Source organism: Kribbella monticola (genome assembly GCF_003261635.1).
In the GTDB taxonomy this organism is placed as follows: Bacteria; Actinomycetota; Actinomycetes; order Propionibacteriales; family Kribbellaceae; genus Kribbella; species Kribbella monticola.
Map to the genome: position 1 here is coordinate 230,687 of NZ_QFXK01000029.1, position 111,498 is coordinate 342,184.

Here is a 111,498-nt window from a genome sequence, read left to right on the forward strand (position 1 = left end):
CGTCCGGGCCGTTGCCCAGACACGGCAGGCTGATGTCGGGGAGCCCGTTCGCCACCGGCGGCCGTGATTCCGCAGTGGGGCACGGCACCAGTTTGTCTGCTCCCGCGACCGCCTTGGCGCTGCCGGTCCCGGCCGCACCAGGTCCGGCCGCCGGCTGGTCCCCGCAACCCGCGAGCACGGCCAGGAGGGCGAGCGCAGCGAGCACGGCGTACCGGCGTACGGGCGGGCGGGGGTGGTTCACGCCGGGACCTTGACCAGCTTTGCGGCGAGGTCCGGGTCGGTCGGGCCTTCGCCGAACGAGGGGCACCATTGGGCGATCGGGCAGGCGCCGCAGGCGGGCTTCTTGGCGTGGCACCGGCGGCGGCCGTGGAAGATCAGCCGGTGCGACAGCATGGTCCAGTCCTTCTTCGGGAACAGGTCGCCGATCAGGTGCTCGACCTTGACCGGATCGGTCTCCTCGGTCCAGCCGAACCGTCGTACCAGCCGTCCGAAGTGGGTGTCGACGGTGATACCGGGAACCCCGAAAGCATTGCCCAGTACGACGTTCGCCGTTTTGCGGCCGGTCCCTGGGAGCTTGACCAGCTCCTCCAGCTTGCCCGGCACCACTCCGTCGTAGTCGTCGACGAGCGCCTGGCCGAGCTTCATCAGGCTGTTGGTCTTGGCCCGGAAGAACCCGGTCGGCTTGAGGATGACCTCCATCTCCTCCCGATCCGCCTCGGCGTACGCCTTGGCGTCCGGGTACTTCGCGAACAGCGTCGGGGTCACCTTGTTGACCATCACATCGGTGGTCTGGGCGGACAGGATGGTGGCGACCAGCAACTCCAGCGGGGTGGTGAAGTCGAGCTCGCAGTGGGCGTCCGGATAGGTGTCGGTGAGCACCTTGTGCATCTTCCGCGCCCGCCGCACCAGCTGGGAGTGCGTCTCGCCGGCGAACACCGGCGCCTTCCGGGGCAGTTTCAGAGGTACCGCGGAGGTCGTCAGGGCCGCGGCAGGCTGGATCGGCATGCAGGCCAGCCTACGTGCGGCCACCTACAAGAAACCTCCTCGTCCGGCGGCCGGGGTCAGATCCAGCCCGCGTCGACGGCGATCCGGATCGCGTCGACCTGGGTGCGCGCGTGCAGCTTGGCGACGATCGAGCTCAGGTAGTTGCGGACGGTGGCGGTGGAGATGAACAGCTCCGCCCCGATCTGCTGCGCCGCGGAGCCGCCGGCCGACAGCCGCAGTACGTCGATCTCGCGGGGCGTCAGCGGATTGGGCGGGAGTTTCAGTGCGGCGGCCGCCACCTGCGGATCCACCACCTGGATCCCGGCCACCACCTGCCGGATCGCGTCGGCGAGTGCCTGTGGCGAGACGTCCTTGCTGAGAAAGCCACCGGCCTGCGAGGTCATGGCGCGGCGCAGGTTGGCGGGACTGCCGAACGCCGTGAGAATCAACGTCGCGCAGCTCGGCAACTGCTCGCGGAGCGCGACGGCCGCGGCCAGACCGTCCTGGCCGGGCATCTCGATGTCGATCACCGCGACGTCCGGACGCAGGTCGAGCGCGGTCGGCACGATCAGGTCGCCGCAGAAGACCTCGGCCACCACCTCGAAGTCCGGCTGCTGCTCGAGCAGATTGCGCAGGGCGGCCCGGAAGAGCTTCATGTCGTCAGCCAGCAGGACGCGGATCAAAGGCTTCTCCGGCTCGCGGCGGCCTCGTCCGGGCGTGACATATTCACAGCCGAGAAGGTGATCACGTCTCTGTCCTCAGGTCCAGCGGGACCGCAGACTCTGAGCAGACATCGTTCGAGAACGGAGACTGCCGGGTGCGCGGACAGATCATCGATCGGCCGGGGTGTTGAGGATGCCGTTGACGAGGACCTGGATCGCCCAGCGGTCGCGGTCGCCGGCCGAGAACAGTGCGTCGCCCATCGACGTGAGCAGCGGGTAGCGATCGGCCGGCAGGTCGGCGTACAGCTTGCGCACCTCGGCGATGTGGTCGGCCGCGTTCATCTTCTTGGTGTTGTACGCGGCCTGCTCGGCACCGGCCACGGTGATGTGCAGGTAGAGGAGGTCGACCGCCCAGGCGGCGGTCGTGTCGTCGAGACCGCCCTCCTTGAGCAGCGCCAGCATCCTGTCCATCACCAGCAGCGCGTTGAGGCCGGTCGGGATGCCACCGAGGGCGACCAGCGCCAGACCCTCGTGCCGGCTCATCGCGTCGATCGAGTTGGCGACCAGCACCTGGAGCCGCTCCTGCCAGGAGCCCTCCGCCGGGAACCGGACCCGCCCCAGCGCCTCGTCGAGCATCGCGGCCAACAGGTCGTCGCGGTTCTTCACGTAGACGTAGAGGGACGCGGCGCCGGTGTCGAGCACCTGGGCGACCCGGCGCATGGTCAGCGCGTCCAGGCCTTCGCGGTCCAGCACCCGTAGACCGGTCCGGACGATCACGGCGCGGCTGAGCGGAGCCTTGGCGGGCCGGGCTCGGCGGCTGACGGGTTCTGCGCTCATGCGGCAGAGCCTACTACCGAACACCGTTTGACACGAACGTTGTTCGTTACCTACCGTCTGACGAACAGTGTTCGTCACGATCAACGTTCGCCAGGAGGAAACCATGGCAGTACTCGACGCTCCGGCCGGCAGCCGCCACCGGTGGGCGGTGCTGGCCGTGATCCTCGCGGCCGAGATCGTCGACCTGCTCGACTCGACCATCACCAACATCGCCGCGCCGACCATCACCCGGGCCCTGCACGGCGGCGACTCACTCGTCCAGTGGCTCGGCTCCAGCTACGCGCTCGCCCTCGGCGTCCTGCTCGTGGTCGGTGGCAGGCTCGGCGACCGGTTCGGCCGCCGCCGGCTGTTCCTGATCGGCATCGCCGGCTTCACGCTCGCCTCGATCGCGTGCGGCCTGGCCTGGGACCCGTCCTCGATCATCGTGGCCCGGCTGCTCCAAGGCGCCTTCGGTGCCGTCTTGATCCCGCAGGGCTTCGGCATCCTCGGCGCGGTGTTCCCGCGCGACGAGATCGGCAAGGCCTTCAGCGCCTTCGGCCCGACCCTGGGCCTGTCCGCCGTGGCGGGTCCGATCCTGGCCGGGTTCCTGATCGACGCCGACCCGTTCGGGCTCGGCTGGCGGGCGATGTTCCTGATCAACATCCTGCTCGGCGGCGCGGCGACGGTTGCCGCCGTCCGGCTGCTCCCTCGCGACGACGGCGACCCGGCGGTCTCGGTCGACGGCCTCGGCTCCGGACTGCTCGGCGCGGCCATGTTCGGCCTGCTGTACGGCCTGATCGAAGGCTCCGGCACCGGCTGGACGCCGGGCCCGATCGCCTTCCTCGCCGGCGGGGTGGTCTTCGCCGGACTCTTCGCCTGGCGACAGGCCACGGCCGCCAACCCGCTGATCAAGCCCTCACTGCTGAAGAACCGCGGCTTCACCTCCGGGCTGCTGCTCGGCATCGTCTTCTTCGCCGCCGTCGCCGGACTGCTCTACGTGATCTCCCTCTTCCTGCAGAACGGCCTCGGCTACACACCACTGCGGGCTGCCGCCGTCGGTATGGCGCCGATCGCCGCGGGCATCGTGATCGCCTCGATCTCCTGCTACCAACTGATCGCCAAACTCGGCCGCACCCTCGTCTTCATCGGCCTGCTCATCACCCTGACCGGCACTGCCGCCCTGTACGCCGTGGTGCACGTCTCCGGTGTCCCCGTCGGCGCCCTCGTCCCCGCGGTCTTCGTGATCGGCCTCGGCATGGGCACCTGCTTCGGCACCATCTACGACGTCACGATGGGCGACACCGATCCGGACGAGGCCGGCAGCGGCAGCGGCTCACTCGCCGCCGTCCAGCAACTCGCCAACGCCATCGGCGCGGCGGCCGTCACCACCGTCTACTTCAGATCTCTCGGCCACGGCCAGCTCCATGCCGTCAGCACCAGCCTCGTCCTCGTCGCGGGAGTCGCCCTCCTGAGTTGCTGCGTGGTCTGGCTGTTGCCCCGAAAAGCCCCTGTCCAGCACCACTGAACCTCAAGGAACCATCATGATTCTCGTCACCGGAGGCCGCGGCGCGGTCGCCACCCACCTGACCACCCTGCTCGTCGAGCACAACCACGCCGTACAGGTCGCCTCGGCCGATCCCGGCAAGCTCGATCCGCCGCCCGGCGTCCCGACGATCAAGCTCGACCTCACGGACCCGGCCACCTTCGCAGCAGCGCTGGCCGGCATCGACTCGGTCTTCCTGTACGCCTCGTCGGCGCACATCACCGAGTTCGTCGCCGAGGCCGAAGCTGCCGGCGTACGGCACATCGTGGTGCTGTCGACCGCCGCGGTGCTCGGCCCCGACGCCGAGACCGACCACCTCGCCAAGTCGCACCTCGATGTGGAGAACGCCGTCCGGAAGTCCTCGATCGCCACAACGATCCTGCGACCCGGCTCGTTCGCGGCCAACGCCGGCGCCTGGGCCTGGTCGATCAAGTCCGGCAGCCCGGTCAGCCTGCCGTTCCCCAACGCACACAACGATCCCATCCACGAGCGCGACGTCGCCGAGGCAGCCTTCGCCGTCCTGACCGAGCCGCGGTTCCAGCAGCGCGAGTACGTCCTGAGCGGGCCCGAATCGCTCACCTTCACCGAGCAGATCGACCAGCTCGCCGCTGCCACCGGCCGGACCATCAGCGTCAACCACGTCACTCCGGAGTACTGGAAGAACGCGATGGCCGACTACGTCCCGGAACCGTACGCCGACGCTCTCCTCAACTGGTGGAGATCCACCGACGGCAAGCCCGTGCAGCTGACCGGCACCGTCGAAGAACTCACCGGCCACCCCGCCCGCTCCTTCGCCACCTGGGCGCAGGACCACCTCAACGACTTCTGAGACAAGGACTTCCATGCGCATCCCGAGAAAGATTCTGGCCACCGTCATGCTGGCGGCAACAGCAGCCGGCCTCACAGCACTCCCTGCCTCCGCGGCCGGCAGTGCCTACCTCTCGCAGAACAACTACCTCGACAACTACGCACCGGTGGGCTCTGCCCCGATCTGTGTCCACCGCACGATTTTCATTGCCAAGGGCAACTACCTCTGGTCGGAATTCGTCGACAGGCTGAGCGAATGGGACTCCCGCACCATCTATCTGAGGGAGGACACCTACACCTGGACCGTCTGCATCCAGGTGGTCGGGAAGTACTCGTACAACGTCTCGAAGTACCAGGAGACCAGCCGGCTCCGGGGATCGGCCGGCGGCGAGGCAACCCCCTTGTCTGCCCTCAGCTACCTGGGTAGCAGCACCAGCGCCTCCCGCACTTACAACTGGGGATCGCAACTTCTGCCGCTCGACTTCTGAGGCTCGCGGGCGCTTACTTGTTCTTGACCTGGGTGAGCGCCCAGCGGGCCCAGTCGCGTTGCATCGCGCTGAAGCGCCGGCCGTACTCCAGCGCGATGCGGCCGTAGACGGACAGGTCGTCGTCGTCCCAGTCGATCGAATCGTCGAGAGCCTTCAGGTTCGCGTGCAATTCGGCGGCATGCGCGGCCTGACCGTCGAGGTAGTCGCGGGCCTGCTGGGGCGTGAGGACACCGAGGAAGAACACCCTGAGCAGGACATCGCTGCGAGTGGTGCGCTGCGGCTCGGTCTCGGTCAGCCAGCGGCGCAGTTCGGCCAGGCCGGGATCGGTCAGCGTGTACTCCTTGCGTCCGCGCGGGCCCTGCTCGGAGACCACGATCAGGCCGGCGTCGGCGAGCTTCGTCAGCTCGCCGTAGATCTGGCTCTGGGTGGCCGGCCAGACATTGGCCAGTGAGGTGTCGAACGTTTTCAGCAGGTCGTAGCCGCTGGCGGGGTGATCGACCAGCAGCCCGAGCAGGGCGTGACGCAGGCTCATACCGGGCAAGCTTACCTTCCACTCTTGACATGTCCAGAGTTGACGTTCTACTTTTGACATGTCGCGATCGGAATGTCCGGTCGGCCGCCACCTAGGAGCACACCCTGATGTCGTACTTGCGGACCTTCGCCCCGTGGATCGTCTACGCGCTCATCCCGTCCGCGCACTGGAACTGGGCGGCGTTGATCGCCCTGGTTCTCTCGATCGGCCTGATCGCCCAGCAGACCCGCGCCGGCCGCGGCCTCGACGCGCAGATCATCGAGCTCGGCTCGGCCGTCTTCTTCGCCGTCATCACCGTCCTCGCCTTCACTAGCCCGGACAGCGGTTTGCACCCCTACGCGCCGGCCCTTTCGTCGGCCACGCTCGCGCTCATCGCCGGCATCTCACTGGCCGTCCGCAAGCCGTTCACCCTCGGCATCGCCAAGCAGAGCACGCCCCGTGAGTTCTGGGAGCAGCCGCTGTTCGTCCGCACCAACGTGATCATCACCGCCGTCTGGACCGCCTGCTTCGCGGTGACCGCGGTCGTCCTCGCCACCCTGGCGCACTCCGGCTCGACCGCCCGGACGCTGGTCCAGGTCGCCGGCTTCGTCGTACCGATGATCTTCACCCTTCGCTACGTGGCGCACATCCAGGCCAAGGCCGCCCAGCTCCGCACCCACTGAAGCCCTTCTCGGAGAGATCGGACCTACCCGTGCACACCGCTCCCGCACCGCACCTGGCCGGCAACTACGCACCCGTCGAGACCGAGCTGACCGCCTACGACCTGCCGGTCAGCGGGCAGCTCCCGCCCGAGCTGACCGGGTGGTACCTGCGGAACGGACCCAACCCGCAAGATGTTGCCTCCGGCCACTGGTTCTTCGGCGACGGCATGATCCACGGCGTCCGGATCGAAGCCGGCCGGGCGGTGTCGTACCGCAACCGCTGGGTCCGTACGTCGACCTTCACCGACGGCGCCAAGGTCAACGACATCGACGGCACCCTGGACCTGACGGCCGGTACGGCGAACACCCACGTCGTACGGCATGCCGGTCGCACGCTGGCCCTGGTCGAGTCCTCGTACCCGTACGAACTCACCCGCGAGCTGGACACCATCGGCTCCTACGACTTCGGCGGTAAGTTGCGGACGGCAATGACCGCGCATCCGAAGACCTGTCCGGCCACGGGTGAGCTGCACTTCTTCGGCTACAGCCTCACCGCGCCGTACCTGATCTACCACCGGGCGGACGCGGCGGGCGAGCTGGTGATCAGCCGGCCGGTCGACGTACCGGCAGCCACGATGAACCACGACTTCAACCTCTCTGCCGACCACGTCGTCTTCATGGATCTGCCCGTCGTCTTCGACCTGGAGACGGCCCGGTCGGGCGAGGGGATGCCGTTCCGCTGGAGCGACGGGTACGGCGCGCGCCTCGGCGTACTGCGGCGCTCGGACCCGTACGGCGAGGTTCGCTGGTTCTCCATCGATCCCTGCTACGTCTTCCACACGCTCAACGCTCACGACCGGACCAGCCCGGACGGTCACCAGCAGATCGTCCTGCACGTCATGCGCTATCCGGAGTTGTTCCGCAAGGACGGCAAGGACGCGCAGCAGGCGACCTTGTGGCGCTGGACCATCGACCTGACCACGGGCACCGTCCACGAAGAGCAGTTGCACGACCGCGCGGCCGAGTTCCCGCGCATCGACGACCGGCTCGCCGGCCTGGATTCCCGGCACGGTCACGCCACCGTCTCCCGGACTCCCACCGGCGGCGCTTCGCAGGGCGCGCTGATCCGGTACGACCTGCACGACGGGGCGGTCACGTCGCACGAGTTCGGCCCGGGCCGTACGCCGGGCGAGGCGGCCTTCGTTCCCGCCGACGACCGTCCTGGTGGTGACGGCTGGCTGATGACCTATGTTTACGACGCCGCCTCCGACACCAGCGATCTGGTGATCGTCGACGCCACCGACCTGGCCGCGCCGCCGGTGGCGACGATCCACCTCCCGGTCCGGGTGCCGTACGGGTTCCACGGCAACTGGCTCGCCGATCAGCCCTCGACCAACGGGAGACTCGCATGACCGACGACGAAGGCGGCCCCGCGCCGCGCGTACTCGCCGACGAGGCGCTGTCCGCGCTGCTCATGGAGCAGCAGTTCGGCGTACTGGCCACCAACAAGCGCAGTGGGCACCCGCATCTGACCACGATGCTCTACAACTGGGATCCGGCCGCGCGGATCGTCCGGTTCTCCACCACTGCGGACCGCATCAAGGTGAAGCAACTGCGCAACGACCCGCGAGCCGCGTTGCACGTCTCCGCCGCCGATCACTGGTCCTTCGCCGTGGCCGAAGGGGAGGCCGAGCTCTCGGACCTGACCACGACGCCCGGCGATGCCGTCGGCAAGGAACTGCTCGGCATGCTGCCGGCCGAAGCCCGGGCGGGCCTCGGCCAGGCGTTCTTCGACCAGCTCGTCGCCGAGCGCCGGCTCGTGATCAGGATGAAGGTCAACCGCCTGTACGGCACGGCTCTGGACGTCACCGGCTAGTGCCTGACGAGCCCTCCCCGGCGCGTCCCGACAGGCCTACGTGGCGGTTCGGCTACCCGAGGGGCTACGGTTTTGGGGCGACCGGGTGGTGATGACCTGGCGCCGGGCCGGCGCGTAGCTCGTCCGAACGTACGTGGTTTAGGTCCGAGGAGGCCCATTCGTGGACGCCGCAGTGCTCCGACAGGCACCGCTGTTCAGTCAGCTCGACGACGACGCAGCCGAAGCGCTCGCCTCGTCGATGACCGAGAGCCGCCTGCGCCGCGGCCAGGTGCTGTTCCACGAAGGCGACTCCGGTGACCGGCTGTTCGTCGTGGTGGAGGGCAAGGTCAAGCTCGGTCGTACGTCGGCCGACGGCCGGGAGAACCTGATCGCCGTCCTCGGCCCCGGCCAGATGTTCGGCGAGCTGTCCTTGTTCGACCCCGGACCGCGCTCCGCGACCGTCACGGCCGTCACCGACGCGTCGCTGATGTCGCTGACCCACGACGAGCTGCTCCGCTGGCTGGACGGCCGCCCCGCGGTCGCTCGCGGTCTGCTGCTCCAGCTCGCTTCCCGGCTCCGCAAGGTCTCCGACGTGGTCGCCGACCTGGTCTTCTCCGACGTACCGGGTCGCGTCGCCAAGGCCCTGCTCGACCTGGCCAGCCGCTTCGGCCGCACCGCCGATGACGGCGTCCACGTCCACCACGACCTGACCCAGGAGGAGCTCGCCCAACTGGTCGGCGCCTCCCGCGAGACCGTCAACAAGGCCCTCGCCGACTTCGCCTCCCGAGGCTGGGTCCGCCTAGAGCCGCGCTCGGTCGTCCTGCTGGACGTCGACCGCCTCCAGCGCCGCGCCCGCTAACCTCTCGCTCCCCCGCCCCACCCACACCCACACCCGCCGCCGCCCCGCTTCCCCCGCTTCCCCCGCTTCCCGGCGAACCCCTCTGTTGAGGGGTTATCCCCTCAAAGTGTGGGTTGTCGACATGGATTCCGCGCGCCAACCCTCACTTTCAGGGGATAGCCCCCCGAACGACGGCACCTCAACCGCCCGTACGACGCGACGCCGCCGGGATTGCCCCGTACGACGCGGTGCTCGACAGACCGTCCGACGTGACACGGCTGGGTCGCGTACGACGCGATGGTCAACAAGCCGTAGTACGGCGGGCCGCGGCGGGCCGCCGTACGACGCGACGCTCGACAACTGCGTCCTCTCGACGAGTCGCCTAGGCGGAAACCAGGTGGCGAGGGGGCGACTTCAGGGCCGTCGGCAACTCAGGCGGTTCGGCGGGCGGCACGGGCGAAGGCACTGCGGATCCGCTCGCCGACTTGGCCCGGGAGCGTCAGGTCGGACCAAACGACTCGGACCACCTCGAGTCCGAGCGCCCGCAGGCGATCCTCGCGTCTCTTCTCCTCGACCAGTGCCTCTGCGGACCCGCTCGAATACTTCACCAGGCCGTCGAACTCGACCACGGTCCTGTACTCGGGGAAGTAGAAGTCCACTCGGCCGACGAAACCGGTGGAGTCGCTGAAGTCGACCTGAAGAAGCGGCGCAGGCAGCCCCTGGTTGTGCATCAGAACTCGGAGACGCGACTCGCCGACCGATTCGGATCGTCCATCGGCGAACGCCACGGCGGCTCTGGCCGTCGGGCTACCGGGCCAGAACTCGACCACGTCGAGCACGCTGTGAACCTCCTCGAGGCCGGACTGTGAGCGCCGAACCGCGGCATCGGCGATCACCACGGCCGCCTCGAAGGACGTCGTACAGGCGGTTTCGGCCACAGCGCGGGGCCAGGTCGTCGTGATCAGCCCTTGTACTTCGGTGAGTTCGCCGGCCGTGAGCTTCCCACGATGGTGCCGCACCCCGCCGGCCAAGCCTCCCCGGAAGTTGTCCAGCCGAGTGAGATGGACCTCGGCCAACTCGAGCCCCCACACCGGCAGGCCGTGCAGGACCAAGGCGGATTGGTGGCTGACGGCAACTGAATCTGGGCGCTTGGAGTTGACGACCGCGTGGACCTGACGGCGGTGGCGATGCAGCTTCTGGTCCCAGGGTGCCAGGTGGGCAAGGCCGAGCGGCTCGGCGTACTGCCCATGCCGAATCCGCTCCCAGCGTCCGTCCCGTAGCCGCTCACGAACCTGTTCCAGGGTGTAGCCGCAGCCGATCGCCTGGGCGCGGCTGAACACGCCACCTTGCTTCTCCGCAACCACGGCCAACTTCGGATTCACCACCCAAGCATCAGTCCCCGACCGCCCTCCCCGCACCCCCGATTCCCGTCTTCTGTGGATAACCCCTCCACTCCGCCCTCCCGGCACTCCGCGGCCCTTCCCGGCGAACCCCTCCGTTCGGGGGTTATCCCCCGAGAGCGTTGGTTGGCGCGCGGTATCCATGCGGACAACCATTCTTTTTAGGGGACAACCCCTAAGAGTGTGGGTTCGCCGAGTGGCAGGTTCGCTGCTGTGGTAGTGGGTTGGCCGGCGTGGTGGTGGGTTGGCCGGCGTGGTGGTGGGTTGGCCTGCGTGAGGTGGGTTGGCCGGCGTGGTGGTGGGTTGGCGCGGGGCGGGGGGGGGTTGGCGCGAGGGTGGGTGGGGGGTGGGTTAGGTGTTCAGGTAGTCGAGTTGGGCCTGGACCGAGCGTTCGGCGGCGGGCCGGAGGATCGGGTCTACGTCGGCGTAGACGTGGGCCACCACGGCCTCCGGCGTCTTGTGGCCGTTGGCAACGGCTTCGCGGACCTGGGCGAGGCGTTCGCGGCGGTGGTTGAGGTAGAAGGACAGCACGGCGCCGGGATCCTCGATCACCGGGCCGTGGCCGGGCAGCAGGCGTTCGACACCGGCGGCCGAATTCGCGAACGCACGAAGGCTTTCCAGCGACTCCAGATAGGGGCCCAGGGCACCATCCGGGTGCGCCACCACCGACGTACCGCGGCCGAGGACCGTGTCACCGGTCAGCAGCGAGCCGTCGTCGGGCAGCCAGAAGCAGACCGAGTCCATCGTGTGCCCGGGCGTCGGCAGTACTTCGATGCGCACGCCGTCCGTGCCGATCACGTCGCCTTCGGCCAGGCCGTGGGCGTGGTCGGTCGGGATCCGGAAGGCTGGGTCGACCGAGCGGACCGGGCAGTTGGCCTGCGATGCGAACCAGGCAGCACCTTCGGAGTGATCGAAGTGCCCGTGCGTCAGCAGCACCAGCTCCACGGTTGCGGGAGCGACCGCCTCCAGTACTGCGCGGAGGTGCTCCTCCAGCATCGGCCCGGGATCGACCACGACAGCGCGCGACGAATCCGGCGCCCGCAGGATCCAGGTGTTGGTGCCGTCCAGCGTCATCGGACCCGGGTTGGCAGCGAGCACGCGGGTCGCGTACGGCGTGACTACTTCGGCGGTCATGTCGTCTCCAGGTAGACCAGGTCGTCGTCCTCGACCCGGATGGTCGGCTGGATCGCCCGGATCTCGCGAGCCCCGGCGGCCGCCAGGGCGTCGGCGACCGCGGCGTACGGGATCAGGTCCCGGCAGCACAGGTACGTCGGCGGGAGCATCAGCATCTCGCCCGCTTCGACGGCCCGTACCGCGTCGGCCGGGCGCAGCCAGGCGACTTGGTCCGACTCGCTCGTCACGTCGCGGGTGACCTGACCGGCCGGGAGGGCCGCGACGAAGAAGGCGGTGTCGTAGCGCCGGGGCTCGAACTCGGGGGTGATCCAGTGCGCCCACGCGCCCAGCAGATCGGCACGCAGTACGAGGCCCCGTCGGTGCAGGAAGTCGGCGAACCCGAGCTCGCGGGACTCCAGCGCGACCCGATCGGCCTCCCAGTCGTCGCCGGTGGTGTCGGCGACGACGGATTCGGTGGAGGGGCCGGCGAGCAGGACGCCGGATTCCTCGAACGTTTCCCGTACTGCGGCGGCCACGTACGCCGCGGCCGTGTCGGGGGAGCAACCGAGCCGTTCACCGAAGGACGACGGCGGCGGGCCGGACCAGGAATCGGCGATGCTCGCGTCGGTGGGGTCCACCCGACCGCCCGGGAAGACGGTCATCCCGGCGGCGAACGCCATCGACTGCTGCCGCCGAAGCAGATAGACCTCAGGGCCGGCAGCGGTGTCGCGCAACAGGATCACCGTCGCGGCCGGACGCGGGCCGACCGGCGTACGGCGCTCCCGCGTGAAGGCCAGCGCTTCAGCGGCCATCCGCCCCGAGAGGAGTTGTGATTTCAGGTCCCGGACCATTGCACCTCCGGCTCGGACGGTCGACGCCCTGCCTGGTCCACCTGGTCCAGGCAAGGCGTCGTCGGTACGTCGGTCAGTTGACCTCGACGATCAGTTCGACCTCGACCGGGGCGTCCAGCGGGAGCACCGGTACGCCGACGGCGCTGCGGGCGTGCTGGCCGGCCTCGCCGAAGACCTGGCCGAGCAGCTCGGAGGCGCCGTTGGCGACCTGCGGCTGGCCGGTGAAGTCCGGGGTCGAGGCGACGAACGCGACGACCTTGACGATCCGGGTGATGTTCGCCAGGTCGCCGATCTCCGCCTTGATCGCGGCCAGGGCGTTCAGCGCGCACTGCTGGGCGCACTCGACCCCGACGGCGGGATCGACCGAGTCGCCGTTCTTGCCGGTGGCGATCAGCGTGCCCTCACGCAGCGGCAGCTGCCCGGAGGTGTAGACCAGATTGCCGGTCCGCATCGCCGGCACGTACGCGGCGACCGGCTTGGCGACCTCGGGCAGCTTCAGGCCGAGCTCGGCGAGCTTCTCCTCGGGGTGACTCATGATTCGGTGATCTCCCGCTTGAAGTAGGCGACCAGGTTCTCCGGGTTGAGGCCCGGAACGACCTGGACCAGCTCCCAGCCGTCCTGACCGAAGTTGTCCAGGATCTCCTTGGTGGAGTGGACCAGCAGTGGCGCGGTGAAGTACTCGAACTTCTTCATGAGATGGACTCTAACCGGCTCCGCCGTGAGAGTGCTGTGAGCGGCGTCTACTTGGGGGGTCCTACGCTGGGGGCATGGCGAGGCTGCATGTGGTGACCGGCAAGGGCGGCACCGGGAAGACGACAGTGGCCGCCGCCATGGCGCTTGCGCTGGCCGACGAGGGCAAACGCATCCTGCTGGTGGAGGTCGAGGGGCGGCAGGGGCTCGCGCAGCTGTTCGACGTACCGCCGCTGCCGTACGTCGAGCGCCGGATCGCGGTCGGCCCGGCCGGTGGCGAGGTGTTCGCGCTCGCGGTCGACGCCGAGGCGGCACTGCTGGAGTACCTCGACATGTACTACCACCTCGGCCGTGCCGGGAAGGCGCTCGACAAGGTGGGCGCCGTCGACTTCGTCACCACGATCGCCCCGGGACTGCGCGACGTACTGCTCACCGGCAAGGTCTACGAAGCCACCCGGCGGAAGGCGCACGGGCGGCTCGCGTACGACGCGGTCGTGCTGGACGCCCCGCCGACCGGGCGGATCGGACGATTCCTCAACGTCAACCACGAGGTGGCCGGACTGGCCAAGGTCGGCCCGATCCGCAACCAGGCGGACGCGATCATGGGCATGCTCCGCTCCGACGTCACGCGGGTGCATCTGGTGACCCTGCTCGAGGAGATGCCGGTGCAGGAGACGCTCGACGCGGTGCAGCAACTGGAGGCGATCGACCTGCGGATCGGGTCGATCGTGGTGAACATGGTCCGACGCAGCCCGCTCGACGACGAGACGCTTGCCCTTGCGGTGAAGGAGAAACTGCCCACCGCCGAGTTGACCCGAGGGCTGAAGGCCGCTGGAATCACCGCGAGCAAGGAGATGGTGGCGACCTTGGCGGCAGAGGCGCACGACCACGCCGTACGGGTCGGGCTGGAACGCGAGAACCGCGACCGGATAGATGCCTTGGGCAAGAAAGTGACCGAGCTGGCGTTGCTGCCGGACGGGATCGACCACGGCGCCCTGTTCGACCTCGCCGAGGACCTGCGGTCATGAGCACCCTGGATCTCGACGCTCTGATCGACGACCCGGAGACGCGGATCATCGTGACGTGTGGTTCGGGCGGCGTCGGCAAGACGACGACGGCTGCCGCGCTGGGATTGCGGGCCGCGGAGCGCGGGCGGAAGGTCGTCGTACTGACGATCGACCCGGCTCGGCGGCTGGCGCAGTCGCTGGGGCTGACCGAACTCGACAACACGCCACGCTCCGTCGCCGAGGTCGACTCCGCGAACGGTGGCCGGCTGGACGCGATGATGCTGGACATGAAGCGCACCTTCGACGAGGTCGTGCTCGCGCACGCCACCCCGGCGAAAGCCGAGCAGATCCTCGCGAATCCCTTCTATGTGGCGCTTTCCTCGTCCTTCGCCGGGACCCAGGAGTACATGGCGATGGAGAAGCTCGGGCAGTTGCACAAGCAGGCCGAGCGGACCGGCGAGTGGGACCTGATCGTCGTGGACACCCCGCCGTCGCGGTCGGCGCTGGACTTCCTGGATGCTCCGGAACGACTGGCGTCGCTGCTGGAAGGGCGGTTCCTGCGGTTGCTGCTGGCGCCGGCTCGTGGCCCGTTCAAGTTGATGTCGGCCGGGGTGAGTCTGGCGATGTCGGTGATGAACAAGGTGCTCGGGGCGCAGGTGCTGACCGACGTACAGACGTTCGCGGCGGCGTTCGACACGTTGTTCGGTGGTTTCCGGGAGCGGGCCGAGAAGACGGTGGCGCTGCTGCGTGAGCCGCACACCGCGTTCCTCGTGGTCGCGGCGCCGCAGAACGACGCTCTGCGGGAGGCGTCGTACTTCACCGAGCGGTTGCGGGCGGAGAAGATGCCGCTGGCGGGCGTCGTACTGAATCGGGTGACGACCACGCATGTGCCCGAGTTGTCGGCCGAGCGCTCACTGGCCGCGGCCGAGAAGCTCGAAGAAGCCGGGAAGTCGGAGCTGACCGCCGCCGTACTGCGGTTGCACGCCGACAAGATGCAGCAGGTCGTCAGCGACCGCAAACGCGCCGACAGGTTCCACCGCGGCCACCGGTCGATCCCCACCGTCGACGTCCCGGCCCTTCCCGACGACGTCCACGACCTCACCGGCCTGCGCACCATCGGCGACCTCCTCACCGCCTGACCCACCGCTTGGGCTTTTACCTCTTGGTTCGCGCTTTTCACCCTCAGCGAACGGCTCGATCGGGCGGGAATGAGCAGGTGGGGCCGCTGGTTGAGCCTGTCAGACTCAATTTTCGATCTGAGGGTGTGACAGCGTGACTGAGACGTTGAATCTTCCTGTTCTGCCGCTCGACGACGTCGTGGTCCTGCCTGGAATGGTCGTGCCGGTACGGCTGGCCGACACCGAGGCGCGCGCCGCCATCGATGCCGCGCAGGCCTCCGGTCAGGACCAGGTCCTGCTGGTACCGCGGCTGGACGGGAAATATGCCAAGGCCGGGACGCTCGGTGAGATCGAGCAGATCGGCCGGTTGCCGGGCGGTGCCCAGGCAGCGGTCATCCGGGGTGTCGCCCGGGTCCAGATCGGCGCGGGGACCACTGGCCCCGGTGCCGCGCTCTGGGTCGGCGCGACCGTCCTCGACGAGACCACGAACGACAAGTCGGGCGAACTGGCCCGCGAGTACAAGCAGTTGGTGACCACTGTCCTGCAGCGCCGCGGAGCATGGCAGGTGATCGACTCCGTCAAGCAGGTGAACGACCCGGCGGAGCTGTCCGACCTGGCCGGCTACGCGTCGTACCTGACCAACGAGCAGAAGAGCTGGCTGCTGGAGACGCCGGACGTGTCCGAGCGGCTGGCCAAGCTGATCGGCTGGGTGAAGGACCACCTCGCCGAGCTCGAGGTCTCCGAGACGATCCAGAAGGACGTCCAGGAGGGCATGGAGAAGCAGCAGCGGGAGTTCCTGCTGCGCCAGCAGATGGCCGCGATCCGCAAGGAGCTGGCCGAGCTGGACGGCAAGGCCGAATCCGAGGAAGAGGACTACCGCGCGCGCGTCGAGGCCGCCGACCTGCCCGAGCACGTCCGCAAGGCCGCGCTCGCCGAGGTCGACAAGCTGGAGCGTACGGCGGAGCAGTCCCCCGAGGTCGGCTGGATCCGGACCTGGCTGGACACCGTCCTGGAGATGCCGTGGAACGAGCGGACCGAGGACGGCTACGACCTCCGTGAGGCCCGCGCGGTCCTGGACGCGGACCACGCCGGTCTGGACGACGTGAAGGAGCGCATCACCGAGTACCTCGCCGTACGGCGCCGCCGGGCGGACCGCGGGCTCGGGGTCGTCGGTGGACGTCGCAGCGGCGCAGTACTGGCCCTGGTCGGCCCTCCTGGCGTGGGCAAGACCTCGCTGGGCGAGTCCGTGGCCCGTGCGATGGGCCGCAAGTTCGTCCGGGTCGCGCTGGGTGGCGTGCGGGACGAGGCCGAGATCCGTGGCCACCGGCGGACGTACGTCGGTGCGCTGCCGGGCCGGATCGTCCGGGCGATCACCGAGGCCGGTTCGATGAACCCCGTCGTGCTGCTGGACGAGATCGACAAGGTGGGCGCGGACTACCGGGGTGACCCGACGGCCGCCCTGCTGGAAGTGCTCGACCCGGCCCAGAACCACACCTTCCGGGACCACTACCTGGAGGTCGAGCTGGACCTGTCCGACGTGGTCTTCCTGGCCACGGCGAACGTGCTCGACTCGATTCCCGCACCGCTGCTGGACCGGATGGAACTGGTGCAGCTGGACGGGTACACCGAGGACGAGAAGGTCACCATCGCTCGCGACCACCTGCTGCCGCGGCAGCTGGACCGGGCCGGGCTGGGTGCCGACGAGGTCAGCATCGACGACTCGGCGCTGCGGCTGCTCGCAGGCGAGTACACCCGGGAGGCCGGCGTACGGCAGCTCGAGCGGTCCATCGCCCGCGTACTGCGGAAGGTGACCGCCAAGCTGGCTCTCGGCGAAGAGCTGGGGACGCTGGCGATCAGTGCGGCAGACCTGAAGGGCTACCTCGGTACGCCGAAGTTCACGCCGGACTCGGCTGAACGTACTGCGCTGCCGGGTGTCGCGACGGGTCTTGCGGTGACCGGTGCGGGTGGTGACGTGCTCTTCATCGAGGCGTCGCTGGCCGACAAGGAGACCGGTCCGACCGGTGTCACGCTGACGGGTCAGCTCGGCGACGTGATGAAGGAGTCGGCGCAGATCGCACTGTCCTACCTGCGGTCGCACGGTGCGGAGCTCGGGTTGCCTGTTGGCGACCTGGCTGAGCGGAACACGCACATCCACGTGCCGGCCGGAGCTGTCCCGAAGGACGGTCCGTCCGCTGGTGTCACGATGACGACGGCGCTCGCGTCGCTGCTGTCGGGACGACCGGTTCGCTCGGAGGTCGCGATGACCGGTGAGGTGTCGCTGACCGGACGGGTGCTCCCGATCGGTGGGGTGAAGCAGAAGCTGCTCGCGGCGCACCGGGCCGGACTCACCACGATCCTGATCCCGAAGCGCAACGAGCCGGACCTGGAAGACGTGCCGGAGTCGGTGCTGAAGGAGCTGACGGTTCACCCCGTGAGCGACGTCCGCGAGGTGCTGGAGCTCGCGCTCGAACCGGCCCAGGTCGACGCACGCCAGTTCGCCGCCTGACCAACTCCGGTACTACGTACCTGGGTTGAGTTCGGAACATCGGCCGGTCGGGTCCCTTGCGGGGGCTCGGCGGGCCGTCGTCCTTTTGGATGAAATTCGGCCGGCTCGGACGCCGGCAGGCCGTAGTACGGGGCTGTTTTCGGGCGCTCCTGACGCCTGGGAGACCGCTGGGGTTGACGTGAGGTAGATCACGTTGCCGAATTCGGCGTGGCTCTTCGATCACGTAGTCTTTTGCGCATGCGCGTAAGGGAGAAAGGCGATCGTGGCGTCGTCCAGTCAGTGGTCCTGTTCCTCGGAGTGAGCGTGCTGTCCGGCGCTCTCGCCGCCGGGCTGGCGATCCCGTTCGCGGGGCTGGCCGGATTCGGCAGCGAGAAGACGGCGGAGACCCTGCAGGACCTGCCGGTCGAGCTGAAGACCGACCCGCTCGCGGTGAAGAGCAAGATGGTCGCCGCCGACGGCTCGCTGATCGCGGACCTGTTCGAGCAGAACCGGATCCCGGTGAAGCTGGGCCAGGTGGCGCCGATCATGCGCAAGGCGATCGTCTCGATCGAGGACGACCGGTTCTACCAGCACGGCGCCCTGGACGCGAAGGGCACCTTGCGCGCGCTGATCCGCAACCAGAGCGACGGCGGCGTCTCCCAGGGTGGTTCGAGCATCACCCAGCAGTTCGTGAAGCTGAGCCTGATCGAGAAGGCGCGCACCGAGGCCGAGGTGAAGGCCGCCACGGCCGAGACCTACCAGCGCAAGATCGCCGAGCTGCGCTACGCGGTGGCGGTCGAGAAGCAGTTCTCCAAGGACGAGATCCTGGAGAAGTACCTGAACCTGGCGAACTTCGGCGACGGTGCGTACGGCATCGAGGCCGCGTCGCAGCACTACTTCTCCGTGCACGCCTCCCAGCTCAACCTGCAGCAGGCCGCGATGCTGGCCGGCCTGGTGAAGAACCCGACCGGCTACGACCCGACCAACTCGCCCAAGCGCGCGAAGGACCGTCGCGACGTGGTGATCAACCGGATGAAGGAGCTCAACGTCGTCACCGCCAAGCAGGCGGCCGACGCGATCCGGACCCCGGTCATCGACCCGAAGAAGCTGCAGAAGGTCCCGAACGGCTGCGCCAGCGGCCGGTACCCGTTCTACTGCGAATGGGTGATGTCGAAGCTGGTCGACAGCAAGCTGTTCGGCAAGACCAAGAAGGACTCCGAGCACTACATCAAGACCGCCGGCCTGACGATCAAGACCGGCCTCGACCCGAGAATCCAGGCCGCGGCGCAGGCGTCCATCAACAAGAACGCCAAGCCGACCGACCAGGCGATCTCGGCGGTCACGATCGTCGAACCGGGCACCGGCATCGTCAAGGCGATGGCCCAGAACCGCAAGTACGGCGGCGGCAAGAACGAGACGGCGTACAACTACAACACCGAGAAGTCGTACGCCGGTGGGTACGGCGGGTTCCAGAACGGTTCGACGATGAAGGCCTTCACGATCGCCGCCGCGATCCAGAAGGGCTTCCCGACCACCCACCGGATCAACTCGCCGGACACGCTGGACCTGAGCAACGCGAGGTTCCCTACCTGTGACGGATACACCCAGGCAGGTGACGACTACCACCCGAAGAACTCGACCAAGGGCGGCGGCGACCTGACCATGGTCCAGGCTGCCCAGCACTCGACCAACACCTACTTCCTGCAGCTGTCCGAGCAGGTCGGGCTCTGTCAGATCGGCAAGGTCGCCGCCGCACTCGGCATGAAGGACGGCCAGACCGGTGAGCCGCTGGAGCAGGTGGTTTCGATGACGCTGGGCGTCGGTCTGGTGACCCCGCTGATGCTGTCCAACGCCTACGCGACCTTTGCCGCGCGCGGCAAGTACTGCACACCGGTCAGCGTCACCGCCGTGCTGAACTCCAGCGGTAAGCCGATCGGCAACTTCGGCCCCAACTGCAAGCAGGTGATCGAGGCGAAGGTGGCCGACGGCACCACCTATGTGCTGAACAAGGTGCTGGAGCCGGGCGGTACCGGTGCACACCTGAAGTTCGGTCCCAGCGACCTGGCCGGCAAGACCGGAACGATCAACGACAACAAGGCCGTCTGGTTCTCCGGGTACTCCAGCAAGCTGGCCGCCGCTTCGGTGGTGGCCGACGTGCACCCGACGTCCAGGTCGCTGGTCGGCCAGACGCACGACGGCAACGAGCTCAGCTTCTCCGAGGTCTCCGGCTCCGGCGTCGCCGGACCGATCTGGGAGGACGCCATGAAGGGCGCCCTCAAGGGCCTGCCGACCACCCACTTCGTCCAGCCCGACGACAAGACCGTCCGCGGCGACGTGAAGGACATCCCCTCCGTCATCGGCCTGTCCCCCCAGGACGCCACCGCCAAGCTCCAGGAAGCCGGCTTCACCGCCCAGGTCGCCCCCGGCGTGGTCAAGTCCGGCGAGCAAGCCGGCACCGTTGCCTGGACCAGCCCCCGCCAGAGCGACGGAGCTCCCGAAGGCTCCAACATCACCCTCTACATCTCCGACGGCACCAAGGGCCAGCAACCCCCCAACACCCCGATCACCCCCGGTGGCCCAGGCAAACCGAAGCCGAACTGCCCACCCTGGAACCCGAAATACCCCAACTGCGGCGGCCGCTGACCCCCACCCACCGCTCCGAGCCAGCCGACGAGTACGGCTCGGGGTGGGTGGGGCGAGCGCCGACGCCGGCGGGGCGAAGCGGGCGTACTTTCCGCTGAGTCAGCCGGCGAGTTGGCGTTTGACCTCGGCGGAGACGGCGCCGCCGTCCGCCTTGCCTTTGACCTTTGGTTGGAGGGCGCCCATGACCTTGCCGATGCCGCGGGGCCCGAGCTCGGCCGCGCCGGTTTCGGCGATGGTCGCGGTGACGAGGGCGGCGATCTCCTCGGCCGTCAGCTGCTCGGGGAGGTACTCGGCCAGGATGTCCGCCTCGGCCTGCTCCTTGTCGGCCAGCTCGCCCCGCCCGGCCTCGCGGTACGCCGTGACCGACTCGCGCCTCTTCTTCGCCTCAGCGGTGAGTACGTCGAGAACCTCCGCGTCCGACAGCTCGCGGGCCTCCTTGCCGGCCACCTCCGCCTTCGTCACGGCCGTCAGCGCCATCCGCAGGGTCGACTTACGGATCTCGTCGCGCGCCTTGAGGGCGGCGGTCATGTCGTCGTGCAGGCGCTGCTTCAGTTCGGAGTTGGACATGGGCACGATTGTGGCAGGCTGGTGAAATGAGTTTCACGGGGCTTGCCGCCAGGACGTTGAAGACCACGGCCGTCGTCGCGGGCGTGGGCGCGGCCTGCGTCGCGTACGCCGCCGGCGTCGAGGTCCGCTGGTACACCCTGCGCCGCTTCACGGTTCCCGTCCTGCCACCCGGCGCAGAGCCGGTGAAGGTGCTGCACCTGTCCGACCTGCACCTGATGCCGAACCAGGAGCGCAAGATCCGCTGGGTCAACGAGCTCGCCAAGCTCGAGCCCGACCTGGTCGTCAACACCGGCGACAACATCTCCAGTCCCGACTCGGTGCTGCCGCTGCTCCGCGCACACGGCGCCCTCCTGGACCTGCCCGGCGTGTTCGTCTTCGGTTCCAACGACTACTGGAAGCCGCACTTCAAGAACCCGGTCAACTACCTGCTCCCCGCCCAGAAGCAACGGCACAAGCCGCACGGGCCGAATCTGCCCTTCGAGGAGATGCGCAAAGCGTTCACCGACGCCGGCTGGACCGACTTGAACAACGCGAAGGCCACCCTCAAGGTGAACGGCCTACGCGTCGACTTCGCCGGCACCGACGACCCGCACATCAAGCGAGACCGGTACGCCGAGGTCGCGGGCGAGGTGGATCCCACGGCGGACCTGTCGATCGGGGTCACCCACGCGCCGTACCAGCGGGTCCTGAACGGTTTCGTCGGCGACGGGTATCCGCTGGTGCTCGCCGGGCACACCCACGGCGGCCAACTCGCAGTACCGATCTACGGCGCTCTGGTGACGAACTGCGACCTCGACACGTCCCGGGTGAAGGGCCTGACCAGCTGGGGTCACAACGGTCGCCAGGCGGCGTTGCACGTGTCGGCCGGCCTCGGCACGTCGCCGTACGCGCCGGTCCGGTTCGCCTGCCGGCCCGAGGCGACCCTGCTCACTTTGGTGCCGCGGATTAACCCGATTTCGTCCCAGCGGTAGGCGCATGTAAGCTAACGCCGACTTCGGGCTGTGGCGCAGCTTGGTAGCGCGCGTCGTTCGGGACGACGAGGTCGCAGGTTCAAATCCTGTCAGCCCGACAGATGAGGGTGGTGGCCGATCGGTCACCACCCTCGCTTCATTTCGCGGCCGTTCTAGGCTGGCGTGGTGAGTGCGATTCAGCGGGTGGATCTCGGCGAGGTCGAGTACGAGGTCGCGGCCAAGGACATGCAGACGTGGGTCGCCGAGCGGACGGCCGGTGAGGCTCCGGATCGGTTGTTCCTGCTGAGCCATCCGCCGGTGATCACGTACGGCCCACGGACCTCCTTGGACGACCTGCCGGCCGAGGCGGCGGCGATCCCGACCGTTGCGGTGGACCGCGGCGGTTTCGCGACGTACCACGGGCCTGGGCAGCTCGTCGGGTACCTCGTGATCGACCTCAAGCGCCGCGGCGTGGCCGACGTGGTCCGCTGGGTCGAGAACGGCCTGGTCGAGGCGCTCGGGTCGCTGGGGTTCCCGGTGATCCGGCGCGAGACGCCCAAGGGTGCGAGCAGCCTGGTCGGTGTCTGGACCGAGGACCACCGCAAGCTGTGTTCGATCGGGATGCGGATCAGGCGAGGCATCACCAGCCACGGCTTCTCGATCAACCGCGACCCGGACATGAGCGTCTTCCACACCTTCACCACCTGCGGCCTGCACGACGTGACGATGACCTCCCTAGCCGAACTCGCCGCCGAGACCGGCGTCCCGGTACCGACGGACGAAGCCCTCCGTACGGCGGTCGCAGCCTCCCTGGGCGCCGCCTGACCCGCCGTACTGCGGTCGTCCTGTGCGCTGACCGCCACCGACTCGCCGTACGCCGGGCGTCGCCGCGCTGAGCACCACCTGACTCGCGGTTGCGGAGGTCGCTGTTTGGGTGGCTGTTGGGCTCGGGACGCGGGTGTGGCGTCGTTGGGGGTTGGATGTCGATAGCCTGCGGGCATGGGTGACGACGTGAGCGAGGCCGACGAGGTCGGGCACGGGATGCCGGCCGACTTGGAGGAAGCGCTCGAGGAGGCCGACGCCGAAGCGGCGGAGGAGGCCGACGAGGGCCGGTACGACGCTCCGCCGTTGCCGCCACTGCTGGTTGTCGCGGTGGTCGGGCTGCTCGCCGGGTTTGTCACGATCGCGTGCATCTGGCTGAGCGAGCAGGGCTGCAACCGGGTCCGCGATACGCCGAACTGCGGCGCGATGGGGTTCCCGCTACTGATCCTGACCGTGGTCGTCACGATCGTGCTCGCCGCTCTCGCGCTCACCAAGCTCGCGATGCCGCATCCGCGCCTGGTCGCATTCCTGGGCGTGATGTTCATGCTCCTGATCGTGCTGGCCTTCCTCACGGACCACCTGTCGTCGACGTGGAGCCTGCTCGTCGTACCGGTGCTGTCCGCCGTCACCTTCCTTGTCGCACACCTGATCGCCGGACGGTTGGAGCGAGCCGATGCCTGAACTCCCCCGCTACAAATGCCTCCGCACGACCGCGGTACCGAACCTCGACGGCACCCTGACCGACCCGGCCTGGGACGCCGCGCCCTGGACCACCGACTTCGTCGACATCCGCGGCGGCGACAGCCCGGCGCCGCGGTTCCGGACCCGGGCGAAGCTGATGTACGACGACGAGTTCCTGTACGTCGGCGGGCAGCTCGAGGAACCGCACGTCTGGTCGACCATGACCGAGCAGAACACCTACCTGTACGAAGAGAACAACTTCGAACTGTTCCTCGACCCCGACGGCGACGGGCTCAACTACTACGAGCTGGAGATCAACCCACTCAGCACCCTGTGGGAACTCACCCTGCCGAAGCCGTACGACGACGGCGGCGTCGCGGTGAGCCCGACGAACCTCCCCGGCCTGCGCACCGCAGTTCACATCGACGGAACCCTCAACGACCCGTCGGACACTGACACCGGATGGTCGGTAGAGCTGGCCCTGCCGTGGACCGACCTGGCCCAGTACAACCAAGGCAAGCCCCACCCAGACGCCGGCGACGAGTGGCGCATGAACCTGATGCGCATCGAGTGGAACCACTCTGTTGTGGACGGCGAGTACCGCAAGGGCGAGCAACAGGACTTCTGGGTCTGGTCCCCGCAGTACGTCGTAGACATGCACAAACCCAGCCAATGGGGCGTCCTGGAGTTCTGAAGGCCACCCGCTTCGCCGGGCAGCCGGGTACTGCGCAAGTACAGTTGCGCGGTGGAGAAGATCGGCACATGGTGATGGGGAAGCAGGACATCGAGGCCTGGGACGCGGAGTTCCATCGTTCCGGCCGGGTAGTCTTCGCGATCCGGCCGGCGCTGGCCTTCGGCGGGCTGGTCGTCGTGCTGATATTGGCCTGCGTTCCGATCGCCTCGGCCGTCCGGGATCTCGACTCCCGCGGCACTTGGTTCACGATCCGGGTGGCGGTCCTCGCCGTACTCCTCGCCGCCTGTGGCGCGCTCGCCGTCCTGATCCTCCTCGGCCACCCGCGAGTGACCGTCAACGCCAGTGGCATCCGCTTCGCTTGGTGGCGGCAGATCCCGTGGTCCGAGTTCGGGGGCACCACTCTCGTCACACCCGCGAGCAGCAGCCTCGCCGCCCCCTATCTGACCATCGCCTCCACTCGCGGCAGCAAACTCCACATCCCCCAAACGAACGTCGAAGACCTCGGCGCCTTCGCCGCCTGGCTCACCAAACTTCACACCCAGCACCACCTGAAGACCCCCCGCTGAACGGCCGATTTCGAGGCCGCCGTGGGAGCCACCACCCATCGGTGCGTGCAACCAACCTCTTGACGGAGTACAGCTAGCGGCTCAGTTTCGCTCCCAGGAAGAAGATTCCCGGCTGGGTCTCGAAGCCGTCGCTGGGGTTCGACTTCAGCGTCGACCTGGCGATGGTCAGCGTGCCGGTCCGGTCGTTGCTGACGAAGAAGATCGCACCGCCGCCCTCGTTCGCGTGGTTCTCGCGGATCACGGTGCCCTTGACGTTCACCGTGAACGTGTTGCCGTCGGTGTAGATTGCGCCGCCCGAGCCGCCTCCGGGGGTGCCTGCTTTGGCCGGGTTGGCGCCCCGGCCGATCGCCTTGTTGCCGGTGAACACGCTGTTGAGCACGGTCCACGAGACGCCGATGCTGCTCAGCGCGCCGCCGTTGGAGCATCGGCCTCCGGTGAAGGTGCTGTGCACGACGTACACCGACTGGTTCTGCGACTGCGACAGCACCCGGATCGCCGCGCCGCCCAGGTCGGCGCCCGTACTGTCGCAGCGGTTGTCGGTGAAGCGGGAGTTCACCACCTTCAGCCGCCCGCCGCGGACGAAGATCGCCCCTCCGCCGCCGCCCTCGGCGGTCTCGCCGGTCGCGTTGCCGCGCGTGAACGTCAGGTTCTGCACGGTCAGCCGGGGCGTGGGCTGGTCCTGGCAGTGCGAGGTGGTGAAGCGCTGGGCCGCGTCGCAGGTGTTCTGGTAGAGAATGCGGCGTTTGCCGTCGCCGCTGAGCGTCACCCGGCCACCGCCGTCGAGTACGACGTCCGGACCGTGGTCGTTGCGGACCTTGGCGGTGGCTTTCATGATGATCGTCACCGGAGCCGGCCCGCAGTTGAAGGTGATCACCCCGCCGGCTGCCACGGCCGCGACCACGGCCGCCGACGTACAGCCGGCCGGCGTGCCTTTGCCGACGACCCGGTCGGGCCGTTTGGTGTCGACGGCCCGCGCCGCGGCGGGGACCGTGGCGTCACCGCCGGGGTTGCCGGGGCTCGGGAGAGCCTGCGGCCGCTTCGATGCAGATGGGCTGGGCGTGGGTGACGAGCGGGGCGTCGGCGGCGCTGAGACCGAGGCGGATGGCAAGGCGGACACGGAGGCGGGGGACGACGGAGACACAGACGCCGGTGCCGAAGCGACCGGCGTGGGCCCATCGGACGCCCGCGGCTTGGCATCGTCCCCGCAGCCGGACAGAGCCAGGGCACAGATCACGGTCACGGTCAGCGCGGGAAACCAGGGGGATCGCACCGCGCAATGCTAGGTGCCAGCGCCCAATGGCAACAGTACTCCGACGACAGCCCGCCGGCCCGCGATCAACCGCATCTCGTCCGCTGCTGGCGAACCTGATGATTACGCCTCTTTATCCCTTGTTATGAAGGGATAACCGGATGTCGTTGGCCGGCGGGTGGGTAACAAACAATCGCTAGGTGCAAGTTTCTTTCCAGCGGCCGCGGACTCCGAGCCGGCATCGCGGCAGGTGGAACCGGCTGAGGCGTTCCAGCGTCCAGGTCAGCAGCATGTATCCGACCAACGCCGCTGCCCGACGGAGCCATCCGGTTGATCCTGGCGCGTGGCATCGTGTTCGCGGTCAGGACTACATGGTCCAACCCAGTCCCAAGGAGCGCCATGAGACTTGCTGCCACCAGCACCGCGATCGCCGCTACCACCGCGGTGATGTTGTTCGGTGCCGCGACCACCGCCCACGCCGCCAATGGGGTCGTCACCGCTCAGAACAACACCGGGTTCGTCCAGTACATCGACGCCGGCGACAAGGTCAAAGTCTGTGACACCAAGAGGAACGACGACGGCGTCATCGGCTGGATCGCGGTTCGCCAGACCAATGGGAAGTTCAAGAACTACCCGCGGATCTACGTCGGCGGCGCGGGCAAGTGCGTCACCAAGAGCCAGGACGTGACCCCGGAGAACACCTCGATCATCCTGACCGCCTGCTCGATCAGCGGCCCCAAGGGCACGCCCTACGCCTGCGGCTCCAAGATCATCAAGGGCAGCTGACCGCACAGGTGACGGTGCTCTCCTTGATCTGACCGGACCGGTTCCGGCGACACCCACAACCAGTCGCGGAGCCGGCCGGCCGCCGGATAGCCGGCCTCGAGGACCAGCACCGCCGCACTCACCGCAGCCGCCGTACGACGAAGGCCGCGTCGTGCAGCTGCTCGAGCTCGAGCAGCCGGTTGACGAGCACCTGATCGACATCGACGTCGTGCGGCGGTGAGCGCGATCGGCAGCGAGCGCCCGACAGAAGGCACATCGACTGATCCTGGCCCGAGCCCGCGTATCAGCGCAGTCCGGTTGCGGATGCTCGGAGTTGCTCAAAGTCGGTCCTCCAGCGGTGCTATGACTCGCGCGCACCTCAGCGATCAGCTGAGTACACCCGAACAACCCGCGGCCCCCCACGCAGTTCACAGCCGCGACGGAGGAGCGGCGACCCGGGGCGGGTGGGTCGAGCCCCGACGTAGGAGGGGCGAAGCGGGTGCACTTCACGCGAGCAGCTGAGTACCCCGAACAACCCGCGGCACCCCCACGCACCTCACAGCCGCGACGAAGGAGCGGCGACCCGGGGCGGGTGGGTCGAGCCCCGACGCAGGAGGGGCGAAGCGGGTGCAGTTCCGCGTAGTACAGGAGTTGTGGTTCGGCCCACAGTGGGTGAGTCTCGCCGGATGTGCGGGTGCTGGTTAGAGTCGAGCGGACACCCAATCTGCAATGGAGCAGCCTGATGGACAAGACGTACGAGTCGCCGCGGGCCGCGGTCGACGACATCGGCGACGGCGCGAGCCTCGCGGTCGGCGGCTTCGGGCTGTGTGGCAATCCGATGGAGCTGATCAGCGCTTTGCACGCGAAGGGGGTGAGCGGGCTCAGCGTCGTGTCGAACAACTGCGGCGTGGACGACTGGGGGCTCGGGATCCTGCTCGCGGACCGGCGGATCGCGAAGATGACGTCGTCGTACGTCGGGGAGAACAAGGAGTTCGCCCGGCAGTTCCTCTCCGGTGAGCTGGAGGTGGAGCTGACCCCGCAGGGCACGCTGGCGGAGAAGTTGCGCGCCGGTGGTTGCGGGATCGCCGCGTTCTTCACGCTCGCCGGCGTCGGGACCCAGGTGGCCGAGGGCGGGCTGCCGCAGAAGTACAACACCGACGGGTCGGTGGCGAAGGCCTCGGAGCCGAAGGAGACCCGCGAGATCAACGGTACGACGTACGTGCTGGAGGAATCCATCACGACCGACTTCGGCCTGGTGCACGCGCTGAAGGGCGACACGCACGGGAATCTCGTCTTCGACCGCAGCGCGCGCAACTTCAACCCGCTGGCCGCGATGGCCGGCCGGATCACGATCGCGCAGGTCGAGGAGCTGGTCCAGCCTGGTGAGCTGGACCCCGACGAGATCCATCTGCCCGGCGTCTTCGTCCAGCGAGTCGTTGCCGTCGGCAAGGGTATCGAGAAGCGGATCGAGAAGCGCACGGTGCAACCCCGCGAGGCCTACGAGGCGGCCCGCGAGAAGCTGGAGGCCTGAGATGCCACTCACCCGTGAGCAGATGGCCGCCCGGGCCGCGTCGGAGCTGGAGGACGGTTCGTACGTCAACCTCGGCATCGGCCTGCCGACGATGGTCCCGAACTACATCCCCGACGGCGTCACCGTCGTGCTGCAGAGCGAGAACGGCATCCTCGGCGTCGGCCCGTACCCGGTCGAGGGCGACGAGGACCCGGATCTGATCAACGCGGGCAAGGAGACGGTCACCACCTTGCCGGGCGCGTCGTTCTTCGACTCGTCGCTGTCGTTCGGGATGATCCGCGGCGGCGCGATCGACGCGGCGATCCTCGGCGCGATGCAGGTGTCGGCCAAGGGCGACCTGTCGAACTGGATGATCCCGGGCAAGATGGTCAAGGGTATGGGTGGCGCGATGGACCTGGTCCACGGCGCGAAGAAGGTGATCGTGCTGATGGAGCACGTCGCCAAGGACGGCTCGCACAAGATTCTCGAGGAGTGCGATCTGCCCTACACCGGCCGCGGCGTGGTCAACCGGATCATCACCGACCTGGCCGTGCTCGACGTGACGGACGACGGTCTCCAGTTGGTCGAACTGGCCGACGGCGTCACCTTCGAGGAGCTCCAGGAGAAGACCGGCGCCCCGATCAAGCAGTGAGTCGTACTCCGACGGCCGCCCGGTGAGCACCCGGGCGGCCGTCGTACGTCCGGACGCCCCGCGACCACCGAGCAGACGTCGAGCGCGCAGCCGACCCGACGACCGCCGAACAGAGCGTCGTACGCCGGGAAGTCGCCCAACGGTCGGGACGTGGCCGAGAACACGGTCGGCCGGTGCCAACCTCAGTGCGGGGTCAAGTCGTCCCACGAACATGGGCGCGGTCTTGTGGTGGGCGGTTGACTGTGCGGGAATGAAGCGGGCGAGTGGGGACAGGTGGTAGGCGTGGATGTGTTCGTGATCGGTGGGGTGGGCGTCGACACGATCGTGCGGGTGCCCGAATTGCCGTTGCCGGCCCGGGAGACGATCCCGGTCGCACCGATCGAGTCGTACGTCGGGCACACGGGGCACGGTGTCGCGCTGGGCTGCCATCGACTCGGGCTGGACGCGGCGATCGCGGACGTGATCGGTGACGACGACGAGGGCGACCGGATCCGCTGGACCTACCAGAAACTCGGCATCCCGTTCACGTCGGTCGTCTCGCCCGGCGGTACCCGGCGGGCCGTGAACCTGGTCTCTCCCGACGGGCGCCGCGTCTCGTTGTACGACGCGCGCCGGCCGCAGTACGACGGATTCAAGGTGCACCCGGATCTGTGGCGGCCGGACCTCAGCCGGACCAGGCACGTGCACGTTTCGATCATGGATTTCGCCCGGCAGGCCCTGCCGGATCTCGCGATGGCCGATTGTTCGATGTCCACCGATCTGCACGACTGGGACGGCGTCGACGACTACCACCGGGATTTCGCGACGGCCGCCGATGTGGTGTTCGTGTCGGCCGAGGCGCTGCCGGACGACGCGATCAGCTGGATCTTCGCGCACGGCCGGGCCCAGGCCGTGGTCGCGATGGCCGGTGCCGACGGCAGCTATCTCCACGTCGCGACCGAGAAGCCGGTACACATCCCTCCCGTCGAGATCCCGGAGCGGCCGGTCGTCGACACCAACGGCGCCGGGGACGCCTATGTCGCCGCCTTCCTGGCGACCTGGCTCGACGGCCGGAGCTGGCGGGAGTCGGCTCAGGCGGGTTCCATCGCCGGCGCCTGGGCCTGCGGCTCGCCCGGCACCCACACCGACCTCATCACCGCCGAACAACTGATGACCCTGGTCCTCAAGGAGCTGTCCGCCAACTGACGGCCGGTCACCCGCGCGTGAGCGGTGGGTGGAGGAAAGTAGCCGGGCCGCGCCGGAAGAGTTGCGCGGGTCGGCCTCCGTCGCGGGTGGTGGTCGTGCCGAGCGGTACGACGAATCCGTCGGTCTTGGTCGCCTTGCGATGGAAGTTGCGCGGGTCGAGCGGCGTACCCCAGACCGCTTCGTAGATCCCGCGCAGTTCCGAGATGGTGAACTCGTCGGCACAGAACGCGGTCGCCAACGGCGAGTACTCCAGCTTCGCCCGCGCCCGCTCCACCCCGTCGAGGAGGATCCGGTGATGATCGAACGCGAGCCGCTCCGGATCAGTCAGTACTTCGTCCGCAGGCACCCAGCTCGCCGAGGCGGCGTCGGTCCCGGCGACCGGCGTCGGCAGATCCGGGACCAGCGCCAGGTACGCCACGCTCACCACCCGGCCGCGGGGATCACGGCCGGGTTCGCCATACGTCGCGACTTGCTCGAGGTGGATCCGGTCGGACACCAGCCCGGTCTCCTCGGCTAGCTCCCGCCGGGCAGCGGCCTCCAGGTCCTCTACCGGCCGGACGAAGCCACCGGGTAGCGCCCAGCGGTCCTTGTGCGGCTCGATGCCGCGCCGGATCAGCAGCACCTGCAGGGAGCCGTCGCGAACAGTCAGGATCACCAGGTCGGCGGCGACGCCCATCGGCTCGAAGTCCATACGGCACACCTTAATCGTCACCTTGACGAAAAGCGATTCAGACCCTTATCGTCAGGATGACGACAAAAGAGGAGACAGTGACATGGCGGACATCACCAGGTTCCGGTTCATCAGCCACCTACGGGCCAACCCGACCACCCACGTGCGGCACCTGCGCAACGGGAAGCTCGCCCACGACGGGGCCGGCCAGGCCTTCTGGTTCCGGGCCCTGAACTCGTCCCTGAGCGAGATCCCGATCGACGACCGGGAGCAGCCGCTGCTGTTCCACGGGCGGACCGTCGACTTCCAGGACGTGGTCGTGCAGGCCACCGTGACCTACCGGGTGATCGACCCGGCGCTCGCCTCGACCAGGCTGGACTTCGGCATCGACCCCGATACCGGGTTGTGGCGAGCGACGCCCCTGGAACAACTCGGCGGCCTGCTGACGGAGCTCGCTCAACAGACCGCGCTGGACCTGCTCGCCCGGATGACGCTGACCCAGGCGCTGTCCGAGGGGATGGCGTCGCTCCGGCTCGCGGTGAGCACCGGCTTGCGCGAGGACCAGCGGCTGACGGGAATCGGGATCGGCGTCGAGGACGTCCGCGTGGTCGCAGTACGGGCTGAAAGCGATGTGGAGCGGGCGCTGCAGACGCCGACGCGCGAGATGGTGCAGCAGGCGGCCGACAAGGCGACGTACGAACGGCGCGCGATGGCCGTCGAGCGGGAGCGGTCGATCGCCGAGAACGAGCTGCAGAACCAGATCGAACTGGCCCGGCGCGAGGAACAACTCGTCACCCAGAAGGGCCAGAACGAACGCCAACGGGCGACCGAGGCCGCGGCGGCCGGACGGATCGAGACCGAGGCGTCGGCGTCCCGGCGGCGCCAGTTGGCCGAGGCGGATGCGGACGCGAAGCGGGTCCTCGGTGCGGCCGAGGCCTCCGCGGAGAAGGCCCTGCTCGAGGCGTACGCCGACCTGAGCCAGGGCACCATCCTCGCGCTCGCGATCAAGCAGGGCGCGCTGCCGGAGATCGGCACGCTCAACCTGACGCCGGATCTGATCACCCCGCTGCTGGCGAAGCTGGCGAGCCAGGAATGAGCCTGCCACCCCGGGCCGTGGTGGTGCACCGGGCGACCGAACTCACCGAACTGGTCGCCCGGCACGGCACCCGCCAGCAGGCCGGCTTCTTCCTGACCAGCCGCGGCCGCGACCTCGCGGAACTGGATGCGCGACATCAAGCCCAGCAGCAGGCGCTCGCGACCGTGTCGGCCGCGATTCCACTGGACTGGCGCCGCGCTGTTGCCGAGCGCAACGATCTGGACCGGTTCGTCTTCGGTCCGGAAGATCTGGTGATCGCGGTCGGCCAGGACGGACTGGTGGCCAACGTGGCGAAGTACCTGGACGGGCAGCCGGTGATCGGAGTCAACCCGGAGCCGGGCCGCAACCCCGGCGTACTGGTTCCGCATGAGCCTGACGCCGTACTGGAGTTGCTGCGCGGTTTCAATGTCGAGGAGCGGACGATGGTTGCCGCCAGCACCGATGACGGGCAGAAGTTGCTGGCTTTGAACGAGGTGTACGTGGGGCATCGGACGCATCAGTCGGCGCGGTACCGGCTCGCGTCCCCGGAGGGTCTGGAGGAGCGGCAGTCCTCATCAGGTATGCTGGTCGGCACCGGCACAGGGTCAACGGGGTGGTGCCGCTCAGCCTGGCAGGAACGCCGCTCGACACTGCCGCTGCCCGGACCGACAGACGCCTCTCTCTGCTGGTTCGTGCGCGAGGCGTGGCCGTCGCCCGCGACCGGAACCTCCTGCACAGAAGGCCTACTGACGGCTGCCGACCACTTGACCGTCACCGCCGAGTCCGACCTGGTCGTCTTCGGCGACGGAATCGAATCCGACACCCTGTCGCTCACCTGGGGCCAGCGCGCCGAGATCGCGATCGCCGAAACGCGTCTCCGCCTCGCCCGCTGAGCAACCACAGCCCCGTTCCGGGTCGGTGGCTTTCTCAGGGGTGAGCCGGGGTTATTCCGCCTATACGGCGTATAGGTAATTGCTTTTGAATGATGTGCATGACCACGAAGGACCGAATTGTCGCTGCCGCCAGTTGGCTGCTCACCGAGAAGGGCGCCGACGGTGTCAGCATGCGCCGGGTCGCGGCGGCGGTGGGGATCACGCCGATGGCGATCTATCAGTACTTCCCCCACCGGGACGCCTTGCTGCACGAGGTAGCCGACGCCGCGTTCGCGGAACTGATGGCGCGGTGGGCAGCGGAGCCACGCAGTACGGCGGCCGATGCGCGGCTGCGGGAGATGCTCGTCGATCACGTCGACTTCGCGCTCGCCCAGCCGCGGCTCTACGCGTACATGTTCACCGAGCGGCGCGACCAGGCCCGGCAGTTCCCGGCCGATTTCAAGGCGCGCAAGTCGCCCACCTTCACGCTGCTCGCCGACGCCATCGAGGCCGGCGTCGAGCAGCAACTCTTCCGTGACGACGACATCTGGGAGTCCAGCCTGATGATCGCCGCCTTCCTGCACGGCTTGATCCAGCTCTACCACGGCGACCGGATCGGCATGCCCGCCGACGATTTCCGCGCCCTCTGCCTGAGCCTGGGCGAAAGGATGATCGATGGACTCCGTCGCTGACCACCCCCGCCGGTACGCCGTACTTGCGATCCTGCTCACCGCCACAGCCCTGTACTTCGGGTCCGGGCTGACCACCATTCCCGCGCTCACCTGGCTTGCACCACTGCCCGTCTTCCTGCTCGCGCCTCGCGTCAGCGGCCGCCTCGCAGCATTGACCGCCTTCGCCGGCTGGTCACTCGGACTGGCGAATCTCTGGCGGTATCTCCTGAAGGATCTCGAGCTTCCACCGCCGACGCTCAGCTTCCTGCTGCTCCTCGCCGGTGTCTTCACCGCAACGGTCCTGCTGTTTCGCGCCTTGGCGGTTCGTCGCCGATTTGTCCTTGCTGCGTTGGCAGGACCGGCTTGCTGGGCGGCTTGCGACTTCCTGATTGCCACAGTGTCACCGCACGGCACCTTCACGAGCCTCGCCTACACCCAGGCCGAGGTACGCCCAGTAGTGCAGCTTGCTTCACTGACCGGCCCCTGGGGCATCACCTTTCTGCTCATGCTTCCCGCCGCCGTACTGGCGATCATCTTTGCCCCAGGCGTCAAGCGCCGTGCCGTACTCCAGATCTCCATCGGCTTCGCAATGGTTGCCCTAGGCACCATCGGGTACGGCGCCTGGCGGCTGAACGACTCCACGAGCACCAAACCGCCGATCCGGATCGCGGTCGTGTCCGCCAACACCGACGACGACTCGAACTGGACAACGCCCGGAGGTCCGTCGATCCTGCGGAACTACACCCGCGCGATCAACGAGGCCGCTCGACAAGGCGCTCAGGTCGTCCTCCTACCGGAGAAGATCATCGACATCCAGGCCGCCGCCCTCCCCGGCCTGTCGACCAGCTTCCAAAAGCTTGCTACGAGCAACAAGATCACGCTTGTCGTCGGACTGACCGTCTTCGGTGACCAGGGCAACGACTACAACCGCGCACTGGTGTTCTCGCCGGCCGGCGGCGCCCCGACGGCGTACGACAAACATCACCTGATCCCCGCGCTGGAGCCGTACGCCTCAGGTGATCACCTCGGCCTGCTGGCGGGTCCGGCCGGCGAGCGCTGGGGAGTGCTGATCTGCAAGGACCTGGACTTCCCGGCCCTTTCGCGCCAGTACGGCAAGGGGGACGTCGACCTGCTCCTCGTCCCCGCCCTCGACTTCGACAACGACGGTTGGCTGCACAGCCGAATGGCTCTGCTCCGCGGCATCGAGAACGGCATCCCGATGGCCCGCGACGGCAGCAAAGGCCTCCTGACCCTGACCGACCAACACGGCCGGGTCGTGAGCGAACGCCCCGCCGCCTCCAACCAGTCGGCGACTCTCATCGGCACCCTGACACCCGGTATCGCCTCGACGCCGTACACCCGACTGGGCGACTGGTTCGCCTACCTCTGCGTCATCCTCACCGTGGGCTGCTGCTGGTCAGCGCGACCACGACGTCGACGTTCGAGCGGACATCGTCCCAACGCCCTTTGAAGGCGCAGTACGCGATGGCGTCGAGTCCGATGTGGATCAGGTACGCGTGCAGGCGCTCCCGCGCGTTGACCGGAGCTGAACGGGAGGCGGCCCAGTGAGCCGACAACTCGGACTTGATGTCGATGGAGCGCCACTGTGGGTACCAGGGCCACCAGTAGATCAGCCAGGCCGCGTCGTAGAGGCTGTCGCCGTGCGCGGCATTGCCCCAGTCCAGCACCGCAGAGACACCGTCGTCAGAGCAGAGGACGTTGCGGTTCAGCAGATCGCTATGGATCATCCGGCGATCGTCCGGCAGGTAGGGCGCAAGTGCGGCGAGGGCGGCCGATCCGGCCTCGAACGGCTCCAGCCCGAACTCCGAGGCAGCCAGCGCCGCGCGCCAGCCAGGAACCCGCTCCGTCTCGGTCCCGATCGCCAGCAACGCCTCAGCCCACGACCCGTACGGCGCTCGGCCGCCCGGACTCCATCCCCCATAGCCCTCCGCCCCACCGATCTCGAGGTCGCCGATCTCGTCAAGCATGGCCAGCAGACTCGGCAACACCCGAGTCAGCTCAGCTCTGGAAAGATCGTCGAGGGCAAGACCGTGCGCTCGAGCAGAGACCGCATAGTGCCAGCCGTCGAACTCGCCTCTCGCGAGGACGGCCGGCACCGGAAGTGCGGGACCGGCAACGCGGGCAACGACCTCGTCCTTGGCGAAGTCCGTTCCGTGCTTGCCGACCCGCAACACCACCTCTGCATCATCGAGGGTCAGCTCGAAGGCCTGAGACCACTCGCCGGCTGCCAACTGCTTCGGTTCGGTCGCCCGTACTCCGAAGGTCTCGCGCACCAGCCGTTTCGCCAGTTCAGGCAACGTTCCGGCAGACACACCAGGGATGTCAGAACCCCCTTCAACCGCTGATGGAGGTGTTGTTGCCGGTGGAACCCACGCAGCGCGCGGCGGTCAGCACTAGCTGATTGGTGTACATCGCACCACCACATCCCATGGACAGCCTCACCATCCACGGAAACTCACCTAGCGCCGCGCGGGTTCCACCGACGACTCGGGGGCTCGGATCACCTTGGGCGGAGGTGGTCCGGGCACTCGCCGAGTGGGCCGGCACGATGACCAGGGCGGCGGTCATCGCACCCAAGAGGGCGGTCTTCACAGCAGCAGTCACAAGCCGGGTCGGACTCAGACGCATCGGGTGTCTCCTCATCGCCTCACGAAGGAGTTGCACAGTTTGTACACCCTCCAGCACAGCCGGTGATGGCACTGGAGTGCGAGGGCACCGATGCGCCGGGATTGAGACCCAACCGAAACGGGGTTCGCTGACGGCAAAGAGAACTCACGCCAGAATTGGAACAGCAGCCCGGCGGCGCTCAGGTGGTCCGTCGCCGGGCTGCTGGACCTCAATTCTCGCTCACAACTGCGCAGAAATGGTGGCCAGATGGTGACACGGCACAAGAATGCTGACGGAACAACAATTATCGCTCGGTGCACCTGCCGGGATACGGACAGTGCTCACAAGGTGTTGCAGCCCGTCTTACCCTGGACTGGCGGTAGCCGCCAGTGACCGCAGTGGGGAGGGAGGGAAGAGCCATGAGCTCGACCGACACGGAGCGTGCCGACCACTTACGGGTGCTCGGTCTCAGCGACGATGAGATCCGGGTCTACCAGCATCTGCTCCGGACCGGACCGTCCTCGGTCACCGAGCTGGACCAGGCCGTGCCCGACCAGGCGGCCGGGATCGAGACCACCCTGGGCGGACTGGTCACCGCCGGCCTGGCCCGGCGCTCGGGAACAGACCACTCGAGGTTCCTGCCGGTGCCACCCGATGCCGGCCTGGAGGCGCTCACCCTGCGCCGCGAGTCCGAGCTCAAGCAGGCCCGGATCGAGGTCCTCAACGCCTACGACGAGTTCCGCCGGACCGTCCACAACGAGTCCACCACCCACCTGATCGAAGTGGTCAGCGGTACGGCGATCGTCGAGCGGATCAACCAGATCAAGGGCAGTGCGCAACGCGAGATCCTCGCCATCGACTCCCCGCCGTACTACCTCGGCGCGGGGCCGAACCAGATGGAGATCGAGCAGCTCAGCCGCAACGTCGCGTACCGGGTGGTCTACTCGCCGGAGTCCGTCGAGGTGCCCGGCTACCTGACCGAGAACATCCTGCCCTGCGTGGAAGCCGGCGAGCAGGCGCGCGTGCTGCCCGACGTACCGGCGAAGCTGACCATCATCGACGGCTCGATCGCGTTCGTGTCGATGTCGGTGCGCGACACCGATGTGAACCGGTCCCTGCTGATCATCCGGCCGAGCAGCCTGCTCACCGCGCTGATCGGCATGTTCGAGCTCTGCTGGCGTAACGCGCTGCCACTGCACGCGTCCGTCGGCGCCGAGGACGACCGGCTGGAACCGATCGAACGCCGGCTACTGGCCCTCCTGGCGACGGGCGCAGCAGACGACACGATCGCCCGCACCCTGGGCATCAGCCGCCGCACGTTCTTCCGTTACCTGGAACGGTTGATGAATCGCACCGGCGCGAGTACGCGTTTTCAATTGGCATTGCACGCGGCCCGGGAGAATTGGCTGTAAAACAATGGGACCCCGGGCCGATCGCCCGGGGTCCCAGCGCATTTGTTCTTACTTGGCTGCGGTGAATTCCTTGGCGACGACCTCGGCGATCTGCGCCGTGTTGAGCGCGGCGCCCTTTCGCAGGTTGTCGCCGCAGACGAACAACTCCAGCGCCTGCGGGTCGTCCAGCGACTTGCGGATCCGGCCGACCCAGGTCGGGTCGGTGCCGACGACGTCGGCGGGCGTCGGGAACTCGGCTTCGGCCGGGTTGTCGAACACGAGTACGCCGGGTGCGTCCCGTAGTACCTCGCGGGCCTCGTCCACGTCGACCTCGCGGCCGAACCGCGCGTGCACCGACAGCGAGTGGGTCGTGATCACCGGGACCCGCACACAGGTCGCGGACACCTTCAGATCAGGCAGGTTCAGGATCTTCCGCGACTCGTTGCGGACCTTGAGCTCCTCCGACGACCAGCCGTCGTCCTTGAGCGAACCGGCCCACGGTACGACGTTCATCGCCAGCGGCGCAGGGAACGGCCCGAGCGCGTTGCCGATCACCCGGCGTACGTCGCCAGGTGTCGTCCCGAGCTCCCGGTTGCCGGCCACCTTCATCAGCTGGTCGTAGAGCGCGTCGATGCCTTCCTGGCCGGCACCCGAGGCCGCCTGGTACGACGCGACGATGAGCTGCTCCAGCTCGTACCGGTGGTGCAACGCACCCATCGCGACGATCATCGAGAGCGTTGTGCAGTTCGGGTTCGAGATGATCCCCTTCGGCCGGTTGCGGGCCGCCTCGGCGTTCACCTCGGGCACCACCAGCGGCACCTCGGGATCCATCCGGAACGCGCCGGAGTTGTCCACCACGACAGCACCCTTGGCGGCCGCGATCGGCGCCCAGTGCAGCGACACCTCGTCCGGTACGTCGAACATCGCCACGTCGACCCCGTCGAAGGCGTCCGCGCTGATCGCGACCACTTCGACTTCCTCGCCGCGCACCTTGAGCCGTTTGCCTGCCGAGCGCTCCGACGCGATCAGACGGATCTCACCCCAGACGTTCTCCCGGGTGGAGAGCAGGGTGAGCATCACCGTGCCGACGGCCCCGGTCGCGCCGACCACCGCCAGCGTAGGGAGTCCCGTCCGGTCCTCGGTCCGATCCAGCGTTGCGCTCACAGGGGTCACCGTCCTGTTCCTCCGTAGACGACAGCTTGGGTGTGCTCGTCGTCCAGGTCGAATGCGGTGTGCGCCGCGGTCACGGCGGCGTCCACCAGGTTCTCGTCCACTACCACCGAGATCCGGATCTCCGAGGTGGAGATCATCTCGATGTTCACACCGGCGTCGGCCAGGGCGGAGAAGAACTTCGCCGAGACACCGGGGTGCGAACGCATCCCGACGCCGATCACCGACACCTTGCCGATCTGGTCGTCGTACAGCAGTTGCTCGTAGCCGACCTCGTCCTTCATCCGGGCCAGCGCGGACATCGCCCGGGCACCGTCGGCGCGGGGCAGCGTGAAGGAGATGTCGGTCCGGTTGGTGGCGACCGCCGAGACGTTCTGGACGATCATGTCGATGTTGGTCTCGGCATTGGCGACCGTCTCGAAGATCCGGGCCGCCTCACCCGGCTTGTCGGGTACGCCGACCACGGTGATCTTGGCCTCGCCACGGTCGTGGGCCACGCCGGAGATGATCGCCTGTTCCATGTTCTGAATATCCTTCGCATCGACGACCCAGGTGCCTTCCTTCTGGGAGAAGGACGAGCGCACGTGGACGGGGACGTTGTAGCGCCGCGCGTACTCCACGCAGCGCAGGTGCAGGACTTTCGCGCCGCAGGCAGCCATCTCGAGCATCTCCTCGTAGGAGATCTTCGGGATCTGCTTGGCGGCCGGCACGATCCGCGGATCCGCGGTGAAGATGCCGTCCACGTCGGTGTAGATCTCGCAGTAGTCCGCTTCCAGTGCCGCGGCCAGTGCGACCGCGGTGGTGTCGGACGCGCCGCGGCCCATCGTGGTGATGTCCTTGGTGTCCTGCGCGACGCCCTGGAACCCGGCGACGATCGCGACGTGGCCCTCGGCCAGCGAGTCCTCGATCCGGCCCGGCGTGATGTCGATGATCCGCGCGTTCCCGTGCGCCGCTGTGGTGATCACACCGGCCTGCGACCCGGTGAACGACCGCGCTTCGTAGCCGAGGTTCGCGATCGCCATCGCCAGCAGCGCCGCGGAGATCCGCTCACCCGAGGTGAGCAGCATGTCCAGTTCGCGCGGTGGCGGTAGCGGAGAGACCTGCTTGGCCAGATCCATCAGTTCGTCGGTGGTGTCCCCCATGGCGGAGATGACCACCACCACGTCGTTCCCGGCCTTCTTCGTCGCGACGATCCGTTGGGCCACGCGCTTGATGCAATCGGCGTCAGCGACCGAAGAACCGCCGTACTTGTGCACGACGCGTCCCACAGAGCAGCTCCTCATAGCTTGAATCCCCAGCGGCAACACTGGTTGCGGTACGCCGTGCCGCGCTGCACAAGACGTAGTCGTTCGGGGTCATTCTAGCCGTGAACGCCTCGTTGTCTCCCGGCTGACCAGCACCTGGTCGCTGCTGAGCAGACCACTTGTTCATATAAGTCATGACTGAAATAGTGGCGGCATGCACGCCTTCGACATCCTCGGCGATCCGGTCCGCCGCCGGATCCTGGAACTGCTGGCCGATGCCGAGCTCCCGGCCGGCAGCATCGCGAGCACGATCGGGGCCGAGTTCGGCATCAGCCAGCCCGCCGTCTCACAGCATCTGCGCGTACTGCGGGACAACGGCTTCGCCACCGTCACCGTCGACGGCACCCGCCGCCTGTACGCCGTGGCGCCCGCGCCGCTCCAGGAGATCGACGCGTGGCTGGACCGCTACCGCAAGTTCTGGACGAACCGCCTGGACGCCCTGGACACCGAGCTCCGTCGCGGCCGTCGCGCCGCCCAAAGGACGCCTGAAGACGGCCCAAAATAGTTTCTGCGCAAAATGTCGATCTGCCGGTCGACCGGTCGACGCAGCGGTGAAGGCAACCAGCCGACACCGATGAGGAGACCACCATGAGGAAGATCGTCGCCAGCCTGTTCATCTCACTCGACGGAGTCGTGGAGGCGCCGGAGACCTGGCACTTCCCGTACTTCAACGACGAGATGGGCGCTGTCGTCAGCTCGCTGTCCGAGACCGCGGACGCCATGCTGCTGGGTCGCAAGACCTATCAGATGTTCGCGGGCTACTGGCCGAACGTCGGCCCGGACGAAGAGATGGGCCCACTGATGAACGAGACGCCGAAGCTGGTCGTCTCGACCACCCTGGACAAGGTCGACGAGTGGCAGAACTCGACGCTGTTACAGGGCGACCCGTTCGAAGCACTGACCGCACTGAAGAACGAGCCCGGCAAGAACCTGAACACGGTCGGCAGCATCACGCTGGTGCGATCGCTGCTCCGTGCGAAGGTGCTGGACGAGCTGCACCTGCTCATCCACCCGATCGCCGTCGGACACGGCGAGCGGCTGTTCGACGAGGGCGAGACCCAGCCACTCGAGCTGGTCTCGAGCACCACTTTCAGCACCGGCGTACTGCACACCGTCTACCGCCCGGCCTGACCACTCAGGTCGCGACAGCTGCCGCCGCCTCGGGGACCGATTCCTCCGAGGCGGGGCGGTTGGGCGGGATGCGGATCAGCGTGATGGCGGCCAGGAAGGTGAGGACGGCGGCGAGCACCCAGACGTACTCGACGCCGAACGACTCGACGACCTGGCCGGCGACCGAGGAGCCGATCGCACCGCCGACCATTCCGGCACTCACCATCCAGCCGAACACCTCGGTACGCACCGAATCGGGAGTGAGGGCGCCGAGCCGTTCGTACAGGGCACCGACGGTCGGCGCGAGCACGCAACCGGCGAGCAGCAGGCCGATGCCGAGCGACACCGATGACCGGGTGGCGAAAACGCACGACAGCATGCCGAGCGACACCAGCAGGGCCCGGCGCCAGACGTACGAGTCCCGCCTGCCCGGCAGTGCACCCATCACGAGTCCGCCGAGCAGGCTTCCGATCGCCCAGACGGTCTCCAGTACGCCGGCGATCAACCGATTGCCGTGGTCATCGGCGAACGCCACGATGCCCAGCGACACCGACGCGAACGAGGTCACACACAACCCGAACGCGAAGATCAGCGGTAGCCGGTGCCGATGCCACAACAACTGCGGAGCGGTGAGCCGCGCACCTGCCGACTCGTCATGAGGCAGTGCCGGCGGCTGACGCAGCCCGAACCACCAGATCGACCCTGCCGCCAACAGAGCAGCAGCCAGTACTCCGGCGCGCGGGTTGAGGAAGCTCACAGTCACGGCGCCCAGCATCGGGCCGACAGCGAAGAGCACCTCCTGCGCGGTCGCATCCAGCGCGTACACCGTGCGCAACTGCGATCCCTGGACCAGCCGTGGCCACGCAGCTCGGCAGGTAGATGTCACAGGGGCCACGACGACCCCTGCGAGGCCGGAGACCACTGGCATCAGCCGGTACCAGTCGGAGGGCAGCAGTGCGAGCACAGCCATCGCCACGCCCCAGGCAACGCCGGTGCCGATGACAACCCACCGGCCGCCTCGCCGGTCGGCCAGCCGCGACCAGATCGGGCCGCCGATCGCCATTCCGATCGAATAGGTACCGGCGACGACGCCCGCCCAGCCGAAGTTGCCGGCGGCATCCTTGGCCAGGAAGGAGACCGGGATCAGTGCCGCCATCACCGGGAGACGTGCCAGCAGGGCCGCACCCATCAGGGTCACGACGGGCCGGTTCCTCCAGAGCAGGCGGTACATCGACAGGTCCATAGCTTGCATTCTGTCCTGTCGCAGGAGGGTGCGCCTCAGCATTTCTCCCTATCCGGCGACGGTGGCGATCACTAGTGAGTTGGCTGCGACTATGCGAACATATGTTCGTGTCGTCGGGCCTGGAGGCGGATATCCTGCATGCCGATCTGGACGCGTTCTACGCGTCGGTCGAGCAGCGCGACGACCCACGCCTGCGCGGCCGGCCGGTGATCGTCGGTGCCGGAGTCGTGCTGGCCTGCAGTTACGAGGCGAAGGCCTACGGCGTCCGTACGGCGATGAACGGCGGCCAGGCGCTCCGCCGCTGCCCGGGCGCCATCGTGGTTCCGCCGCGCATGTCGGCGTACTCCGAAGCCAGCAAGGCGGTCTTCAAGGTGTTCGAGGACACCACGCCGCTGGTGGAAGGGCTGTCGATCGACGAGGCGTTCCTCGACGTCGGCGGGCTGCGCAAGATCTCCGGCGCCCCGGTCGACATCGCGCGCCGGCTGCGGACCGAAGTACTGGCTCGCGTCGGTCTGCCGATCACGGTCGGCGTGGCCCGGACGAAGTTCCTCGCGAAGGTGGCCAGTGGCGTCGCGAAGCCGGATGGGTTGCTGGTGGTGCCGCCGGACGAGGAACTGGAGTTTCTGCATCCGTTGGCCGTCGAGCGGTTGTGGGGCGTCGGCGAGGTGACCGCAGAGAAGCTGCGCAACCGAGGACTGCGGACGGTCGGCGATGTGGCGATGCTGCCCGAGGCGGCGTTGATCTCGATGCTCGGCCGGGCCTCGGGGCGACACCTGCACGCACTGGCACACAACCGGGACCCGCGTCCGATCGAGGTCGGCCGCCGGCGGCGCTCGATCGGCTCACAACGGGCGTTGGGGCGGTCACCCAAGTCTGCGGAGACGCTGGACGCCGTACTGGCCGGGCTGGTGGATCGGGTCACGCGGCGGATGCGGTCGGCGGAGCGGGCCGGGCGCACGGTCACCCTGCGGTTGCGGTTCGACGACTTCAGCCGGGCGACCCGGTCACATACGTTGCCTCAGGCAACCGGTCAGACGCGGGCGATCCTGGTCACCGCGCGATCGCTGATGGCGGCAGCCCGGCCGATGATCGAGAAGCAGGGCATCACCATGGTCGGCATCTCGGTCGGCAACCTGGAGAACGAGAAGACCGTGCAACTGGCGCTGCCGTTCGACAAGGCCGCCAACGACGAACTGGACTCGGCGCTGGACGGAGTACGGGACAAGTTCGGCTCCAACGCCATCACGCGGGGAACGCTGCTGGGGCGCGACCAAGGGCTCGCCGTACCGATGCTACCGGACTGAGTTTCCCTTTGTTTTCAAGGGGTTTTCGACTAGAGTAAGGCGGTGAGGAGCCGAGATCTGCGACTGCTGCCGAAGGCCGAGCTGCATCTTCATCTGCTGGGGGCGTTGCGGGCGACGACATTGGCGGAGCTGGCCGCTTCCGAAGGGATTCCGGTGCGGGATCCCCGGCTCTTCGCCGACTTCGACGAGTTTCAGCAGTGCTTCCAGGACGCCTTCCGGCTGACCGCGGCACGCCCGGAGAACCTCCGCCGCCTGGTCCGCGAGGTGATCGCGGACGCCGCGGCCGATGGCGTCGTCTGGGTCCAGCCGCATTTCGATCCGTACTTCTACACGCCGCTCGGCAGCCCGGACGAAGTGATGGAGCTGGTGCTGGACGAGGCCGACTCGGCCAGTCGCGAGTACGGCGTGGGCTTCGGGCTGACCATGGCGGCCTCGCGGCATACCGAGGCCGAGGTCGCCGAGGAGCGGGCGAGGTTCGCGGCCCGCTATGCCGGCCGCGGCGTCCATGCGCTCGGGCTGACCGGCAACGACACGGTCGCACCGGCCGCTGTCTTCGCGAATGCCTTCAAGATCGCGCGTGACGGCGGGCTGACGGCTGCGCCGCACGCGGGTGAGCTGGCCGGCGCGGACAGCGTGCGCGCCGTCGTCGAGGAGTTGGGCGCGACCCGGGTTGCGCACGGGATCCGGGCCGCCGAAGACCCCGCAGTACTGGCGTTTCTGGTGGAGCGCGACGTCACGCTCGACGTGTGCCTGACCTCGAACGTACTGCTCGGCGTGACGGCGTCGATCGAGTCACATCCGCTGCCGGCTCTGTTGGCGGCCGGGGTGCGTTGCTCACTCGGCGCCGACGATCCGCTGATGTTCGACAAGGGGCTGTACGACGAGTACTCGCTGGCCCGGGACGGGCTAGGGCTCTCCGACGAGCAGTTGGCCGCGATCGCGCGGACCTCGTTGGAGACCAGCGACGCCCCTGCCGACCTGGTGGCGAGCGGGCTGGCCGGCGTGGACGCCTGGCTGCGGGCGGACGACGAGCCGGCTCAGGAGCGCGGGTAGCCGATCTCGGCGATCTCCTCGGCGAGGTCGGCCAGGCGTCGTTCGGGGTTGAGCGAGGTCACTACGTACTCGGTCAGCGGCATCAGCGCATAGACGTGGCGAACCGCTTCGAGATCGAGCGCACGCTCGTAGTAGTCCTCGGCGAACGTGAGGTAGGCCTCGGGACGCGAATCCATGACGAGGTCGAAGAGGTCCTCGGCCCGGTCGTCCTCGACGTTCCCGACCGGCCCACAGGCCCACTCGGCGTCCTCGGTCCGGCGCCAGAAGCACGTCGTCACCAGCCGCCGCCCGTCCTCGTCGGCGAACGCCGGCTCGTCCATCGCCTCGTGGAACTCCGACGGCAAGCCATCGAACATCCCCGGCCAGGTGTGCCCGAACTCGTTCGCGTACGGCGACATCGACGACTCGTGATCGAATCCGCGCGCGTACACGCCGTCCGGTGAGAAGACGATCGAGTACGCGTCGCCGGACCCGTTGTCCATCAGGGCCGCCTCTTCCGTCTCCGACCAGCGCGCGTCGAACTCGTAGTACCGGCTCTGCTGGTCCTCACACAACACCAGGTCCAGCACCGCCAACGCCCGGCTGACCCGTCGGACGGTGGCGATGTCCGGCAGCTGCCGGATCAGGTCGTGAACAGACACAGCCTGTTGCTCAGCGACGCTGAACGACTTCTTCGGCTACCTCGACCAGCTCGCGGTCCGTGGCTTCGGTCTCGGCGTCGTGGGCCGGCTCGAGCCGGTCGTGCGCGATCAGGGACTGGATGGCCCGCAGTACTGCGCTGGCCGCGGCGCCCCAGGTCGAGACGTACGAGAACTGCCACCACCACAGCGCCTCGACGACCCGGCCGGCTTCGTAGTGCGCGAGGCCGTGCACAAGGTCCGTCGCGATCGCGGTCAGGTCGTCGGAGAGCCGGTTGATGGTGATCTCCGGCGGCGCGGCGTACGGGTCGAAGACCTCGGCGTACTCGTCGAGGCCCTCGAACAGGATCGCCAGCCGGTCGCGCATCGCGTCCAGATCCGGGTCCGGACCGGCGTCGCTCTCGAACCGCTCCTCGGGCACGAAGTCCTCGAACGCACCCAGCCGGCCGCCGGCGAGCAGCAACTGGCTCACCTCGAGCAGCAGGTACGGCAGCGAGGCGAGGCCTTCGTCGACGCCGTCCTCGTCCGGCTGCGCCGCGATGTCGCGCACCGAGATCAGGAAGCTCTGCACCTGATCGGCGATCTGTTCGGCGAACTCGGTGAGGTCCTCCGAGTCGGTGGCCAAAGCAATCTCAGCAATATCGGTTGATTCAGTCATCGATCGATCGTCGCCCTTCAAACGCCCGTCCGAGTGTGACCTCGTCGGCGTACTCGAGGTCACCGCCTACTGGAAGTCCACTAGCCAAACGGGTGACGCGCAACCCCATGGGCCGGAGCAACCGGCTCAGGTACGTCGCTGTCGCCTCACCCTCCAAGTTCGGATCCGTGGCCAGGATGATCTCGGTCACCTCACCGCTGGCGAGCCGCTGCATCAGTTCCCTGATCCGCAACTCGTCCGGTCCGATCCCCTCGATCGGCGAGATCGCGCCGCCGAGGACGTGATAGCGGCCGCGGAACTCGCGGGTCCGCTCGATCGCCACGACGTCCTTGGCTTCCTCGACCACGCAGATCAGCGCGAGGTCGCGACGCGGGTCGCGGCAGATCCGGCACAGCGTCTCCTCCGAGACGTTGCCGCAGATCTCACAGAACTTGACCTTCTCCTTGACCTGCACGAGCACGTGCGCGAGCCGTCGTACGTCGGTCTCGTCGGCGGCGAGCAGGTGGAACGCGATCCGCTGCGCGGACTTCGGGCCGACGCCGGGGAGCCGGCCGAGCTCGTCGATCAGGTCCTGGACGGCTCCTTCGTACACGTCAGCCCGGGTTCTGACCGGGCTCGCCCGGACGGGTGAACCCGAGCGGACCGCCGGTGCCGCTGCTGCCGCCCTGCGACGGACCGTCGCCGAGACCCGGCAGGCCACCGCCCAGGCCGGGCAGGCCACCGCCCAGGCCGGGCAGGCCACCGCCGCCGAGACCGCCGGCCAGCGGGCCCATCGCCCGGGCCGCAACCTCCTTGGCATTCTCGGACGCGTCCCGGACCGCGGCCACGATCAGGTCGGCCAGCGTCTCGGTGTCGTCCTTGTCGACCGCCTGTGGGTTGATCGTCAGGCTGAGCAGCTCACCCGTGCCGGACACCAGCGCGGTCACCAGGCCGCCACCGGCGGTGCCCTCGACCTCCTGGTTCTCCAGGTTGGCCTGAGCTTCCATCAGCTGGCTCTGCATCGCCTGCGCCTGGGCGAGCAACTCGGACATGTCGAAGCCCCCGCCACCCTGCGCCCCGCCACCGTCGAACACCGCGATCTCCCTGCTTTCGGTTACCCCGAGCCTATCCGGTACCCCGGACAACCCCCGGCGCGGCCATCGTACCCGCGGAAACCGATGAGTCTCCCAAGCCTTCTCCACACCTTGTGGACACCTTTATCCACAACCTGTGCACAACCCCGCCCCCCAACCGCCTACCGCCTCCCCCACCACCCACAGCTCCCTCCCCACCCCTGTGGACGACGCCCCCGCCTCCCCTACCCACAGCCCTTCCCCACCCAGTCCCATCTATCCCCCGACCGATGCCCAACCGCCCACCACCTCACAGCCCTTCCCCCACCCGCCGTGGTCGACACCCCGGCCCCGCCCCCACCGCCGCTCACCAACGGAGCCCTCTCCCCATCCCTGGGAACGACGCTCCAGCCCCGGCCACCCGTCACCACACCAACGCCGTACCTCGAGCGAGCTCCCCCTGGATTCAGCTCCCCGCACCAACCGCCACACCGAGCCAGCTCGCCCGACCTCGCCCTCCACCCATGCGAAGCACCACCCTGCTGCCGAACGGCGAGGGCGACATGGCGCGGCGTCGAGGCCAGCCCCGTGGGGCGTTGCTCGCGCTGCCGTCGACAGTGGTGCGGCCGTGACGCCAGCCTGCTGCCACTCCGCGAGGGCAGCTCGGTGTGGACGTGGAAGCCATCGGCAAGGCTGACGCCGGCTATGCAGCCGTGGCGGATTGAACCGGTCGAAGGAACCTTTTGCGGAGTGTCAGTTGGGTTCTTCGGTGATGATCTGGGCGCCGAGGGCATCGCGGAGGAGGTCCGTGTGACTGCGGGAATCCTCTTCGAGCACGATGTCGTCTTCCGCGATAGCTTCGGCTTCTTCCTCCGGTGTGAGCGGACCTTCATCCACTGGACGCGCGGCTGCGCGACTTGCCTGCTCGGCCGCCACGGCGGCTTCAGCAGCCCGACGCTTACTCGCAGCCTGTTCGCGGCGGTTCTCCGGCGAACCAGGTGTCGCCGACGGCGCAGGCGGCCCACCCGCCTGCTGATCACCCTGTACGACGTGCGCCCCGCCCAACCGAGCCTCTACCGCAACCCCGCCACGCAGACCCTCGTGCCGATCCACCTGCGCCTGACCCACAGATTCGTTCTGCGGCCCACCGGACCCGACCCTCGCAGCCCCACCGAACCCCGGCGCACCTTCACCGGCCCCACCGCCCTGCACGTCACCCGCCCCCTGGCCAGCCGACCCGCCAGCCCCGTAGCCAGACCCACCAACCGCCGAACCCACGCCCGATGAGCCCTGACCCGTCGAGCCGCCGATACCGGGCGATCCGTGACCCGCTGTGCCACCCGCACCTGCTGAGCCGCCAACCCCGCTCCCCGCCTGAGCCCCTGAGCCGCCCACGCCTGCCGATCCCTGAGCTGCCGAGCCACCCACACCTGCCGACCCATGAGCTGCTGAGCCACCCACGCCTACTGACCCCTGAGCTGGTGATCCACCGACGCCGACCGACACCTGAGCAGCTGAGCCGCCCGCGCCGCCCGACCCATCAGCGGTGGAGCCTGCTGCGCCGGGCGATCCCTGAGCGGAGCCGGCTGCGCCTGGTGAGCCCTGATCGAAGCCGGCTGAGGTGGGCGATGCATGACCTGTGATGCCAGCAGACTCGGACGATCCGTGCGCAGGGGACCCTGCCGCTCCGGACGATCCGGGAGCAAGGGAACCGGCGGTGCCGGGCGATCCCTGACCCGGGGAGCCCGCGTCGCCGGGCGATCCCTGACCCGGGGAGCCCGCGGCGCCGAGCGATCCGTGACCTGGGGAGGCCGCCGTGCCGGGTGATCCCTGAGCTGTGGAGTCGGTGTCGCCGTGCGTGCCAGCAGGTGAGCCAGTGGGGCTCGCCGAGGCGTGCGAGTCGGGCGCTTGGGCGGCTGACCCACCGGCGTGAGCGTGGGGGCCGGGAGCTGGGTAGCCGTCGGTGGCCGCGTGCGGTTGCGGGGCGCTGGGCGGTTGATACTGACCGCCCGGCGGCGGGGAGTCCCAGGACGACGGACCGCTCGGTGGACCGGAAGGCGGTGAAGCCGGCGAACCCGCACCGGGGTCGGCGGACGGGTCGACGACCGCTTCGACGCGCCGAGTCAGTCCAATGGTGTCGATCATCGCCTGCCGGAGGATCTCGTCGCTTCCCGAGCGGGCGAAGCTCTCCCGCGCACCAGCGTTGACCAGCCCGAGCGTCAGGGTCTGCTCGTCGATCGCAATGACCTGGGCGTTCTGGCTGAGCATGATCCAGGCGAACCGCCGCTTGCTCTTCACCGCCTCAAGAATCTCCGGCCACAACCGCCGAACATCACCAAGCCCAACAGACCCCGATGAAGCAGGTACGCCGACGGCACCCGCAGCCGCAGACTGACCAGCCGACGACGAAGCTGCGGACTGAGCGCCAGGGCTGGGCGCGACCGGCGCAGCCGGAACAGTCGAAGCCGCCGCCGCGGAATGCCCAGAAGCCTGCTGAGCAGCCGCCGACTCATCCGGCCACGCCCCCGACCGCCCACCATCCGCACCGGCCGCGTCTGTTTCAGCAGTCACACCAGCAACTGAAGATCGGCTATCGGAACCGTCAGCCGCCCGCTGCCCACCGTCCGCCGCCCGGGTCGCAGCGGACTGACCGCCGTCCGTCTCCTCGTCGGCTGTCCCCCGACCGCCTGGTTGAGAAGCGGCATGGCCGGAGCCCGCCAGATTCCCCGCCGGCGCCTGACCTGGGCCGGAGCCCGCCACGCTCCCCGCTGGTGCCTGACCTTGATCGGAGCCCGCCGGCGCCTGACCTGGGCCGGAGCCAGCCACGCTCCCCGCTGGTGCGTGACCTTGGCCGGAGGCCGAGGGGCTCCCCACTGGGGCTTGACCACGCTGGCCGGGGCTGCCAGAAGAACTCGCCAGTGGCTGAGCAGGTGCCTGCGGCGCGGCTGTTGCCTGTGCCACCGGCGGCGGCGCGCCCGTAGTACCGGCTGGAGGTACGCCGATGGTCAGGCGGCGTTCCATTCGGTCCAGGCGGGCCTGGATGCCGTTGGTGGAGTCGTCGGCGCCGGGCAGAAGCACCTTGGCGCAGATCAGTTCGAGTTGGAGGCGCGGTGCCGTGGCGCCACGCATCTCCAGCAATCCGGCGGCGACGATGTCGGCGGCGCGCGTCAGTTCGGCCGGGCCGATCCCGGCTGCCTGCGTCTGCAGTCGCTCGCCTTGATCCTCCGCCGCCTCGATCAGTCCAGACGCAACGGCGTTCGGTACTGCGGAGAGGATCACCAGGTCACGCAGTCTCCGGAGCAGGTCCTCGGCGAAGCGCTTCGGGTCCTGACCGGTCTCGATCACCTTCTCGATGGTCTCGAAAACAGTCCGGCTGTCATGCGCCGCGAACCCGTCCACGCAAGCGTCCAGCAGCGAATCCGGCGTGAACCCGAGCAACTGGACCGCGAGCCGATAGGTGACGCCCTCCTCGTCGGCACCACCGATCAACTGGTCGAGCACGCTCAGTGAGTCACGCACCGACCCGGCACCGGCGCGAACCACCAGCGGCAGGGCGGCCGGCTCGATCGTCACGCCCTCGGCCGTACACAACGTCGCCATGTAGTCGGCCAGCGCCTTCGGCGGGACCAGGCGGAACGGGTAGTGGTGCGTCCGGGACCGGATCGTCCCGATCACCTTGTCGGGCTCGGTGGTGGCGAAGATGAACTTGAGGTGCGGCGGCGGCTCCTCGACCAGCTTCAGCAGGGCGTTGAAGCCCTGCGTGGTCACCATGTGCGCCTCGTCGATGATGTAGATCTTGTAGCGGCTCTCGACCGGCGCGAAGAACGCCCGCTCGCGCAGGTCGCGCGCGTCGTCGACACCACCGTGCGAGGCGGCGTCGATCTCGATCACGTCGATGCTGCCAGGGCCGCCGCGGGCGAGATCGGTGCAGGACTTGCAGACGCCGCACGGCTCGGCGATCGGGCCCTTCTCGCAGTTGATCGCGCGGGCCAGGATCCGCGCGCTGGTGGTCTTGCCGCAGCCTCGTGGGCCGGAGAAGAGGTAGGCGTGGTTCACCCGGTTGTTGCTCAAAGCGTTCCGCAGCGGAACGGTGACATGGTCCTGCCCGATCACCTCGGAGAACGTCTCCGGGCGATACCTGCGGTACAACGCTAGGGGTGCTTCCACGACCGCAACCCTAGCGCCGCCCACGGACAATTCGTGCCCAGCCCGTCACGACCCCGAAGCGAACGGATCCCAGCCAGGCAACCCCACGCCAGACAGCCGCGTGTCAGGGAAGCTGGCCCGGTTCCTCGAGGAGCCCGCGGAGGTAGTTGCCGTACCCCGACTTGGCCAGGGCGTCGGCGCGTTGCAGCAGGCCGGCGTCGTCGATGAAGCCGCGCCGCCAGGCGATCTCCTCGGGGCAGCTGATCTTCTGCCCCTGCCGAACCTCGACGGCACGGACGAACTCACCGGCCGACATCAGCGAGTCGAACGTCCCGGTGTCCAACCACGCCGTACCGCGGGGAAGCACCTCGACCTGGAGCCGGTTCGCCTTCAGGTACACGTCGTTGATCGACGAGATCTCGAGCTCGCCGCGCGCCGAGGGCTTGATGTCCTTGGCGATCTCGATGACGTCGCTGGAGTAGAAGTACAGCCCCGGTACGGCGTAGTTGCTCTTCGGCTCGGCCGGCTTCTCCTCGATGCTGAGCGCGCGACCTTCCGCGTCGAACTCGACCACGCCGTACGCGCTCGGGTCGGCGACCCGGTACGCGAACACGACACCGCCGTCGACCTCGTTGAACGTCTGCAGCCGGAGACCGAGCCCGGGGCCGTAGAAGATGTTGTCACCGAGGGCGAGCGCGACCGGCTCGGAGCCGATGAAGGACTCACCGATCAGGAAGGCCTGTGCGAGGCCGTCGGGGCTCGGCTGAACGGCGTACGAGATGCTCATCCCGAACTGCGACCCGTCGCCGAGCAGCCGCTGGAACTGCGCGGCGTCGTCCGGGGTGGTGATGACGAGCACCTCGCGGATGTTCGCCAGCATCAAGGTGGACAGCGGGTAGTAGATCATCGGCTTGTCGTAAACCGGCAGCAACTGCTTGCTGGCCGCCATCGTGAGCGGATGCAGTCTGGTGCCGGAACCGCCGGCCAGGATGATGCCTCGCATGCGACCGCACCCTACCGATATCCGGCGGTCAGGCCACATCAGCCCAGGTGATAGTCCGCGAACCGGGTCCGCAGATCCTTCTTCGAGAACTTGCCCACCGACGTCTTCGGCACCTCCTCGATGAACTCGACCGCGTCCGGCAGCCACCACTTGGCCACCAGCGGTTCGAGGTACGCCAGGATCTCCTCCGACGTCGCCGTCGCCCCTTCCACCAGTACTACGCACGCCAGCGGCCGCTCGTCCCACTTGGGATGCGGTACGCCGATGACCGCCGCCTCCTTGATGGCCGGGTGACCCATCAGCAGGTTCTCCAGTTCGACCGAGCTGATCCACTCGCCGCCGGACTTCACCAGGTCCTTGGTCCGGTCGACCAGCCGCACCGATCCGAACTTGTCGATGGCCGCGACGTCGCCGGTCTTCATCCAGCCGTCCTCGGTGTTCAGCTCGACCCCGTCGTCAGGCCGGTAGTACTCGGCGGCGATCCACGGCCCGCGAACCTGCAGCTCACCAGTCGCCTCGTCATTCCACGGCAGCGGCGTGATCGACCCCGGCTCGACGATCCGGACCTCCACACCGGGCAGCGGCAGCCCTTGCCGAGCCCTGAGATCTGCCTGCTCGTCCTCCGGCAGATCCGCATACCGAGCCGGCACATGCGCCGCCGTGGCGACAGGGCTCGTCTCCGTCATCCCCCACGCTTGCAGGATCGGCCGACCCAGCTTCTCCCGGAACGCCTCGGACAACGCCTTCGGTACTGCGGAACCGCCGCACGGGATCCGCCGGAGTTTCGGCAACTCGACCCCGTCGAGCAACGGAAGCAGACCCTGCCAGATCGTCGGCACTCCCGCGGACAGCGTGACCTCACGCTCCTGCAGAAGTTTGAGAATGCCCGCCGGGGACATGTCCGGACCGGGGAACACCAGGCTCGCCCCGGCCATCGGCGCCGCGTGAGCCAGACCCCAGGCATTCGCGTGGAACATCGGCACCACCGGCATCACCGTGTCGGTCTCGGTCAGCCCGATCCCGGCATTGGTGAGCACACCGATCGAGTGCAGCCAGGTGGACCGGTGCGAATAGACGACACCCTTCGGATTCCCCGTCGTACCGCTGGTGTAGCACATGGCCGCGGCCTGGTTCTCGTCCTCGACGCGGAAATCGACCGGCGAGGCAGCCGCCAGGAGCTCCTCGTAGTCGTGGAACCGATCGTCCGCCGGCACCTCCACCCCGGCAGCGCCGGGCGGCAGGTCGTCCATCACCACGACGTGCCGGACCAGGGGCAGCCGTTCCAGCAGCGGCAGGAACAGCCCGAGCAGCGACCGGTCGACGAACACCACCTCGTCCTCGGCGTGGTTAGCGATGTAGACGACCTGGTCGGGGAACAGCCTGATGTTCAGGGTGTGCAGGACCCGCCCGGTGCACGGCGCCGCGAAGTACAGCTCGAGGTGGCGGCCCGAGTTCCAGGCGAAGGTGCCGACGCGGCCGTCGGCGCTGATTCCCAGCGTGTCGAGCACCCCGCCGAGGCGTCTGGTCCGCTCCGCCCACTCGGCGTACGTCGTGAGGGTGGGCGCGGGCCCGCCCGTATAGACCGTCTTGTCCGGGTAGTACTCCTCGGCCCGGCGGAAGATGGTGTCCAGGGACAGCTGGTAGTCCTGCATCAGACCCTTCATGGACCCACAATGCCAGTCCCGGTGTCAGGTTGGCCATGACCGCGTTGTGCACCGTGTCTGCACCCACCCCGCCCTGAACCGGCCCTCGTTGCCTCCGATCTCCTCTCATCAATAGTTGACACGACATACGTGTCGTGTAATCTATTGCACATGCGAGCGGCGGAAGAGCTTCGGTACTTGGTGCTGGCGATCCAGCGCGAGGGCAACCGCCTGCTCGCCGCAGAGCTGAAACCACTCGGAATCACACCGTCACAAGCCGAAGTACTACGTGTCCTTCGGGATCACGGACCACTGACACTCAATGCCCTCGGCGACCTGCTGGTGTGCGAAACGGGCAACAGTCCCAGCCGGCTCGTGGACCGCCTGGTCGCGCGTGGACTGGTCCAGCGCGACATCGACCGGGTGGACCGTCGGTATCTCGCGCTGAGTCTGACCCGCCAAGGTAAGGCCTTGTGCCGCCGGATCGTCGCAGCCGAAGAGGTCCTGCACAAAACCATCGACCGACTCGTCCGGGGCCGACAGGCCGACGTGACCCTCCAAACGCTGCGAGCTGTCGCTGCCGGCTTCCCGGCCGGCGAAGCGCTGGCCCGCCGACGCGCCGTCGCATAGGAGAAGCAGCCATGGAACAAGCCGTTTCCCACCTCCCAGCCGCCCCTGCCGCGATTCGCCATGCGTTGCTGGACCCGCTGTCACTCCCGGAGTGGAACGAAGCATTCCTGGCGATCGACGGCCCGGCCGATGCCGAGGTCGGAGTTCGCTACGTACTGCGAGTCCGGCCGGGGCTGACCGGGCATCTTGAGTACACGGCGATCGAGTCGGACCGGATCGACTTCAGTTGGCAGGTCCCTGGGTTCCACGAGACCAGCAGCTGGATCCTCGGGCCGAATGGCACGGTCACGCATTCGTTCGAGCAATCGGGTCCACTGGCCGCAGTACTGCGTCCCGCCTACCGCGGTATCGCCGCGGTGCGCCTCGACCGCCTCGCGAACCGGCTCGCCCAACTGAGCCGGGCGGCCTGACCCCAGAAGCCCGGCCCAGTGAAGGTCTGCCGGGACATGACTCGGACCGCCAGCGCTCATCGATCGCCTCTTGGCCTGCCTTCTGTCGACCTCCGACCGACAGAGGGACGACCAGGCTCGGCTGATGAGCGTGGGCGGTCCGCTTCCACTGTCTTGCCCACCAGCGAGGCTCGTGGCGTCCGAGGCGACCAGGTGTCAGGCGAAGTGGGCGCCCGGTTTCCGGTAGCCGCGGAGGAGGTCGCGGGAGATGATCAACCGCTGCATCTCGTCGGTGCCTTCGAAGATCCGCCAGAGCCGGACCTCACGGAACCACCGCTCGATCGGCAACTCCTTGGTGTAGCCCATTCCGCCGTGGATCTGGAGCACCCGGTCCGCCACCCGGTTCACGGTATTGGTGCCGTAGAGCTTCGCGATCGCGCTGTCGTGCTGCGGATGGCGACCCTGGTCGACCGTCCACGCGGCGTACAGGACGAGCCAGCGAGCCGCCTCCAGTTCGACCTCGGAGTCGGCGATCATCCACTGGATCGCCTGGTTGTCGCCGATCGCGCTGCCGAAGGTCTGCCGGGTGGTCGCGTGCTCGATCGCCAACTGCAGCAGGCGTTCACAGGCACCGATCCCTCGAGCCGGGATGATGAACCGGCCCTTCATGATCCAGCGCATCGCCAGTTCGTACCCCTGCCCGACCTCGCCGAGCACATGGTCGCCAGGCACCCGCACGTCGTCGAAGTTCAGCGTTGCCGGCACCGCCTGGCCCATCGTGATGATCGGGTCGGACGTCCAGCCCCGGTCCCGATCCACCAGGAACGCGGTGAAGCCGCCCTTCGATCCCTTGTCCGCATCCGTGACCGCGATGACGATCGCGAAATCGGCCTCGTTCCCGCCGGTGATGAACGTCTTCTCGCCCCGGATCACCCAGTCGTCGCCGTCGCGGCGGGCCGTCGTACGGATCGCGCGGGTGTCCGACCCGGCGCCTGGCTCGGTGATCGCGAAGCAGGACTTCCGCTCACCGGAGATCGTCGGGAGCAGGTACTCCTTGCGCTGCTCCTCGTTGCTCTCGAAGAGGATGTTGTCCGCCTCGCCGCCGAACGAGAACGGCACGAACGTCCGGCCCAATTCGCTGGTGATCAGCGCCTGGTCGACGGCCGACAGGTTCATCCCGCCGTACTCTTCCGGCGTACTCAGTCCCCAGAAGCCGAACGACTTCGCCTTCAGCCGCAGGTCCCGGATCTGCTCGGGTTCGACGCCGGGCAGTCCTTCCCGCTCGCGTCGGAGTACCTCGTTCTCCAGCGGCATCAGCTCACGGCGGACGAACTCCCGCGTCGTCTCCCGAATCGCTTGCTGTTCCTCACTGAGCGAGAAGTCGACCATCAGCGCTCCAAATAGTTGGGTACCAGTCACCCTAGGCCGGTTTACTGTTCGGTACATGTTGCTGGAGATTCGCGGCACCCGCCTGTACGTCGACCGTCGCGGCACCACCGGCTCGCCGCCGTTGCTGTTCCTGCACGGCGGACCGGGCTCCGGTTCGTACGACTTCCTGTCCTTCCAGGGCGACCGCTTGTCCGCGAAGCTCGACCTGGTCGGCGTCGACCAACGCGGCGTCCAGCACTCCGATCCACTCGACGGCCCGGTCACCGAGAACGATCTGATCGCTGATTTCGAGGCGCTCCGGTCAGCCCTCGGCATCGAGCAGTGGTCGATCCTCGGCCACTCGTACGGCGGTCGGCTGGCGCTGCGATACGCGGCAACGCACCCCGAAACAGTCAGCAAGGTGATCTTCGAGAATCCGCCGTGGGACATGGTGCTGGCAACCAGGACGCTCGTCCTCGGTGCTCTTCCGCTGCTGCGGGAACTAGGGCTGGACGACGGCGTGGAGGACCTGCTGGCGTACGACGGCCCGGCGACCGCTGAGATGTGGGACGAGCGCATCGGCGTACTGCAGCGGCTCGGCGACCGCCGGATGGAGCTCTACCTCGGCCCGAACGCACGCGACCTCGTGTTGCCGGCGGACGATCTGCCCGACGAGATCCAGAGCCGGGCCGGCCGGTTCGCCACCGAGATCACCCGCACGCCGGGCTTCTCGGAGTCGCTGCTGCCCTATCTGGAGCGGCTGACTCAGCCCGCGCTGCTGATCAAGGGTGAACTGGACCCGGTCACCAGTCCGGAGGAGATCGCGCTCTTCCAGGCCAAGGTCCCGAACGGCACCTACCGGAATTTCCAAGGCATCGGTCATTTCGTGCACGGGGAGGTGCCGGCGGAGTACGCCGAACTGGTGACGTCCTTCGTGGCCGGTTAATCGGCTGCTTGCGTCCGCCACGTTTGGCAGAATCCGGACGACCGGAAAGGCGGGCGGATGACAACGCAGGTGATCGTGCTGAACGGCGGTTCCAGCTCGGGCAAGACGGGAATCAGCCGGTGTCTGCAGGCGATCCTGCCGCAGCCGTGGCTCAGCCTGAGCGTGGACGACCTTGTCGACGCGCTGCCGCCGTCCGTGCTGGAGGGGAGCTCCGGCATCACCTTCGGCGAGCAGGGAGAGGTCGCGGTCGGCGCCGGGTTTCGTGAGATCGAGAGCGCCTGGATGACCGGCATCGCGGCGATGGCACGGGCCGGCGCGCGGATCATCCTCGACGACGTGTTCCTGGGCGGCCGCGAGTCGCAGGACCGGGTCCGTCGGCAGCTCGAAGGTCTCGACGTGCTGTGGGTAGGCGTGCGTTGCGACGCCGAGATCGCAGCCGGCCGCGAAATCGCCCGCGGCGACCGCACCGGCGGCATGGCGGCGCAGCAGGCGGACATCGTCCACGAGGGCGTCACCTACGACCTCGAGGTGGACACCGCCAAGGCCGAGTCCCTCACCTGCGCCCGAACCATCGCCAACCACCTCACCTAAGACCCGCGTACGCCGGCGGCACGCGCGCCCGCACACGAGCGATCCCGGCGTACCGGCGTACCGGCGTACCGGCGTACCGGCGTACGGAATCAGACCGCGTAGGGGACGGCGCGTTTGTGGGTGGTGCGGCGGTGGGTGGCGATGATGATCTCGGCCGCGGCGTCGTCGATCTGCTTGCCTTCGAGGAAGTCGTCGATCTGGTCGTAGGTGACGCCGAGCGCGTGCTCGTCGGGCAGCCCGGGGTTGTTCGTCTCCAGGTCAGCCGTCGGCACCTTCCCGGTGATCAGCTCGGACGCACCGAGCCGCTCCGCGACGGCCCGCACCCGCCGCTTGGTCAGCCCCGACAGCGGCGTCAAATCACACGCCCCGTCGCCGTACTTCGTGAAGAACCCCATCACCGCCTCGGCCGCGTGATCCGTCCCGACCACGAGCCCACCGCGCGCACCCGCCACGACGTACTGCGCGATCATCCGCTGCCGCGCCTTGATGTTCCCGGTGTGGAAATCGGCCCGCTCGCCGAGATCAGAATGCTTGACCGAGTCAACCATTGCGTCCGTCGCCGGCTTCACGTCGACCGTCAGCGTCTCGTCCGGCTGGATGAACTCGAGCGCGCGCTGCGCATCGACCTCATCAGCCTGTACGCCGTACGGCAGCCGCATCGCCACGAAGCTCGCCTTTCCGCCGGCCGCCCGGACCCGCTCGACCGCGAGCTGGCAGAGGCGACCCGCCGTACTGGAGTCGACGCCGCCGCTGATCCCCAGCACGTACGTCGAAGCGCCGGCGCGGCGGAGCCGGTCGGTCAGGAAGTTGAGCCTGCGTTCGATCTCCAAGTCGACATCGAACGAGGGGCTCACGCCGAGCTCGTCGATGATCAGCTCCTGCAGGTACCGGCGGTCGTCGCTCATCAGGCTCCCTCGTCGACACGATCTGTCCGGAGCCCAGCCTATTTCGCCCACCCGGCACGTGCATGCACGCGGTCCGATTCCCGGAACCCGCACCGCTTTACCGGAGCCTGCCCGAAGAGGTCCGGACATAAGGATTCCCCGCGCACCCGGAAGAGCTCACTTACCCTTGCTGCCTTCCGGCCCTGGGGGAGTTGGGCGAGATACCGCCACGCGGGGAACCAGCCAAGAGTGTACTGGACCCCCGCCCGCAATGAGGAATCCGGCCCTCTCCCTCTCCGCGTCACGGCTCGCCGCCGCACTGAGCCCCTCTCCGCGCCGAGGCCACCCCGCGCCTCATAGCCCGCTTGGGGATGGTTTCTACGCTGGCACGGTGACCAATCTCGCGCTCGGCCGGATCGGAATCACCACCGGCCTGAACAGCTCCCCGGACTCCCTCGCAGCGGCAGCGGCCGCGGAAGACCTCGGCTACCCCGCCATCTGGCTCTCGGGCGGTCCGCTGCCCGGCCTGCAGACCATTACCGACCTGATCGGTGCGACCCGGTCGATCAAGTTCATCAGCGGCATCCTCGCTGTGGACACCTACGCCGCAGACGACGTCGCGACGACGTACGAGCAACTGGAAGCCTCCAGTCCGGGCCGCTTCACCGTAGGACTCGGCGGTGCTCACGGCGCGAAGCCGCTCGCCACACTGAACGCCTACTTCGACCAGCTGACCGCAGTACCGACAGAGCGGCGTCTGCTCGCCGCGCTCGGCCCACGCATGCTGGAGCTCGCACGGGACCGCAGTGAAGGCGCGTACCCGTTCCTGATCACCCCTGCCTACGCAGCCGAGGCACGGAAGGTGTTGGGTCCGGACAAGCTTCTCGCTGTGAGTCACCTGGTCGTCCTGGAGTCGCACCCCGCACGAGCCCGGTCGATCGCACGCGACACGATCAGCTTCTTCCCAAAGATCCCCGGCTATGCGGCGTCGCTCAAACGCCAGGGCTACAGCGAGAGGGAGCTCACTGAGCTACCCGATGCGATGGTGGACGCGCTGGCCGCCTGGGGTACGCCGGACGCGATCGCCGAGAAGCTGCAGCAGTTCCACGCGGCCGGCGCCGACCACGTAGCCATCAATGTCATCACCGGGGTCACAGGCCCGCAACCAATCGCCGAATGGCGGGCTTTGGCCCCAACTCTCCTAGCGCTCTAGGCCGCGCTGCCGCTTGAGCAGCGCGGGGATCCAGTGATCGCCGTACCGCTCCTGCAACTCCGGCCTACGCCAGTCATCACCAGTCACGACACCACGGCACAGCGCCGACCCGCACCTGCACTCCATCTTAAACGGAACGCCAGTGCTGGTGCCGTAATCGTTGGTGACCTCTTCACCCGCCGCGATGTCGCGACGGGTCTCGAGCGTCACTGCATCGACCCACCACAGATTCGGATCACAACTGTGGTTGCCATAGGCAATGTTCGGCCGCGGGTCGGACGGCAGCACGAGATGCTCGTCGTCATCGACCGTGATCGTGTCGACCGGCGGATTCTTCAGCAATTGCTGGAGTTCTGCGGTCGTCACCGTCCGCCCCGCCAACTGCGAGACCACGACACCTTTCGCGATCGGCTCGGCCGCAAATAGCCCCTGCCCCTCGATCCCGGACTTCTTCACCACCAGGCCGGGATGCCCCCAAAGCAAGCGCTTCTCATACAGCCGCGCCAGGGATTCCAGCTTGTCGTACCGATAAGGCTTGACTTCCCCCGTCGCCTCGAACCGCAGCCGCTGCCAGAACCCCGCAGCCTGCTCCGCATTCGTATCCACCACCGCCAACCGAAGTACCCGAATCTCCGGCCACTCCTCGGTCACATACCGCTCCACCAACTCGTACGCCGTACGCCCGACCCCTTCGCCCTGGCGCCCGCCATGCACCTCGAGCAGTCCGATGAACCCGGTGTATCCATTCGGATACCCCCGCAACAGATCAACAACAGCGACCAGTTGCTCCGCGTCCCAAACCCCCAACACGACCTTCGCGTCCTCGGCGATCGCCTCCGGCCGCATCATCAACAAACTCTGCGCATCCGCCGCCCCCGGCGGATACCCAGTGATCCGCTCGGTATACCCCGCATCCGACTCAATCAATTCCTGCACAGCCTCAACATCGTCACCGGTGATCTCAGCAAGCCTCATTCAGCCGCCTCCAACTGACCGACACTGCCGGCCATGATCGCCCGCACCCCCACCTCCACCAACGGCAACTGAACCAGCGGCTTCAACAACACCCGCCCGTCCCCCGGCCGCACAACCCCAGCATCCGGCGCCTCCTCATCCATCCCTCGACCCTAAAACCCCCGCCCCCTCCCCTCCACGCCATTTACCTCCCACCCCACACCCGGCGCCTAGCCACGAGGTCCCACCGCCCACACTGACGGCCTGCCGATCCGCCTCAACCCCCCGATTTCAGCTACACCCCTCCCCTCGCGTATCCTCTCGCCTTGGAGGATTCGCCTAGAGGCCTAGGGCGCACGCTTGGAAAGCGTGTTGGGGGCAACCCCTCACGAGTTCGAATCTCGTATCCTCCGCCACTCTCCGGAGAAGCAAAACCGCAGGTCAGAGCGCGGTTCTTTGAGTGGCGATTTACGGTAACCCGAGCTGCCGTTTGATCGCAACTGGGAAGCGATATTCTGGGAGATGTGACAGACCCTCGGAGCGCCCTAGAGGCAAAGACGGCCCGATACCGGCAGACCGAAGCCACCCACGAAGAGGCTCGCCAAGAGGTGCTGGCAGCCGTCGTCGATGCCCTGCGGGCGGGCGTGCCGCCGACAGAGGTAGAGCGGCTATCGCCCTTCACTGCGGCGTACATCCGTAAGACAGCCCGGGAGAACGGCATCCCTCCCGCGAGTCGCGGTCGGAAGCCTTCCCGAGCTTGAGTGGTGAGCTGGCACGTGGTCTTCGGCATGCCAATGAGTTTTGGCGAAATCGCGTCTCGCCCTAGCTCCGCGTGTATCTCATCTCGACCGTCCGTGACCCATCTGGTCTCATCTGTGTCTCACGAGACTGATACGTTCGCGAGACTCAAACTCGCCACTGGGGAGCACTGATGCCCGCCGAAACAGCCCTGAAGGTCCTCCTACGACAGCGCCACCTACAGGAGCATCGCGCCTTCTGCCGCGAATACGACAAGACAGCGCGGATCGTGGACCGAGAGCTGGTCGGCGGCTACCCCAGCAAGGCGACGTTCTACCGATGGATCTCCGGCAACCTGACCGGCCTACCTCACCCCGGTCACTGCCGCATCCTCGAAAGCATGCTCCCCGGTTGGACCGCCCAAGCGATGTTCGAGCCTTGGCCCGGGGAGGATGACCAGCCAGCGGAGCCACCCGCAGCCGTCGCTTCCGCGATGCCGGCCGAATTGGCAGGCGTCACGGCGATCTACACGAGCCGCACCGAGTTCTCCCACCAAGTGCCGTCGACGAAGCTGTTCGACAGCGCTATGAGCGTCGATGCAATGGGTCTATCCCTCAACCTGATCTGCCAGCAGTACCCGGACCTCAAGCTCCGAGCTCTGCTACGCCGCGCATCGGTCCGGTTGCTCTTCCTCGACCCGGACGGCGACGCGATCAAGCGCCGCAACATCGAAGAGGGCCACGAAGACGGCCATCTGTCGGCCTGGTCCATCGGCAACATCAACATCATGCGACGCCTTCGCGACGACCTCCCGCCGGAGGCCGCCGAGCGGCTCCAGCTCCGGATGTACGACGAGACGATCCGCTTCAACCTGATGTTCATCGACAACGAGCTGGGCATCATGCAGACCTACCTACCGGCCCTGCGCGGACTCGACTCCCCAACCTTCATGATGCGGCCGACAGGGCCTGAAGGAACTGACCTGTACTCCGTGTACGCCCACGTCTTCAGCTCACTCTGGGAACGAGGCAAAACCCTGTGACCGACCTTCCCGCCCTCCTGGCGACAGCTAGCGAGGCCACCGACAAGGCCAGCGCGATCATCAGATCCCGTCAGCCGGGCGAGCTGACCGCCAAGGGCGATCGCGACATGGCATCCGAGGTCGACTACGCCGTCGAACAAGCGCTACGGACCTACCTCGCCGAAGCAACGCCGGACATCGGCTTTCTCGGGGAAGAAGAGGGCCGAACGGCGGGCAGCTCCGACGAGCTCTTGTGGGTGCTCGACCCCGTAGACGGAACCGTCAACTTTGTACACGGCATGCCCCTAGTCGCCGTATCGCTCGGCTTGGTTGCCGGAGACCGCTCCATCCTCGGTGTGATCGAGATGCCCTTCCTCGGCAAGCACTACGCAGCCGCGGATGGCCTCGGAGCCACCTGCAACGGCAAAGCAATCCACGGCAGCACCTGCAGCAGCCTCAGTGATGCCCTCATCGCCATCGGTGACTACGCCGTCGGAACTGGCGCTCCCGAGCGCAACCAAGTCCGGCTCGCACTGACCACGCTGCTAGCCGCGAATGTCCAGCGCATCCGGATGCTCGGTACAGCCGCAACCGACCTCGCATGGGTTGCCGAGGGCAACCTGGATGCCTCAGTGATGTTCACCAACAAACCCTGGGACACCAGCGCCGGAGTCCTCATCGCCCGCGAGGCTGGCGTCCAGGTGCTCGACGTCGACGGATCGCGACACACCTTCAACTCCACCGGCACAGTTGCTGTCGCGGCTCCGCTCGCGGCCGAGCTGCTCGGACTTATCCAGGAAGCTCGGTCGGCCGCCGAATCACAGTGAGTCAGGCTGATCCGGCGTGTCGGCGCTGATGCAGGGGTTAAGAGGCAGTCACAGCGACTCGATAGGACGGACTCGGGCGCTGCAAGCACCTGCGCTAGGCGACGGGCTCAGGTCATCCCCAGAACGGCGAACCTTTGACCCGCACGCCACCTCAAAGTAGGCAGATGCAAGCGCTGCCATTCTGATCCGGCCTATGCCAACATCCTTCATGGGACAGCGAGGGGGAGTCATGGGAGCCGAAGCGCGGAATGTCACGACTGCCGGTCGAGACGGCCGATCGAGGGAGCTGCGATGAGTCCCCGCCCGGGCGGCGAATCAGACAAGATCGGGAATCGGTATGAGGGTGCGTGGACAATATGGCATCTGCTGCAGGTCCTCCGTGGACAGGGAACCTCCGTCACTGTCGAGGCGATAGGCGACCTTGCCGACGGGGCCGAATTCGCCTACAAGCGAGCCACGGACGGCACGCTTGAGATGCACCAGCTGAAGCGACAAAACCGCACTGCTAACAGCTGGTCTGTCAAGTCGCTTCAGGCTCTAGACATATGGTCAAAAGCAAAGTTCCATACACGCGAGGGACGCGAGTTTCACTTTATCTCCATACTTTCAAGTATCAAGCTTCAGGAATTGTGCGACCGGGCGCGCCGATCAGACAGCCTTGACGCATTTGTCAAGCAGTGGTTGACAAAACCGCTCCGGGCCGAATTCGACGAATTGGCTGCACCGGCTATTCTAGGATCGCCGGAGGTCGCATGGACCGTCCTTCGGGGGACGTGGGTTTCCTGGCACGACGAAAGAAACATCATTCAGATCAATTCGGCCTTCGCTGGACTGCTTCTGGATGGAGCAAACGGAAGCTTAGCCGCGTTAGCCCTCGGGGACATCGTCCAAAATAACCTGGGCGTCACCCTCACTGCTTCGAAGATCGAAGAGCAGTTGCCCACATACGGCCTGGCCCGTACCGGTACTGCCCGGCGAAACAGCATTGCGGATGAGGTCGACCGAGTCACGCAAGGCTGGGCAACCTCAGTCGAGCGCGAACTTCTAAGTCCACCCATTCCCCGCCGTGAAGCACACCAGCTGTTCGACATAGCTGCAGATGACTCAGCTAGCCGGGTAGTGTTCCTTGTCGGCACTGCCGGCGGCGGAAAGAGTTCCGTGCTGGCTCAATTGGTCCGCGATGCTTCAGACAGCGATGTTCCTGTCTTGGCATTCCGGCTAGATCGGACTGCAGAATTCTCTAATACCCAAGACCTGGGTGACAAACTTGGACTTTCAACGTCCCCGGTGGCAGCCTTAGCATCAATCGCCGCAGACGAGTCATGCCTCTTAGTCGTCGACCAGTTAGACGCAGTGAGCCTCGCATCGGGGCGCATGCCCAATAGCTTCGATGCCATCGCTGATCTAATCAGAGAAGCCAGCGCATTTCCCAATATGCGAATCATATTGGCATGCCGGCAGTTTGACGTTGACAACGACTATCGAATCCGAAACATCGCACGCTCCACGACCGTGCTACCAGTGGGACCACTTTCTGACGAGGAGATCAACACTGCACTGGAAGGTATGAGCCTAGATTCTCGCCTTCTAACGTCAAAACAGCGGGAAGTCCTCCGGACTCCCCTCCACCTGGTCCTCCTGGCCACCTTGGCCGGCGAGCCAGATGCTTTGGCCTTCCAGACGACAGCACGCCTATTTGATGCGTATTGGACCAGAAAACGGCAGGCCGTGCGCGAACGCAACAGAGATGTTCGCTTTAACGAGGTCGTCAGCGCGGTTGCCGTGGCCATCAGCGACAGCCAGCATCTGTCTGTGCTTGACACTGTTCTTGATCGCGGCGATTTGGCAGCAGATGCAGACGTTTTGATATCAGAGCATGTCCTCATTCGTGATGGGCGACGGATTTCGTTCTTCCACGAGACATTCTTCGATTATGCCTTCGCGCGATATTGGGTCGAGGAGAACGTCTCGCTGGTTGATTTTCTTACCGCCACCGAGCAGGATCTATTCCGGCGAGCGCAAGTGCGTCAAGTTATGCATCACCTTCGCCAGCGTGACTCTTTGCGATTTGTATCGGAACTGGACGCGGCCCTAACCAGCAACCTCGTGAGACCTCACATCAAGGTAGCGATGCTGGCAGTCGTTGGCAGCCTTCAGGATCCCACGAGCGCAGAACTCCAACTCATGCTGAAGTTCCTACAGGGCGAGGATCAGTTGGGCACTAGCGCGTGGCGAGCTGTTCGCACCGCTTCATGGTTCGGTCGCATGAATAGTGACGGCTATCTGCGGAACTGGATCGAGTCCAATGATGAGGTCATGACAAACCGGACCCTTAACATGCTCGCCGCAGGTGTGGCAGCACAACCTGATCAGGTCGCGAATCTCCTAGCCGAATACTGCGATCGCGTCGAGTTTCCGGAATGGATCCGCTGGGTGACTCGATTTGGAGGCGCGACTAGCAGCCGGAAATTGTTCGACCTTATTCTCACGGCAATTCGAGCAGGCTATTTCGACGAACATGCGGGTGACCTGTGGATAGCTATGAATGGCATCGCCGACCAAGAGCCGGCATGGGCTGTCGAACTCTGCTCAGCAATGCTCGCCGAGAGACCTAACGCACTTATCCTGAGCGAATCCGGCAAAGTCTCAGCATTGGCGAGATCAGATTACGCTGCGGCAGAGATAATCAAGCGCGCAGCAGCCGCTCGACCGGAAGAGTATGTCGAATCGATTATGCCCTTTGTGATCGAGGTAATGCGGCTCACTTCTAGGGAGAGCATCGGACGAGGCTTCCCTAAGGACAAGCACTTCTCGGCAGACTATTTTGGGGGTGATCCTCACGACGACCTCGATGAGGTAGTTTTTGCTGCTTTGCAACATGCTATCGAATCCCTAGCAAAGGAAGATTCTCAGATCGTCAGGCCGATCCTCGAAACGCTAGCAGGGCTCCCCTATGACAGCGCTCAGACGCTTCTGTATCGGGGGCTAATTGCTGGCGCCGCCGCCTACGCCGAATGGGCCGCAAGGTTGCTGAACGAAGGAGACAACAGACTGTTTTGTGGATTTAGGCACAACTCGGTTTGGGTGGCACGACTATTAATCCAAGCCATTGCTGGCCATATAGGCGATCCGACCCATCAGGCGCTTGAGTCGGCGGTCCGCGATTTGCGCTTCGAGTGGGAGGGGCGTACTAGGGGCGGATATTACTCGTTCACGCTACTATCTGCGCTTGATCCAGCTCGATTGACAGACGTTGGTCGGCGGCGTCTTGGTGAGTATCAGCGCAAATTTGAATGTGATCAGCCGCCGGAACCGGAGGGCGCAACTGGAGGCTTCATCGAGTCACCAATTTCGGACGATTCAGCCGCACTGATGAATGATGATCATTGGCTGAAAGCAATCGAAAGATACAAGCACGAGGGCGCCGATTGGCAGACATTCACAGGCGGGGCTCACGAGTTGTCAAACGTTCTTCGTGATCAGACGAAAAAAGATCCGGTTAGGTTCGCGCGGTTCGCTCGGAGACTGACGGCTGATATGAATCCCGCCTATGGATCGGGGATCCTGATAGGACTAGCTGAGGGCTCTATTGTTCCAACCGATGCGCAGCACGAACTATTTGATTGCATCCGGCACCTGACAGGATTTGGGCATTCCGAGATCGACCGATGGATTGGTCACGCTTTGGGGAGGTATCTGAAGACCACACCTTTAGATGTTGTTGAACTTTTGCGGGACCGCGCATTAATGTCTCCCGATCCCGTCGGGAGCGGTCAGCCCTGGATAGCGAACCGCGATCCCGAGCCAGGCGAGGAACTCCGCATCGCGGGCATGAATTCGGTGCGCGGAAGTCTCGCGGAAACTCTGGGCGACCTGATGATATATGATGTTGACGGGTCGAGAACTGCTGTGATCGCGCCAGCGCTTAAACAGATGGCCGTCGATCCGGTGGCGGCAGTTCGAGCTCAGGTCGCGCATGCAATCGCAGCAGCACTGCGGTTCGACCGCGAGAAGGCGATTGATGCATTCTGGAAGCTGGTCCAGATAGATAACGATGAAGTTCTCGCCGCATCTTTCGTTCGCTCGCTTGTGATGTATATCGGCAATGGCGATTCGGAATCTGTTGTGCCGGTTATTACAAGGATGATTCAATCCACGGACGGCGATGTACGTGAATCTGGAGGTGAGTTGGCAGCATTCGCCGCGCTCGAATGGCTGCTACCCGACGCTCTTGGCATAATCTTGTCAGGGTCGGACGAGCGAAGTCGGCAAGGTGTCGCACGAATTTGCGCAGAGAGGATCACCGCTACTCGAAGCGTCGACCTTGCGCAAGCAACTCTCATTGGCTTCTTTGATGACCCCAATGAAACCGTCCGCGAACTGGCCGCCGGAGTCGCCGCTACACTTCGTGGATCAGACCTTCGGCCTTTCGAGTCTATCCTCCTAGCTTTGATTGACTCCAAGTCGTTCGAAGCGTCGACGCCGCAAATATTCCTAGCTCTTGAAGAGGCGACCGAGCGCGTCGATGGGGTGGCGCTACGGTGCGCCCAACGTTTCGTGGAAGTCTCTGGTTCCTCTGCTGGCGACATCCGAACGCGCGCCGCCGCTGATGCCGGCCATGTGTCTAACCTCGTGGTCCGCGGTTTGGCTCAAACCAGAGAGCCCGCCGAGCGTGCCGCCCTTCTTGACGTCGTGGACGATCTCGTGATGTCCGGTGCGTATGGAATCGACGAGGCGATCGAGGCTGCGGGGCGCTGACTGGCGGGTTATCTATATGGCGTGGGGAAGTGCGCCGCTCCCGGCGCGCCCGGTTACGACAGTCTCAATGCCAGTCTCATCCGCGTCCGTTCGAGGACGTTCAGGGAGGTCGGCGGTTTGGTTCTGCCTGCCTGCCTGGCACCGGAGGAACGTTTCTGAACCTCGGATCGGGGGATTGGAAAGCGTGTTGGGGGCAACCCCTCACGAGTTCGAATCTCGTATCCTCCGCCACTCTCCGGAGAAGCAAAACCGCAGGTCAGAGCGCGGTTCCACCCTCCCGAGAGGAACGACAAGCCGGGGCGGCTCCCACATCTGGGAGCCGCCCGGAGTCGTTCAGTCTCAACGCCAGTCTCAACAGGCCACTCAGGCAGGCACTCTGACGGGCGTCGGGTCCTCCTCCGCGCCCTGCTCCTTCCGCCTCAGCTTCGCCTTCTTGCCCTTCTTCGACTTCTTGGGCTTCTTGGTCTCGGTCGCCTCCCACAGCAACCCGCCGACCCTCACAGCGATATCCATACGGATCTGTTGAGTGATGTGCTGATAGCGCGTCGCCATCGACGACGAGGACCAGCCCATCAGGTCCATCACGGCCCGCTCTGGCACACCGAGCAACAACAGAACCGTCGCTGCGGTGTGGCGCGCGTCATGTAGCCGCCCCTCGCGAACTCCTGCGGTCGCCAGGATGTCTTTCCACTCCCGGTAGTCCATGTTTGGGCTGACCGCTTCCCCGGTCCGCTTGGCGAACACCCATCCCTCGTCCTTCCAGAGCTGACGAGCGGTCGCCCTCTCAGCGGCCTGCGCCTTCCAGTGCTCTCGCAGAACCGCTGTCAGCTCCGGCGGCAGGCCGATCGTCCGGCGGCCTGCCCGTGACTTCGTCGGTGCTGTGTCCGGCCGCGCCTTCTGCTTCTTCGGACAGAATCCCGGCTTCCGTCCACACGGCTCGTCACCACACCCGTGCTTGTACTTCGGACGGTTGAGGCTACGGCGAACCCGGAGGACACCGGTCTTCAGATCGATATCCGTCCACTTGAGTCCAAGCGCCTCTCCTTGCCGCAGTCCGAGCGACAACGCGATTGCCCATCGGGCGCTGTTCCTCCGCTTGTTGGCCTCCTCCAGAATTGCCCGGATCTCGTCGACCGAATATGGGTCGATCTCGTCCTCTTCCTCCAGGTCGAGGCGCGGCGGAATGGCTTTCTCCGCAGGGTTTTGAACAGTCAAGGCTCCGCGTCTCTCGGCCTCACCCAGTGCTGTCCGGATGGTGCGGTGCGCCTGGTGCGCAGTGCCGGCACTCGACCCATTGTTCTGCATCTTGGTGTAGAAGCGCTCCAGGTGCTCGGGCTGCAACTTGTTCAACTTGTGCCCGCCCAGGCCGGGAATGAGATGCACCCGCACCGCGACCTCGTAAGCGTCGTACGAACCATCCCGTAGGTTCGGCCGAGCGATAGTCAGCCAATGGGTCAGCCACTCCGCCACGGTCCATTTCTTCTTACCTGCCGGTCGAATCTTCCCGCTGTCTCGCTCCTTCTCCAGCTCGGAGACTCGATCGACTACCTCGGCTCTGTCTTTCCGCATAACGTGCCGTCGGTCCTCGACAGAGGGCCGGACGCTTAGCGTCCGGCCCCTCCTGCGTCTAGCAGCCCCGCCCCCGCCGGGCTCCTACGTCGCCGGCTCCCCACCCCCAGCTACGGGGTTCCTCCGTCACCCGCACGCTGCCTCGCGCCGAACACGCAGACCGTGCTGTCGCCACCGGCGATCACGCTCCAGACGTGGCGGATAGTCAGCCCGTCTACCTACCCCACCTGGAGTGCCAGCCGCTCGCAGCAGTACGGCCGGCATCCTCGCGAAGCTCACTTAGCCGCAGCCCCAGCGCCTCTTCAGCCGTCAGTCTCATCCGCTCCGGTCCGGGAGGTTCATGAACGTCGAACTGGTCTGCGGCCGATGGAGAACCTCGCCGAACCTCTGGGCACGGAGATTGCCCGTTGTCTGTCACGATTCGCATGTCATAGGGCTCCCACAGCCTCTTCGAAGTTGGATACAAGGCCCTCGCTGGGGAAGCGGTGGCGTAGCTCCTGGTCTAGCTCGCCGGCGATCATGTGTAGGTGCATCTTGCTCTGGCGGCCGTTCTTGAGGCCGCTGACGCCAAGCTCTACGGCTTGTTCGAGGTCGCCTTCTCGGCCAGCCACGAAGCCGAGAGTGATGCGGCATTCGGCGACCCTCATCGGGCTCAGCTCGTAGCCGTTCGGAGTGATGTTGTCCTTGATCACGGTGCGGGCGTACTGGGCGGCTAGCTCGTCGTCTCCGGCGATTCTGTGGACATCCATTGCGTAGTAGTCCCACTTGGCGGGGTCCACCTTGAAGTGGTTGTCTGGCCGGTCGGGGTACGGCAGGCGGCTGAGCATCTCCTTGCCGCTCTCAAGCAAAGGGCGGAGGTCCTTCACGACCTGTCGAGGAGCCGCAAAACCACCCCTAAACCTTGCCGAACACGGGGCGAAGGAATTGGAAAGAGCGCGTTGGGGGTAACTCCTCACGAGTTCGAGTCTCGTATTGCTCGCCGCTCTCCGAAAGGTTTCCCGGTTGGGGGATCTATCCCTCAGGCATTTCGGTTCAGTCGGCTCCCGGGGTTGGGGTCGCGTCTATGGCGTACAAGTAGCCGGCTCTGGTGCCGACGTACAGGATGTTGTTGGCGACGACGGGGGTCTCTACCTTGGCGCCGAGGGGGAGCTTCCAGTGGACGTGGCCGTTTTGGGCGCTTACTGCCCAGAGGTGGCCGTCAGAGGTGCCGAAGTAGACCGTGCCGTCTGCTACCACCGGGGAAGAGTCGACTTCGCCGTCTGTCAGGACGTGCCATCGGGTTTGGCCGGTGGTTGCGTTGAGCGCGTAAAGACGGTGATCCCGAGAACCGACGTACAGGGTGTCGCGGTAGATCGCGGGGGTCGTCTTGATGCTGCTGACGCTTTGGATGTCGGGCCACGCTTGCCAGCGGCGCGCGCCGGTGGTGGCGTCAAGAGCGTAGACGTGATAGCCCCGTCCAGCTGCCAGGTAGAGGCAACCGTTGTGCACCAACGGCGTACTGGGCTGACGGGCCGATGTGGACTGCTGCCAGCGGGTCCTGCCGCTAGCCGGATCGAAGGCCCGGACCGTCCCCCGATCGTCGATCGCGTAGAGCGTGCCATCGGCAAGCACTGGTGCGGACTCGTTCCATTCGATCCGACGGTACTTCGTCCTCCAGCGACGGCGGCCGGTTGCCGCATCGAGCGTACGAAGGTACTGGCCGTCGTTGACGTAGTGGAGCAGCCCGTCGCCGAACGCGGGCGGCGTTTGGGACCACCGATTCATGCGCCGATGCCAGCGGACCCGGCCGTCAGCAGTGTCCAAGGCGAAGAACTTGAAGTAGCCCGCGACATAGACGCTGTCGCCGACCACCGTGGGCGCACTCCTGAACCCGGCATTCGGATGGGTCCACCGAACGGTGCCATCAGCGGTGTCGAGGGCCCACAGACCGCGGCCGGCGACATAGACACTCCCCTCGGCGACAGACGGCGCCGAGTAGACGGGGCCTCCGACGTACGCTCGCCAGCGCACGGGCGCGCCTGGTACGAAAGGCGATTGCGCCAAGCCGCTCGACAAACCGGGCGGAAGACTCTTGTGCGAGCGCCTGCTGAGCCCTCGGAGGCGATTTCGATTCGTCATTCCACCCCTGTTCAGCCGGCAATAGGCGTTCCCCACCACGAACCGCAGGCGTCCCGACGAATCGGGCGCACCGTAGACAACCAGGTTAGTACTGACACAGGTCCGTCGGCTTGCGTACGTCGAGCCGTGGGAGACCAGCGGTTCTCAGCCGTCTCGGCCAGGGCTGCGGTGGTCGGGTGAGACGATTGACGGGGGTGTGTTGGCGAGTAGGGATTGCAGTCGTTCGATAGGGAGTTCTACGAAGTTTGTGCAATTCGGCTGGGCGCATTCGCAGTCGAGTTGAAGGATCGTCTGGCGGCCGTCCGATTTCTGGCGTTCGGTTGCCTGGATGGCTAGTTGGTGATTGCCGATGCGAATCAAGGATTGACGCTCTTCGGCGGTGCGTGCCGAGAAGGCAGACTTCAGAAGACCATTGAACCTTTGCTCGACCGCGGTGAGGGTTTGCTCGATGGTCTGGTGGTCGACGTTGATGATGGTTGCGGTGGTTCCCTCTAGTTGGTTGTGGATCAGATTCCAGCCCCAGATCTGGCCATCGTGCGCGCCGCCTGGGTTTCTGTGTTCCAGTCTGGTGAGTTGTTCCGTTTTCGAAGGCATTAGCCAGACTGCGTTCTCGGTGACGCCGGCCATCGTGGGAGTGACGAATGCACCTTCGACGACAACCGCTGTCTCCACGGGCAATGAGGCGATGTCTTCGAGGATCATCGGTTTGCGTCGAAGTCGCCTGGGCCGGTGCCCATGACATGAAGACCGGCCGTCGCGGCGCGCTTTTCGTGAGCGAACGCGTGAGCATCGACGCTGTACCAGAGAAATCCGTGTTTTCGCGCAAGCAGACGGCTGACCGTGGTCTTTCCCGCCGCCGCCGGACCGCCCACCCAGAGAACTTGATGTTCTGGTTCATCACTCATACGACAACAGTTTAGAGCGTCGTCGAGAAGTGCTGGCGGTAGCGTTCTGGAGTGGTTGCGAGGTGGCGGGTGAAGAGGCGGTGGAGGGTTTCGCCGTGTTTGTAGCCGACTGTTCTGGCGATGGCGGCGACGGTCAGGGCGGTTGTTTCCAGGAGACGGCGGGCTGCTTCTACGCGCAGGCTTTCCACGAAGGCGGCCGGAGTGCTGCCGGTTTCGGCGCGGAAGGCGCGGGCAAAATTGCGTTCGCTCATTCCTGCCCGCCGCGCCAGTGCGGCCACGCTGAGGTCCTGGGCGAGATGGTCGGGTAGCCAATTCTGTACGGCCCGGATGGCTGGTGTTCGTGCGGTCTGCGCGCGCAACTGGGCGCTGAACTGCGTCTGACCGCCGGGCCTGCGGGTGAAGACGACCATGCCTCGGGCGATCAACTGAGCCAGCTCCGGGCCGTGATCGTCCTCGACCAGCGCCAGCGCGAGATCGATGCTCGCGGTTACGCCGGCCGAGGTCCAGCGATCACGATCGCGTACGTAGATCCGGTCTGGTTCGACGCACACTCGCGGGTACCGCTCGACGAGCTGCTGGGTCGCACCCCAGTGCGTCGTCGCGCGGTACCCGTCGAGCAGCCCTGCGGCAGCGAGCAGCAGGCTGCCGGCGCAGACCGCGGCCACCCGGCGCGAACGCCGAGCGAGCGCGGCAAGCTCTGGCACCACGCCGACGGAGGCGTCCGGGTCAAAGACCCCGAACCCACCGATCACGACCATCGTGTCGATGTCCTCGTCACCGCGGGCGATGTCTACCAGCGTGTGCTCGACAGGGATCGTCACACCACCAGTGACGGACACCGTCCCGGCCCTCGGAGCTGCCAGCAGCACGCGGTACACCGGCGTTTCCATCAGGACGTTCGCTGCTTCGAAGATGTCCAGCTGACCGGCCAGTTCGATCAGCTGGATGCCGTCGTAGACCACGAGGACCACGGTGCGAAGTGGGGACACGGCTCTATCGTCCACCCTGCCCGCGGGTTCGAGCGCGGAATCAGGAGGTGAAGCCGGCATCGGGCCTCCGTCGTCGGAGGAGCTGGTCACCGCGCTGGATCGATGGCGTGCTGCCGCACGAAGGTGACGATCAGTTCCGCGACCCGGTCGGCGTACTCCGTCTGGGCGTAGTGCCCGCCTCCCTCGACGACGGCCACCTGGCCGATGCCGGCGGGTGCGGCGGCGACGATTGCTTCGCCTTCGGCCCGTGGGTCGACGAAGTCCGGGTCCTCGGAGCCCATGATCACCAGCAGGGGACGTTTCAGTTCGGGCAGCTTTGCTTCCGCGTCGGCCGGGGTGGTCTTGCCGGTCTTCACGAACTCTTCCCAGCGGCCCGGCTGCCGAAGGGTTTCCATCAAGCCGTCGGTGTACTGGCGGTAGTCGTCGGGCTTGTGGGGGTAGGCGACGTCGAGATAGGAGCGCCAGATCTTGGGCGACTTCAGCAGCTGCGTCCCGACCAACCGGGCGAACCCTCGGCGATACCGCCGTACGGCGAACAGCGCGCCGAAGTTCAGCTTCGCGACGCGGGTGAAGGGGTTGATCTCGACTATCGCGGTCACCAGTTCTGGAGCCAGTGCCGCGGCGATGGTGGCAGCGCCGCCCGACAGCGACTGGCCGACGATCACCGCGGGGCCGCCGAAGTGCCGGATGACGCCGAGGAGGTCGTTGGCGACATCCGTGCGGCTGATGGCGGCCTTCCCGGTGACCGAAGGCCAGTTCAGGCTCGACTCGCCGTGTCCGCGCATGTCCACGTTCACGACCCGGAATCCGGCGTCGGCCAGCAGCGGTGCCAGGTGCCGGTAGTCCTGCCGCCAAACGCCCATGCCGTGCGAGAGCACCACCAGTGGACCGTCGCCGATCACGTCGTACGCGATCCGCCCGCCGTCGAGAGTCACGAACTCGGTCATTCGCCACACCTTCCTCACTGTTTGCAGCAGTCGCGAAGCCCGCGACAAGGACGATTGAAGGCCGAAGCCGCGCCTGCGAACGACGTACGGGCAGGATCGGTCAGACGCGTGGCTGTCTCAGTCAGAAGCTGACTCGTTCGGCAGAGGAATCCATCGGCCGGCCATCTTGCTCGCCCCGCTGGCAACCACGGGAGACAGCAGCCAGACGAACGGAATGTTGCTGAACCACCAGGTCAGTACGGCGGTTAGCGCCCAGAACAAGCCGAAAACCACCAGCATGATCGCCTTGATCGTCAACTGCCTCCCGTCGGCGCCGGGCTTCAGTACGCCGCTGCGCACCACCACGAACAACAGGGCGGCCTGACAAAGGAGCAGCAGTGCTTCGATCCCGGCGAAAAGGCAGATGGTCAAGGGATTGTCGGCGAGGTCCCCGACGAGCGACTCTCCGACGAGCGCGGTCGGATACGGCAGGAGAACAACGAGAATCAGCAACGGAATATGAAGAAACATCATCGCCGGAGTGACCCGCTCGAGCTGATCGAAGACGGCGTGATGTTGGCGCCAAGCAGCCCACAGCATCAGGAACGCGACGACGAAGGCCACGAACGAACCGACGTTGTCCCCGAGGAAACGCCACAGTTCCGAGGCCATCGCCATCCGGTCCTCCCCGCCGCCGACCCCTCGCTCCGGCCTCGGCATCGCGATGACGAGCAGCGTCATCGCGATGGCAAACACCGCGTCGGTGAACATCCCCACGCGCTCAGAGGTGAGGCCGGGCGCGACTGCACGTCGTACGGCGGTGGTGGTCACGGGATCTCCTGACGGGCGGCGGGTCTGAGCTCGTACTGCGGGTCGCCGGCTCGCCAGGTCGGTCAGGCTTAGACGGAACGACTCCGTATCGACTAAACATAGACCGAGTCGAGACGCAACCGTTCCGTCTCGTGTTAGGGTCGGAGCATGGCCAGTTCACCAGCGCGCAGGGCTCCCGGCGGACCGGTGCTTCAGGACGCTGTCACCGAGGCGATCGGCGCTGCGATGTTCGAGGAACTCGCCGCCGTCGGCTACGGGAAACTGACGGTCGAGGCCGTGGCCAAACGCGCCGGCGCAGGCAAGGCCGCCGTCTATCGACGCTGGCCCTCCAAGCAGGCGATGGTCATCGACCTGGTCACTCGGGTCGCCACCACCACGGCCGACGCCCCTGACACCGGCACCCTGCGCGGCGACGTACTCGAATTCCTGTCGGCTGGCGCCAAGGCACTGACGCACCCGCTGATGTCCCGGATCGTCCCGGACCTGCTGGCGGAGGGCTCTCGCAATCCCGAGGTGGCCGCGATTCTGCTGGAGCAGGTCGGCGGCACGCGCCGAAAGAAGGCGGCCGCAATCCTGCACCGCGCAATCCAACGCGGCGAACTCCCCGTCGACACCGACCTCGAACTAGGCCTCGATTTCCTCGCCGGCCCGCTCTATTGGCGGGTGGGAATCCTCCGCGACCCCATGGATCCCGAGCGGCTCAATCACCTGGCCGACAAGGTCGTTGCCGCCATCGCCGCGCCGATCTCGAATGTCGAGGTACCTTCGCGACCGTGACCTATCAGGTCCCGGCCGGCCAACTTCCTGCGCTGCGGGCCAAGGCGGGAGTGGCGTTGCCGGCGTTTGCTAATGCTGCGTGAGTAGCGTCGCGAGGGTGTCGGCGTAACTGGTGAAGTGGTCCAACTCAGAGCCGTTGGGGGCGACGCGGAAGCCGTGGCGGCGGCCCCAGAAGGCGCCTTCCACGAGGTGGAGTTGGGACCAGCGCTGGGTGCGTTCGCGGTCCAGATCCGCAGCCTCGGTGAAGATGTCGAGGAAGCGGCGTACCGGCCTTGCCAGCTCGCCTGCTTCGACGAAGGTCAGCGCGCTGACCTTGAGCAGCGCGCCGGCGTCATACGCTGGATCTCCGGCGTAGCCCTTCGGGTCGACGACCAGCCACGGCTCACGATCGGCTCGCAGAATGTTTCTGGCGTGGAAATCGCCGTGGAGAAGGGTATCCGGCTGGATCGGCCCGAGTTCGCGGACGGTCGCGAGGGCGGCATCGACGACGTACGACGGCAACGGGTGCGGCAACTCTGTCGAATCGCGGAGCAGCTGCTCCTCCCACTCGCCGGCCCGATCTCTCAGCCGGGGCAGAGCAGGTGGCGCAGTGATGGCCAGCCGGCGGTTGAGTTGCCCTGCGACCGTCGCGACCTCGTCACTGTCTTCGCTTGCCGCCAGGGTTGACGGGCGGGCCCGCTCAAGCAACATCGCGTACTGCGAATCGTCACGCTCGTACAGCTGTACTGCGCCGCCACCGTTCCATGCCACGAACGCGTCGGGCTCGTGAACATTGCCAGGATGCGGAAACGACACCTTCAGCGCAGCGGGACCCTGCCGACGCAGTACCGGGACGATGAGCCCCACGCCACCGTGCATGACGTCGCCGTCTTGCACGCAGCCCCACCGGTCAAGCAATTCGTCGACAATCCCAGGCAGTTCGGCGAGCCACTTCGCGCCCCGCTCCCCTTCCCGCTCGACCGTACTCCGCGCAAACGCCCCAGGAATCCCAACCATCCGGGCACCCTAGGCGACGCCGCCTTGACTCAGATCGACCGGGTGAGAAGGAGTCAGCTCGCAGAGGTTGACGGACCTGGGGGCTGGACGGCTGCATGAGACGCTTACAAGCATCCGATCCGACTGGCAACAACCACCTGCACCCGACCGGCGCGGCCAGCCACCGGGTCTTTTACCGAGCCGGGACGCAGGAGCGGCGACGGAGGAGGTGCGTAGGTTGGCGCGGTTGGTTGCTGGGGGCATGCAACAGAAAAGGCAAGGAGATGACTCTCCCTGCCGTGTCTAAGTTATAACGCATGGGGGGACTTGCCGCAAGGCCCCGTTGGGGGCGGAGAATCGTCGGCCGTAGCTGAATCTGACGAACGACGGGGAGTCGCAGAAGTGCGTTTGTTGTTGTCGATGTCCGGGAGCCGCTGATATGACCACCAGTGCGTTCGATCTCCCAGAAAACCTCAGTAGTAAAGCCGATCCACACCTGATCGCCCACGACGAGCAGCACTTCGCGGCGATCAAGAAGACCCTCGAGCAGTCCATCGCGGAGCTGACCGACAGGCTCGACGAGACCCGCAAGGCCCCTGGCGGTGAAGGGCAGGCGGCGCTCGACCGCGACCTCGAGATCCACCGGCTGACCACCAGATTGCGTACCTTGCGCAGATTCGGCCTCGACCTCTGCCTCGGGCACATGGTCAGCGCGGAAGACAACGAGCCGACGTACGTCGGACGTCTCGGCCTCACCGACAGCGACGGCCGACGACTCCTGATCGACTGGCGATCGCCCGCGGCCGAGCCGTTCTTCGGTGCCACCCATGCGAACCCGATGGGTCTGACGAGTCGGCGTCGCTACCGCTGGACGCGCGGGAAGATCAGCGACTACTGGGACGAGATCTTCACCGAGGACGGCCTCGAAGGCCACAAGGCCTCCCTCGACGATCAGTCCGCCTTCATCGCGAGCCTCGGCAGCAACCGCTCGCCCCGCATGCGCGACGTACTGGGCACGATCCAGGCCGACCAGGACGCCATCATCCGGGCGAGCTCCCGCGGTGCCCTCGTCGTCGACGGCGGCCCGGGAACGGGGAAGACGGTCGTCGCGCTGCACCGTACGGCGTACCTCCTGTACTCCGATCCGCGCCTCGGCCACCGGCGTGGCGGCGTACTGTTCATCGGTCCCCACCAGCCCTACCTCGCCTATGTCTCCGACGTCCTCCCGAGTCTCGGTGAGGAAGGTGTGCAGACCTGCACCATCAGAGATCTCCTGCCTGAAGGAGCAACGGCGCCGGACGAAACAGATCCCGAAGTAGCGCGCCTGAAGGCCACGGCTGACATGGTGAAGGCGATCGAGCCGGCTGTGAAGCTGTACGAGGAGCCGCCGATCAAGCCGATGACGGTCGAGACGGACTGGGCCGACATCTGGCTCAGCGCCGCCGATTGGGCCGAGGCATTCGGGGCGGCAGATCCCAGTACTGCGCACAACGAGGCGCGCGACCAGGTCTGGGAAGAACTGATCACGATCCTGCTGGACAAGTACGAGGAGGAGAACGAGGACGACGAGGTGTCGATCGACCTCGTGCGCAGATCCCTTGAGCGCAACGAGGATCTGATCGATGCCTTCGGCAAGGGCTGGCCGCTGATCGAGCCGACCGATGTCGTCGGCGACCTGTGGTCCGTGCCCGCCTACCTACGGATGTGCGCGCCCTGGCTCAGTCCTGACGAAGTGAAACTGCTGCAACGCAAGGAAGCACCGCAGGCCTGGACGACGTCCGACCTGCCACTTCTGGACGCGGCACGACAGCGGCTCGGCGACCCGGAGGCGTCACGACGGAGACGCCGGCAGAAGGCAGCGGCGGCGGCCGAGAAGGAGCGGATGGCCGATGTCATCGACAACATCATCGCGGCCGATGACGACAACGAGGGCTGGGTGCCGATGCTGCGCGGGCAGGACATCCAGAACAGCCTGATCGACCTCGGCGGCCTGCCGACCGCCGACCCGGACCTGCTGGCGGGCCCGTTCGCCCACATCGTCGTCGACGAGGCCCAGGAGCTGACCGACGCCGAATGGCAGATGTTGCTGCTCCGCTGCCCGTCCAGGAGTTTCACCATCGTGGGCGACCGCGCCCAGGCCAGGCACGGCTTCACCGAATCGTGGCAGGCGAGGCTCGAAAGAGTCGGCCTCGATCGGGTCGAGCTGGCCTCGCTGAGCATCAACTACCGAACGCCGGAAGAGGTGATGGCCGAAGCCGAGCCCGTCATCCGCGCCGCTCTGCCGGACGCCAACGTCCCCACTTCCATCCGCAGCAGCGGCGTACCGGTCGTCCACGGATCCAGCGCGGACCTCGACTCGATCCTCGACACCTGGCTGGCCGAGAATGCCGAAGGCATCGGCTGTGTCATCAGCGCGGACGGAACCCTCCGTACGCCGGACCGCGTGCGCTCCTTGACGCCGGTGCTGTCCAAGGGGCTCGAGTTCGATCTGGTCGTCGTGATCGACCCGGAGTCGTTCGGCGAAGGGATCGAAGGAGCCGTCGACCGCTATGTCGCGATGACCAGGGCGACCCAGCAACTCGTCGTACTCACCACCGGGTAGGGCTCAGCTCGTGCCGAGCGCGTACTGGGTCCCGGTGACGGCGGCACCGCGGGCCCAGTCGGTGAAGGTGAGCGGGGTGGTGAGGATGGTGAGCTCGCAGCGTTGGACCTCTCGCGGCCCGGGTCGCAGCCGGTCCGCGATCACCTCGTTCAGCGCTGCGGAGTCTGCCAGCGCGGCGACGTCTTCGCCGGCGAGCACGATGCAGGTGGTCTGCAGTGCGCCGGCGAAGGTCGCTATCAGATGCCCGAGGGCCCGGGCCGCCGCGTCGAGCCGGGCGCTCGCGTCCGGGTCGCCGCCGGCGCGAGCGGCGATCAGGCCGGCCATGGTGACAGGCCGGCCGACGGCCGCCGACGCCTGAGCCTCGAAGTCCTCGCGGTTCAGGTACGCGGCCACACACCCACGGTGCCCGAGGCCACAGACAGGTCCCGTCACGTCGACCGGAGCGTGCGCGAGCAGGTGCCCGTTGTCGATCGTCTGCTCGACCGGAACCCCTTCACGGACGACGCCGATGCCCAGCCCGGCACCGACGGTGATCACCCCGAAGGTCGAGTGAGTACGCCCGGCACCGAACCACAACTGCTCGCGGGCAAGAGCCGCGACGTCGTTGGTGACGATCACCGGCAACCCGGTCCGCTCCCGCAACGGGCCGGCGAGATCGACCTCGCTCCAGCCGAGAAAACTTCCTTCGAGTACGACGGACTGGTCGGCCACCACGCCGCCGACGGACACGCCGATACCGTCCAGCGACGGGACCTTGCGGCCCAGCTTGGTGACGAGCTGAGCGATCACCTTGACCGTGCCGTCGACCGGGACGACCCCATCCACCGGCTCGGGGAGGGCCGCCTTCGCAGTCCCCTGCACCTCGCCGAAGAGGTCGCAAACCACGCCGTACGCCGTGTCGCCGGTCAGCTTGCAGCCGACCACGTGCCGCGCGCTCGGGATCGCGGTGAGGATCTGCCGGGGCCGGCCGATCGCGGTGGCGGGGTCGAGATCCTCCGAGGCGATGCCGCCGCCGATCAAGGAGCGGGCGACCCGCGACATCGAGGCGTAGGAGAGGTTGAGGCGGTCGCCGAGATCACCGCGGGTAGCGGGGCCGTGGACCAACAACTGTTGGGTCACGGCGAACTCACCCGCCGACAGTGATCTCTCGGGCGCCGACCGCGCAGGCCTGCTGGTCACTGTCACCCACTTAGTTTACAAGTGACCCTTGTCACACCGGTCATCATGGCTTATTTTCAATCTGACTGTAAATACCTCAGGGCCGGGATACCTCACTCCGGCTCTCGGGACAGTCGATCAATCGGCTGGCGTCCGTGGGTACGGGGTCACGACAGGGGAGTTCGCGGGCGCCACCCGTTCGAGCGGTTCGAGCGTGCCGGTGCGCCGCAGTACACCTGGCGGAGGAGACACCCATGGCCACAGCGACCCCGACCCAGCAGCAGGCCAGCCGCCGGAAAGCCCCGACCGGCTACCGCGACGACACCCGGCTCGCCCTGCTCTTCATCCTGCCCGCCCTGATCGGCTTCGCGGTCTTCATGATCTGGCCGACGCTGCGCGGTATCTATCTCAGCTTCACCAAGTTCAACCTGCTCACGCCGCCGAAGTTCAACGGCCTGGACAACTACATCCGGATGGTCCAGGACCCGGTGTTCTGGAACGCCCTGAAAGTCACCTTGTACTACGTGGTCCTGAACATCGGATTGCAGACAGTGCTCGCTCTCGTCATCGCCGTGATGATGCAGCGGCTCACCCAGAAGACCTGGCTGCGCGGCATCGTGCTCACGCCGTACCTGGTGTCGAACGTCGTGGCGGCGATGGTGTTCCTGTGGATCCTGGACTATCAACTGGGGATCGGGAACACGATCCTGGCCGGCCTCGGGCTCGACCGGCTGCCGTTCCTGTCTTCCGATACCTGGGTCATTCCGACCATCGCGTTGATCAACGTCTGGCGGCACGTGGGTTATACCGCGCTGCTGATCTTCGCCGGGCTGCAGCTGATCCCGGAGACCGTTTACGAGGCGGGCAAGATCGACGGGGCGAGCGAAGTACGGATGTTCCGCAGCATCACCATTCCGTTGTTGCGGCCGATTCTCTCGCTGGTGTTGATCATCACGGTGGTCGGCTCGTTCCAGGTGTTCGACACCGTGGCGATCGCGACCCGTGGTGGACCGGTCGATTCGTCCCGGGTGCTGCAGTTCTACATCTACGACGTCGCTTTCGGGCGGTTCCAGTTCGGTTATGCCTCGGCGATGTCGGTCGCCCTGCTCGCAGTACTGGTGGTCATCACTTTCGTCCAGTACCGGCTCACCCGCGCCGAGTCTTCCGACCTGGCCTGAAAGGCGACGACAAATGACTACCGACACCACTCCGCAGGTCGCGACCATCGCGCCTACCACGACGGTTCGTCACGCCGCCCCGAAGGAGCCGCGCAGCTTCAACCCCGGCCGCGCACTCGCCTGGGCGTTCATGATCTTGGTGATCCTCGTCAGCCTCTTCCCCTTCTACTGGATGCTCCGGACCGCGTTGTCCAGCAACAACGCCTTGTACGCCGGGTCGCACAGCCTGCTGCCCGTGCAAGCCTCGGCCGGCGGTTTCGAGCGGGTCTTCGGCCTGCAGACCGGGCAGGAGGCGATCGACGCGGGCGGTGCCGGCCAGGCGATCAACTTCTGGCGCTATCTGTTCAACTCCGTCGTCGTCTCGACACTGATCACGGTCGGCCAGGTGTTCTTCTCAGCGATGGCGGCCTACGCATTCGCCCGGTTGCAGTGGAAGCACCGGGAGAAGGTGTTCGCGTTCTTCCTTGCAGGGTTGATGATTCCGGCCATCTTCACGCTGCTACCGAACTTCGTGCTGATCAAGCAGCTCGGCCTGGTGGACACGCTGCTCGGGATCGCGTTGCCGACGATGTTCATGACGCCGTTCGCGGTGTTCTTCCTGCGCCAGTTCTTCCTCGGCATCTCCCGTGAGGTCGAGGAGGCGGCACTGATGGACGGCGCTTCCAAGGTCCGGGTGTTCTTCCGGCTGATCCTGCCGATGTCCGTCGCGCCGATCACCACGCTGGCGATCCTCACCTACATCGCGTCCTGGAACGAGTACTTCTGGGCGCTGATGGTCAGCTACACCGACAAGTCCCGGGTGCTCACCGTCGCACTCGGGGTGTTCAAGTCGCAGACGCCACAGACCGGCCCGGACTGGTCGGGGCTGATGGCGGCCACGCTCGTCGCGGCGCTGCCGATGCTGGTGCTGTTCATGCTCTTCGCGAAACGCATCGTCAACTCCATCGGCTTCAGCGGGATCAAGTGAGGACGTCATGACCAGTCTCAGACACCGGATCCAGGCCGCTGCCGTGGCCGCCGCACTCGCCATCGGAGCGTTGACCGCCTGCAGCGGCGGAGGCGGTGGCAGCGCGAACGGGCCGATCGAGTACTGGCTGTGGGACTCGGCCCAGCAGCCCGGCTACCAGAAATGCGCCGACGCCTTCCAGCAGCAGAATCCCGGCTTGAAGATCCACATCTCGCAGTACGGCTGGGATGCGTACTGGTCGAAGCTCACCGCCGGCTTCATCGCCGACACGGCGCCGGACGTGTTCACCGATCACCTGTCGAAGTTCGCGCAGTACGTCGATCTGAAGGTACTGCGGCCGCTCGACGACCTCGGTCCGACCAGCGACATCTCCGACGGCGACTACCAGCAAGGCCTGGCCGAGCTGTGGAAAGGCCAGGACGGCAAGCGGTACGGCGCCCCGAAGGACTGGGACACCATCGCGATCTTCTACAACAACGCGGCACTCAAAGCGGCCGGCGTCGACCCCAGCGAGCTGCAGAACCTGAACTGGAACCCGACCGACGGCGGCACTTTCGAAAAGCTGGTCGCGCATCTCACCATCGACACGAAAGGAAGGCGTGGCGACGAGGCGGGCTTCGACAAGGCGCATGTGAAGACGCACGGGCTCGCGTCGGAAGGCTCCGGTGGTGGCGGTTGGGGGCAGACGCAATGGTCCGCGTTCGCCGGCAGCGCCGGCTGGCAGGCGACCGACAAGAACCCGTGGGGCAGCCGCTTCAACCTCGACAAGCCGGAGTTGCAGAACACACTCAGCTGGTACTTCGGCCTGGTACGCAAGGGCTACATGCCCAGCTACGAAGAGATCGGCGGCGCCAACGCGGTCGGTACGGACAAGCAGATCCAGTCCGGTACGGCGGCGCTCGGGCTGAGCGGGTCGTGGATGATCTCGACCTTCACCAAGCTGACCGATGCCGCCGGCAAGAAACTCGACATCGGCCTGGCGCCGACGCCGATCGGTCCCAGCGGCAAGCGGGCGTCGATGTTCAACGGGCTCGCCGACTCGGTCACGACCTTGTCCAAGCAGCCGGAGAACGCGGCGAAATGGGTGAAGTTCCTGTCCGGCGCGGAATGCCAGAACATCATCGGCCAGTCCGGCGTGGTCTTCCCCGCCCGCCCGGCCGGAACGGATCTGGCGATCGCGTACAACAAGAACGAACGCAAACTCGACGTCACACCGTTCACTCAGCAGGTCAAGGACAAGACGACCTTCTTGTTCCCGGTGACCACCAACGCGGCCGATATCGCCGCCCTGATGGCACCCCGGTTCGACGCGGTCTACATCGGCAGCTCGCCGATCTCCTCGCTGAACAAGCTGAACAACCAACTCAACGACCTCTTCAAGGTCGCCCAGTAGAACGCCCCGGCCGGGTGTGTCCAGGTGGCGCACCCGGCCGGCCGGCATCCCGTACTACGTGTCGCCGCTGCCGGCTGTCTGGTCCGCGACCGGTTTCAGGCAATTGGCGAGCACCGACAGAGCCTCGAAGATCTCCTTGTCCTCTGCGGCCGGGACGGGCAGCGGCGAGGCAGGAAGCATCGCCGCCGCCGCCTCGGCCAGGCCGGCACAACCCCAGCTCCCCGCAACGTCGGCTTCGTAGTACGTCTGGATGGACGTTGTCGCAGTGGGTGCTTCAAGGGTGGCGACAGCGGTCAGGAGTGCAGGTGCGGTGAGGCTGCCCTGGCTGGCTTCCAGCGCGTGGCTGAGTGCGGCGAGCACCGATTCGTCGTACGGGTGGGCCAGCGAGAGCCAGGCTCCTACCACCTGCTCACGCCAGCCGGAGCGGAGCAGGTAGACGACCTCGTCAGGTTGCGCCGCGTCGACCAGCGCGGCGACCGCCGCGAGCGTCGAAGGACCGGCTTCGAGCGCCTTGATGCCCATCAGCTGACGATAGAAAGGCACCACACAGCGCGCTTCCAGCTCATTCCAGGATTCGCCACTCACAACCCTGACCATAGGTGTCGAAAGCCGCAGTCCCACCACACTTGCACGGAGTTGCAAACAATTCGGCGGTCAGAGCAGCGGGATGAGCTGGGCTTCCTCGTAGTCGAGGTGGGTGGTGATGGCATCGATCAGGTGGTCGAGGTCTGCGAGGGTCGTGCCTGAGGTGGTGGTGCTGACCAGGCGCTGGAGGTCTTCGAGGAGTTCGGCGATCTTGGCGTGTTCGGCGTCGAGTCGCTCGATGGCGGCGGCTGCTTCGGGGTGCTGGGCCAGGATCGACGGGAAGAGCATCGTCGACTCGCCGGTGTGGTGGTGATGCAGCCCCTGGCACATCGTCAGGCAGTTGATCCGGAGCTGGGCGCCGAGCGAGGGACCGGCGGCGGCGAATTCCTTGCGGATCAGCACGAGTTCGCGCCGGAAGAGGTTGTGGATCAGTTTGAGCGACTCCGCGAAGGAACCACGGTGGCCGGGCGGGCCGGTGACGACCTGGTGCAAGGCGACCACGGGGATGGTCCGGGTGGTCTTCGACTGGTATTCGCCCCAGCCGGGGTCCGCCTCGACCAGGCGCTCGAAGATCTCGTCGCGCTCGGCATCCCGTAGTACGACGGCGTCGGCTTCGTAGCTGAACAGGCCGGTCTCGACCGTGACTCGTGGGTTGGCGAGGAGGTTGTGGTACCAGTCCGGGTGCTTGGGGCCGCCGCCGGCCGATCCGATGACGAGGACGCGCTCGCCGTTGTCGGGGTAGTAGCCGAGGACGGTCGTGTGCGGCTTGCCGGAGCGGGCCCCGGTCGTGGTGAGCAGCAGCAGGCGGGCACCGTCGAAGGGGCCACCCACCTGACCTGCGTTGGCGCGGAATTCGGTGATGATCTGATTGGTGAAGTCGTTCAGCATTCTCTTCTTTCTCACTGGGATGTTCGGCGAAGGGCAGCACGAAACAACGCGGTGTCAGCGCGTTGTCAGCAAGGAAGAAGGCGGGCCTCTGGCGGCCCGGGCGGCGCTCAGGGCGCAGCCGGGAACCCAACGAAGTCACGGCACGAGGCCGACCCGGCAGTCATGGGTCGATCCTAGAACACCAGCGGGTCCACCCTCCGGCGCCGATCGGTGGTGCTAGACAAGGTCCCGTGGAGAACGCGCCGCTTCGTGAACGGCTGGTCCAGGTCGGTGTCGAGTTGCTCGAGGAGGAGGGCCTCGACGCGCTCACCCTGCGCGCGATCACCCGGCGTACGGGGGTGTCCCACGGCGCACCCCGGCGGTACTTCACGACGCACAACGCTCTGCTGGCCGCGATCGCGGCGACCGGTCTTGCCGATCTCGCCGCCCGGCTCGGGCCGGCCGCCAGCGACACCGCCGTACCGGCCGACCGACGGCTGATCGAGGTGGGCGTGCGCTACCTGGCCTTCTCGGCGGAGCGTCCGGCGATGTTCGAGCTCATCTTCCGGCACGACCTGCTGGCGGGCGCCGGCGGCAATCTGCGCCAGACCTCGCTGCCGCTCTTCGACACCGTCACCGCCCTGATCCAGGAAGCGCTGCCGACGGCAACCGACGCCCGCGAACGTGCCCTGGCGCTCTGGACCAACCTCCACGGCCTGGCCACCCTCCGCACCACCCACGCCCTGGACATCCTCGACCTCCCCGACAACGACCCGACCGCCTGGATCACCCGCATCGTGCAGACCCACCTGGCCTGACAGAAAGCCGAATTGATCACGGATTGTCAAAGGGTGCATTCGGGGGGTAGCAGAAACGGTGGTTAATGGTTGAGGTGGCAGGAAAAACTGGGGAATCCGGGAAAAAAGAAACGAAACGTGTAACGGTCCGTAGGTTGTGACGATAAAAGGTTGAGCGACCAAGCCGGGGGGCTTAGTGGGCGCTCCGGTGCTTCTTCGGGATCACCGGTGATTGTGGAGGGGGCCCCAGCAGGTGCTCGCCCGGGGCGGGGCGAGCACCTGCGAAGGGGACCAGCGCGGCCGGCCGTTCCAGGCGCCGCCGGCCCTGTTGCCGAGCGAGTTCAGCCCTTGATTCCCACGTTCGCCATTCCTTCGACGAACCGCTTCTGCGCGAAGACGAACATCACGATCATCGGCAGCGTCGCCAGCGCCGTACCGGCCATCAGATAAGGCCATTGCACCTCGGCCGGATTCTGCGCGAAGATCGCCAGCCCGAGTTGCAGCGGCCGCATCGTGTCCGACGTGGTGATCATCAGCGGCCAGAGGAATCCGTTCCAGGCCGCCTCGATCTGGAACACGCAGATCGTGATCAGGGCCGGCTTGATCAGCGGCGTCATGATCCGCCAGAAGATCCCGAATTCGCCGAGCCCGTCGACCCTGGCCGCCTGGGCCAGTTCGTTCGGCACCGACACGTAGAACTGCCTGGCCAGGAAGGTGAACAGCGGGGCCGCGCCGAGCGGGATGATGAGTCCCCACCAGGAGTTCAGCCAGCCGATACCGCCCTGGCCGAGGATGTTGTTGCCGCCGAACAGCGGGATCGACTTCACGATCAGGAACAACGGCACCAGGATGATCTGGAACGGCACCAGCAACAGCAGGATGAAGTAGCTCAGCAGCGCCTTCGATCCCTTGATCGGCAGCTTCGCCAGCGCGTAGCCGGCCGTCGTACAGACCGCCAGGGTGAACGCCGTCTCGCCGACCGCGATGAACAGGCTGTTGCGGAAGTACCGCAGGAACGGTGCCGTCCGCATCGCCTCGACGAAGTTGTGCCAGCGCAATTCGCCCGGCAGCCAGGAGAACTTGGCGATCTCCAAGTCGCTCTTGAAAGCGGTCAGGACCATCCACAGGAACGGCGTGATCATCAGCAGCGCGCCGACGGTCAGTACGACGTACAGCAGGATCCGGCCGGGTCGCCAAGCCGACGGCGCGGCGATCGGAGCGGTCACGGTTGCGCTAGTCATTGACATCCGCCTTCTGGAGCAGGCGTCCCAGGCCGATGAAGATCGCGATCAGCAGCATCATGATCACCGTCTCGGCGGACGCGAAGCCGAGTCGCAGGGCCTGGAACGCGTTCTGATAGATGTCCAGCACCAGCACCGTCGTCTCGGTACCGGGGCCGCCCTTCGTCATCACGTAGACCAGGTCGAAGACCTGGAAGGTCCCGACGATCGAGGTGACCAGGACGAAGAACTGGACCGGCCCGAGCGCGGGCCAGGTGACGTGGGCGAACTTCTGCCAGCGGCTCGCGCCGTCCAGCGAAGCCGATTCGAGCAGGTCGCGGGAAACGCCTTGCAGGGCAGCAAGGTAGATGATGATCTTCGTCCCGAGGCCTTGCCAGATACCGACCAGCATCAGCGATGGCAGCGCCGTGTTCGGGTCGGACAGCCACCGGCCGGGCGCGAACCCGAACAGGCTGAGGAATCCGTTCGCCAGCCCCGAGCTCGGGTTGTAGATCCACAGCCAGATGGTGGCGACCGCGACCGTCGCGGTCACCGTGGGGATGTAGAACGCGGTCCGGAAGAACCCGAGCCCCTTGATCTTCTGGTTCAGCCCGATCGCGACCGCCAGCGAGAGCGCCATCGAGACAGGGATCACCACCACGGCGTACAGGATCGTGTTGACCAGGGCGGCCCGGAAGTCCTGGTCCTTGAACAGGTCGACGTAGTTGCCGAAGCCGACCCAGGCCCAGGAGTCACCGAAGCTGTAGTCGGTGAAGCTCAGCACCACCGCCGCGATCACCGGGATCACGATGAAGACCGCGGAGTGCAGCAGGGCAGGAGAAAGGAACAGCCAGCCGGCCCGGACCTGGCCGCGGATCAGCTTGCGGCTGTCCTTGGCCGGAGTGAGGCGACGTGGAGTGACGGCCGGCGCCGTGCGTTCGAGGGTTGCGCTCATCGGGACTGTCCTGCCAGGTTGGCCAGCACCTTGGCGGGATCCTTCTGACCGAGGACCGCCTGGGTGAGCTGGGAGTCGAAGTTGGCACGCATCTCCAGCCAGTTGGCCGAACCGCCTTCGTAGATGGCCAGCGGCAGGCCTTCGGCGACGAACTTGCTCAGCGGGTTCGACTTCGCCTGCGGTGAGTTCGCCGCGTCCTTGTAGGCCGGAAGTTTCTTGTTCAGCTTGGCGATCGCGTCCAGCGAACTCGGCTTGGTGAGCGACTGGATGAAGGACCAGGCGGCCTCCTTGTGCCGGCTGCGGGAGCCGATCGAGGCCAGGTCGCCACCGACGAACTCGACCTCCTTGCCGCTGTCGAAGCGGAAGAACTTCAGGTCGTCGCAGTTCTTCTTGCCGATGCCCTTGTCGGAGCAGTCGACCGCGCCGCCGACGATGCCCATCGCGGCCTCACCAGTGAGCACGAGCGGCTGCTGTGCGGCGTTCTGCTGTCCGTACGGCTGGACGTGGTTCGCCATCGACTTCAGCAGGTTCAGGGTTTCGAGGCCCTTCTCGTTGCTGTAGTTCGGCTGGCCGTCGACGTACAGGTTCGTGCCGGTGGAGGCGAGCAGCGTGGTGTAGGTCTGCCGGAAGCTGGTCGCCGCGGCCATGTCGAAGCCGGACCGGGTGATGGTGCCCTTGGCGTTCTTCACGGTCAGTTTCTCCGCGGCCGCCTTGAGCTCGTCCAGGCTCTTGGGCGGCTTGTCCGGGTCGAGTCCGGCGTCCTTGAAGGCGCTGATCCGGAGCGCGGCGGCACGGGCGTCGGCGACCAACGGGTACGCGTACAGCTTGCCGTCGTACGTCGCGGCCGGCACCAGGGCGCCGATGCTCTTCTCCTCGATCACCTGCGGCGTCACTCCGTACGGCGCGAGGTCGGCGAAGATCCGCTTGGACGCGAACGGCTGGATCCAGCCGACGCCGGTGACCATCACGTCGTACGGGATGCCGGCCGCGATCGAGGTGGACATCTTCTCGTTCAGGGTGGAGTACGTCGCGAAGTCCGGCTCGACCTTCATCTTCGGATAGGTCTGGTGGAAATCCTCGACGACCTTCTCGAACGCCGCCCGGCCCTTCGTACTGGGTGGGAAGGACGGGATCAGAACCCGCAGCGTCCCGGTCGCCTCGGCGGGCGGTACGCCGTCGGTCGACTTGTCGATCACCCCGTTGCCACAACTGCTCGCGGCCAGGCCGAGTACTGCGGCCAGCACCACCAGTCCACTCTTCGCGCCACGTCTCACAGGGGAACTCCTTCGCTGACGAGTGCAGCGAAAGTATGGGAAAGGGCTTTCCCCGTCAATACTTCGACGCTCGAATGATCAAATTCGATCACCGAGTGCCGCCCCACAGGAGTCGCGGACGCGAAGTTCCGGCAGGAGGCTCACGTGCTGGGTCGCAGCGGGCACGCCCGGCGCGCCCTTCACCTTGCGGAGGAGGAGTTCGCAGGCGGTCTCGCCGAGCGTCAGCTTGGGCGGGCTGACTGCGGTGAGGGGGACGACCGCCATCGCGGCGGTTTCGTCGTTGTAGGCGATGACGGCCAGATCGTCCGGGATGCGCAGCCCGCGCTCCATCGCCCGCTCGATCAACCGCGCTGCGGGCTCGTCGGAATGCATCAGTACGGCGTGCGCGCCGAACGCCTCGCATTCGTCCAGGAACGCATCCAGTTCGGCGGTCGCGGTCCGTTCGTCGCCTCGTCCCGGCAACTCGACCGCCGACACGAACAGCTCGATCCCGAGCGTCGAGGCCGCCTCGTCGATCCCCTTCCGGAGCCAGTACGTCGTCACGGTGGGGTTCAGGTTGATCCCGATCTTGCGATGCCCGAGCGACACGAGGTGCCGCAACGCGAGCATCGCGCCGTAGGCATGATCGGTCCGAACATGGTCGTACTCGCGCTGCACCTGGGGAAACCCGAAAGCGCGCTCCATCAGGACCACCGGTACGTCGATGTCGTCCAGCCACCGGCCGAGTTCAGCAGCTCGGCTGTCGCCCAGCGCGGTGCTCAGCAGCAGCCCGGAGACACCAACGCCGAGCACCTTCTCGAGTCGCTCCGCCTCGACTGCTACGTCGTACCCCGAGACGCCCAGCACCAGGCGAGCGCCGTACCGGTCGGCGACCGCCTCGGCGCCGCGGATCACGTCGGTGTAGTAGAAGGTCGAGTTCGGGACGACGATGCCGAGCGTGAGCTGGGCGCCCTGGCCGGCGCCGAGTGGGTTCGTACCGACGGCGCCGCCGTGCACCCGGCGGAGCAGTCCGGCCTGGTCCAGCTCGGCGAGGTCCCGGCGTACTGTGATCGCGGAAACGCCCAGCTCGGCGGCCAGCTCGGCGACCCGGAGCCGCCCGTGCCGGCGCAGGCTCCGGAGGATGAGCTCGTGGCGTTCCGGTGCAAGCATGCGGTCCCCCGTTATCCGAGTGTGATTGTTTGTGATCATACGATCATGTCGTTGTGAGGTGCTCGCCGATGCGAAGGAACTTGTGTGAGTGACACCGGAGGAGTGGGCCGCACCAACGCGGTGCTGTCCAAGCTGTCGCTGATCGGCGACCTGCTGATGCTGCAACTGGTGTTCCTGGTGTGCAGCGTGGGGATCGTCACGCTGTATCCGGCCGCGTTCGCGCTGCAGCGGGTGCTGCCGGAAGCGCTGGCGCAGGAGCACCCCGCGCTGCTACGGCGGTACTGGCGACAGTTCAAATGGGCCTTCGGCCGCTTCTGGGCAGCCGGCCTCGGCCTGTACGCCGGCAGCATCGCGCTCGCGTTCGGGCTGCTCTTCTGGGCCTCGACGGGCGGGCCGATCCGGATCGTGGCGCTGGCGATCCTGATCCCGCTGACCGGGATGATCATCGGCCTCTACCTGAGCGCCCTCGCGGTGCTTCCCGGCGTACCGGAGGACAGTACGGCGCGCAGCCTGTTCCGCGCCGCCAATCTGTTCCTGCTCCGCCGGTCACTGGCGGTCGCCGGCGGGGTGATCGCGCTGCTCACCTGGTTTGCCCTGCTGTCGCGGCTGCCGACCCTGTTCGCCATCGGTTCCGGGCTGGTTCCCGCCCTGCTGGCGTACTGGATCTCGCGCACGACGGACAGGCGGGCGAAAAAAGATTCTGGGGACGTGTCAATCTGAGCCCTGCTGGTTCGACGTATGGGTGTAAGGCCCAACCGGACCAGAAGGAGAACCCAAGATGTACGCGACGACCGATTCCCTGGCGACGACGCCGGCTGCGCAGGGCGGCCGCTCGCGCTGGCTGGCCCTCTACGTACTCTGCGCCGGCATGCTGATGATCGTTCTCGACGTGACCGTCGTGAACGTGGCGCTGCCGGCGATCCAGGACGACCTCGGCTTCACCAGCTCCAGCCTCGCCTGGGTCGTGAACGCCTACCTGATCGCCTTCGGCGGGCTGCTCCTGCTGGCCGGCCGGCTCGGCGACCTGCTCGGCCGGCGGAACATCTTCGTCAGCGGGCTGATCGTCTTCACCGGCGCCTCCGTCCTCTGCGGACTGGCCGAGTCGCAGGAGGTGCTGGTCGCGGCCCGCTTCGTCCAGGGCGTCGGCGGCGCGCTGACCTCCGCGGTCATCCTCGGCATGATCGTCACGCTGTTCCCCGAACCGCGTGAGCAGGCCAAGGCGATCGGCGTCTACGCCTTCGTCGCCTCCGCTGGTGGCTCGATCGGCCTGCTCGCCGGTGGTGTGCTGACCCAGGCGATCAACTGGCACTGGATCTTCTTCGTGAACCTGCCGATCGGCATCGTCACCGCGCTGCTGGCCGTCAAGCTGATCGAGAAGGACAAGGGTCTCGGCATGGGCCGCGGCACCGACGTACCGGGCGCCGTCCTGATCACCGCCGCACTGATGGTCGGCGTCTTCACCATCGTCAAGCCGGCCGCCGAGCTCGGCTGGACCGCTCCCCGCACCATCGCGCTCGGCGCCCTCACCCTGACCCTGCTGGCCTGCTTCATCGTCCGTGAGGCGACCGCGGCGAACCCGCTGGTCCCGCTGCGGATCTTCAAGTCACGCAACCTGACCGGCGCCAACCTGATCCAGGCGCTGTCCGCATCGGGCATGTTCGGCATCTTCTTCCTCGGCTCGCTCTACCTGCAGCGGGTGCTCGGCTACAACGCGCTGGAGATCGGGCTGGCCTTCCTGCCGACCACGGTCGTGATGGGCCTGCTGTCGGTGCGCTACTCGGAGAAGCTGGTGATGCGGTTCGGTCCCCGTCGCCCGATGATCGCCGGACTGGTACTGATCGTCGTCGGCCTGGCGGTGTTCACCCAGGCTCCCGTCAACGGCAACTACTTCATCCACGTCCTGCCGGTGCTGGCGCTGCTGGGCCTGGGTGGCGGCATCTGCTTCCCGGCGCTGATGGGGCTGTCCATGGCAGACGTGAAGCCTGAGGACGCCGGCCTGGCTTCGGGTCTGATCGGGACGATGGGCGAGGTCGGCGCGGCGCTCGGGCTGGCTGTCCTGGCGACGCTGTCCGCAACTCGGACCGAGAGCCTGGCCGCGGCCGGCAAGCCCGCGCTGGACGCACTGACCAGCGGCTTCCACCTCTCCTTCGCGATCGCCGGAGTGATCGTCGCCGCCGCCGTGGTGATCGCCTGCACGCTGATGCGGCCGGCCCGCCCGGCCGCCGGCGCCGCCGCTTCGGAGACCGAGGTCGAGGAACTGGCCGCCGCCTGATCTTCCGTACTACGTACTGCGGGCTCCCTCAGCGTCGAGGGAGCCCGCAGTACTGCTTTGTCCGGTACTTCGTCGTACGGGTTTGTCCACAGGGTTGGGGGCGGAGGTCGTGCGCTGTCCCCGCGATAAGGAAGGATGTGGTCTGCGGCGAGCGGGGCAGAATGCTCGTCTGTCATCTGGACGTAGAGGGGATGCGGCACAGTGGTTTTGCAGTCGATCGAGCAGAAGATCGCCGATGAGCTGGCAGTCGGCGCGCACCAGGTCCGGGCGGCCGTCGGCCTGCTGGACGAGGGCTCGACAGTCCCGTTCATCGCGCGGTACCGCAAGGAGGTCACCGGCGAGCTCGACGACGCGCAACTGCGCACCCTCGAGGAGCGCCTGCGCTACCTGCGCGAGCTGGAGGAACGCCGGCAGACGGTGCTCGAGTCGATCGAGAGCCAGGGCAAGCTGGACGACGCGCTGAAGGCGTCGATCCTCGCCGCGGAGACCAAGTCGCGGCTCGAGGACATCTACCTGCCGTTCAAGCCGAAGCGCCGGACGAAGGCGATGATCGCCCGCGAGGCCGGGCTGGAGCCGCTGGCGGACGGGCTGCTGTCCGACCCGACGGTGCCGCCGCTGGCCGCCGCGACCGTGTTCGTGAACGACGAGGTGCCCGACCCGCAGGCCGCTCTGGACGGCGCGCGGGCGATCCTGGTCGAGCGCTTCGGTGAGGACCCGGACCTGATCGGCGAGCTGCGCGAGCGGCTCTGGAGCCGCGGCCGGATCGCCTCGGCGGTGCGCGAGGGCAAGGAGACCGACGGGGCGAAGTTCTCCGACTACTTCGACTTCGACGAGCCGTTCACCAAGATGCCGTCGCATCGGATCCTCGCCCTGTTCCGCGGCGAGAAGGAGGACGTGCTCACGCTGACGGTCGAGCCCGAGCCGGCCGGCGTCGAGCCGACCGAAGGACCGACGGAGTACGAGGCGACCATCGCCCGCAAGTTCGGTGTGGAGAACAAGGGCCGTCCGGCCGACCAGTGGCTGATCGAGACGGTTCGCTGGGCCTGGAAGACCAAGATTCTGGTGCATCTGGGCATCGACCTGCGGATGCGGCTGCGGCAGACCGCCGAGGAGGAGGCGGTCCGCGTCTTCGCGTCGAACCTGCGCGACCTGCTGCTCGCCGCACCGGCCGGCACCCGCGCGACGATGGGCCTCGACCCGGGTTTCCGGACCGGCGTCAAGGTGGCCGTCGTGGACGCCACCGGCAAGGTCACCGCGACCGGCGTGATCTACCCGCACGTCCCGCAGAACCAGTGGGACAAGTCGATCGCCCAGCTGGCCGCGCTGGCCGCCGCACACAAGGTCGACTTGATTGCCATCGGCAACGGTACGGCGTCGCGGGAGACCGACAAGCTGGCGGCCGAGCTGATCGCGAAGCATCCGGAGCTCAAGCTGACCAAGGCGGTCGTCTCGGAAGCGGGCGCGTCGGTCTACTCCGCGTCGGCCTTCGCCTCCCAGGAGTTGCCGGGGATGGACGTGTCGCTGCGAGGCGCGGTGTCGATCGCTCGGCGGCTGCAGGATCCGCTGGCCGAGCTGGTGAAGATCGATCCGAAGTCGATCGGCGTCGGGCAGTACCAGCACGACCTGCCGGAGAACTCGTTGTCCCGTTCGCTCGACGCGGTGGTCGAGGACTGTGTGAACGCGGTCGGCGTCGACCTCAACACGGCGTCCGCGCCGCTGCTCACCCGGGTCTCCGGGATCACCGCCGGGCTGGCGGAGAACATCGTCCAGCACCGCGACCAGAACGGCCCGTTCAAGTCGCGGACCGCGCTGAAGAACGTGCCGCGGCTCGGCCCGAAGGCGTTCGAGCAGGCGGCCGGGTTCCTCCGGATCCCCGGTGGCGACGACCCGCTCGACTCCTCCAGCGTGCACCCCGAGGCGTATCCGGTGGTCCGGCGGATCCTCCAGGCGACCGGGCAGGAGCTCAAGTCGCTGATCGGGTCGCCGGTGCTGAAGACGCTGAAGCCGGATCAGTTCGTCGACGAGACCTTCGGGCTGCCGACGGTGTCGGACATCCTGGCCGAGCTGGAGAAGCCCGGGCGTGACCCGCGTCCGGCGTTCAAGACGGCCACGTTTGCCGAGGGCGTGGAGAAGATCGCCGACCTGAAGCCGGGAATGCGGCTGGAAGGTCAGGTCACCAACGTGGCCGCGTTCGGTGCGTTCATCGACATCGGCGTGCACCAGGACGGCCTCGCCCACGTGTCGGCGCTGTCGAAGAACTACGTCAAGGATCCCCGCGAGGTCGTCAAGCCGGGTGACATCGTCAAGGTCAAGGTGCTCGAGGTGGACATCCCCCGCCAGCGCATCTCCCTCACCCTCCGCCTCGACGACGAGGTAGGCGCCCCCACCTCCACCGGCGGCCGCGGCGGCTCCCGAGCCGGCGAAAACCGCGACCAACCCGGCGGCGGTCGAGGCGGTCAGGGTGGACGCGGTCCTGGTGGGCAAGGCGGTGGACGTGGCCCCGGCGGACAAGGCGGCGGTCGCGGTCCCGGTGGTCAAGGCGGCGGACGCGGTCCGGGCGGCTCGGGCGGCGGCCAGGGCCGAGGGAGCGGCGGGCGCGGCGGTCAGGGCGGCTCAGGTCGCGGCCAGAGCACCCCGCAGACCGACACCCCGATGGACGAAGGCTCCCTCGCCGACGCCTTCCGCAAAGCAGGCTTCACCGTCCGCTAGAGCCGCCACAAAAGCAGGCAACAGACTTCATCGTCCGCTTGAACCATTGCAACAACAGACAGCCGGTCCCTCAGCGGACCGGCTGTCTGCGTTGCGGCAACCAGCTACGGGTAGATCATGTGGTCGGGTGGGGTGGTGGTGCGGCGGGCTAGGGGGTAGTAGAGGGCGGCCGTGAGGGTGAGGCAGATGAGCCAGGAGATGTCGGCGCCGCCGAGTTTGGTCGTGAGAGGGCCGGTGTAGAGCTTCTGGGCCAGGAACGGGATCTGGGCGGCGATGCCGAGGAAATAGGAGCCTAGGGCAACTAGGTTCCAGGCGCCGTAGCGGCCGGCCGGGTCGTAGAGGGCCGGTACGTCGACCCGTTCGCGGGAGATCAGGTAGTAGTCGGTGAGGTTGATCGCGCTCCACGGCGTGAACACCATCAGCAGGACGAGAACGAAGTTCTTGAAGTTGTCCAGGAAGTCGGCCGACGCGAAGATCGCGATCAGCACCGAGACGAGCAGGAAAGCACTCGTGTACGCCGCACGCACCGCGGGCCGGAAGGCCGCCGTACGGGTGAAGGCCGAGACGGTCGTCAGGATCGTCATCGAGCCGCCGTACGCGTTGAGGCAGTTGACCGCGAGCTTGCCGATCACGATCACCAGATAGATCAGTACGCCGACCGCGCTCGGCCCGGCCAGCGAGCCGAGGTACCCGACCTGGTTCGCGAGGAACCCGGCGCCACCGGCTGCCACCAGCGCGCCCAGCGTCATCGACCACTGCGAGCCGATCACGCTGCCGAGAAAGGTGGCGAGGAACGTCGTCCGCTCCGGAGTGTCTCGCGGCAGGTAGCGCGAGTAGTCCGCGACGTACGGACCGAAGGTGAGTTGCCAGCCGGCGCCGAGCGAGATCGCCAGCAAGAAGGTGGCCCACGTGAACGGCTTGGCTCCGAAGAGGGCGCCGACGTCCACGGTGACGAGGAGGCGGATGCCGAGGTAGGTGAAGCCGATTACGCCGCAGACGGTCGCGATCCGCCCGAGCCGGTGGATCCAGCGGTAGCCGAGGGTCGCGACGATCGCGGTCAGTACGCCGAACACGATGATCCCGATCGCGGCGTCGTCCACGTGCAGGATCTTGTTCACCGCCTGGCCCGCGAGAACCGTGCCGGTGGCGGCGAAGCCGAGGTACATGACGACCACGAGCACGAGCGGAACCACCGCGCCGTACACGCCGAACTGAGCCCAGCTGGAGATCATCTGCGGCAACCCGAGCCGCGGACCCTGGGCGGAGTGCAGGGCCATCACGATGCCGCCGAGCACGTTGCCGATCAGCAGCCCGATGATCGCCCAGAGCGCGTCGGCGCCGAAGACCACCGCAAGGGCACCGTCGACGACGGCGGTGACCTGCATGTTCGCGCCGAACCACAAGGTGAACTGGCTGATCGGCGTACCGTGCCGTTCGGCATCCGGTACGACGTCGATGCTGCGCCGCTCGATGACAACGTTGCTCATGCCGAGCATGTTGCCACCGACAACGAGTTCTCTAACGTAGATCTTCCAGGTGACCACCGGGGTCACCGAGATGTACTGCGGTCGCCTTCGGCGCGTAGCCGAGTCGCCGGTAGATCCGGTCCGCGCCGTCGTCGCCCGGCGTCAGCCAAGCCAGGGTGGCGCCGGCGTCTCCGAAGGCATGCCGGGTCGCGTACGCCGTTGCGATTGCGCCGAGACCGCGTCGCCGGTGCGAGGGGAGCGTGCCGACTCCGGCGATCTCGGTGACGCCGTCCGCCACGGCCGTCCATGCGGCCGTTGCGGCTGGAACTCCGTCCACGCGGACCAGCACATTCCCGCCGTCGGCAGGATCGGGCTGGTACGACCGTTCCCCGAGCGCCATCTCGTACGCCGAGGCTGCGACCGCATCCGCCTCGGCCAGCTCCTCGGCCGAGGACACCACTGAAACAGTCACGTCTTCGGGAAGGTCGGGGAGGACGAGATCGGCCGGCTCGAGTACGAGGAGCGGTGGGCGCGCGGCGATGATCATGCCGTTCGCGGCGAGCGCGTCGGCGAGGCCGGGGCTGGCCTCCTCGATCAGTTCGACGCTGAGCCAGCGGCCCTCGGCGGCGAACGCTTTGCGGATGGTGTCCAGCGCCCAGGGCACCTCTTCGGAGTCGAACGGCGTACCAGGCTCGGCCGCCACGGCTCCCGACAAGAACCACAGGTCACTGTCGTGCAGCAACCCCACCAACGGCCCCGCCACGATCTGCCGCCGCGACCTGATTCGCCCTTGCAACTGAGCGGACGCAATCCGAACACCGATCTCCACCCCACGACCCTAGATCAATCCCCGGACAAGCAAGGCAAGGGTTCAGTTGGCCAGGAGGAGCAGGTCCAGGAGGCGGTGGAGATCGGGCTCGGCAGGGGCGGTGGGAAGTAGAGGGCTCAGGGCGTCGAGGGTGGCGACGAGGTGGGCTCGTACTGCGGGGCGGGTGGTGTTGTGGCTGGTGGCGAGGTGGCGGATCACCTGGGTGGCGCGAGGGGAGGCGTCCAGCAACGCGGCGATGGCTTCGCTGGACGCGGCGGGTTCAGGGGTGTCGGCCAAGGAGACGGTGAGGGTGGCACCGAGGGCTGTGGAGAGGCGGTCGAGGGCGGCCAGCGTCGGGTTGCCGCGGCCGTTCTCGAGGTTCGCGATGTAGGGCACCGAGAGGCCGGCGTCGACGGCTACCGAGGCGATCGTCCGGTCGGCTGCCTTCCGGCGTGCCCGGAGCGCGTTGCCCAGTTCGAGTTCATCCACCCGGCCAGCCTATCTTCACAGAACACTCTTGCCAAGAAGTGTTCTCACGAGATACTTTCCGCTGCGTGCGGATCTTTCGGAACCACGACTTCAGACTGCTCTGGACCAGCAATGCGATCTCCGGCATCGGCTCGTGGCTGCTGATCGTGGCGCTTCCCGTCCAGGTGTTCGCCTTGACGGGATCGGCGGCGGCAACCGGGCTGACCTTGGCCCTGGAAGCCCTTCCTGCCTTGGTGATCGGCCCCTGGGCCGGCGCAGTACTGGACCGCTGGAACCTGTCCCGTGCCATGTGGCTGGCCGATCTCGCCAGCGCGGCCGCGGTGGCGTCGATCCTGCTCGCCGATCGGGCTGAGCGGGTGTGGATCATTTATGTCGCCGTCCTGGCCGAGAACCTTGCCACCACGGTGTTCCGCCCGGCCGCGCGCGCCCTCACGCCGAGGGTTGTCGGCGCCGGTGAAGAACTCGCCGCAGCCAATTCCCTCACGGCTTTCTCCGGCAGCGTCATCCGGCTGGCCGCGCCACCACTCGGCGCGGTGCTGCTGGCCGGCCCGGGTATTCGGTTCGTTCTCGTCGTCGACGTCGCCAGCTATTTGTTGTCAGCGGCAATCATCGCCACGGTCAGCCGGCGCCTGACCCACAGTCCCGAAACCCACCAAGAAGCGCCCGGAGCGCTGCACGGCCTTCGCTCCCTGAGCGAAAGCAAGATCCTCCGCGGCATTCTCGCCGCCAACGGCGTCTTCCTCACCGCCAACGCCGGACTCACCGCCCTCCTCGTACCACTCATTGTCGAACGTCTCCACGCACCCGGCTACGCGATCGGCTATCTGATCTCCGGCCTCGGTGCGGGATATCTGCTCGGCGCCGCGATCAGCACGAAAGCCTCGACCTGGTTGAGTGTGCGCAATCTGCTGGTCGTCACCCAGGTCGCCACAGCGGCCGCCTTCTTCGCTCTCGTCAACGCCCGGAACGTCAACCAGGCCGTCCTCGCCGCCGCTCTGATCGGCGTACCGGGCAGCGTCCTGCTGATCACCGCCGAGACCACCGTCCAACGCGTCACCCCGGCAGGCATGCTGGCCAGGATCGGGGCTCTGTTCTTCGCTATGGATTCACTCTCCGTCATTCTCGGCGCTCTGATCGCCCCTGCCTTGACCACGCTGATCGGGCTTCCGACGGCTCTCAATCTTCTCGCCGCCTCGGCTCTGACGGCTGCCCCGATCACCCTTCTCGCGGTGCCCGCGCATCCCGCCGCACTCATCCGCCCGAAGGTGCCGGAGCCGCGGTGACCGCTCCGTGTCCGGACGACTCCCAGCGGTTACCAGGATGTCCGACAATTTGATCTGCATCGAAAGAACGGCAGTGTTCGAATCGTTATTGGTAAATCCGCGCAAACATTCTTGACAGCGGAAATCCTTCGTCCGGCCGGAACCGCTCCCATCCGCCCTGACCAGCGGTTTCACCGTTGTAACCGGGTCAGCGGCAGGCGGGCGGCCGGAACCGGCGTAAGGCCTCTGTTAAGGTCCCTGCCGGTTTATTCCCCGGCCCGGCTTTTTGCGGTGTTCTTCTCTTATCCGCAAACCGCCACTGCAGACGAAGGACCGAAGATGACCGAGTCGTTCGAGACCACCGCACCGCACCGCCGCGTGCGGGTCTGGTTCGGCGCCCACCCGATCGCGGATCACACCGCCGTCGCGGATCAGGCCGCACAGTACGAAGAAGCCATGCGCCGCCGGTTCGCGTCGCTGCGAGTAACCAGTGAGCCCGTCCTGGTGACCACCGCGACGCCCGCGGAAATGTCGCGATGACCACCCGCCCGACGTTGCTCGGCTACGTGCGAGCCGACGCGTTGAGCTGCGCGGAGGAGCTGGCCGCGGCCACCGACTCGCTGGCACTGTTCGCCAGCACCGAGGGCTACACCCTCGGCACCGTCTACACCGAGCGGGACGCCGCCGAGTCCGCCGCGTTCTACGCGCTGCTGGACGAGGCGAAGCGGACCGAGGTTCGGGCGGTCGTGGTACCGAGTCTGCAGCACCTCGGCGCGGTCGGAGCACCCGCCGGGATGCGGCAGCAACTCGAGTTCTACCCGGCCCACGCGGTCGACAAGAGGTAACCCCAGACAAGCGGAGCTGACGTCTTGACCCCTGCATCGGCGTCGGTTCCGCTCTCCACCTCCACAGCTGCACCGGAATGCCGGGCGGTAGTGGATAAAAGGCCCCACCGGCTGCTACCGGTGGGGCCTTGTCATGTCCCGGCCGCAGGGCTCAGGCGATGATCGTGTAGCCGTACCGCTGCATGACTGCCCCGGTGGCTGCGTTGAAGACACCGGTGGCCGGCAGCTTGAACTTGAGCTGGATCTTCCTCACCATCTGCTGGAAGTGCAGATGCCACGGCACTCCGGCCGGTGGCCGGGTCTCGGCCTGGCTGATCGCCGCGACCTTCGGGTGCGCGGCCCAGGCGAGCACCTGGGCCCGGTCCGCGCCCCAAACACCGCTCATCGAGTCGTGAGTGCGGGCGTACTCCATCGCTCCCAGCGAGATCGTCGTGTTCGGCGGCGGTGGCGGTTGCACGCCGGGCACGGGATTCGGGTGGTAGTGCTGATACAACTCCCACGTCATCCCGTAGTACCCAGGCGGTCCGTCGTCGCGGCCCCGGCTCGCCAGCCCGTTACGGCAACGCCGGTACTCCGCGACCTGGTTGGCCGCGCCGCGCGACAGATCCTTGTCGCCCTGGGCGATCGCGTGCACGTGGTACGGCCAGTTCGATTGCGCCGGCGTCCGCAACCAGGCCGCGAAGCCGACCTGCCGCAACGCCAGTACTACGGCCTGCCGCTGCGCCTGGTTGAGGTCCGCGCAGGCCACGTCGACCGCGCCACCACCGTCGTGGGTGCCGGCCGAAGCCGCCACTCCGCCCTTGTTGTAGGACCCCTGCAGGATCGTGAACTGGAACTTCGCCAGACGCTCCGCGGCCTGGATCATCGCCACAGTCCGCTGGTTCAGCTGCTTGCCCCGCCAGATGATCCTTGCCTCAGGCATCTAATTCTCCGAGGATCCGGTCCGCGTCCTCGGCGGCGCCGAGCGCCTCGAGAACGTCCAGGTCCTCGTCGGTCAGCTCGTCGTCGTGGACTTGTTCGAAGACGTCCGTCATCGCACTTCCCCTCCCCTTGTACACCGCCCGCAGCCACCCCCGGCCACGGAACGCTTTTCAGCGTAGGTGCCACCGGGGGCACCCGTCCACGGGCGGTCGAGCGGGCGAAGGTATGAGGAACGTCAAGTTTTCCGCCGCCGATTGGTTCGCATCCGCGCCGATGGGGTACCTCTTGACGTGTCCCGCGGTTCAGTCGGCCCCATTCGGGCATGGGTGGTGCTCACCGAGCCGCGAGTTCTCCCACTGAGGGGCGGGAGGACGACCGACGGTGGCGGGCGTATCCCACGGTACGCCCGCCCCTGGGTCGGTCCCGGACTCCGTACCGGTCATAGCCTTCAGAGCGCAGAGGCGACGAACAGGTAGCGGTTCAGGCTGAAGAAGTAGGACTCGCCCAGGCTGCGCAGGTCGTCCGCCCAGGCCTTGGCGTCGGCCTCGGTGACGTCGCCCCGGCCGGGAACGAAGCCGGCGACGATGTCGATCAGGCCCGCGCTGTAGGTGCGCGGATCGAAGCCCGCGTTCAGCATCGGCACCACGTCGCGATGGGTGACCGTGAAGCCGGCCCCGGCGAGCGAGTCACCGAGCGTCCGCGGCAGGTGCGGATCCTCGAGGTGCTCCTCGAATGCGGTCAGTACCCGGGCCATCCGCGCGTCGTCGCGGGAACGCCACACGATCGAGTCCCAGTCGGTGTCCAGTACGACGACACGCCCGGCCGGCCGCAGTACCCGGCGGATCTCCGCGAGCGCGCCGGCCACGTCCTCGACGTACTCGAGGACCTGCGTGGAGACCACCACGTCGAAGCTCTCGGCACCGTACGGGAGCCGGCCGGCGGCAGCCGACTCCAGCTCGATCTTCGGCCCGCCCGGGACGCTCGCCCGGGTGCCGGCGATCGCGAGCATGCTCTCGCTGACGTCGACCCCGCAGACCCGTCCGTCGGCGCCGACCTCGGCGGCCATCTCGGCCGCCAGCAGGCCGGGACCGACGCCGACGTCGAGCACCCGGTCGCCCGGCCGCAAGGCCAGCGCGATCCGGACCACCCGGCGCTGCTCGATCACGTCCGGGGTCGTGTAGACCGCTTCGATCTGCCGTGACACCTCGGGGTCGAACTGCAGATTGCTCATCCCCGGTGTTCCCATCCGCCCATGGACGACATCATGGTCCGCCCGACCCCGAAAGCGGGAGACCAGATGCCCACCAATCACATCAAGTGTCAGCTACAGCGCGGACGCTCCGGCGGCATCTCGCCGGTCTCCAGGTACTTCGTGATCCGGCTGCGGGCGCACTCGGAGTTGAACCACGAGGTGTGGCCGTAGACGTCGGTGACCATCAAGTGGCTGCCGCGGAGCTGGCGGTGCAGGCCGCGCGCCGACTCCAGCGGGGTCGACGGGTCGTGCGTGTTGCCGGCGATCAGGATCGGCGGCGCGTCGTCGACCGGGGTCGGCTGCCACGGGTTGGTCGGCGGGATCGGCCAACCGGCACACGCCGCGGTGATCGCCCACCCCTCCACCGCCGCACCCACGCGGGGCGCGACCGCCTTCGCCAGCGCGAGGCGGGCCTTCGCGTCGGCGTACGAGGTGAGGCCGGGTGGGAAGTCCAGGCAGGAGACCGCCGCGTACGCCGACTCGGGATCTCCGACGTAACTGCGGCCGATGAAGCCGGAGCCGTCGCCCTTCTCGGCCGCCGCCAGGGCCGCCGCGAGCTCGGTCCACGGGGTGACGTAGTCGCCGATCGCGGGGATGAGGACCGGGAGCGACATCCGGATCGTGTCCCCGCTGACCTTGACGTACGGCGTACCGGGCAGCGGCTTCTTGTCCGCCTTGCGCACCACCTCGTCGTACACCTTGCCCACGTCACGTCCGTGCAGTGCGCAACTCGATGCGATCCGGCACCAGGCGGCGAACCGGTTGAAGCCGTACTCCATCTGGCGCGCCTCGGTCAGCATGAACGCGGTCGGGCCGGCCGCGTGGTCGAGGATGCCGTCGAGCACCATCCGGTTGATCCGGTGCGGGAAGAGCTGGGCGTACGTCGTACCGACGAACGAGCCGTAGGAGGGGCCGAAGTAGTTGAGCTTGTCGACACCAAGTGCTGCCCGCAGCGCGTCCAGGTCGCGCGCGGCGGCCCTGGTGTCCAGATTCCGCATGAGATCGCCGTGCTGCTTCAGGCACTGCTCGCCGAAGGCGCGACTCGATGCGACCATCGCGTCGTACTGCGCCTTCGACCGCGGAAACACCGGTACGCCGGGGCGCAGGATCGTGCCGCAGTCGAGCTGGGTCGATCCGCCGGTACCACGCGGGTCCCAGCTGACGATGTCGAACTTGTCCCGCCATTGCGGGAAGAGCTGATCCGCGTACCCCTCGGCAATGATCGAGGCTCCTGCCCCACCCGGACCGCCGGGATTGAACGCGAGTACGCCGACCTTGTGCGCCTGGTCTTTCGCGGGAATCCGGGCCACCAGCACCTCGGTCTTCGCGCCGGCCGGCTTCGACCAGTCCAGCGGCACCGTCAACTTGCCACACTGCTGTGGTGCTCCTGGTTTGCAGGCGGTCCAGTCCACCGTTGGCGGCGCTGCCTCCGCGACGGCCGGCAGCAGTCCCGCCACCAGCGCCCCCGCGACCAACAGGCCGGCTGATCGCCGCCCACCTCTGCGCATCGGAAGTCTCATACGCCGAACCTACGCACGACCGGTCTCACCGGCCATCCGCCGATCGGCGGTTGCGGCGTCATCCCCCGGTCGTACGCCGCAGCGAGCGGCAGCGCGCCGGTGGTCGGTGACCACCGGCGCGAAAAGCCTTGCCCAGCAGGGGTTTCAGTGCGCGGGCGCGAAGTCGATGAAGCCGACGACCTCGACGATCTTGCCGCTCGGGGCGAGCGTGACGAGGTCGGTGCCCCCGGCCACCGCGGGCTGCCCCTCGGCGGCGAGCTCCCAGGTCCAGCGCAGCCGGTTGTGGTGCTCGTCGATGCTGCCGGTCCGGGTGAAGCGGTAGCCCGGGAACATCTGGTGGGCCGTCTCGACCGTCTTGCTCAGGCCGTCGTGGCCGGTCACCTCGAAGGTCGGGTCCACGAACATCGCCTCGTCCACCCAGAGCTCGGCGATGAGCTTCGCCCGGGCCTCGGCGTCGTCGCAGTTCCACATCGCGAAGTACTGGTCGGCGACGGTGGCGGCGGTGCTTGTCATGGTGACTCCTTGGGGTTCGTTCGTTCGGTTGATGCCGAGAACCTTGCCGCCGGAGGAGGCTGCCGGTCGATGACGTCACAGGTAATGGCGGTGATCACCTCAGCGGTTACGGTCTGAGGCATGACCGCGTCAGTCGAAGACACCTTCCAGCGACCCGTGGGCGAGCTCCTGCGCGGCTGGCGTGAACGCCGCCGGCTCAGCCAGCTCGAGCTCGCCAACCAGGTCGAGGTGTCGACCAGGCACGTGAGCTTCGTCGAGACCGGCCGCTCGAAACCGAGTCGGGAAATGGTGCTGCGTCTGGCCGAGCATCTCGACGTACCGCTGCGGGATCGCAACCAGCTGCTGCTCGCCGGCGGGTACGCGCCGATCTACACCGAGACCTCGCTGCACTCCCCGGCGATGCTCGCGATCCGCTCCGCGCTGCGCCGCCTGCTCAAGGCGCACGAGCCCTATCCGGCCATGGTGGTGGACCGCTGGTGGAACCTGGTCGAGGCCAACGAGGGGATCGGCCTGTTCACCGAAGGCGTCGCCCCTGAGTTGCTGACGGCACCGATCAACGTACTGCGGCTGACCCTGCATCCGGACGGCCTGGGCAGCCGGATCGTCAACCTGGCCGAGATCCGGGCGAACATTCTCACCAGTCTGCAGCGCCAGATCATCAGCACCGCGGACCCCGAACTCCAGGACCTGTACGACGAACTGCACGGGTACTCCGGTCTTTCGAGACCGGACCACCCCGGGCCCGCCGAGGTCGTCATCGCGATGAAGGTGCGGCACGGCGAGCACGAACTGTCGTTGCTGAGCACGATCGCCACCTTCGGGACGCCGGTCGACGTGACCGTGTCCGAGCTGATGATCGAGCAGTTCTTCCCCGCCGACGACGCCACCGCCGAACTACTCCGGGAGCTGTGATGGCCGACCTGCCCGACGACCAACTCGCCGATACCCGCGAACTCCACCTGGCCTGGCTGGACTACTACCGCCGGACGGTCGAGCGGAAGCTGGCCGGGTTGACCGAGAGCGAACTGCGGACCAGCCGGTTGCCGTCGGGCTGGTCACCGCTGGAACTGGTGAAGCACCTGATCTGGATGGAACGTCGCTGGCTGCGCTGGGGCTTTGTGGCCGAGCCGTTCGACCAGCCCTGGGGTGATTCGGGTGGGACCGAGGACCAGCCCTGGCAGCTTGCCGACGGCGACACCGCCGACAGCTTGCTGACCGCACTGCGGGCCGGCGGCGAACGGACCCGCCAGGTTGTCGGGAGCGCCGACGACCTGGCACAGCACGCCGCCGCCGGCGGAAGGTTCAGCGCCGGGAAACAGACACCCACGCTGAACTGGATCCTGTTTCACGTCCTGCAGGAATATGCCCGGCACGTCGGCCAGCTCGACATTGCCCGCGAGCTGGCCGACGGCGGCACCGGCGAATAGAGGAGGGGTTCTACCGGTGTGAAGGCAGCCCGCTGGGCGGCTGCGTGGGCAGGGAGGGCAGGCTCGGCGTAGCGGTGGGCCACGACGGCTTGGTGGTCGGCCAGGTCGGCTTGGTGGTCGGCACCGGCGGCAGTGTCGGCTTGCCCGGCAGGGACGGGGTCGGCACCGGCGGCAGGGTCGGCTTACCCGGCAGGTGCGGCTTGCCGGGCAGCGACGGAGCCTGAGTCGGGACCGGCAGGGTCGGCTTGCCCGGGAGGGTCGAAGCCGCGGTCGGAAGCTTGTCGCTCACACAGGGCGGCAGCTCCGGCTTACCCGGCAGGGTCGGCGCAGCGGTCGGCAGCGTCGGCTTGCCCGGCAGAGTCGGCTTCGTGGTCGGAACCGGCGGCAGGGTCGGCAGAGTCGGCTTGGTGGTCGGCACGGGCGGCAGCGTGGGTTTGCCCGGCAGATGCGGCTTACCGGGCAGCGACGGCGTACCGGTCGGGATCGGCAGCGTCGGCTTGGTGGTGGGCCAGGTCGGCTTCGTGGTCGGCCACGTCGGCTTCGTGGTCGGCACCGGCAGGGTCGGCTTGCCCGGCAGGGTCGGCTTGGTGGTCGGCACCGGCGGCAGCGTGGGCTTGCCAGGCAGGTGTGACTGGCCAGGCAGGTGTGGCTTGCCAGGCAGCGTCGGCTTGGCAGTCGGCAGCGACGGCTTCGGCACGGTGACGGTGACCTTGACGCTGGCCTGCACCTTCACCTTGTCCGGCACCTTCACCGACGGCAGGCAGGTCGGGTCTACCTGCGCAGGCACCTCGACCGGCGGTTTGCTGCCACCGGCCAGCAGGTTCCGTACGTCGGCAGGCCCGCCGACCGCGGCGGACACTGTTGCGACAGTGCCGGCGAGAGCAGTCACGCCCGCCGCGGCCAGTCCTCGGCGGAGCCAGGCGAGCCGGCGGCCACGGCGCATCAGGTCGGCCGGGTCCGGCTGGAAGGGCTCCAGGTCGTACTCAAGCGCACTGCGCACCCGAGAGTCGTCACTCATGCGTTTCCTCCAACGGTGGTATCGATCAAGTCGGGTGCCAGACGCAGCTTGGCCAGAGCCCGGGACGCGGTGCTCTTCACCGTCCCGGCGGCCATGCCGAGCAGGTCGGCGGTCTCCGCCTCGGAGAGATCCTGCGAGTACCGCAGCGCGACCACGGCCCGTTCCCGGACCGTCAGACCGCCCAGTGCGGACAGCACGGCTTCCCGGGTCTGCACCTCGCCCGCGAAGTCCGCGACGGACCGCTGGTCCCAGTCGTTCTCGACCGGATCACTGGGTACTTCGTTGGACCAGCGCCGGCGAGCCTGCGAGAGGAACCGGTTCACCAGCACCCGGCGTACGAACCGCAGTGGGTCACCGTCGAGTCGATGCCATTTCGGGTAGGACCGCATCAACGCCTGCTGGACGAGATCCTCGGCCGTGTGCCGGTCACCGCAGAGCATCTCCGCGAACCGGAGCAACGGGGTCGACTGGGCCTGCACGAATCGCTCGAAGTCGGCGTCCGCGGTCCGGGTCATCGGTTCTCCTCAGCCTCTGTCACACCGGTCCAAACCCGCTGGGTCACCGCTTCGGTTCTGTCCGTGCACGAATTCGTTGGAAGAAATTTATTCACGAGCTATACAGACCCATCGAATGTTTGTCACATTAGGTGAGCCGGGTAGCGCACCCGGTAGCGTCCCTTCACCGCCCCGGAGGTTCCGCCCATGCCTATCACCCGTAAACCGAAGGCCGCACTGTGTCTCGCGGCCGCCCTCGCCGCACTGCCGCTGGCCGCGTCCATCAGCCCCGGCTTCGCGGCCGGTCCGTCCCCGGTCGCCGTCGCGGCCCGGCCGGTCGACGGCTCCACCAACGTCCACGCCGACGGCAACCGGATCGTGCTCGGCGACGGCGCCGCCACGACGGGCTCCGTCGAAGTACGGCAGCGCTCCGGTATCGCGAACCTGGCCCCGGTCCGGTTCGGCGCCGCCACCTCAGCCGTTGTGGTCGGCTACCAGGCCGGTACGCCGGACGGCTCGACCGCCGAGGTCGACGTACGAGCGCTCGTCAAGGACCAATGGACTGAGTGGACCCCGGCTGCCGCGGGCTCGCCGACCGCGCTTGCTGAGCCGAGCGACCAGGTCCAGCTGAGGATCATCGTGCTCGCGCCGCCGAAGGGCGCCAAGCCCTGGGTCGGCTCGGTCAGCGTCGAGCCCACGAACGCGGTCCAGGCCGGCACCATGACCATCCAGGCCGCCGCGCTGAAGTCGCGGGTCTACGCCACCCGCGAGGGACTGGTCGGCGGTACGACGGCCAACGGGCACGTGATCGCCAGCCGCGACCACTTCGTCGCCCTACCGTCGCGGCGAGGACTGGCCAGCAACGGCTCCGGCACCTACACCGTCAAGGTCTGCACCACCAGCGGCAGCCGGTGTGCGTTCGAACCGGTCTGGGACGTCGGTCCGTGGAACACCAAGGACGACTACTGGAACCCGAGCTCGACCCGGCAGATGTGGACAGACCTCCCACAAGGCCGGCCGGAGGCCCAGGCGGCGTACCAGAACGGCTACAACGGCGGTCGCGACGAGTTCGGCCGGACCGTCGCCAACCCGGCCGGTATCGACCTGGCCGACGGAGTGTTCTGGGACGCGCTCGCGCTGGCGGACAACTCCTGGGTGGACACGACGTATCTGTGGACCGGTACCGGCGGCCGCGGCACCGTCTCGATCTCGTCGGGCTACCTCAACATCCGCAACGCGGCGAGTTCGTCGGGCGCTGTCGTCGGGATGGCCGGCAAGTCCGCGCAGGTGACGGTGGAGTGCCAGACAACGGGTCAGAGCGTCTCCGGCTCGCAGGGCACCACGAACATCTGGCTGCGAGTCAACGCGGGCATGTACGTCTCGAAGGCGTGGATCAACGCGGGCAGCTTCGGCGCCTGCTGACACCTACCGCGCGTCCGAAGTACTGATCACCAGTACTTCGGACGCACGGTGGCCCGCTACTTCGGCAGTGGGTTCTCGGCGTTGTCGGGGAACTGCTTGAGCAGCTTCCCGGCGGCGTCGTAGACGAAGACCGCCAGCTCGTTGTGGTCCGGCCCGGTGATGCGTGTGATGCTGTGTCCGGCCGCGGGGGTCTGCCTCGGCTGGTTGCCCGCGTCCACCAGCGCGTTGGACTCGACCCAGCCGGGAATCCCGGCGAGCCGGTAGACCTTGGCGTACCAGGCCTTGGTGCCGCGGGTGTAGACGACCGTCGCGACCTTCGAGTTGCGGAACACCGAGTTGGCCACGACGTCCTCCCCCGAGCCCAGGCTCTGGATTCCCGGTGAGGTGCCGTCGCCGATGTTGGCGTTGCCGACGGTGGCACGCCAGCCGAAGGGCTCGTACGGCTCCTCGCCCGGCGCGTGACTCACCAGCGCCCATTGCGTTCCCTTGGTCCGAAAGGTCACGTCCGCAGCTATCTCGACCGAGCCGTTCGCGGGCAGCGCACCGACGGCCGGCGGCTTGTTCTGGAACAGATACTTGCCCTTGGCAACAGCTTTCGGCGCGACCTGAGGTACGCCGGCCGCCTGGTCGACCTGGCTGGGCCTGGACCCGTCCTTCGCCGCCACAGGTGGCTTCCCGGCGGTGGCGGCCGGAATCCCGCCGCCGCCCGCTGCCGGCGGCTCGGCACCGGCACTCGGCTTGCCGGTCCCGGCAATAGCCGCCCCGGTGATCGTGATGCCGGCCACCGCGGCGACCGCGAGCCCGGTCACCGCCAGCCGGGCGGCCCGGCCGGACGTTCTCGACTGCTTCATTCGGTTGCCCTCCACAAGGTTCGGCGTGGTCCTTCAAGCACAAGGACGCCGCACCACCCGGGAGGGTTCTGCTACTTCGCCAGCGGATCCTTACCGGTACCGAAACTGGCCAGCAGCTTGCCGTTGCTGTCGTACGCGAAGACCGACACCTCGTCGCCGAACGGCGGCGCCGGGGTCATCTGCGTCCCGGCCGTGACGGTGCTCGTCGGCGTGACCGGATCCGCGATCACCGCCGAGGACTGGACCCAGCCGGGGATCCCGCCGAGTCGATAGACCTTCGCGTACCAGGCCTTCTTCCCGCTGGTGTAGACGACCGTGGCGACCCGGGGGCCCTTGAAGACGGAACTGACCAACAGTCCCGCCCCTGCTCCGGCACTCTGGATCCCCGGATCGGTGCCGTCACCCAGGTTCTTGTTGCCCACCGTCTCCCGCCGGCCGAACGGCTCGCCCTGCGGTTCGCCGGGCACGTTGGTGATCACGGTCCACTGAGTTCCCTGGGTCCGGAAACGGTAGTATGGCGCGATCTCCACCGAGCCGTTCGCCGGGAGCTGGCCGATTGCCTGCGGCTTGTTCTGGAAGGCGAATCCCGAACCGTGCGGGGCCGACACGGACGGCCCCGACATCGTCGGCGGCGTACTGGACGGAGTACCAGCCGGGCTGCTCGGCGTACCGGCGACCGGTAGCGCAGACGGCTCGTGGCCGCCCTGGTCCGTTGCGGTGAACAGGCTCGCGGCAGCGACCACGGCAACTGCTGCCGAGGCGAGTCCGGCCGCGACCACTCCCCTGGTACGACGGCGGCGGTGCGCGCCGGCGATGACCTCGGCTGCGTCGAGTGGGCTCAGCTCGTCAGGGTCGGCCTGGAGCAGGTCACGGAGATCGTTGTCGTTCATGCCTTCCCTCCTACGTAGCTGGCGCTCAGCTCCGGGACCG

At 67.1% G+C, this 111,498-nt stretch carries 109 protein-coding genes, 2 tRNA genes, 1 other RNA gene and 1 pseudogene (2 of these 113 only partly in view); 54 read left to right on the plus strand and 59 right to left on the minus strand.

What is annotated here, in order from left to right:
• From DIZ26_RS14840 to DIZ26_RS14855, 4 genes are all read right to left on the minus strand, one after another.
• Positions 1-241: the beginning of a TlpA family protein disulfide reductase gene (locus DIZ26_RS14840; RefSeq protein ID WP_232828355.1), read on the minus strand. It extends 371 nt beyond the left edge of the window; the window shows 241 of its 612 coding nt (coding positions 1-241); it begins with the start codon at positions 239-241; its stop codon lies off the left edge, out of view.
• On the minus strand, positions 238-1,005 hold the full coding sequence (nth, locus tag DIZ26_RS14845; RefSeq protein ID WP_112241556.1) for an endonuclease III: 768 nt from the start codon (positions 1,003-1,005) through the stop codon (positions 238-240). Before nth ends, DIZ26_RS14840 begins: the two co-directional genes overlap by 4 nt.
• Before the next feature lie 56 nt (positions 1,006-1,061).
• Complete coding sequence (locus tag DIZ26_RS14850; protein ID WP_112241558.1) at positions 1,062-1,667, minus strand: response regulator transcription factor; 606 nt, start codon at positions 1,665-1,667, stop codon at positions 1,062-1,064.
• 147 nt (positions 1,668-1,814) lie between these two features.
• Positions 1,815-2,483, minus strand: coding sequence for a TetR/AcrR family transcriptional regulator (locus tag DIZ26_RS14855; RefSeq protein ID WP_112241560.1), 669 nt, complete (start codon positions 2,481-2,483; stop codon positions 1,815-1,817).
• 103 nt (positions 2,484-2,586) lie between these two features.
• Between DIZ26_RS14855 and DIZ26_RS14860 the strand changes: the two genes are divergently transcribed.
• Genes DIZ26_RS14860 through DIZ26_RS14870 form a run of 3 tightly spaced genes read left to right on the plus strand, consistent with a single transcriptional unit; the run spans position 2,587 to position 5,300 of the window.
• The gene (locus tag DIZ26_RS14860; RefSeq protein ID WP_112242134.1) at positions 2,587-3,987 is read left to right on the plus strand and encodes an MFS transporter; all 1,401 of its coding nucleotides are present in this window, start codon (positions 2,587-2,589) and stop codon (positions 3,985-3,987) included.
• 16 nt (positions 3,988-4,003) lie between these two features.
• Positions 4,004-4,834 carry an NAD(P)H-binding protein gene (locus DIZ26_RS14865; protein WP_198676102.1) on the plus strand — a complete coding sequence of 277 codons (831 nt, stop codon included), beginning with the start codon at positions 4,004-4,006 and terminating at the stop codon, positions 4,832-4,834.
• A gap of 13 nt (positions 4,835-4,847) precedes the next feature.
• On the plus strand, positions 4,848-5,300 hold the full coding sequence (locus DIZ26_RS14870; RefSeq protein ID WP_112241564.1) for a hypothetical protein: 453 nt from the start codon (positions 4,848-4,850) through the stop codon (positions 5,298-5,300).
• 13 nt (positions 5,301-5,313) lie between these two features.
• Here the strand turns inward: DIZ26_RS14870 and DIZ26_RS14875 are convergent, their stop codons facing one another.
• Positions 5,314-5,832, minus strand: a complete 519-nt coding sequence (locus tag DIZ26_RS14875; RefSeq protein WP_112241566.1) for a PadR family transcriptional regulator — start codon at positions 5,830-5,832, stop codon at positions 5,314-5,316.
• 107 nt (positions 5,833-5,939) lie between these two features.
• On the opposite strand from DIZ26_RS14875, the gene DIZ26_RS14880 reads away from it, so the two are divergent.
• The 4 genes from DIZ26_RS14880 to DIZ26_RS14895 all read left to right on the plus strand — a co-directional run bounded on the left by DIZ26_RS14880 (position 5,940) and on the right by DIZ26_RS14895 (position 9,187).
• Positions 5,940-6,494, plus strand: coding sequence for a DUF3159 domain-containing protein (locus DIZ26_RS14880; protein WP_112241568.1), 555 nt, complete (start codon positions 5,940-5,942; stop codon positions 6,492-6,494).
• A 29-nt stretch (positions 6,495-6,523) separates the two neighbouring features.
• Positions 6,524-7,885, plus strand: a complete 1,362-nt coding sequence (locus tag DIZ26_RS14885; protein ID WP_112241573.1) for a carotenoid oxygenase family protein — start codon at positions 6,524-6,526, stop codon at positions 7,883-7,885.
• Positions 7,882-8,349: a pyridoxamine 5'-phosphate oxidase family protein gene (locus DIZ26_RS14890; protein WP_112241574.1), complete on the plus strand. Its 468-nt coding sequence runs from the start codon at positions 7,882-7,884 to the stop codon at positions 8,347-8,349. The genes DIZ26_RS14885 and DIZ26_RS14890 overlap by 4 nt, the downstream gene beginning before the upstream one ends.
• A gap of 160 nt (positions 8,350-8,509) precedes the next feature.
• Positions 8,510-9,187, plus strand: coding sequence for a Crp/Fnr family transcriptional regulator (locus DIZ26_RS14895; RefSeq protein ID WP_112241576.1), 678 nt, complete (start codon positions 8,510-8,512; stop codon positions 9,185-9,187).
• Between the two features lie 410 nt (positions 9,188-9,597).
• Here DIZ26_RS14895 and DIZ26_RS14900 read toward each other — a convergent pair whose 3' ends face one another.
• The 5 genes from DIZ26_RS14900 to DIZ26_RS37870 form a co-directional block, all read right to left on the minus strand.
• Positions 9,598-10,548: a type IV toxin-antitoxin system AbiEi family antitoxin domain-containing protein gene (locus tag DIZ26_RS14900; protein WP_157979719.1), complete on the minus strand. Its 951-nt coding sequence runs from the start codon at positions 10,546-10,548 to the stop codon at positions 9,598-9,600.
• 369 nt (positions 10,549-10,917) lie between these two features.
• Positions 10,918-11,700 (minus strand): MBL fold metallo-hydrolase, encoded by a 783-nt coding sequence (locus DIZ26_RS14905; protein WP_112241580.1) that lies wholly within the window; start codon positions 11,698-11,700, stop codon positions 10,918-10,920.
• Positions 11,697-12,491, minus strand: coding sequence for an NUDIX hydrolase (locus DIZ26_RS14910; protein WP_232828356.1), 795 nt, complete (start codon positions 12,489-12,491; stop codon positions 11,697-11,699). The genes DIZ26_RS14905 and DIZ26_RS14910 overlap by 4 nt, the downstream gene beginning before the upstream one ends.
• Before the next feature lie 112 nt (positions 12,492-12,603).
• Positions 12,604-13,065: a RidA family protein gene (locus tag DIZ26_RS14915; protein WP_112241584.1), complete on the minus strand. Its 462-nt coding sequence runs from the start codon at positions 13,063-13,065 to the stop codon at positions 12,604-12,606.
• On the minus strand, positions 13,062-13,223 hold the full coding sequence (locus DIZ26_RS37870; RefSeq protein ID WP_012918129.1) for a DUF4177 domain-containing protein: 162 nt from the start codon (positions 13,221-13,223) through the stop codon (positions 13,062-13,064). The genes DIZ26_RS14915 and DIZ26_RS37870 overlap by 4 nt, the downstream gene beginning before the upstream one ends.
• A gap of 74 nt (positions 13,224-13,297) precedes the next feature.
• Between DIZ26_RS37870 and DIZ26_RS14920 the strand changes: the two genes are divergently transcribed.
• From DIZ26_RS14920 to DIZ26_RS14935, 4 genes are all read left to right on the plus strand, one after another.
• Positions 13,298-14,248, plus strand: coding sequence for an ArsA-related P-loop ATPase (locus tag DIZ26_RS14920; protein WP_112241586.1), 951 nt, complete (start codon positions 13,298-13,300; stop codon positions 14,246-14,248).
• Complete coding sequence (locus DIZ26_RS14925; RefSeq protein WP_112241588.1) at positions 14,245-15,366, plus strand: ArsA family ATPase; 1,122 nt, start codon at positions 14,245-14,247, stop codon at positions 15,364-15,366. Before DIZ26_RS14920 ends, DIZ26_RS14925 begins: the two co-directional genes overlap by 4 nt.
• Before the next feature lie 133 nt (positions 15,367-15,499).
• The gene (lon, locus tag DIZ26_RS14930; protein ID WP_112241590.1) at positions 15,500-17,851 is read left to right on the plus strand and encodes an endopeptidase La; all 2,352 of its coding nucleotides are present in this window, start codon (positions 15,500-15,502) and stop codon (positions 17,849-17,851) included.
• A gap of 237 nt (positions 17,852-18,088) precedes the next feature.
• Entirely contained in the window at positions 18,089-20,473 is a 2,385-nt protein-coding gene (locus tag DIZ26_RS14935) for a penicillin-binding protein (RefSeq protein ID WP_112241592.1), read from the plus strand.
• 99 nt (positions 20,474-20,572) lie between these two features.
• Here DIZ26_RS14935 and DIZ26_RS14940 read toward each other — a convergent pair whose 3' ends face one another.
• A complete protein-coding gene (locus DIZ26_RS14940) occupies positions 20,573-21,040 on the minus strand; it encodes a GatB/YqeY domain-containing protein (RefSeq protein ID WP_112241594.1) in 468 nt (155 codons plus the stop codon).
• A 26-nt stretch (positions 21,041-21,066) separates the two neighbouring features.
• Between DIZ26_RS14940 and DIZ26_RS14945 the strand changes: the two genes are divergently transcribed.
• The 6 genes from DIZ26_RS14945 (at position 21,067) to DIZ26_RS14970 (ending at position 24,753) form a co-directional block, all read left to right on the plus strand.
• Complete coding sequence (locus DIZ26_RS14945) at positions 21,067-22,011, plus strand: metallophosphoesterase (RefSeq protein ID WP_112241596.1); 945 nt, start codon at positions 21,067-21,069, stop codon at positions 22,009-22,011.
• A gap of 24 nt (positions 22,012-22,035) precedes the next feature.
• A tRNA-Pro gene (locus tag DIZ26_RS14950) sits at positions 22,036-22,109 on the plus strand.
• A 67-nt stretch (positions 22,110-22,176) separates the two neighbouring features.
• The gene (gene lipB / locus DIZ26_RS14955) at positions 22,177-22,815 is read left to right on the plus strand and encodes a lipoyl(octanoyl) transferase LipB (RefSeq protein WP_112242136.1); all 639 of its coding nucleotides are present in this window, start codon (positions 22,177-22,179) and stop codon (positions 22,813-22,815) included.
• Between the two features lie 174 nt (positions 22,816-22,989).
• Complete coding sequence (locus tag DIZ26_RS14960) at positions 22,990-23,493, plus strand: hypothetical protein (protein WP_112241598.1); 504 nt, start codon at positions 22,990-22,992, stop codon at positions 23,491-23,493.
• On the plus strand, positions 23,486-24,187 hold the full coding sequence (locus DIZ26_RS14965) for a carbohydrate-binding family 9-like protein (protein WP_112241599.1): 702 nt from the start codon (positions 23,486-23,488) through the stop codon (positions 24,185-24,187). The genes DIZ26_RS14960 and DIZ26_RS14965 overlap by 8 nt, the downstream gene beginning before the upstream one ends.
• A gap of 68 nt (positions 24,188-24,255) precedes the next feature.
• Positions 24,256-24,753, plus strand: coding sequence for a hypothetical protein (locus DIZ26_RS14970; protein WP_112241601.1), 498 nt, complete (start codon positions 24,256-24,258; stop codon positions 24,751-24,753).
• Between the two features lie 73 nt (positions 24,754-24,826).
• Here DIZ26_RS14970 and DIZ26_RS14975 read toward each other — a convergent pair whose 3' ends face one another.
• On the minus strand, positions 24,827-26,023 hold the full coding sequence (locus DIZ26_RS14975) for a hypothetical protein (protein ID WP_232828357.1): 1,197 nt from the start codon (positions 26,021-26,023) through the stop codon (positions 24,827-24,829).
• A gap of 378 nt (positions 26,024-26,401) precedes the next feature.
• On the opposite strand from DIZ26_RS14975, the gene DIZ26_RS14980 reads away from it, so the two are divergent.
• Complete coding sequence (locus DIZ26_RS14980; protein WP_112241603.1) at positions 26,402-26,788, plus strand: hypothetical protein; 387 nt, start codon at positions 26,402-26,404, stop codon at positions 26,786-26,788.
• A gap of 118 nt (positions 26,789-26,906) precedes the next feature.
• Here the strand turns inward: DIZ26_RS14980 and DIZ26_RS37465 are convergent, their stop codons facing one another.
• Positions 26,907-27,044 carry a hypothetical protein gene (locus tag DIZ26_RS37465; protein WP_157979720.1) on the minus strand — a complete coding sequence of 46 codons (138 nt, stop codon included), beginning with the start codon at positions 27,042-27,044 and terminating at the stop codon, positions 26,907-26,909.
• A 465-nt stretch (positions 27,045-27,509) separates the two neighbouring features.
• On the opposite strand from DIZ26_RS37465, the gene DIZ26_RS14985 reads away from it, so the two are divergent.
• From DIZ26_RS14985 to DIZ26_RS14995, 3 genes are all read left to right on the plus strand, one after another.
• Complete coding sequence (locus DIZ26_RS14985; protein ID WP_112241605.1) at positions 27,510-28,298, plus strand: CoA transferase subunit A; 789 nt, start codon at positions 27,510-27,512, stop codon at positions 28,296-28,298.
• A 1-nt stretch (position 28,299) separates the two neighbouring features.
• On the plus strand, positions 28,300-28,929 hold the full coding sequence (locus DIZ26_RS14990) for a CoA transferase subunit B (RefSeq protein ID WP_112241607.1): 630 nt from the start codon (positions 28,300-28,302) through the stop codon (positions 28,927-28,929).
• Positions 28,930-29,211: 282 nt separating this feature from the next.
• Positions 29,212-30,114 (plus strand): carbohydrate kinase family protein, encoded by a 903-nt coding sequence (locus DIZ26_RS14995; RefSeq protein ID WP_232828358.1) that lies wholly within the window; start codon positions 29,212-29,214, stop codon positions 30,112-30,114.
• A 7-nt stretch (positions 30,115-30,121) separates the two neighbouring features.
• Here DIZ26_RS14995 and DIZ26_RS15000 read toward each other — a convergent pair whose 3' ends face one another.
• A complete protein-coding gene (locus DIZ26_RS15000) occupies positions 30,122-30,805 on the minus strand; it encodes an NUDIX hydrolase (RefSeq protein ID WP_232828359.1) in 684 nt (227 codons plus the stop codon).
• 82 nt (positions 30,806-30,887) lie between these two features.
• Here DIZ26_RS15000 and DIZ26_RS15005 point away from each other — a divergent pair, with 82 nt between their 5' ends.
• From DIZ26_RS15005 to DIZ26_RS15020, 4 genes are all read left to right on the plus strand, one after another.
• Complete coding sequence (locus DIZ26_RS15005; RefSeq protein WP_112241611.1) at positions 30,888-31,880, plus strand: SPFH domain-containing protein; 993 nt, start codon at positions 30,888-30,890, stop codon at positions 31,878-31,880.
• On the plus strand, positions 31,877-32,752 hold the full coding sequence (locus DIZ26_RS15010; protein WP_112241613.1) for an NAD(+)/NADH kinase: 876 nt from the start codon (positions 31,877-31,879) through the stop codon (positions 32,750-32,752). Before DIZ26_RS15005 ends, DIZ26_RS15010 begins: the two co-directional genes overlap by 4 nt.
• 98 nt (positions 32,753-32,850) lie before the next feature.
• Positions 32,851-33,423 (plus strand): TetR/AcrR family transcriptional regulator, encoded by a 573-nt coding sequence (locus DIZ26_RS15015; protein WP_198676103.1) that lies wholly within the window; start codon positions 32,851-32,853, stop codon positions 33,421-33,423.
• Positions 33,407-34,873 carry an apolipoprotein N-acyltransferase gene (locus DIZ26_RS15020; protein WP_112241615.1) on the plus strand — a complete coding sequence of 489 codons (1,467 nt, stop codon included), beginning with the start codon at positions 33,407-33,409 and terminating at the stop codon, positions 34,871-34,873. Before DIZ26_RS15015 ends, DIZ26_RS15020 begins: the two co-directional genes overlap by 17 nt.
• On the opposite strand, the gene DIZ26_RS15025 is transcribed toward DIZ26_RS15020, so the two are convergent.
• Both DIZ26_RS15025 and DIZ26_RS15030 read right to left on the minus strand, forming a co-directional pair.
• Positions 34,800-35,735 carry an aminoglycoside phosphotransferase family protein gene (locus DIZ26_RS15025; RefSeq protein WP_198676104.1) on the minus strand — a complete coding sequence of 312 codons (936 nt, stop codon included), beginning with the start codon at positions 35,733-35,735 and terminating at the stop codon, positions 34,800-34,802. The genes DIZ26_RS15020 and DIZ26_RS15025 overlap by 74 nt on opposite strands.
• Positions 35,736-35,757: 22 nt before the next feature.
• Complete coding sequence (locus tag DIZ26_RS15030) at positions 35,758-36,051, minus strand: trypsin-like serine protease (RefSeq protein ID WP_232828360.1); 294 nt, start codon at positions 36,049-36,051, stop codon at positions 35,758-35,760.
• A 398-nt stretch (positions 36,052-36,449) separates the two neighbouring features.
• Here DIZ26_RS15030 and DIZ26_RS15035 point away from each other — a divergent pair, with 398 nt between their 5' ends.
• Positions 36,450-37,442 (plus strand): helix-turn-helix domain-containing protein, encoded by a 993-nt coding sequence (locus DIZ26_RS15035; protein WP_112241619.1) that lies wholly within the window; start codon positions 36,450-36,452, stop codon positions 37,440-37,442.
• Between the two features lie 48 nt (positions 37,443-37,490).
• Here DIZ26_RS15035 and DIZ26_RS15040 read toward each other — a convergent pair whose 3' ends face one another.
• On the minus strand, positions 37,491-38,594 hold the full coding sequence (locus DIZ26_RS15040) for an aspartate-semialdehyde dehydrogenase (RefSeq protein WP_112241621.1): 1,104 nt from the start codon (positions 38,592-38,594) through the stop codon (positions 37,491-37,493).
• On the minus strand, positions 38,591-39,859 hold the full coding sequence (locus DIZ26_RS15045) for an aspartate kinase (RefSeq protein WP_112241623.1): 1,269 nt from the start codon (positions 39,857-39,859) through the stop codon (positions 38,591-38,593). The genes DIZ26_RS15040 and DIZ26_RS15045 overlap by 4 nt, the downstream gene beginning before the upstream one ends.
• 190 nt (positions 39,860-40,049) lie before the next feature.
• Between DIZ26_RS15045 and DIZ26_RS15050 the strand changes: the two genes are divergently transcribed.
• A complete protein-coding gene (locus tag DIZ26_RS15050) occupies positions 40,050-40,400 on the plus strand; it encodes an ArsR/SmtB family transcription factor (protein WP_112241625.1) in 351 nt (116 codons plus the stop codon).
• Positions 40,401-40,483: 83 nt separating this feature from the next.
• Positions 40,484-41,026 (plus strand): dihydrofolate reductase family protein, encoded by a 543-nt coding sequence (locus DIZ26_RS15055; RefSeq protein ID WP_112241627.1) that lies wholly within the window; start codon positions 40,484-40,486, stop codon positions 41,024-41,026.
• A gap of 4 nt (positions 41,027-41,030) precedes the next feature.
• Here DIZ26_RS15055 and DIZ26_RS15060 read toward each other — a convergent pair whose 3' ends face one another.
• The gene (locus tag DIZ26_RS15060; protein WP_232828361.1) at positions 41,031-42,248 is read right to left on the minus strand and encodes an MFS transporter; all 1,218 of its coding nucleotides are present in this window, start codon (positions 42,246-42,248) and stop codon (positions 41,031-41,033) included.
• 101 nt (positions 42,249-42,349) lie between these two features.
• Between DIZ26_RS15060 and dinB the strand changes: the two genes are divergently transcribed.
• Positions 42,350-43,552 (plus strand): DNA polymerase IV, encoded by a 1,203-nt coding sequence (gene dinB / locus DIZ26_RS15065; protein WP_112241631.1) that lies wholly within the window; start codon positions 42,350-42,352, stop codon positions 43,550-43,552.
• A gap of 42 nt (positions 43,553-43,594) precedes the next feature.
• Complete coding sequence (gene add, locus DIZ26_RS15070) at positions 43,595-44,605, plus strand: adenosine deaminase (protein WP_112241633.1); 1,011 nt, start codon at positions 43,595-43,597, stop codon at positions 44,603-44,605.
• On the opposite strand, the gene DIZ26_RS15075 is transcribed toward add, so the two are convergent.
• From DIZ26_RS15075 to DIZ26_RS15105, 7 genes and pseudogenes are all read right to left on the minus strand, one after another.
• On the minus strand, positions 44,590-45,246 hold the full coding sequence (locus DIZ26_RS15075) for a hypothetical protein (protein ID WP_112241635.1): 657 nt from the start codon (positions 45,244-45,246) through the stop codon (positions 44,590-44,592). The genes add and DIZ26_RS15075 overlap by 16 nt on opposite strands.
• Before the next feature lie 10 nt (positions 45,247-45,256).
• Positions 45,257-45,901 carry a DUF5063 domain-containing protein gene (locus tag DIZ26_RS15080; protein ID WP_112241637.1) on the minus strand — a complete coding sequence of 215 codons (645 nt, stop codon included), beginning with the start codon at positions 45,899-45,901 and terminating at the stop codon, positions 45,257-45,259.
• The gene (gene recR / locus DIZ26_RS15085) at positions 45,894-46,493 is read right to left on the minus strand and encodes a recombination mediator RecR (protein WP_112241639.1); all 600 of its coding nucleotides are present in this window, start codon (positions 46,491-46,493) and stop codon (positions 45,894-45,896) included. The genes DIZ26_RS15080 and recR overlap by 8 nt, the downstream gene beginning before the upstream one ends.
• A gap of 154 nt (positions 46,494-46,647) precedes the next feature.
• Positions 46,648-46,932, minus strand: a pseudogene (locus DIZ26_RS39230) (YbaB/EbfC family nucleoid-associated protein); the annotation flags it as partial.
• 774 nt (positions 46,933-47,706) lie between these two features.
• Positions 47,707-51,150, minus strand: a complete 3,444-nt coding sequence (locus DIZ26_RS38900) for a DNA polymerase III subunit gamma and tau (RefSeq protein WP_408610237.1) — start codon at positions 51,148-51,150, stop codon at positions 47,707-47,709.
• 73 nt (positions 51,151-51,223) lie between these two features.
• The gene (gene rfbA / locus DIZ26_RS15100) at positions 51,224-52,102 is read right to left on the minus strand and encodes a glucose-1-phosphate thymidylyltransferase RfbA (RefSeq protein ID WP_112241643.1); all 879 of its coding nucleotides are present in this window, start codon (positions 52,100-52,102) and stop codon (positions 51,224-51,226) included.
• A 38-nt stretch (positions 52,103-52,140) separates the two neighbouring features.
• Complete coding sequence (locus DIZ26_RS15105; RefSeq protein ID WP_232828362.1) at positions 52,141-53,766, minus strand: long-chain fatty acid--CoA ligase; 1,626 nt, start codon at positions 53,764-53,766, stop codon at positions 52,141-52,143.
• A gap of 150 nt (positions 53,767-53,916) precedes the next feature.
• Between DIZ26_RS15105 and DIZ26_RS15110 the strand changes: the two genes are divergently transcribed.
• Both DIZ26_RS15110 and DIZ26_RS15115 read left to right on the plus strand, forming a co-directional pair.
• A complete protein-coding gene (locus DIZ26_RS15110; RefSeq protein WP_112241645.1) occupies positions 53,917-54,375 on the plus strand; it encodes a MarR family winged helix-turn-helix transcriptional regulator in 459 nt (152 codons plus the stop codon).
• Positions 54,376-54,386: 11 nt separating this feature from the next.
• On the plus strand, positions 54,387-54,785 hold the full coding sequence (locus DIZ26_RS15115; protein WP_112241648.1) for an SRPBCC family protein: 399 nt from the start codon (positions 54,387-54,389) through the stop codon (positions 54,783-54,785).
• A gap of 195 nt (positions 54,786-54,980) precedes the next feature.
• Here DIZ26_RS15115 and DIZ26_RS15120 read toward each other — a convergent pair whose 3' ends face one another.
• Positions 54,981-56,153, minus strand: coding sequence for an acyl-CoA dehydrogenase family protein (locus DIZ26_RS15120; protein ID WP_112241650.1), 1,173 nt, complete (start codon positions 56,151-56,153; stop codon positions 54,981-54,983).
• A 55-nt stretch (positions 56,154-56,208) separates the two neighbouring features.
• On the opposite strand from DIZ26_RS15120, the gene DIZ26_RS15125 reads away from it, so the two are divergent.
• Together DIZ26_RS15125 and cpt are read left to right on the plus strand one after the other, a co-directional pair.
• Positions 56,209-57,078 carry an alpha/beta fold hydrolase gene (locus tag DIZ26_RS15125; RefSeq protein ID WP_112241652.1) on the plus strand — a complete coding sequence of 290 codons (870 nt, stop codon included), beginning with the start codon at positions 56,209-56,211 and terminating at the stop codon, positions 57,076-57,078.
• A gap of 57 nt (positions 57,079-57,135) precedes the next feature.
• Positions 57,136-57,669: a chloramphenicol phosphotransferase CPT gene (cpt, locus tag DIZ26_RS15130; RefSeq protein WP_198676105.1), complete on the plus strand. Its 534-nt coding sequence runs from the start codon at positions 57,136-57,138 to the stop codon at positions 57,667-57,669.
• 89 nt (positions 57,670-57,758) lie between these two features.
• On the opposite strand, the gene nadE is transcribed toward cpt, so the two are convergent.
• Together nadE and ffs are read right to left on the minus strand one after the other, a co-directional pair.
• Positions 57,759-58,574, minus strand: coding sequence for an ammonia-dependent NAD(+) synthetase (gene nadE / locus DIZ26_RS15135; protein WP_112241654.1), 816 nt, complete (start codon positions 58,572-58,574; stop codon positions 57,759-57,761).
• Positions 58,575-58,700: 126 nt separating this feature from the next.
• An RNA gene (gene ffs, locus DIZ26_RS15140) (signal recognition particle sRNA small type) lies at positions 58,701-58,797 on the minus strand.
• Positions 58,798-58,944: 147 nt separating this feature from the next.
• Here ffs and DIZ26_RS15145 point away from each other — a divergent pair.
• On the plus strand, positions 58,945-59,766 hold the full coding sequence (locus DIZ26_RS15145) for a TIGR03620 family F420-dependent LLM class oxidoreductase (RefSeq protein WP_157979721.1): 822 nt from the start codon (positions 58,945-58,947) through the stop codon (positions 59,764-59,766).
• Here DIZ26_RS15145 and DIZ26_RS15150 read toward each other — a convergent pair.
• The gene (locus tag DIZ26_RS15150) at positions 59,755-60,741 is read right to left on the minus strand and encodes a GNAT family N-acetyltransferase (RefSeq protein ID WP_112241658.1); all 987 of its coding nucleotides are present in this window, start codon (positions 60,739-60,741) and stop codon (positions 59,755-59,757) included. The two genes, DIZ26_RS15145 and DIZ26_RS15150, sit on opposite strands and share 12 nt — an antisense overlap.
• Positions 60,738-60,884 carry a hypothetical protein gene (locus DIZ26_RS37470; protein WP_157979722.1) on the minus strand — a complete coding sequence of 49 codons (147 nt, stop codon included), beginning with the start codon at positions 60,882-60,884 and terminating at the stop codon, positions 60,738-60,740. The genes DIZ26_RS15150 and DIZ26_RS37470 overlap by 4 nt, the downstream gene beginning before the upstream one ends.
• Before the next feature lie 164 nt (positions 60,885-61,048).
• Here DIZ26_RS37470 and DIZ26_RS15155 point away from each other — a divergent pair.
• The 4 genes from DIZ26_RS15155 (at position 61,049) to DIZ26_RS37475 (ending at position 68,064) form a co-directional block, all read left to right on the plus strand.
• Positions 61,049-61,136 (plus strand) — tRNA-Ser (locus DIZ26_RS15155).
• A gap of 515 nt (positions 61,137-61,651) precedes the next feature.
• Positions 61,652-62,500, plus strand: a complete 849-nt coding sequence (locus DIZ26_RS15160) for a DUF5919 domain-containing protein (RefSeq protein ID WP_112241660.1) — start codon at positions 61,652-61,654, stop codon at positions 62,498-62,500.
• Complete coding sequence (locus DIZ26_RS15165; protein WP_112241662.1) at positions 62,497-63,306, plus strand: inositol monophosphatase family protein; 810 nt, start codon at positions 62,497-62,499, stop codon at positions 63,304-63,306. Before DIZ26_RS15160 ends, DIZ26_RS15165 begins: the two co-directional genes overlap by 4 nt.
• 291 nt (positions 63,307-63,597) lie before the next feature.
• Positions 63,598-68,064 carry an NACHT domain-containing protein gene (locus tag DIZ26_RS37475; RefSeq protein WP_157979723.1) on the plus strand — a complete coding sequence of 1,489 codons (4,467 nt, stop codon included), beginning with the start codon at positions 63,598-63,600 and terminating at the stop codon, positions 68,062-68,064.
• Between the two features lie 363 nt (positions 68,065-68,427).
• On the opposite strand, the gene DIZ26_RS15175 is transcribed toward DIZ26_RS37475, so the two are convergent.
• From DIZ26_RS15175 to DIZ26_RS15205, 8 genes are all read right to left on the minus strand, one after another.
• Positions 68,428-69,633 carry a tyrosine-type recombinase/integrase gene (locus tag DIZ26_RS15175; RefSeq protein WP_112241666.1) on the minus strand — a complete coding sequence of 402 codons (1,206 nt, stop codon included), beginning with the start codon at positions 69,631-69,633 and terminating at the stop codon, positions 68,428-68,430.
• A 428-nt stretch (positions 69,634-70,061) separates the two neighbouring features.
• On the minus strand, positions 70,062-70,481 hold the full coding sequence (locus DIZ26_RS15180; protein ID WP_198676106.1) for a hypothetical protein: 420 nt from the start codon (positions 70,479-70,481) through the stop codon (positions 70,062-70,064).
• A 184-nt stretch (positions 70,482-70,665) separates the two neighbouring features.
• Positions 70,666-71,643 carry an outer membrane protein assembly factor BamB family protein gene (locus tag DIZ26_RS15185; protein ID WP_157979724.1) on the minus strand — a complete coding sequence of 326 codons (978 nt, stop codon included), beginning with the start codon at positions 71,641-71,643 and terminating at the stop codon, positions 70,666-70,668.
• A gap of 252 nt (positions 71,644-71,895) precedes the next feature.
• Positions 71,896-72,453, minus strand: a complete 558-nt coding sequence (locus tag DIZ26_RS15190) for a hypothetical protein (protein ID WP_112241670.1) — start codon at positions 72,451-72,453, stop codon at positions 71,896-71,898.
• A complete protein-coding gene (locus DIZ26_RS37480; RefSeq protein WP_157979725.1) occupies positions 72,450-72,656 on the minus strand; it encodes a hypothetical protein in 207 nt (68 codons plus the stop codon). Before DIZ26_RS37480 ends, DIZ26_RS15190 begins: the two co-directional genes overlap by 4 nt.
• A gap of 11 nt (positions 72,657-72,667) precedes the next feature.
• Positions 72,668-73,645, minus strand: coding sequence for a GlxA family transcriptional regulator (locus DIZ26_RS15195; protein ID WP_112241672.1), 978 nt, complete (start codon positions 73,643-73,645; stop codon positions 72,668-72,670).
• Positions 73,646-73,731: 86 nt separating this feature from the next.
• Positions 73,732-74,592 (minus strand): alpha/beta fold hydrolase, encoded by an 861-nt coding sequence (locus DIZ26_RS15200; RefSeq protein WP_112241674.1) that lies wholly within the window; start codon positions 74,590-74,592, stop codon positions 73,732-73,734.
• A gap of 117 nt (positions 74,593-74,709) precedes the next feature.
• Positions 74,710-75,342, minus strand: coding sequence for a TMEM175 family protein (locus tag DIZ26_RS15205; protein WP_157979726.1), 633 nt, complete (start codon positions 75,340-75,342; stop codon positions 74,710-74,712).
• Between the two features lie 207 nt (positions 75,343-75,549).
• On the opposite strand from DIZ26_RS15205, the gene DIZ26_RS15210 reads away from it, so the two are divergent.
• Positions 75,550-76,179: a TetR-like C-terminal domain-containing protein gene (locus DIZ26_RS15210; protein WP_112241678.1), complete on the plus strand. Its 630-nt coding sequence runs from the start codon at positions 75,550-75,552 to the stop codon at positions 76,177-76,179.
• 69 nt (positions 76,180-76,248) lie between these two features.
• Here DIZ26_RS15210 and DIZ26_RS15215 read toward each other — a convergent pair whose 3' ends face one another.
• Positions 76,249-77,175, minus strand: coding sequence for an aminoglycoside phosphotransferase family protein (locus DIZ26_RS15215; protein WP_112241680.1), 927 nt, complete (start codon positions 77,173-77,175; stop codon positions 76,249-76,251).
• Positions 77,176-77,593: 418 nt separating this feature from the next.
• On the opposite strand from DIZ26_RS15215, the gene helR reads away from it, so the two are divergent.
• Positions 77,594-79,756, plus strand: a complete 2,163-nt coding sequence (gene helR, locus DIZ26_RS15220; RefSeq protein ID WP_112241682.1) for an RNA polymerase recycling motor ATPase HelR — start codon at positions 77,594-77,596, stop codon at positions 79,754-79,756.
• A gap of 3 nt (positions 79,757-79,759) precedes the next feature.
• Here helR and DIZ26_RS15225 read toward each other — a convergent pair whose 3' ends face one another.
• Positions 79,760-80,941, minus strand: coding sequence for an ROK family transcriptional regulator (locus DIZ26_RS15225; protein ID WP_157979727.1), 1,182 nt, complete (start codon positions 80,939-80,941; stop codon positions 79,760-79,762).
• A 227-nt stretch (positions 80,942-81,168) separates the two neighbouring features.
• Between DIZ26_RS15225 and DIZ26_RS15230 the strand changes: the two genes are divergently transcribed.
• The 3 genes from DIZ26_RS15230 to DIZ26_RS15240 are packed head-to-tail and all read left to right on the plus strand — an operon-like array spanning position 81,169 to position 84,452.
• Positions 81,169-82,092 (plus strand): carbohydrate ABC transporter permease, encoded by a 924-nt coding sequence (locus DIZ26_RS15230; RefSeq protein ID WP_112241686.1) that lies wholly within the window; start codon positions 81,169-81,171, stop codon positions 82,090-82,092.
• A gap of 13 nt (positions 82,093-82,105) precedes the next feature.
• Positions 82,106-83,059 carry a carbohydrate ABC transporter permease gene (locus DIZ26_RS15235; protein ID WP_133979540.1) on the plus strand — a complete coding sequence of 318 codons (954 nt, stop codon included), beginning with the start codon at positions 82,106-82,108 and terminating at the stop codon, positions 83,057-83,059.
• Between the two features lie 7 nt (positions 83,060-83,066).
• Entirely contained in the window at positions 83,067-84,452 is a 1,386-nt protein-coding gene (locus DIZ26_RS15240; protein WP_112241688.1) for an ABC transporter substrate-binding protein, read from the plus strand.
• Between the two features lie 54 nt (positions 84,453-84,506).
• Here DIZ26_RS15240 and DIZ26_RS15245 read toward each other — a convergent pair whose 3' ends face one another.
• Together DIZ26_RS15245 and DIZ26_RS15250 are read right to left on the minus strand one after the other, a co-directional pair.
• Positions 84,507-85,049, minus strand: coding sequence for a DUF6000 family protein (locus tag DIZ26_RS15245; RefSeq protein WP_269815386.1), 543 nt, complete (start codon positions 85,047-85,049; stop codon positions 84,507-84,509).
• A gap of 57 nt (positions 85,050-85,106) precedes the next feature.
• On the minus strand, positions 85,107-85,925 hold the full coding sequence (locus DIZ26_RS15250; protein ID WP_112241692.1) for a nitroreductase/quinone reductase family protein: 819 nt from the start codon (positions 85,923-85,925) through the stop codon (positions 85,107-85,109).
• 230 nt (positions 85,926-86,155) lie between these two features.
• Between DIZ26_RS15250 and DIZ26_RS15255 the strand changes: the two genes are divergently transcribed.
• On the plus strand, positions 86,156-86,722 hold the full coding sequence (locus tag DIZ26_RS15255) for a TetR/AcrR family transcriptional regulator (RefSeq protein WP_112241694.1): 567 nt from the start codon (positions 86,156-86,158) through the stop codon (positions 86,720-86,722).
• A 320-nt stretch (positions 86,723-87,042) separates the two neighbouring features.
• Here the strand turns inward: DIZ26_RS15255 and DIZ26_RS15260 are convergent, their stop codons facing one another.
• The 4 genes from DIZ26_RS15260 to DIZ26_RS15275 all read right to left on the minus strand — a co-directional run bounded on the left by DIZ26_RS15260 (position 87,043) and on the right by DIZ26_RS15275 (position 91,299).
• Positions 87,043-87,942, minus strand: coding sequence for a carbohydrate ABC transporter permease (locus tag DIZ26_RS15260; protein WP_112241696.1), 900 nt, complete (start codon positions 87,940-87,942; stop codon positions 87,043-87,045).
• Positions 87,935-88,876 carry a carbohydrate ABC transporter permease gene (locus DIZ26_RS15265; RefSeq protein WP_112241698.1) on the minus strand — a complete coding sequence of 314 codons (942 nt, stop codon included), beginning with the start codon at positions 88,874-88,876 and terminating at the stop codon, positions 87,935-87,937. Before DIZ26_RS15265 ends, DIZ26_RS15260 begins: the two co-directional genes overlap by 8 nt.
• Positions 88,873-90,150, minus strand: a complete 1,278-nt coding sequence (locus DIZ26_RS15270) for an extracellular solute-binding protein (protein ID WP_232828363.1) — start codon at positions 90,148-90,150, stop codon at positions 88,873-88,875. Before DIZ26_RS15270 ends, DIZ26_RS15265 begins: the two co-directional genes overlap by 4 nt.
• A 78-nt stretch (positions 90,151-90,228) precedes the next feature.
• Entirely contained in the window at positions 90,229-91,299 is a 1,071-nt protein-coding gene (locus DIZ26_RS15275; RefSeq protein ID WP_112241700.1) for a substrate-binding domain-containing protein, read from the minus strand.
• An 84-nt stretch (positions 91,300-91,383) separates the two neighbouring features.
• Here DIZ26_RS15275 and DIZ26_RS15280 point away from each other — a divergent pair, with 84 nt between their 5' ends.
• The 3 genes from DIZ26_RS15280 to DIZ26_RS15290 all read left to right on the plus strand — a co-directional run bounded on the left by DIZ26_RS15280 (position 91,384) and on the right by DIZ26_RS15290 (position 96,280).
• Positions 91,384-92,019 carry a DUF624 domain-containing protein gene (locus DIZ26_RS15280; RefSeq protein ID WP_112241702.1) on the plus strand — a complete coding sequence of 212 codons (636 nt, stop codon included), beginning with the start codon at positions 91,384-91,386 and terminating at the stop codon, positions 92,017-92,019.
• 58 nt (positions 92,020-92,077) lie between these two features.
• Positions 92,078-93,571 carry a DHA2 family efflux MFS transporter permease subunit gene (locus DIZ26_RS15285; RefSeq protein WP_112241704.1) on the plus strand — a complete coding sequence of 498 codons (1,494 nt, stop codon included), beginning with the start codon at positions 92,078-92,080 and terminating at the stop codon, positions 93,569-93,571.
• Between the two features lie 201 nt (positions 93,572-93,772).
• Positions 93,773-96,280, plus strand: coding sequence for a Tex family protein (locus DIZ26_RS15290; protein ID WP_112241706.1), 2,508 nt, complete (start codon positions 93,773-93,775; stop codon positions 96,278-96,280).
• 104 nt (positions 96,281-96,384) lie between these two features.
• Here the strand turns inward: DIZ26_RS15290 and DIZ26_RS15295 are convergent, their stop codons facing one another.
• Genes DIZ26_RS15295 through DIZ26_RS15305 form a run of 3 tightly spaced genes read right to left on the minus strand, consistent with a single transcriptional unit; the run spans position 96,385 to position 99,043 of the window.
• Complete coding sequence (locus DIZ26_RS15295; protein WP_232828364.1) at positions 96,385-97,767, minus strand: purine-cytosine permease family protein; 1,383 nt, start codon at positions 97,765-97,767, stop codon at positions 96,385-96,387.
• 31 nt (positions 97,768-97,798) lie between these two features.
• Positions 97,799-98,575 (minus strand): GNAT family N-acetyltransferase, encoded by a 777-nt coding sequence (locus tag DIZ26_RS15300; RefSeq protein ID WP_112241710.1) that lies wholly within the window; start codon positions 98,573-98,575, stop codon positions 97,799-97,801.
• A gap of 42 nt (positions 98,576-98,617) precedes the next feature.
• Positions 98,618-99,043 carry a helix-turn-helix domain-containing protein gene (locus DIZ26_RS15305; protein ID WP_112242155.1) on the minus strand — a complete coding sequence of 142 codons (426 nt, stop codon included), beginning with the start codon at positions 99,041-99,043 and terminating at the stop codon, positions 98,618-98,620.
• A 65-nt stretch (positions 99,044-99,108) separates the two neighbouring features.
• Here DIZ26_RS15305 and DIZ26_RS15310 point away from each other — a divergent pair, with 65 nt between their 5' ends.
• From DIZ26_RS15310 to DIZ26_RS15320, 3 genes are all read left to right on the plus strand, one after another.
• Positions 99,109-100,326: an MFS transporter gene (locus tag DIZ26_RS15310; RefSeq protein WP_157979729.1), complete on the plus strand. Its 1,218-nt coding sequence runs from the start codon at positions 99,109-99,111 to the stop codon at positions 100,324-100,326.
• 318 nt (positions 100,327-100,644) lie between these two features.
• The gene (locus DIZ26_RS15315; RefSeq protein WP_112241714.1) at positions 100,645-100,845 is read left to right on the plus strand and encodes a hypothetical protein; all 201 of its coding nucleotides are present in this window, start codon (positions 100,645-100,647) and stop codon (positions 100,843-100,845) included.
• Positions 100,842-101,150 carry a hypothetical protein gene (locus DIZ26_RS15320; protein ID WP_112241716.1) on the plus strand — a complete coding sequence of 103 codons (309 nt, stop codon included), beginning with the start codon at positions 100,842-100,844 and terminating at the stop codon, positions 101,148-101,150. Before DIZ26_RS15315 ends, DIZ26_RS15320 begins: the two co-directional genes overlap by 4 nt.
• Positions 101,151-101,301: 151 nt before the next feature.
• Here DIZ26_RS15320 and DIZ26_RS15325 read toward each other — a convergent pair whose 3' ends face one another.
• The 4 genes from DIZ26_RS15325 to DIZ26_RS15340 all read right to left on the minus strand — a co-directional run bounded on the left by DIZ26_RS15325 (position 101,302) and on the right by DIZ26_RS15340 (position 105,356).
• Positions 101,302-102,072, minus strand: coding sequence for a hypothetical protein (locus DIZ26_RS15325; protein ID WP_112241718.1), 771 nt, complete (start codon positions 102,070-102,072; stop codon positions 101,302-101,304).
• A 447-nt stretch (positions 102,073-102,519) separates the two neighbouring features.
• Positions 102,520-103,302, minus strand: coding sequence for a methyltransferase domain-containing protein (locus tag DIZ26_RS15330; protein WP_112241720.1), 783 nt, complete (start codon positions 103,300-103,302; stop codon positions 102,520-102,522).
• 89 nt (positions 103,303-103,391) lie between these two features.
• Positions 103,392-104,843, minus strand: a complete 1,452-nt coding sequence (locus DIZ26_RS15335) for an alpha/beta hydrolase (protein WP_112241722.1) — start codon at positions 104,841-104,843, stop codon at positions 103,392-103,394.
• Between the two features lie 144 nt (positions 104,844-104,987).
• Complete coding sequence (locus DIZ26_RS15340; protein ID WP_112241724.1) at positions 104,988-105,356, minus strand: nuclear transport factor 2 family protein; 369 nt, start codon at positions 105,354-105,356, stop codon at positions 104,988-104,990.
• Between the two features lie 120 nt (positions 105,357-105,476).
• Between DIZ26_RS15340 and DIZ26_RS15345 the strand changes: the two genes are divergently transcribed.
• Both DIZ26_RS15345 and DIZ26_RS15350 read left to right on the plus strand, forming a co-directional pair.
• Positions 105,477-106,268: a helix-turn-helix domain-containing protein gene (locus tag DIZ26_RS15345; RefSeq protein ID WP_112241726.1), complete on the plus strand. Its 792-nt coding sequence runs from the start codon at positions 105,477-105,479 to the stop codon at positions 106,266-106,268.
• Positions 106,268-106,783, plus strand: coding sequence for a DinB family protein (locus tag DIZ26_RS15350; protein WP_112241727.1), 516 nt, complete (start codon positions 106,268-106,270; stop codon positions 106,781-106,783). The genes DIZ26_RS15345 and DIZ26_RS15350 overlap by 1 nt, the downstream gene beginning before the upstream one ends.
• Positions 106,784-106,793: 10 nt before the next feature.
• Here the strand turns inward: DIZ26_RS15350 and DIZ26_RS15355 are convergent, their stop codons facing one another.
• Together DIZ26_RS15355 and DIZ26_RS15360 are read right to left on the minus strand one after the other, a co-directional pair.
• The gene (locus tag DIZ26_RS15355; protein ID WP_112241729.1) at positions 106,794-107,801 is read right to left on the minus strand and encodes a hypothetical protein; all 1,008 of its coding nucleotides are present in this window, start codon (positions 107,799-107,801) and stop codon (positions 106,794-106,796) included.
• Positions 107,798-108,316, minus strand: coding sequence for a SigE family RNA polymerase sigma factor (locus DIZ26_RS15360; RefSeq protein WP_112241731.1), 519 nt, complete (start codon positions 108,314-108,316; stop codon positions 107,798-107,800). The genes DIZ26_RS15355 and DIZ26_RS15360 overlap by 4 nt, the downstream gene beginning before the upstream one ends.
• A gap of 186 nt (positions 108,317-108,502) precedes the next feature.
• Here DIZ26_RS15360 and DIZ26_RS15365 point away from each other — a divergent pair, with 186 nt between their 5' ends.
• Entirely contained in the window at positions 108,503-109,717 is a 1,215-nt protein-coding gene (locus DIZ26_RS15365; protein WP_112241733.1) for a hypothetical protein, read from the plus strand.
• 56 nt (positions 109,718-109,773) lie between these two features.
• Here DIZ26_RS15365 and DIZ26_RS15370 read toward each other — a convergent pair whose 3' ends face one another.
• The 3 genes from DIZ26_RS15370 to DIZ26_RS15380 all read right to left on the minus strand — a co-directional run.
• Complete coding sequence (locus DIZ26_RS15370) at positions 109,774-110,568, minus strand: hypothetical protein (protein ID WP_112241735.1); 795 nt, start codon at positions 110,566-110,568, stop codon at positions 109,774-109,776.
• Between the two features lie 71 nt (positions 110,569-110,639).
• Complete coding sequence (locus DIZ26_RS15375; protein WP_112241737.1) at positions 110,640-111,458, minus strand: hypothetical protein; 819 nt, start codon at positions 111,456-111,458, stop codon at positions 110,640-110,642.
• On the minus strand, positions 111,455-111,498 hold the end of the coding sequence (locus tag DIZ26_RS15380) for a SigE family RNA polymerase sigma factor (RefSeq protein WP_112241739.1). Its footprint extends 490 nt past the window's final position; only the last 44 of its 534 coding nucleotides appear in the window; its start codon lies off the right edge, out of view; it ends in the stop codon at positions 111,455-111,457. Before DIZ26_RS15380 ends, DIZ26_RS15375 begins: the two co-directional genes overlap by 4 nt.

Excerpts from the sequence above, each read along its gene's own strand:
- nth (WP_112241556.1), bottom strand. The coding sequence starts at position 1,005 with ATGCCGATCCAGCCTGCCGCGGCCCTGACGACCTCCGCGGTACCTCTG.
- DIZ26_RS14855 (WP_112241560.1), bottom strand. The coding sequence starts at position 2,483 with ATGAGCGCAGAACCCGTCAGCCGCCGAGCCCGGCCCGCCAAGGCTCCG.
- DIZ26_RS14860 (WP_112242134.1), top strand. The coding sequence starts at position 2,587 with ATGGCAGTACTCGACGCTCCGGCCGGCAGCCGCCACCGGTGGGCGGTG.
- DIZ26_RS14865 (WP_198676102.1), top strand. The coding sequence starts at position 4,004 with ATGATTCTCGTCACCGGAGGCCGCGGCGCGGTCGCCACCCACCTGACC.
- DIZ26_RS14870 (WP_112241564.1), top strand. The coding sequence starts at position 4,848 with ATGCGCATCCCGAGAAAGATTCTGGCCACCGTCATGCTGGCGGCAACA.
- DIZ26_RS14875 (WP_112241566.1), bottom strand. The coding sequence starts at position 5,832 with ATGAGCCTGCGTCACGCCCTGCTCGGGCTGCTGGTCGATCACCCCGCC.
- DIZ26_RS14880 (WP_112241568.1), top strand. The coding sequence starts at position 5,940 with ATGTCGTACTTGCGGACCTTCGCCCCGTGGATCGTCTACGCGCTCATC.
- DIZ26_RS14890 (WP_112241574.1), top strand. The coding sequence starts at position 7,882 with ATGACCGACGACGAAGGCGGCCCCGCGCCGCGCGTACTCGCCGACGAG.
- DIZ26_RS14905 (WP_112241580.1), bottom strand. The coding sequence starts at position 11,700 with ATGACCGCCGAAGTAGTCACGCCGTACGCGACCCGCGTGCTCGCTGCC.
- DIZ26_RS14910 (WP_232828356.1), bottom strand. The coding sequence starts at position 12,491 with ATGGCCGCTGAAGCGCTGGCCTTCACGCGGGAGCGCCGTACGCCGGTC.
- DIZ26_RS14915 (WP_112241584.1), bottom strand. The coding sequence starts at position 13,065 with ATGAGTCACCCCGAGGAGAAGCTCGCCGAGCTCGGCCTGAAGCTGCCC.
- DIZ26_RS37870 (WP_012918129.1), bottom strand. The coding sequence starts at position 13,223 with ATGAAGAAGTTCGAGTACTTCACCGCGCCACTGCTGGTCCACTCCACC.
- DIZ26_RS14920 (WP_112241586.1), top strand. The coding sequence starts at position 13,298 with ATGGCGAGGCTGCATGTGGTGACCGGCAAGGGCGGCACCGGGAAGACG.
- DIZ26_RS14925 (WP_112241588.1), top strand. The coding sequence starts at position 14,245 with ATGAGCACCCTGGATCTCGACGCTCTGATCGACGACCCGGAGACGCGG.
- DIZ26_RS14935 (WP_112241592.1), top strand. The coding sequence starts at position 18,089 with ATGCGCGTAAGGGAGAAAGGCGATCGTGGCGTCGTCCAGTCAGTGGTC.
- DIZ26_RS14940 (WP_112241594.1), bottom strand. The coding sequence starts at position 21,040 with ATGTCCAACTCCGAACTGAAGCAGCGCCTGCACGACGACATGACCGCC.
- DIZ26_RS14945 (WP_112241596.1), top strand. The coding sequence starts at position 21,067 with ATGAGTTTCACGGGGCTTGCCGCCAGGACGTTGAAGACCACGGCCGTC.
- DIZ26_RS14960 (WP_112241598.1), top strand. The coding sequence starts at position 22,990 with ATGGGTGACGACGTGAGCGAGGCCGACGAGGTCGGGCACGGGATGCCG.
- DIZ26_RS14965 (WP_112241599.1), top strand. The coding sequence starts at position 23,486 with ATGCCTGAACTCCCCCGCTACAAATGCCTCCGCACGACCGCGGTACCG.
- DIZ26_RS14970 (WP_112241601.1), top strand. The coding sequence starts at position 24,256 with ATGGTGATGGGGAAGCAGGACATCGAGGCCTGGGACGCGGAGTTCCAT.
- DIZ26_RS14980 (WP_112241603.1), top strand. The coding sequence starts at position 26,402 with ATGAGACTTGCTGCCACCAGCACCGCGATCGCCGCTACCACCGCGGTG.
- DIZ26_RS37465 (WP_157979720.1), bottom strand. The coding sequence starts at position 27,044 with ATGTGCCTTCTGTCGGGCGCTCGCTGCCGATCGCGCTCACCGCCGCAC.
- DIZ26_RS14985 (WP_112241605.1), top strand. The coding sequence starts at position 27,510 with ATGGACAAGACGTACGAGTCGCCGCGGGCCGCGGTCGACGACATCGGC.
- DIZ26_RS14990 (WP_112241607.1), top strand. The coding sequence starts at position 28,300 with ATGCCACTCACCCGTGAGCAGATGGCCGCCCGGGCCGCGTCGGAGCTG.
- DIZ26_RS15000 (WP_232828359.1), bottom strand. The coding sequence starts at position 30,805 with ATGGACTTCGAGCCGATGGGCGTCGCCGCCGACCTGGTGATCCTGACT.
- DIZ26_RS15005 (WP_112241611.1), top strand. The coding sequence starts at position 30,888 with ATGGCGGACATCACCAGGTTCCGGTTCATCAGCCACCTACGGGCCAAC.
- DIZ26_RS15010 (WP_112241613.1), top strand. The coding sequence starts at position 31,877 with ATGAGCCTGCCACCCCGGGCCGTGGTGGTGCACCGGGCGACCGAACTC.
- DIZ26_RS15015 (WP_198676103.1), top strand. The coding sequence starts at position 32,851 with ATGACCACGAAGGACCGAATTGTCGCTGCCGCCAGTTGGCTGCTCACC.
- DIZ26_RS15020 (WP_112241615.1), top strand. The coding sequence starts at position 33,407 with ATGGACTCCGTCGCTGACCACCCCCGCCGGTACGCCGTACTTGCGATC.
- DIZ26_RS15030 (WP_232828360.1), bottom strand. The coding sequence starts at position 36,051 with ATGCGTCTGAGTCCGACCCGGCTTGTGACTGCTGCTGTGAAGACCGCC.
- DIZ26_RS15035 (WP_112241619.1), top strand. The coding sequence starts at position 36,450 with ATGAGCTCGACCGACACGGAGCGTGCCGACCACTTACGGGTGCTCGGT.
- DIZ26_RS15050 (WP_112241625.1), top strand. The coding sequence starts at position 40,050 with ATGCACGCCTTCGACATCCTCGGCGATCCGGTCCGCCGCCGGATCCTG.
- DIZ26_RS15055 (WP_112241627.1), top strand. The coding sequence starts at position 40,484 with ATGAGGAAGATCGTCGCCAGCCTGTTCATCTCACTCGACGGAGTCGTG.
- DIZ26_RS15060 (WP_232828361.1), bottom strand. The coding sequence starts at position 42,248 with ATGGACCTGTCGATGTACCGCCTGCTCTGGAGGAACCGGCCCGTCGTG.
- dinB (WP_112241631.1), top strand. The coding sequence starts at position 42,350 with ATGTTCGTGTCGTCGGGCCTGGAGGCGGATATCCTGCATGCCGATCTG.
- DIZ26_RS15080 (WP_112241637.1), bottom strand. The coding sequence starts at position 45,901 with ATGACTGAATCAACCGATATTGCTGAGATTGCTTTGGCCACCGACTCG.
- rfbA (WP_112241643.1), bottom strand. The coding sequence starts at position 52,102 with ATGCGAGGCATCATCCTGGCCGGCGGTTCCGGCACCAGACTGCATCCG.
- DIZ26_RS15105 (WP_232828362.1), bottom strand. The coding sequence starts at position 53,766 with ATGAAGGGTCTGATGCAGGACTACCAGCTGTCCCTGGACACCATCTTC.
- DIZ26_RS15110 (WP_112241645.1), top strand. The coding sequence starts at position 53,917 with ATGCGAGCGGCGGAAGAGCTTCGGTACTTGGTGCTGGCGATCCAGCGC.
- DIZ26_RS15115 (WP_112241648.1), top strand. The coding sequence starts at position 54,387 with ATGGAACAAGCCGTTTCCCACCTCCCAGCCGCCCCTGCCGCGATTCGC.
- DIZ26_RS15120 (WP_112241650.1), bottom strand. The coding sequence starts at position 56,153 with ATGGTCGACTTCTCGCTCAGTGAGGAACAGCAAGCGATTCGGGAGACG.
- DIZ26_RS15125 (WP_112241652.1), top strand. The coding sequence starts at position 56,209 with ATGTTGCTGGAGATTCGCGGCACCCGCCTGTACGTCGACCGTCGCGGC.
- cpt (WP_198676105.1), top strand. The coding sequence starts at position 57,136 with ATGACAACGCAGGTGATCGTGCTGAACGGCGGTTCCAGCTCGGGCAAG.
- nadE (WP_112241654.1), bottom strand. The coding sequence starts at position 58,574 with ATGAGCGACGACCGCCGGTACCTGCAGGAGCTGATCATCGACGAGCTC.
- DIZ26_RS15150 (WP_112241658.1), bottom strand. The coding sequence starts at position 60,741 with ATGAGGCTTGCTGAGATCACCGGTGACGATGTTGAGGCTGTGCAGGAA.
- DIZ26_RS37470 (WP_157979722.1), bottom strand. The coding sequence starts at position 60,884 with ATGGATGAGGAGGCGCCGGATGCTGGGGTTGTGCGGCCGGGGGACGGG.
- DIZ26_RS15160 (WP_112241660.1), top strand. The coding sequence starts at position 61,652 with ATGCCCGCCGAAACAGCCCTGAAGGTCCTCCTACGACAGCGCCACCTA.
- DIZ26_RS37475 (WP_157979723.1), top strand. The coding sequence starts at position 63,598 with ATGAGTCCCCGCCCGGGCGGCGAATCAGACAAGATCGGGAATCGGTAT.
- DIZ26_RS15175 (WP_112241666.1), bottom strand. The coding sequence starts at position 69,633 with ATGCGGAAAGACAGAGCCGAGGTAGTCGATCGAGTCTCCGAGCTGGAG.
- DIZ26_RS15190 (WP_112241670.1), bottom strand. The coding sequence starts at position 72,453 with ATGATCCTCGAAGACATCGCCTCATTGCCCGTGGAGACAGCGGTTGTC.
- DIZ26_RS37480 (WP_157979725.1), bottom strand. The coding sequence starts at position 72,656 with ATGAGTGATGAACCAGAACATCAAGTTCTCTGGGTGGGCGGTCCGGCG.
- DIZ26_RS15200 (WP_112241674.1), bottom strand. The coding sequence starts at position 74,592 with ATGACCGAGTTCGTGACTCTCGACGGCGGGCGGATCGCGTACGACGTG.
- DIZ26_RS15205 (WP_157979726.1), bottom strand. The coding sequence starts at position 75,342 with ATGTTCACCGACGCGGTGTTTGCCATCGCGATGACGCTGCTCGTCATC.
- DIZ26_RS15210 (WP_112241678.1), top strand. The coding sequence starts at position 75,550 with ATGGCCAGTTCACCAGCGCGCAGGGCTCCCGGCGGACCGGTGCTTCAG.
- DIZ26_RS15215 (WP_112241680.1), bottom strand. The coding sequence starts at position 77,175 with ATGGTTGGGATTCCTGGGGCGTTTGCGCGGAGTACGGTCGAGCGGGAA.
- helR (WP_112241682.1), top strand. The coding sequence starts at position 77,594 with ATGACCACCAGTGCGTTCGATCTCCCAGAAAACCTCAGTAGTAAAGCC.
- DIZ26_RS15230 (WP_112241686.1), top strand. The coding sequence starts at position 81,169 with ATGGCCACAGCGACCCCGACCCAGCAGCAGGCCAGCCGCCGGAAAGCC.
- DIZ26_RS15235 (WP_133979540.1), top strand. The coding sequence starts at position 82,106 with ATGACTACCGACACCACTCCGCAGGTCGCGACCATCGCGCCTACCACG.
- DIZ26_RS15240 (WP_112241688.1), top strand. The coding sequence starts at position 83,067 with ATGACCAGTCTCAGACACCGGATCCAGGCCGCTGCCGTGGCCGCCGCA.
- DIZ26_RS15245 (WP_269815386.1), bottom strand. The coding sequence starts at position 85,049 with ATGGTCAGGGTTGTGAGTGGCGAATCCTGGAATGAGCTGGAAGCGCGC.
- DIZ26_RS15250 (WP_112241692.1), bottom strand. The coding sequence starts at position 85,925 with ATGCTGAACGACTTCACCAATCAGATCATCACCGAATTCCGCGCCAAC.
- DIZ26_RS15260 (WP_112241696.1), bottom strand. The coding sequence starts at position 87,942 with ATGACTAGCGCAACCGTGACCGCTCCGATCGCCGCGCCGTCGGCTTGG.
- DIZ26_RS15265 (WP_112241698.1), bottom strand. The coding sequence starts at position 88,876 with ATGAGCGCAACCCTCGAACGCACGGCGCCGGCCGTCACTCCACGTCGC.
- DIZ26_RS15275 (WP_112241700.1), bottom strand. The coding sequence starts at position 91,299 with ATGCTTGCACCGGAACGCCACGAGCTCATCCTCCGGAGCCTGCGCCGG.
- DIZ26_RS15285 (WP_112241704.1), top strand. The coding sequence starts at position 92,078 with ATGTACGCGACGACCGATTCCCTGGCGACGACGCCGGCTGCGCAGGGC.
- DIZ26_RS15295 (WP_232828364.1), bottom strand. The coding sequence starts at position 97,767 with ATGAGCAACGTTGTCATCGAGCGGCGCAGCATCGACGTCGTACCGGAT.
- DIZ26_RS15315 (WP_112241714.1), top strand. The coding sequence starts at position 100,645 with ATGACCGAGTCGTTCGAGACCACCGCACCGCACCGCCGCGTGCGGGTC.
- DIZ26_RS15320 (WP_112241716.1), top strand. The coding sequence starts at position 100,842 with ATGACCACCCGCCCGACGTTGCTCGGCTACGTGCGAGCCGACGCGTTG.
- DIZ26_RS15325 (WP_112241718.1), bottom strand. The coding sequence starts at position 102,072 with ATGCCTGAGGCAAGGATCATCTGGCGGGGCAAGCAGCTGAACCAGCGG.
- DIZ26_RS15330 (WP_112241720.1), bottom strand. The coding sequence starts at position 103,302 with ATGAGCAATCTGCAGTTCGACCCCGAGGTGTCACGGCAGATCGAAGCG.
- DIZ26_RS15335 (WP_112241722.1), bottom strand. The coding sequence starts at position 104,843 with ATGAGACTTCCGATGCGCAGAGGTGGGCGGCGATCAGCCGGCCTGTTG.
- DIZ26_RS15340 (WP_112241724.1), bottom strand. The coding sequence starts at position 105,356 with ATGACAAGCACCGCCGCCACCGTCGCCGACCAGTACTTCGCGATGTGG.
- DIZ26_RS15345 (WP_112241726.1), top strand. The coding sequence starts at position 105,477 with ATGACCGCGTCAGTCGAAGACACCTTCCAGCGACCCGTGGGCGAGCTC.
- DIZ26_RS15350 (WP_112241727.1), top strand. The coding sequence starts at position 106,268 with ATGGCCGACCTGCCCGACGACCAACTCGCCGATACCCGCGAACTCCAC.
- DIZ26_RS15355 (WP_112241729.1), bottom strand. The coding sequence starts at position 107,801 with ATGAGTGACGACTCTCGGGTGCGCAGTGCGCTTGAGTACGACCTGGAG.
- DIZ26_RS15360 (WP_112241731.1), bottom strand. The coding sequence starts at position 108,316 with ATGACCCGGACCGCGGACGCCGACTTCGAGCGATTCGTGCAGGCCCAG.
- DIZ26_RS15365 (WP_112241733.1), top strand. The coding sequence starts at position 108,503 with ATGCCTATCACCCGTAAACCGAAGGCCGCACTGTGTCTCGCGGCCGCC.
- DIZ26_RS15370 (WP_112241735.1), bottom strand. The coding sequence starts at position 110,568 with ATGAAGCAGTCGAGAACGTCCGGCCGGGCCGCCCGGCTGGCGGTGACC.
- DIZ26_RS15375 (WP_112241737.1), bottom strand. The coding sequence starts at position 111,458 with ATGAACGACAACGATCTCCGTGACCTGCTCCAGGCCGACCCTGACGAG.